Genomic DNA, 111986 nt, shown 5'->3' with positions numbered 1-111986 from the left:
AACGCCCGCAGCCCGTCTTTCTCGCCCAAAATCGTTGTCGGCGAATAATAAACAATGCCGTCCCCGGGCTGGACCCGCCGCAGCGGCGCCGCCTTGCCGTGGTTGACCTGCATGAAGCCGCCCTCGCGGCCGCGCCGGACGTGCTGCGCCGACGCCACCGCGATCCAATACGCGCTCATTCCTGCTCCCCGTCGGCCTGCTGCCCGTCCGACAGCCAATAGACCCGCAGGCGATGGTTGTCGGGATCGAGCGCAACGAAGGTGCGGCCGAAATCCATGTCGGTCGGCGTCTGCAGGATCTTCAGCCCGCGCCCCGACCAGTCGGCATGGGCGGCGTCGACTGCTTCGGGCGTATCCAGCGCAAACACGATCTCGGCGCCGCCACCGGCCACTGCCGCCGCCGGTTCTACCGTATGCTTCGACCACAGACCGAGTTTGAAACCGTTGTCGAGCACGAACAGCACGAAAGTCGGCGCGCTTTCGACCGGCTCGCGGCCGAGCAGCGCGCTGTAGAAGGCGCCGCTACGCTGCGGCTGGTCGACGTAGAGGATGACGAAATTGGGGGTGACCATGTCTGTTCTCCAGGGTTTGGACCGGGACAGACATAAAGCGCGCCACTGTCAGATTCTGGCAGTATCCGTCGTGGGAGGCGCCCTGGACAGCTTACACACCGCTAACGCCCTGGAGTGTCGAGCGTCGCCCGCCATTCCTTCAGCAGCGCCTGACGGCGGCGCGGATAGCGCAGGCCCGTCGTCTTGAGCTCGGCTATGCGATCGGTGCGAAAATGCCGGAAATCCTGCCGCATTTCGCACCACGCCACCACGACCCGCACCTTGTCGAAGAACCCAAGCGCGAACGGCCACACCACGCGCCGCGAGCCCGCGCCACCGGCATCGCGATAGAAGAAGTCCAGCTTGCGCTCGTTGCGGATCGCCTGCCGCACCAGGCCGAGATCGATGCTTTCGACAGTCGCGGCGGGCGGCCCGACCAGCAGTGCGGTGGCGTTGAGATCCTCGCGCAGATCATCCGGCAGCACCGACGCGATCTTGGCAAGCGCGTTGACGGCCGCTGCCGAAAGTCGCGGATCCGGTTGCTTGGCGACCCAACGCGAACCGAGCACGACAGCCTCGATCTCCTCGTCGCTGAACATCAACGGCGGCAACATGAAGCCGGGCTTCAGCACATGCCGAGCCCGGCCTCGCCCTCGATCGGCGCCCCCTGGCCTTGCAACGTCGCGATGTCGCGGTAAAGCGTGCGAATCGAAATCCCGAGTTCGTCGGCGAGCGACTGCCCGCTCACCGGCATACGGTGCCGGCGCAATGTCTGGATCAGGTCGAGCAGGCGTTCGGAGCGGGACATATCGAAGATTTGCCTGTTTCTTTGACATTGGTCCATCGCAAGCCGACATGACCAGGCGACGCCTGAGCGGCGGACTTGGTTGCGAAGCCGGTTGCCCTATGTCAAAAGCGGCCACGCCTCGGAGATGCTCCTGCTTGAAATCTTTTCGCGACAAACGCCGCGACAGCCGTCCGCCCGCGAAAAGCGGTGCACAACAGGCGCGTCCGCATGAAGGTCGTGGAACGGCCAGGCCGGATACCAGGCCGCATGAGCGGCCCGGCGCCGGCACCGACGAGCGCCCCGAACCGAAGTCGGCGCCCCGCATCCTGGCCCGCCGCGACGGCGCTCTTCCGGCCGAACAGCTTCCGCTGATCCTCGAAGTGGCACCCAATGCCGATTATGCGCTCCTCGACAGCGGCGCCGGCCAAAAGCTCGAACAATACGGTCCTTATCGGATCGTCCGCCCAGAGGGCCAGGCGATCTGGCAGAAGGCGCTGCCGGCAAGGGAATGGGACCGCGCCGACGCTGTCTTCACCGGCGATACCGACGAGGAAGGCATTGGTCGCTGGCGCTTCCCCGGGACGCCGCTCGGCGAGACCTGGCCGATGAAGCACGACGGCATCGATTATCTCGGCCGCTTCACCTCGTTTCGCCACGTGGGCGTGTTTCCCGAGCAGGCCTCGCACTGGGATCACATGGCCGGACTGATTGCGGCGGCCAGGCGGCCGGTCAAAGTGCTCAACCTGTTCGGTTATACCGGCCTTGCCTCGCTGGTGGCGGCGCGCGCCGGCGCCGAGGTCACGCATGTCGATGCCTCGAAAAAAGCGATTGGCTGGGCCCGCGAAAACCAGGAGATGGCCGGGCTTGGCAACAAGCCGATCCGCTGGATCGTCGAAGACGCGGTGAAATTCGCCGAGCGCGAGGAGCGCCGCGGCAGCCGCTATGACATCGTTCTGTTCGATCCGCCCGCCTATGGCCGCGGCCCCAAGGGCGAGGTCTGGCAGTTGTTCGAGGACCTGCCGGCATTGACCGATCTCTGCCGATCGATCCTGACCCCGAAACCGCTTGCCGTGGTGCTGACTGCTTATTCGATCCGCGCCTCCTTCTTCGCCATCCATGCCCTCATGCGCGACACCTTTGCCGGCATGGGCGGCAGGGTTGAATCGGGCGAATTGATCATCCGCGAAAAATCGGCGGGCCGCGCGCTGTCGACCTCGCTGTTCTCGCGCTGGGTGGCCTGATGAGTGGATATGACGGCGCCCGTCCGGTCGGGCAGGTGAAAGAGGTCACCAGCCTCGCCAATCCGCTGGTCAAGGACATCAAGGCGCTGGCCTTGAAAAAATTCCGCGACCAGCAGAACGCCTTCATGGCCGAGGGACTGAAGCTGGTCATCGATGCGCTCGACCTCGGCTGGCAGATCAGGACCCTGGTCTTCGCCAAGGCCGGACGCGGCAACGCGGCGGTTGAGAAGGTCGCTGCGCGCACGGTTGCATCAGGCGGCACAGTGCTCGAAGTCTCGGAAAAAGTGCTTGTCGCCATAACCCGCCGCGACAATCCGCAAATGGTGATCGGCGTTTTCTCGCAGAAACTCCTGGCGCTGAAGGATATCCGCGCCGACAATGGCGATGTCTGGGTGGCGCTCGACCGGGTGCGCGATCCCGGCAACCTCGGCACCGTCATCCGCACGGTGGACGCCGTCGGCGCCAAGGGCGTGATCCTGGTCGGAGACACCACCGATCCCTTTTCGGTGGAGACGGTGCGCGCCACCATGGGCTCGATCTTCGCCGTTCCGGTGGCCAAGGCGACGACCGAGGCATTCCTCGCCTGGCGCGGCGGGTTTTCGGGTCTCGTCGCCGGCACGCACCTCAAAGGCGCGGTCGACTACCGCTCGGTCGATTTTTCCCGGGGGCCGGTGCTGCTGATGATGGGCAATGAACAGCAAGGCCTGCCCGAAAGCCTGGCGGCGAGTTGCGACAGGCTGCTCAGGATTCCGCAGGCAGGCCGTGCCGATTCGCTCAATCTTGCCGTCGCCACCGGCGTCATGCTGTTCGAGATCCGCCGCGGCGCGCTGAAACTGGACCCGATGGTGGATCCACAATGAGGGTTGCCCGATCGTGAAATCATGGTCTCCCTATGCGCTGCTGGTCGTTGCGGCCATCGCGCTCGACCAGTGGATAAAACACTTGGTCGAGACCGGCCTTCCCTTTCAGGAAAAGCTCGATCTCCTGCCCTTCCTGGCGCTGTTTCGCACCTACAACACTGGCATCGCCTTCTCGATGTTCTCATCCTTCGGCGATACCGGCCTGGTGGTCATCGCCGTGCTCGTCGTCGCCTTCGTGCTCTATCTGGCCACGCACACGCCCGCGGGCCATGTGGTTGCCCGCACCGGCTTTGCCCTGATCATCGGTGGCGCGCTCGGCAATCTGATCGACCGCGCCGTCTACGGCCACGTCATCGACTACATCCTGTTCCACACTCCGGTCTGGTCCTTCGCCGTGTTCAATCTCGCCGACGCCTTCATTTCGGTCGGCGCCGCGCTGGTCGTCCTTGACGAAGTTTTCGGCTGGCGGCGCCAGCCCAAGCCCCAGGGTCCCGACGCCTGAACGATTGACCCGGCACGGCCGCCGCAGCAGAGTCCAAACGTCGATAGATCGAGGAGAGAAAAATGCCCGAAACCTTCAAAGCCATCCTCGTTTCGCGCGACGCCGAAAAGAAGCAGTCGGTGGCGGTGACCGACCTCACCGAAGCCGATCTCATGGAGGGTGACGTCACCGTCGCCGTCGAGGCGACGACGGTGAACTACAAGGATGGGCTCGCAATATCGGGCAAGGCGCCGGTCATTCGCCGCTGGCCCTTAGTGCCAGGCATCGATTTCGCGGGAACGGTCTTATCCTCTTCCCATCCCGACTGGCGCAAGGGAGACAAGGTCATCCTGAACGGCTGGGGCGTCGGCGAGACGCATTTTGGCGCCTATGCCGGGCGCGCCCGCGTCAATGGCGACTGGCTGGTGCCGCTTCCCGACGGCATCAGCCCGCATGATGCGATGGCGGTCGGCACCGCCGGCTATGCCGCCATGCTGTGCGTCATGGCACTGGAGCGGCACGGCATCGTGCCCGATCGCGGGCCCGTGGTGGTAACGGGCGCGGCCGGCGGCGTCGGTTCGGTCGCAGTCTCCATCCTGTCCAGCCTGGGCTATCACGTCATTGCCTCGACCGGGCGCAATGCCGAAAGCCCGTATCTCATCGATCTCGGCGCCGCGGAGGTGATATCGCGCGACGAACTCAGCCAGCCGACCAAGCCGCTCGCCAAGGAGCGTTGGGCGGGCGGCATCGATTCCGTCGGCAGCCACACACTGGCCAATGTGCTCTCTATGACCTCCTATGGCGGTGCCGTCGCGGCCTGCGGCCTGGCGGGCGGCATGGACCTGCCGTCGAGCGTGGCACCTTTCATCCTGCGCGGCGTTTCGCTGCTCGGCATCGATTCGGTGATGGCGCCGAAACCGGTGCGGCTTGAGGCTTGGCGCCGCATCGGCGCCGACCTGGATCTGCGCAAGCTCGCCAGGCTGTCCAAGACCATCGGCTTCGACGACATCATCGGCGCCGCGCGAGACATCGTCGACGGCAAGATCCGCGGCCGCGTCGTCGTCGACATGCAGTGAGTTCGCCGGGGTAAAACAACCTATCCGCTAAAATTCGAACGATCCCCCGCAGGCTTCCATAATTTCTGTCCGGTAGGATTTTCGCATGGTCGCGGAATCCGGCATCCAGGAAGCGGAGACTGGCGAAGACGTCGATGCGGTATCCCCGCCGGCGTCGGCGCGGCGGTTCGTCGCCGCACCGCCGCTGGCGCCTGAGCCGCAACAGGCCCGACATGAGCCGCGATTGGCCAGCCGCGAAGGCTTGCCGCTGCTGACCTTGGTCGCCATCATCGTGCTGGCGGGGCTGACCCACCTGACCGGCGCGCCGATCTTCATCAGCCTCGCTTTGCTGGGGACCGGCCTTGCCGGCTTCGGCCTGCACCTGCGCGCCAGAAGGAGCGAATACCGCACCGCCGCGCTGCTTGATGAAACCACGGCCCGCAGCCGTGCCGAGATCGAGACGCTGGCCGATCGCATGTGGGAGATGCAGGAGAGCGAAGAGCGCTTTCGCGGCCTGATCGACGCGCTTGGCGATCTCGTCATCCATCGCGACCGCGACGGCCATATCGTCTATGCCAACAAGGTGTTCGCCGATCTGGTCGAGATCGATCAGCGCGACCTCGCCGGCAAGACCCTGGCGGAACTCGGCATCGAAGTCGGTATCGTTCCCGACGCCGCGTTTTCCGACCATGAATGCCTGAGTTCCACCGACGTCGCCATCCGCACGCCCGGCGGTTCGCGCTGGTTCTCGTGGATCGAACTGTCGGTGCGCGACAAGGACAGCGGCGCCGTCTCGCATCGCGCCATCGCCCGCGACATCACCGCCCGCAAACGTGCCGAATCCTCGCTGATCACCGCGCGCGAGCGGGCTGAATACGCGAGCCAGGCCAAATCGCGCTTCCTCGCCACCGTCAGCCATGAAATCCGCACGCCGATGAACGGCATCATGGGCATGGCCAGGCTGTTGGCCGATACCAGCCTGTCGCCGGAGCAGCAGACCTATGTCGGCGCCATCTCGACCTCGGCCAGCGCCCTGTTGGCTCTCATCGAGGACCTGCTCGATTATTCCAAGATCGAGGCGGGGCGCTTCGATCCCGAACCGCAGCCAATGTCCGTGCGCGAGATCGCCGACAACATCGTCGAGCTCCTGGCCGCGCGGGCATTCGCCAAGGATATCGGCCTCGGCTGTCATGTCGAGCCCGACGTGCCGCAATTGATCACCGCCGATCCGGGCCGGGTCAGGCAGGTGCTGCTCAACCTGATCGGCAACGCCATCAAGTTCACCGACAGCGGCGGCGTGCTGGTGAGCATCGCGCGCGCCCGCACCGAAACCACCGACCGCATATGCTTCACCATCGCGGATACCGGGCCAGGCCTGCGTGAAGAGGACATGGAGCGCATTTTCGAGGAGTTCGAGCAGGCCGACGGCACCTCGACGCGCGCGCATGGCGGAGCCGGTCTCGGTCTTGCCATCTCCAGGCGCCTGGTGACCGCCATGGGCGGCACGATTTCCGTCTCCAGCCGGCTGGGCCAGGGTTCGGAATTCGTCTTCGATATCCCGGCCATATCCGCGAGCGAGCCACCGCCGGGCCGGACGGACGCACTTCAGGGCAGGCGCGCGGTGATCCTGTCGAGAAACATCGTCGAAGCCGACGCCATCGCCCGCAGCATCCGCGCCAATGGCGGCGCGGTCGATATCGCCACCACCGTGGCGCAGGCGGCATCGTTCTCCGGCGGTTGCGACGTGCTGCTGGTCGACGCGGCCATGGAAGAGGGCGACGGAAGACTGCTCAAGCGGCTGCGCCAAAGCGGTTTTTCCGATTGCGAAGCCATCACGCTGATCGCCCCGACCGATCGCGGCATGCTCGGCGAGTTCCGCGCCAGCGGCTACGCGACCTTCCTCGCCAGACCGGTGCGAGGCGGAACACTTTTGCGTGTGCTTCTGAGCAGTCATGCGCCGGCGCTTGCCCCGACACGGCCGGAAAAGCCCCACCCGCCGGCGCTTCGCGCCGCCGGTGACCGCCAGCATGGCCTGTCGGTGCTGATCGCCGAGGACAATGACATCAACGCCATGCTCGCTCGCGCCACGCTGCTGAAGGCCGGTCATCGCGTCAAGGTTGTCGGCAACGGCAAGGCGGCGGTCGACGCCGTTACCGGTGCCGGACACAAGCACCGCTTCGACGTGGTGCTGATGGACCTGCACATGCCGGTGATGGATGGGATGGACGCCATCGCCGCCATCCGCCGCCATGAGGAGGAGACGGCCGTGCCGCCCGTACCCATCATGGTGCTGTCGGCCGATAGCCAGGAAAAGACCCGCCATGCCGTGCTCGCCCACGGCGCCAGCGGCTTCGTCACCAAGCCGCTCGACCCCGATGCGCTGGTCGACGCCATCGAGGGGCAGGTCGCCGCCTGAGCCTTTTTTCCATCGATCTCCTGCCGAGCGCCACCACCTTGCCCTGCACAAGGTAGCCGGTTGACCGTATTCGCCAGCCGACGAAGTATTGCCCGCGACGCCGTATCACGGTACTGTCACAATCCTGTTGCACCTACACCGTATCCCCGTGCCAAGAGGGATGGCTCGAAGGAGAATCACTCGTGCATACAGTTATGCCGGAATGTGACACTCGGCCGAACGCCGGCGGCGCCTTGCTTGCCGGGCGCAACGTCGATTCCGTCACAAAGGGCGCAGCGCTCGGCCGTATCGGCAACCTCGAAGTGCGGCTGGCCCGCAACGAGGCCGAGATCGCGGCCGCGCAGGAAGTGCGCTACCGGGTATTCTATGACGAGCTTGGCGCCAGGAAGAACCTGTTTCAGGTGCAGGATCGCCGTGATGCCGACCGCTTTGATCCGCACTGCGATCATCTGCTCGTCTTCGATACCTCGCTTTCCGGCCCCGAACATCGCCGCATCGTCGGCACCTACCGGCTGCTGCGGCAAGAGATCGCTGCCGCCGCCGGCGGCTTCTATTCCGAAGGCGAATTCGAGCTGACCAAGCTCATCGCCCGTCACCCGGGGCAGCGCTTTCTCGAGCTCGGCCGCTCCTGCGTCCTGCCGGAATACCGTTCGAAGCGCACCATCGAGGCGTTGTGGCAAGGCATCTGGGCGTATATCAACCACTATGGCATCGGCGTGATGACCGGCTGTGCGTCCTTCCACGGCACCGTGCCGGCGGCCCATGCCGAGGCACTCACCTATCTGGCGCATCACTGCCGCACGAATTCGGCCTGGGACGTGCGTGCCGTCGCCGGGCGCTATTGTTCCATGGATCTGATGCCGATCGAGGCGGTCAATGCCAAGGCGGCGATCGCGGCTATGCCGCCCTTGGTCAAGGGCTATCTCAGGGTCGGCGCCCGCATCGGCGACGGCTGCGTCATCGATCGTGAATTCTCGACGGTCGATGTGTTCGTGGTGATGCCGGTCAAGGAGATCGGCGCCCGCTACGTCAATTATTACGGCGGGGAAGCGCAACGCTTCGCGGCGTGAGCAATAGTGAGTAGTGAGTAGTGAGTAGTGAGTAGTGAAGACACCATAATTCACACCTACTGACTATTTCCCTACTGACTACTCCCTACTTCACGAAATATCCTCTGGCCGTCTGCCGGGCCGGCTCTTGTAGGACGCAAACGACCAGCCGAATTTGAGCGCGCCGCCGCGCACGGCGAATGCCGCGGCGAAACCGGCCAAGCCTGGGACGATCTGCGGCAGTCCGGCGACATCGCCCAATGTGAAGATTGACGCGCCAACCAGAGCGGCCGTGACGTAGATTTCCGGCCTCAGCAGCACCGAAGGCTCCCCTGCCAGCACGTCGCGCAGGATGCCGCCGAATGTAGCGGTCAGCACGCCGGTGACGACGGAAACGACCGGCGAACCGGTAATGGCCAATCCCTTAGCCGCACCCATCACCGAAAAAGCGGCCAACCCGACGGCGTCGAGCCAGAGCAGCCACTTCCAGCGGGATTCGACACGGTGTGCGCTGAAAAAGACCAGCACCGCAACCGCCGCGCAGATCAGCACATAGCTGGAATTGGCGATCCAGAAAACCGGCAGGTTAAGGATGACGTCGCGAAGAGTGCCGCCGCCGATGCCGGTGACGCACGCCAGGAAAAGGAAGCCGATAATGTCGAGCTGCTTGCGCGACGCGGCAAGCGCACCTGTCGCCGCGAAGACCGCAACGCCGGCATAGTCGAGAAGCGCGATGGGATGCATGGGCTGGAGTGAGTAGTGAGTAGTGAGTAGTGGCAATAGCACGAAGCCGCAGATTAGTATCTGGTCCCTACTCGCTACTCCCTATTCGCTACTCACTATCAAGCATCCTTCTCCGCCTGCTCGTTGACGGGCCCCGGCTCGACCGGCGCTTCGCCGGCGGCGAGTTTTGGGCCGCCCTTGGCGACGCCGACCATGGCCGGGCGCAGCACCCGCTCCCCGATCGAATAGCCCGGCTGCACGACCTGCACCACCGTGTTGGCCGGCACATCGGGATTGGGCACTTCGAACATGGCCTGGTGGAAATTGGGATCGAACTTCTCGCCTTCCGGCGCGAGCTTCTTGACGCCATGCCGCTCCAGTGCGGACAGCATGGCACGCTCGGTGAGATCGACGCCGTCGATCAGCGCCTTGAAACCCGCATCGCCGGACGCCTTGGCCTCGGCGGGAATCGCGTCCAGCGCGCGGCGCAGATTGTCCGAAACCGACAGCATGTCGCGGGCGAAGTTCGCAACCGCATAGGTACGCGCGTCATGCACGTCGCGCGCGGTGCGGCGACGCAAATTCTCCATCTCGGCCGCGACGCGAAGCGCCCGATCCTTCAGCTCTTCATTCTCCTTCAGCAGCCGCACAACCGCTTCATAATCGCCATCGACGCCACCTTCCGTGCGCTCGGCATTGGCCTCGGTCGCCTCGATTTCGTCGGGCGCGCGTTCGTCTTTTGCCTGGTCGCTCATGCCGTTTCCCGTCATCTCGAATAGTGTGGATTTTGAGCCCGATATCGAGGTTTGGTGGGCAAAAATCAAGGGGTAAGCGATGGCAAAGGCCAGCCGCTCGAAGCGGATGGCTGCCAAGGCGTTGCTTCGATTTTAATTCAAACTTTACCATAGCTATCGCCTTTGCTTGCCCCGACGTCGTGAACGGGAACCATTTGCTGGCTGGAGGATTTTCGAACCGACACAGGATTTTTGAAATGACACTCCGCGACAAAGGCGAAAAGAGAGATCGGATCGCCGCCGAAATCCGGCGCCAGCTGGGGACCGCGGCGATGAGACGCTTTCTGCATGCGCTGCCGGCCTTTCGCGCCGAGAAAGACATTCCCGACCGCTTCCGCGACCTGCTCGATCGTCTCGACGGCATGGAAAGCGGGATGGCTGGCGGCGGGCGTCAGTAGGCGCGCTGGCGAAAATTCGGATGGAACCGGCCCAATGGCTGGACGGGCCCTCGCCCATCGCGACAATTACACGCGGTAATTTTGCGTGAGTGCAGCCTTGCGGGAGCGGGCCGGCTCCGTCTATGGTCCCTGATGAACATGATTTCCCCTGAGACTGCCGCCAATAGCAAGCGCGCCTGGTTGAAGATATTGTCGCGCTACAAGAAGCCGGACAGGCGGCGCAGTGCCGTCGAACTGGCGATCACCCTCATCCCTTTCGCAGCGCTCTGGGCGCTGTCCTCGATCGCCTTTGCCTATGGCCATTGGTGGGGGCTGGTGCTGATCTTGCCGGCGGCGGGCTTCCTGGTGCGGATTTTCATGATCCAGCACGATTGCGGGCACGGATCCTTCTTCGCCAACCGCACCGCCGACGACTGGATAGGCCGCGTTCTAGGCGTGCTTACGCTGACGCCTTATGATTGCTGGCGGAGTGCTCATGCCACCCATCATGCCAGCGCGGGTAATCTCGACGAGCGCGGCGTTGGCGATATCAAGACGTTGACGGTCGCGGAGTACCGGCGGATGTCCTGGAGAGGTCGCCTCGCCTATCGTCTCTATCGTCATCCTCTGGTCATGTTCGGACTGGGGCCGATATGGCTCTTCATCTTCGAGCAAAGGCTGCCGATCGGGATGATGCGCGGTGGCCTGAAGCCCTGGGTGTCCTCGATGGCCACCAACCTCGCCATCGTGCTGGCGGCGTCGATCCTGATATGGTTCGTCGGCATTGGCGCTTTCCTGGTGGTCCACCTGCCGATCGTCATCCTCGCCGGATCGGCCGGCATCTGGCTGTTCTATGTCCAGCACCAGTTCGAGGAGACCGAATGGGCGAAGGACGATGAATGGGAGTTCCAGCGCGCCGCCTTGCACGGATCCTCTTACTATGACCTGCCGCCGGTGCTGAACTGGTTCACCGGCAACATCGGTGTCCACCATGTCCATCACCTCTCCGCGAAGGTGCCAGGCTACCGCCTGCAGGAAGTGCTGCGCGATTATCCGGAATTGCGCGGCATAGGCCGCATCACCCTTCTTGAGAGCCTGCGCTGCGTCAAGCTGGCGCTGTGGGATGAAAACAGCGGGAAACTGGTATCGTTTCGTCAGGCACGGATGGCGGCGTAGCCATTTTCTGTCTGGCTCTGCTGGTCCCCGATCCGCCGACCGGCGCCTTCCCGCCGTCGTGACGGGAGAGGACAGGCGGCGTAAACCTCTGTCGCTGGGAAGTATCGTGATGTCAGCCGGCACGCAGCCGACGCCAGGAGTATTTCGGTCCCTTGGGCTTCGGCACGGCGGCAGGCTGGTAGTAGAGTCCCAATCCGCCGGTGCGGCCTTCTTCCAGGCGCTTCAAGAGCACGGGATTGGAAATCTCGAATTCATCGAAACCGAGCCGCAGCATATGCGGCAGCTGGTCGACCAGCACCTGGCCGGTGGCGCGCACGGCACCTTCGAAATGATGTCGGCTGCGCAGCAATTCGCCCTTTGAGAAGGAGCGGCCATCGCTGAACGACGGAAAGGCCAGAGCCACCAGCGACAGTTGATCGAGCAGGCCGGCGATCCTTTCGAGCTGATCGCCGGGTTGCAGCACGACACCGATCCTTTCCTTGGCCGACCGGCGCACCTCCGGATCGAGATCGAGAAACGCCTGCAGCGGCAGGATGAAGCGGCCATTGCCGGACAGTGCTTCCGCGCCTTCGGCATGAGCCCACTCATCCTCCCGAAAACCCTTCGGGGTCCAGAGGCGGGTCTCCGGTATCGTCGGTTCAGTCATCGAAATTTCCTAAAAATTCAAGGGCTCAAGGGTGTGTGGAGATTCAAGCAGGCCCGAGTCGAAAACGTTAGCTTCCGAGAGCCGGAGCGGAGCGCACTTGTAGTACGTGAGCCCCCGAAGCCGCCGTTTGCAGGCTGGCCTCACCTGAATATCAGCATACCCTATAGCGATGCGTCGGTCAGCGACTTCTCCAGTCCCGACAGGTGAATGCCACACTCGGTCTTGGCATGACCGGCCCAGCGACCGCTGCGCGCGTCCTCGCCCGGCTGCACCGGTTGCGTGCACGGGAAGCAGCCGATCGACAGATAGCCATAGGCGACCAGCGGATTTTCGCGCAGCGCATGCGCACGCATGTAGTCCGCCTGGTCCGACGTCGTCCAGTGCGCCAGCGGATTGATGCGGATACGTGGGCCGACCGCCTCGAACACCGGAAGTGCTGCGCGCGTCGAAGCCTGAAAGCGTTTGCGGCCGGTGAACCAGGCGCGGAAAGGCGCCACGCCCCGCGCCAGCGGCTCGACCTTGCGCACGTTGCAGCAGGCATCGGTATCGCTCTGGTGCAGATTGCCGGTCGGATCGATCCGCTCGAGTGCTGCTTCCTCGGGCTTGATCACCTGGATGTTGGTCAACCCGAAATCGGCGACCAGGGCGTCGCGATAGCCGAGCGTCTCCTCGAAATGCTTGCCCGTATCGAGAAAGATGACCGGCAGCGTCCGGTCGATCTCGGCGATCATGTGCAGCAGCACCGCCGAGTCCGCCCCGAAAGACGACACCGCGGCAATCTCGTCGCGGAACAGTTCGTTGGCCACGCGTTCGATGATCTCGAGCGGCTTCAGATGACCATAGAGCGCATCAAGCCCCGCCGCTTTGGCGGCGATGCCGTCATCGACGTCGACGATAGGGTCAAGCGGCCTTGGCTTCGCCAGCATAGAGCGCCTCCTTGAACGGCGCGGGACCGACACGGCGGTAGGCGTCGATGAATTTCTCTTGTGGATTGAGCCGAAGGCCGAGATAGGTCTCGACGATCTGCTCGATGGCGTCGGTGATCTCTTCCGACGAGAAGCCGCGGCCGATGATCTCGCCCACCGAGGTGTTCTCGTCGGCCGAACCGCCAAGCGTCACCTGGTACAGCTCGGTGCCTTTCTTTTCGACTCCGAGAATGCCGATGTGTCCGACATGGTGATGGCCGCAGGCATTGATGCAGCCGGAGATCTTCAGCTTCAACTCGCCGATCTCGCGCTGCCGCTCCAGCGACGCAAAGCGACGCGAGATCTCCTGCGCGATCGGGATCGAACGCGCCGTGGCCAGCGCGCAATAGTCGAGTCCCGGGCACGAGATGATGTCCGATATCAGGTTGGAATTGGCGGTCGCCAGGCCGATATCGACAAGTGCGTGATAGACCGCCTTCAGGTCGGCGCGCGCCACATGCGGCAGGATCAGGTTCTGCTCGTGGCTGACGCGCAACTCGTCGTATCCATACTTCTCGGCGATATCGGCAATCGCTTCCATCTGGCTGTCGGTCGCATCGCCCGGCACTTCGCCGATACCCTTCAGCGAGATGGTCACCGCCGCATAGTCGGGGTGGCGATGCGTCACCACGTTCTGGTCGAGCCAATCCGAGAAGCCCTTGGAATCGAGGCGTGCCAGCTTTACAGCCTCGTCGCCGTCCGGCCGCGCGGTCAGCGCTGGCGGCGCGAAATAGGCGTCGATGGCCCGGATGTCTGCTTCCGGCAGCTTCAACTCGGCGTCCTTCAATTGCTGCCATTCCGCTTCGACCTGGCGCGTGATCTCCTCGACGCCGGTCTCGTGGACCAGGATCTTGATGCGCGCCTTGAACTTGTTGTCGCGGCGGCCATGCAGGTTGTAAACGCGCAGGATCGCCGTGCAGTAGGACAGAAGGTCGGCTTCCGGCAGGAAATCGCGGATTTTCCTGGCGACCATCGGCGTGCGGCCCTGGCCGCCGCCGACATAGACGGCGAAGCCGAGCTCGCCGGCCGCGTTCTTCTTCAGGTGCAGGCCGATGTCGTGGGTCTGGATGGCGGCGCGGTCGCGCTCCGCGCCGGTTACCGCGATCTTGAACTTGCGCGGCAGGTAGGAAAACTCCGGATGAACCGATGACCACTGGCGCAGGATTTCCGCGTAGGGACGCGGATCGGCGACCTCGTCGGCGGCCGCACCCGCGAAATGGTCGGCGGTGACGTTGCGGATACAATTGCCGCTGGTCTGGATGGCGTGCATCTCGACACTCGCCAGATCGGCCAGGATCGCAGGAATGTCGGACAGTGCCGGCCAGTTGAACTGGATGTTCTGGCGCGTGGTGAAATGGCCGTAGCCCTTGTCGTATTTGCGCGCGATATGGCCGAGCATGCGCAACTGCTTGCTGTTCAGCGTGCCATAGGGCACCGCGATGCGCAGCATATAGGCGTGCAATTGCAGATAGACGCCGTTCATCAGCCTGAGCGGCCGAAACTGGTCCTCGGTGATCTCGCCGGCGAGCCGGCGCTGGACCTGATCGCTGAACTCGGCGACGCGGGCCTGGACAAAATCGTGATCGAACTCGTCGTAGCGGTACATGCTTCGTCTTTCAGGGCGCGTCCGCCCGTGTTCACTTCTGGTCTGGGCTTACGCCGCCCGGGAGGCCTGCTTGCCGAGATCGTTGCGGATGGTGGGGCCTGCGGCGCGGATCTTCTCGCGCAACCGCACCGGCTCGACAACGCCATTGACGATTTCGGCATCGATGAGGTTGACGTCGACGACTTCGTTGTCGGCGTGGGCTTTCGCGCCGATCGCTTCCAGACGATCCTCGGCCGCCTTGTCATGGGCGAGGTCGGCATGGTCCGCCGTCTCGGCCCACCCGCCGTCTGCGTACCAGACGGCGATACCGTCGGCGAGCCGGTTGGCGGTCAGTATCTTCATTGCTGAACTCCCTCGGTGGCAGCTATGGGCGCACCTTCATGCCTGTGTGCCGCGAGCGGTTCGGACCGTTCGAAATTGGCGCCGGCGACCGCATCGCCGATGATGGTCATGACCGGACCTGAGAGGTCGGCGCGCGCTTCGAGCGACGGCAGGTCGGCAAGCGTGCCGTGGAAACGGCGGCGATTGCCGAGGCTGGCATTCTCGACCACGGCTACCGCCGTATCCGGCGAAAGCCCGGCCTCGATCAGCCGGCCGGCAACCTCCGCGGCCACCGAGCGGCCCATGTAGACAGCAACGGTGGCACCCGAAATGGCAAGCTTGGCCCAGTCGGGCAGCGAATTGCCCTTGAGATCGTGACCTGTGGTGAACACCATCGAGGAGGAAACCCCGCGCAGCGTCAGCGGCAGTTCGAAATCGGCGGCGGCGGCGAAAGCAGCGGTGACGCCCGGAACCACCTCATAGGCTACGCCCGCATCACGCAGCGCCGCCATCTCCTCGCCGGCCCGGCCAAACACCAGGGGATCGCCCGACTTCAGCCGCACCACGCGCTTGCCTTCGCGGCCAAGCTCGACCAGCAACGCGTTGATCTCGGCCTGGCTCTTGGTGTGACAGCCCTTGCGTTTGCCGACCGCCAGCCGCTCGGCGTCGCGTCGGCCCATGGCGACGACAGCCTCCGGCACCAGCGCATCGTGGACGATGACATCGGCCTCCATCAGCAGCCGATGCGCGCGCAGCGTCAAAAGGTCCTCGGCACCGGGGCCCGCGCCAACCAGGGCGATATGGCCTGAAGCGGATGCATCCGAACGCAGAAGATCGGCGGCTGCGTCATGCGCCTGCGAAAGCTCGCCAGCTTCGACAGCGCGCGCCGGCGCACCGCCGAAGAACTCGCTCCAGAACCGGCGGCGGGAATTGCCCCTGGGCAGGCTTTCAGCGGCGGCCCGGAAGGACGCGGCGAGAGCCGCCAGCCTGCCCAACGAGGGCGACAGCATGCGGTCGATGCGGGCACGCAGCATCTGCGCCAGCACCGGCCCGGCGCCTTCCGTGCCAATGGCGATCGCGACCGGTGCGCGATTGACCAGCGCCGGGGTGAAAAAATCGCAAAGCTCCGGCCGGTCCACCGCATTGACGGGAATGCCGAGCCGGCGCGCATCTTGGACGACGCGCCGGTCGAGCGCCTCATCGCCGCTGGCAGCGAACACCATCACCGAGCCTTCCAGCCGGCTCGCCTCATAGGCCCCGAAGTGGGTGGCGCCGCTCTGCGCGATGAAGCCGAGCATGTCCGGTGAGGCGCTCTCCGCGACGATGCGCAGCGTAGCGCTAGACTGCCCAAGCAATCGTGCCTTGGCCAACGCTTCGTCGCCGCCGCCGACGATCGTCACGGCTTCGTCTTCGACCCGTACGAAGACGGGGAAGGCATTGAGCTTGGGGGCGGGCTGCGGCATGGATACGAACGGAATCCTGATCTGGTCTTCACTTCTACGCGTGGGCGCGAAAAAGCTGAAGAAACCCACTCGCGCATCGCCTCCCGGGATGCAATCGCTTTTTCTAAAGCGTCGCGGCCAAGAGAAAAATATTCCACCTTGCTGCGGAGACCGACGTCCAGCCGCTGTCGAGGGCCTTGATTTCTCCTCTTTTTTGGGCCGAACGCGCTTCATGACAAAACAGTTTTTTCTAAATTCTACTAACTTAGTAGATTAAAGCCGCCTGGCGTTCGTGCGCGCGCGTCAGCCTCGACGGAGCCCCTGTATGACCTGGCTTTTTGGCTGGAACATTACCGGATCGAGGCGCGTTCCTTCCGCATGCGCAATGCAAAATCATACCTAGCCGCGGCGTGAACCCAGCGTGGCGGCAGCGAAGGAAGGAGCCCGGCGTCATGAGCGCGATCAAGTTGAAGCACGGCATCTGGATCATGGTGGCCGACGGAGAAAAAGCGCTCTTCCTCAGAAATGCAGGTGACACCAAATTTCCGAACCTCGAAGTGGTGCAGGAAGTGAGGCAGGACAACCCGCCAACGCGCGAGCAAGGCAGCGACAGTCCCGGTCGCTACAATGACGGTCCCTCTGTCCACCGCAGCGCGGTTGAGGAGACGGATTGGCATCGGATCGGCAAGGAGCGCTTTGCCGACGAACTCGCCGAACGGCTCTACAAGCTGGCTCATCGAGGCTCTTTTGATGAAATCATCCTCATCGCGCCACCGCTCGTGCTCGGCGCGATGCGCAAGGCCTTGCACAAGGAAGTCAGCGACAAGGTCAGCGCGGAAATTCCCAAGACGCTGACCAACCACGCGGTGTTCGAGATCGAGGCTCTGTTGCGGGCAGCTTGATCGTTGGCTATCGAGCGCCGCCATTGCGGCGCGTGATTTCGGCTGATCTCGAATTCCGGCTTGCTTGCCCACCGGCGAGGTATTTGTCGCGTCACCGGCAATTCCGGTTTTGTGGGGTTGCATGGCCGACACTCAATCCACCATATTGCAAACAAGCGGCGGCTTCGGGCGGCGCATATCCTGCATCGCTGGCTTGAAAGGCGCTCCATAGACAATGCCGCATGACACTCCCCTTATCGCCACCATCGTAGCCGGTCTGGGGCTCGCTTTCGTCTTCGGCGCTCTCGCCAACCGCTTCCGCATTCCGCCGCTGGTCGGCTATCTCGTGGCCGGCGTGCTGGTCGGGCCGAACACGCCCGGTTTCGTCGCTGACGCCGGCCTTGCCAATGAACTCGCCGAAATCGGCGTCATTCTGTTGATGTTCGGCGTCGGCCTGCATTTTTCGCTGAAGGATCTCCTGTCGGTCCGCGCCATTGCCGTGCCCGGCGCCATCGTCCAGATCGGCTTTGCCACGGCACTCGGCGCGGGGCTTTCCTGGATGCTCGGCTGGTCGGCGGGAGCAGGGCTGGTCTTCGGCCTGGCGCTGTCGGTGGCCTCTACCGTGGTGCTGCTGCGCGCCCTGCAGGAGCGTCGACTGATCGAGACCGAGCGCGGCCGCATTGCCGTCGGCTGGCTGATCGTCGAGGACCTGGCCATGGTGCTGGCGCTGGTGCTTTTGCCAGCGCTTGCCGGCGTGCTTGGCGGCCAGGGGCAGGCGGATGCCCATGCGAGCGGCCTGTTGTCCCTGCCCGCGAGCTACGGCATCTGGGGCGTCGTCGGCATCACGCTGGCCAAGGTCGCAGCCTTCGTCATCGTCATGCTGGTGGTCGGCCGTCGCGTCATTCCCTGGATCCTGCACTATGTCGCCCATACCGGTTCGCGCGAGCTGTTTCGGCTTTCGGTGCTGGCGATAGCGCTTGGCGTCGCCTTCGGCGCGGCCAAGCTGTTCGGCGTCTCGCTGGCACTGGGCGCTTTCTTCGCCGGCATGATCATGAGTGAATCCGAACTCAGCCACCGCGCTGCGGAGGAATCGCTTCCGCTGCGCGATGCCTTCTCGGTGCTGTTCTTCGTCTCGGTCGGCATGCTGTTCGACCCGTTCAGCCTGTTCAGCAACGGCTTGCCGATCCTGGCGACGCTCGCCATCATCGTCGTCGGCAAGTCGCTGGCGGCCTTCCTCATCGTCGTCGCCTTCGGTTATCCCCTGGCGACGGCGCTGATGATTTCGGCGAGCCTTGCCCAGATCGGCGAGTTCTCCTTCATCCTGGCCGAACTCGGCGTCGGGCTGAAACTGCTGCCCGAACAGGGGCGAGATCTCATCCTGGCGGGCGCCATCCTGTCGATCGTGCTCAACCCGGTGATGTTCCTGGTCATCGACTGGATGAAGCCATGGCTCGAGGCCCGCGCCGCCAGGACGGCGCCGCCTGTGGAGCCCAAACCGGTCGGCCCGGCGACGGAGCCCGGCCAGGTGGCTTCAGTCGCCTCGGCGGCGAAACAGGAAGATGGACCGCCGCCAAGAACAGCCCTCAGCGGCCACGCGATCCTGATCGGCTACGGCCGTGTCGGCAGTCTCGTCGGCGCTGCGTTGAAGGAAGCCGCCCTGCCCTTCCTGGTGGTCGAGGATGCCGACAAGACACTGGTGAAGCTCAGGGCCGAGGGCATCGAGACCGTGGCCGGCAACGCCGCCAATGCCGAAGTGTTTGCGGCCGCCAATCCCGAAGGCGCAAAACGGCTGATCCTGGCCATCCCCAATGCCTTCGAGGCCGGTCAGATCGTGCTGCGTGCGCGCGCCGCCAATCCCGCCATCAACGTCGTCGCCCGCGCCCATTCCGATGCCGAGGTCGAGCATCTCAAGGGGCTCGGTGCCGATACGGTGATCATGGGCGAACGCGAGATCGCGCGCGGCATAGTGGAAGAGGTGCTTGGTCACAAGCCGCGGGCGGCTGAACCGTCCGCCGCCTGAGCCGATCCTGCACGGACCTAATCCGCGCCTAGCGAGAACGCGGCCGACCGTGGAGGTCTGGACCTCGGACAGGTGGGGCGGCCTTGGACGCGCCCGCTGACATCGGTCACCCCTGCCATTTGTCTTCGTATCGCGCTCAACCGAGTTCTTGGGCGAGTCCGATGAGCAACCCCTCAGGCCCTCGGATGTAGCAGAGCCGATACACGTCTTTATACTGGACTACTTCGCCTACGAGCTGGGCGCCGCGCGTGCGGAGCCTTTCAAGCGTCTCGTCGATGTCGTCCACGGCGAACATGACGCGGAGGTAGCCTAGGGCGTTGACCGGCGCGTTCCGGTGATCTGCGACGACAGGCGGCTTGAGGAAGCGGGAGAGCTCGAGCCGGCTATGGCCGTCCGGTGTGCGCATCATGGCAATCTCGACATGCTGATCGCCCAGTCCGGTGACACGTCCGGCCCATTCTCCTTCGATCGTGGCCCGTCCTTCAAGCTCGAGGCCGAGCTCGCGAAAGAAATCAATCGCCTCTCCGAGGTCTTCGACGACGATTCCTACGTTGTCCATCCGCTTGAGCGCCATGTTTTCCATCTCCAAGGTGGCGTTCGAATCTACAAGGCGTCGCCTGCTCTAACAATGTATGTTCGAGGTGCAGTCAGGTTGATCACACCACAAAGGCAGAGCCGCCATTTTGCGCGACGCTGCCGAGGTATTTTGCCGGCGGCTTGCCAAGCGCCTTCTTGAACATGGTGATGAAGGCGGTGACGGAATCATAGCCGAGATCGCCGGAGACCTGCTGCACGCTCGCACCGGAAGCCAATTCCCTAATTGCGACGATCAGGTGCAACTGCTGGCGCCAGCGTCCGAAGCTTAAGCCAGTCTCCTTCACGACGAGACGGGCGAGACTACTCTCGCTGAGCGCAACCCGGCTGGCCCATTCCGACAATGTGCTGCGGTCGGCGGGGTCCTGCGCCAACGCCTCGGCGATCCGCCTCAATCGCGGCTCGGATGAGATCGGCAGATGCAGCCGCTGGACAGGCATGCGCGGCAGCTCGGCAAGCAGCGTCCTGATCAAAAGCGCATCCCTCGCCTCATCATCCCCCACGCCATCGGACAGTTCGATGATCAGTTCGCGCAGCAGCGGCGAGACCGAAAGGGTGCAGCACCGGTCCGGCAATTCGGCGGCTCCCGGCTCGATGTAGACGAAGAAGATCCGGGCGTTGGCGGTCGCGACATTGCTGTGCTCCATGTCGCCGGGAATCCACACCCCGCAATGCGGCGGCACCATCCACAGGCCGCTCGGGACGCGGCATGTGACGCCACCGCCGAGCGCGAAGACGAGTTGGCCTTTGCGATGCCGATGGGAGGGGACTTCGGCCCTGGTTTCGGCAACGTCGACGCGCACGGCGATTGCCGGTGCGAGGACATCATCCACATTGAAGTCGAGCCATGGATAACGAAGAGGTTGTCTCATGATTGACGGCTTTTAGCGATTAAACGCCATGATAGCTAAATTCTTCAAGTTGGGAAGTCGATAGGTTCCAGCTTGCCCGGTTGATCAGGATGCCACCGCGCTTTGCATCCACAAACCAGCAGGAAGGTACGTCCCATGCGCGCCCTAGTCATGTCTTCCGACAGCCCCACCGGACTGGCGCTTGCCGAGGTCGAGGACCCTCGGCCTCTCGCAAACGAGGCGCTTGTCTCGGTCCATGCAACCTCGTTGAATCGCGGCGAATTGCGCCTGCTCACCATACGCCCGGACGGCTGGATACCCGGCCAGGACATCGTCGGGATTGTCGAACGGCCAGCGGCCGACGGCTCCGGGCCAGCCGTGGGCGCCCGGGTCGCGGCTCTGGTGGACCAGGCGGGCTGGGCCGAACGCGTCGCGGTTTCGACCGACCGCCTCGCCGTCCTGCCGGATGACGTCAGCTTCGTTTCCGCGGCTACGCTTCCGGTCGCGGGCACCACCGCGCTCAGGACTTTGCGCCATGGGGGCGACCTTGCCGGCCAACGGGTCCTGATCACCGGCGCAAGCGGTGCGGTCGGCCGTTTTCAGCTCCAGATCGCGCGCGAACAGGGCGCGCGCGTGACCGCGGTCGCGGCCGCCCGGCATGGCGAGGATCTCCGCCGCCTGGGTGCCGGGCAAGTCGTCGAGGCGATCGAACTGGCTGAGGGGCCGTTTTCGCTGATCACCGAGTCGGTCGGTGGCCAAAGCCTCGCATACGCGATCGAACGCGTCGCGCCTGGCGGGACGATCGTCATGTTCGGCTCGAGCAGTGGCGAACTCACGCCAATTGGGTTCCGCCAGTTCGTTCCGGGCCACGAGGGGGCGAGGCTTCAGACTTTCGCCTACTACACGTCCGGCGCGGGCATTGGCTCGGACATCGCCTCGCTGCTCGCTCTCGTTGCGGCCGGCCGGCTGGAAACCCGCGTCGCCCTGACCATGCCATGGACCGACATCGCCCAGGCCCTGGACGCGCTGCGACAGCGCAGCTTCAGCGGCAAGGCCGTTCTCACCATGACCGGATGAACGATCCCTAGCCTGGGATCAGCCCCATCACACGTGTTGGCCGCCATTGATGTGGATTTCCGAGCCGGTCACATAAGATGCCTGCCCGGAGCACAGGAAGAAGATGATGTCGGCGACCTCGGCCGTGGTGCCCAGCCGCCTGAGCGGAATGGTCTCGACGATCTTGTCCGTGCCCGGCGACAGGATCGCGGTGTCGATTTCGCCTGGCGCAATGGCGTTGACGCGGATCCCGTGCGGGCCGAAATCATGCGCCATCTCGCGCGTCAGGGAGCCGAGCGCCGCCTTCGATGTCGCATAGGCGGTGCCGGCGAAGGGGTGCACCCGGGTGCCGGCGATCGAGGTGACGTTGACGATCGACCCTTTCGCCGATGCCAGTTCCTTGAACAGGCCGCGCGCCAGCATGATCGGCGCGAAGAAATTGACCTGGAACACGTCGCGCCAGACATGCATCGGCGTGTCGATGGAGTTCATGCGGCTGTTGCCGTCCTTGAGCTTCGGCGAAATGCCGGCGTTGTTGACCAGCGCGTGCAACTGGCCGCCATGCGCCTCGAGCCGGTGGCGGATTTCGGAGACGGCGATGCCGACATCCTCCTGGTCGGCGAGATCGACCTTGATGTGGTCCTCTGGACCGGCCGGCCACGGGCAATCCTCGGCAAATGCCTGGCGCGAGCAGGTGATGACGCGCCAGCCCTCGCGCGAGAAACGCTTGACCGTGGCATGGCCGATGCCACGGCTGGCGCCGGTCAGCACAATGGTCTTCCTGGTGTCGATCTCTGCCATGTCGGGAGGTGTAGCCGAACGCTGTGACGCTGGCGAGAGGCGAGTTGCCGCTAGCCTCCGCCGAGAATATCGAGGATCGAGGTCTGCCGCTTCTTGAGCGGGCCGCCAACGCTGCCCGGCGGCACCGGATGTCCGACCGACGCGGTGGTTCCGGAGTCGCCCGGCATATCTAAACCGTCGGCGTCGACCGTCTGGGCCGGGCGGGGCGCGCGGACCGGCGCCGGCTGCGCCGCGACGGCAGCGGGCGCCGGCTGGCCGACAGGCGCTTGCGGCTTCGGAGCCGGCTGCGTCGCATCGGCCGACGGGATTTCGTCCGGCACGATCCTATCGGCCGGCGTCGACTTCCAGGTGCCGGGCAGCGGCCGCACGGGCACACCCTCATGCGCGGCCACCATGAATTCGTGCCAGGCCTGCGCCGGCAGCGCGCCGCCGGTGACCTTCTTCATCGGGCTGCCGTCGTCATTGCCGAACCATACGCCGGTGGTGAGATTGGCGGTGTAGCCGACGAACCAGGCGTCGCGCGAATTCTGGCTGGTGCCGGTCTTGCCGGCCGACGGCCAGGTGAAGGCCGCCTTCCTGGCCGTGCCGATCTCCACCGTCCCGGTCATCATCGAGTTCATCATGCCGACGATCTCGGGCTTCACCACGCGTGGCGCGCTGCCGCTGCCGGCGTCGTACAGCACCTTGCCCTCGGCTGATGTCACGCGGCGGATGAAATGGATATCCGGCTTGTAGCCGCCATTGGCGAAAGGCACATAGGCCGAGGTCAGCTCCAGCGGCGTCACCTCCGACGTGCCGAGCGCGATCGAGGTGTTGGCTTGCAAATCGGACTGGATGCCCATACGATGCGCCGCCTCGACCACTGCGTCCGGTCCGACTTCCATGGTCAGCTGGGCCGCCACCGAGTTCAGCGACTTCGCCAGCGCGGTTGCCAGCGTCACCTTGCCGAAATACTTGCCGCCGTAATTGTCGGGTGTCCATTTGCCGATCTTGATCGGCGCGTCGTTGCGCACGCTGTCGGGCGTGCGGCCGGCCTCGAGGGCGGCCATGTAGACGAACGGCTTGAACGCCGAACCGGGCTGCCGGCGCGCTTCCGAGGCGCGGTCGAACTGGCTGGTCGAATAATCGTAGCCGCCGACCATGGCGCGCACCGCACCTGAATCGTCGATCGACACCAGCGCGCCCTGGGTGACGTTGAGCTTCTTGCCGCTTTCGTCGATCAGCCGGCGGATCGATTGTTCCGCGAGCTTCTGCAGGTTCAGGTCGACGGTGGAATCGATGACGATGTCGCCGCGCACGTCGCCGATCAGATCGGGCAGTTCTTCCATGATGGTGTCAGCGACGTAGTTTTCCGAGCCTGTCCAGTAGGACGGCGCGCGCGTCGCCGGTGCGCTCATCGCCGTGGTCAGTTCCTTGGCGCTGATCTTGCCCTCGTCGCGCATGGCGGCGAGCACCAGTTGCGCGCGTTCCTCGGCGGCCTTGGGATCGCGCGCCGGCGACAGTCGCGACGGCGCCTTCAGGAGACCGGCAAGCAGCGCCGCCTCCGGCAAGGTGACGTCGCGCGCGCTCTTGCCGAAATAACGGCGCGAGGCCGCTTCGACGCCATAGGCGCCGGAGCCGAAATAGACCCGGTTGAGGTACATTTCGAGTATCTGGTCCTTGGTGTGCTTGTGCTCCAGCCACAGCGCCAGCAGCACCTCCTGAACCTTGCGTTCCAGCGTGCGGTCTGGCGTCAGGAACAGGTTCTTGGCCAGTTGCTGCGTCAGCGTCGAACCGCCTTGCGAGAAATGCCCGCCGGCGAGGTTGGCGACCATGGCGCGCGACAGGCCGATCGGATCGACCCCGAAATGCGAATAGAAGCGGCGGTCCTCGATGGCGATGACCGCCTCGGGGATGTAGGGCGACATTTCGTGCAGGCCGACCGCCTCGCCGCCGCTCATGCCGCGATTGCCGAGCAGTTGGCCGTCGGCGGAGACGATCTTGATATTGGGCGCGCGATCGGGGATCGACCAGGTTGTTGCCGCCGGCATCTTGGCGCCGTAGTAGACGACGACGCCGGCCACGGCGATGCCGCCCCAGATGGCCAGCACGAAGCACCAGTAGACCAGCCGGCCGAGCACGCCGAAGAGGCCGCGCCGGCTCTTGCCGCGCCTGGCACGCGACGATTTTGCCTTCGGCGATTTGCGTTTGGCGGAGGGTTTGCGGTTGCTGGGCACGACGCGGTCCTCCTCGCTCACCGAAAGACCTGTCTGGGATCTCGCTTGCGGTGGTCCCTCGAAACTGGGTTCGATGCGGCTGTCTCTGCGGTTCGCCATGCGCTGCGCTTGATATCCCGATGCCTATGGCGTTCGGGTTGCAGAGTAGATGCGGCGGTTTAAAGGCGGGTTAAGTCCGGCAGGCAGCGATAGTCAGGCGTGAAGAGCAAAGCGGAGCCGGCAAGCCTGGGCTCCGTTCAGTTCTGCTGGATCGAGATGCCCTTGTCGTCGATCTTGAGCTCCACGCCCTTCGGCTTGGTTTCTTCGCGATAGACATAGATGCCGAGCGCGATGACCACGACGACGAGCGCGCCAATGACGAGATAGAGCGGATTCTGTTTCATGGCGCGCTCCTCTGTGCCGGGCCTCAGGCTCGCTTCAGGACCCTGACCAGCACCAGCAGGATGATGGCGCCGATGGTGGCGTGGATGATCGAGGCGAGAATGCCGCCGCCGATGGAGAAACCGATCCGCGGGAAAAGCCAGCCGGCGATAAACGCGCCGATGATGCCGACGATGATGTTGCCGATCAGGCCGAAGCCGAAACCGGAGACGATGAGACCGGCGAGCCAGCCGGCGACGGCACCGATGATGATGAAGACGAGCAGGCTTTCGACACCCATAGGGACTTCCTCCAAGCAAGAGGGCGAGCGCGGAGCGGAAGACTCCGAATCGGCCTCGATCAACGGCTTCACGCTATGCGAAAGCAGCCGGCCTCGCCAGCGGGCTAGTCATTGGTCGCCGTCGTCGCTCGGGGCGGGCCGCCAGCTGGTCGGCTCGACCTTCTTCTGCGTGCTGCTGTCGATGTAGACCCACCAGCCGCCGTCTCGGTATTGCGCGATGGATTCGTTGAGCACGCCGTCGCTGTCCTTCCAGGTCACGGTGACCTTGGAACCGTCGGTGGGCGCGGTCGATATGGGCTTCCTGTCGGCCATGTCATCCCTCTTTCCGAGCCGACGGAACGCGACGGCCGGCATCTGTCCCAGACGGCCATCCGCGGCAGGGCGCCGCGACGCCATCAGCTATGAGCGAAAATATCCTCTTCGTCCCAGCCCATGAGGTCAAGCTTGGCGCGTGTCGGCAGGAAGCGGAAACAGGCGTCGGCCTCCTTCGTGCGATCCTCGCGCGCAAGCCGCGACGCCAGCACGTCGCGCAGCCGGTGCAGATAGAGCACGTCGGAAGCGGCGTATTCGAGTTGTTCGGGCGACAGCGTTTCAGCCGCCCAGTCGGACGATTGCTGCGCCTTGGACAGGCCGACGCCCAGAAGCTCGAAGCAGATGTCCTTCAGCCCATGCCGGTCGGTGTAGGTGCGGGTCAGCCGCGAGGCGATCTTGGTGCAGAACACCGGCTCGGGCATCACCCCGAACGCATGGTAGAGCACGGCAAGGTCGAAGCGCCCATAGTGGAACAGCTTGGTCACGCTGTGGTTTCTCAAGAGCTTCACAAGGTTCGGCGCTTCCTTTTGGCCCGGCGCGATCTGGATGACGTCGGCGCTGCCGTCGCCGGGTGAAATCTGCACCACGCACAGCCGGTCGCGATGCGGATTCAGGCCCAGCGTTTCCGTATCGATGGCAACCGCTCCGACATTGTAGCGGGACAGGTCGGGCAGATCGTGTCTGTGGAAACGGATGTCGCTCATCGTCTTCTCCGGGTCGCGCCTTGCGTCGCGCATCCCTCAACCGGACGCGCCCGCTCCAGCACGTTGCGCTGGCAACCCCGTCCTTGCCGTGATCGGCGGAAAAATCAACATAAACTTGATTTTCCCGCCTTTCGTGATTTCGCGGCTCAGCGCGTCAGGGCGTCCAGGATGCGCGCCCAGGAGCGCTGGCCCTTGTGGAAGGAACTCAACTCATACTTTTCGTTGGGCGAGTGGATGCGGTCGTCGTCGAGGCCGAACCCGACCAGCAGCGATTCCATGCCGAGATAGGTCTGGAAGTCGCCGACCACGGGGATCGAGCCGCCGCTGCCGATCGTCACCGCCGGCTTCGGCCATTCGTCCGACAGCGCCATCTTGGCCTTCGCCAGGAACGGCGAGTCGTAGGAAAGCTGGATCGCCGGCGAGCCGCCATGTGGGTGGAATTCTACCGAACAGTCGGCCGGAATGCGCTCCTTGACGAATTGCTGGAAGGCGGCGCGGATCTTCCTGGGATCCTGCTTGTGGACGAGGCGGAAAGATACTTTCGCAGAGGCCTGCGCCGCGATCACCGTCTTGAAGCCCTTGCCGGTGTAACCGCCGGTGATGCCGTTGAACTCGGCCGTCGGCCGTGCCCAGGTGAGTTCCAGCAGCGAGCGGCCCTTTTCGCCCGACGGGATCGACAGGCCGACAGGACCAAGGAACGTCTCAGCCGTTTCGCCCAGCGTTTCCCATGATTTCAGGATCTGCGATGGCGTTTCCTCGACGCCGTCATAGAAGCCCGGGATGGTGATATGGCCGTCCTTGTCGTGAATGTCGGCCAGCACCTTGGCCAGGATGCGGATCGGGTTGGCGGAGGCGCCGCCATAGAGACCCGAATGCAGGTCGCGGTCGGCGGCCTTCACGGTGATCTCCTCGCCGACCAGCCCGCGCAGTCCCACGCAGATTGACGGCGTGTCGCGGTCCCACATGCTGGTATCGCAGACCAACGCGAAATCGGCCTTGAGTTCATCGGCATTGGCTTCGAGGAACGGCTTCAGCGACGGCGAGCCCGACTCCTCCTCGCCCTCGAACAGGATGGTGATACGGCACGGCAGATTGCCATGCACCTGCTTCCAGGCCCGGCAAGCCTCGACGAAGGTCATCAACTGACCCTTGTCGTCGGCCGATCCGCGCCCGGTGATCACCTTGTGGCCGGGTCCGATGTCCTTGAGCGCTGGCGCGAACGGGTCGTTTTCCCAAAGCTCGATCGGATCGACCGGCTGTACGTCATAGTGGCCATAGAACAGCACATGCGGCGAACCGGCCGGCCCGTCATGATGCGCAACCACCATCGGGTGGCCTGGCGTGTCGCGCACGCTGGCGTCGAAGCCGATCACCTTGAGTTCTCCCACCAGCCATTCGGCCGCCTTGCGGCAGTCTGCGGCATAGGCCGGATCGGTGGAGATCGACCTGATCCGGAGCAGCCCGAACAGGCGCTCCAGGCTCTGGTCGAGATTCTTGTCGAGACGGTCGAGAACGGGGGAAACGGACATTTGGCGAGCCTTTCGATTCAGTGCCGGAACCCTAAAGGCAGAGCGGCCAAACGAAAAGCCCGGGACCATTGGACCACGGGCTCCAAGCGCGTATTCGGAATAAAAAAGACCGCCGTGGTGGAGGGGGAACCACGGCGGCCCTTCTACTCGAAACGATGCGGCAGCCCGGAGAGGGGGGATAGGCTGCCGCAGGTGTCCGGGATAGGCGGGGGACGGGCCTTGCTCCGGACGTCGGCGAAAATTGCCGATGACATTTATCTGTGTCCTCGAACGTGGCGATTCAAGGGCACGAATATTACACTTTTGTAACATGGCCGTGAGGTGCCGTTGGACAGGCGCAGCCAGGCAGTCCTGCGTGCCAAAATAATGCCGATTTCACCTCTTTCCAACCAACCTGTCGCCTGCCTGTCAGGGTGTTGCTGGAAGCGGTGCCTTTGGCATGGACCAAGCCGCCGCGCCGCGCTATCCCTGCCGGCATGAAAAAAGGCGATCATCTCTTTCTTGTCGACGGCTCCGGCTACATCTTCCGTGCCTATCATGCGCTGCCGCCACTGACCCGCAAGTCCGACGGCCTGCCGGTCGGCGCCGTGTCCGGCTTCTGCAACATGTTGTGGAAGTTGATGCAGGATGCCCGCAACACCGATGTGGGCATCGTGCCGACGCATTTCGCGGTCATTTTCGACTATTCGTCGAAGACGTTCCGCAACGATCTCTATCCCGAATACAAGGCCAACCGTTCGGCGCCGCCGGAAGACCTGATCCCGCAATTCGGCCTCATCCGCCAGGCGACCAGGGCGTTCAACCTGCCCTGCCTCGAGATGGAAGGGTTCGAGGCCGACGACCTCATCGCCACCTATTGCCGGCTGGCTTGCGAGGCCGGCGGCGACACCACCATCATCTCCTCCGACAAGGACCTGATGCAGTTGGTCGGCCCGACGGTGAGCATGTACGATCCGATGAAGGATCGCCAGATCGGCATTCCCGAGGTCATCGAGAAATGGGGCGTGCCGCCGGAGAAGATGATCGACCTGCAGGCATTGACCGGCGATTCCGTCGACAATGTTCCCGGCGTGCCGGGCATCGGACCGAAGACCGCGGCGCAATTGCTCGAACAATTCGGCGATCTCAACGGACTGCTCGAGCGCGCCGGCGAGATCAAGCAGGAGAAACGACGCGAATCCATCATCGCCAATGCCGACAAGGCGCGCATCTCACGCCAGCTAGTGACATTGAAGAATGATGTGCCGGTGGCCGAGGGGCTGGACGATTTCGTCCTGCACGCGCCGGACGGGCCGAAGCTGATCGGCTTCCTCAAGACCATGGAATTCTCTTCGCTGACCCGCCGCGTGGCGGAAACGACGGGAACCGAGGCGAGCGATGTGCAGGCGGTCGCGGTGACGGTTGAACGCGCTGACTCCGCGCATGGACCCGATGTCGGCGCCGGCGCGCCGGTCGCGCCCAGCGCCGAGGCGGAGCAGGACGGCGAGGCGACCTTGGCCGCAGCTGGCGCCACCAAGGAAGGCAACACCCCCTCGCTTCTGTCGGCGCTTCGACTGGAGGCCGCCACCGCCCGCAAGATCGACATTTCGGCCTATCAGTGCGTCCGCGACGTCGCCAGCCTGAAGGCCTGGGTCGCCGAGGCGCTGGAGACCGGCATCGTCGCCTTCGATGCCCGCGCGACGTCGCCTGATCCGATGCAGGCCGAACTGATCGGCTTGTCGCTGGCGACGGCGCCGGGTCGCGCCGCCTATGTGCCGTTCGCCCACAGGAGCGGAAATGGCGACCTGCTCGGCGGCGGTCCGATCGACAACCAGATCCCGCTGCGCGAGGCGCTGGCCGTGCTGAAACCGCTGCTCGAGGACAAGTCTGTCCTCAAGATCGCGCAGAACCTGAAGTACGATCTCGTCATCATGAGCCGCTACGGCATCGACGTCGGCCCCTTCGACGACACCATGCTGATCTCCTACGTGCTCGATGCCGGCACCTCGCATGGCCACGGCATGGACGCGCTTGCCGAGAAATGGCTGGGCCATAGTCCGCTTCAGCTCAAGGACGTCACCGGCTCCGGGAAAAATTCGGTCGGCTTCGACCAGGTCGACGTCGACAAGGCTACCGCCCATGCGGCCGAGGACGCCGATGTGACGCTCAGGCTCTGGCAGGTGCTGAAGCCGCGGCTCGCCGCCAAGGGCCTGGTGTCGGTCTATGAGCGGCTGGAACGGCCGCTGGTGCCGGTGCTGGCGCGCATGGAACAGCGCGGCATCTCGGTCGACCGGCAGATCCTGTCGCGGCTGTCGGGCGAACTGGCGCAGGGCGCGGCCCGGCTCGAGGAAGAAATCTACCAGCTCGTCGGCGAGCGCATCAACATCGGCTCGCCCAAGCAGCTTGGCGATATCCTGTTCGGCCGCATGGGCCTGCCCGGCGGCTCCAAGACCAAGACCGGCCAATGGTCGACCTCGGCGCAGCTTCTGGAAGACCTCGCCGCCGAAGGCCACGAACTGCCGCGCAAGATCGTCGACTGGCGCCAGCTGACCAAGCTGAAATCGACCTACACCGATGCGCTGCCCGGCTTCGTCAACCCGGACACCAAGCGGGTCCACACCTCCTACGCGCTGGCCGCGACGACGACGGGACGGCTGTCATCCTCCGAACCGAACCTGCAGAACATCCCGGTGCGCACCGCCGAAGGGCGCAGGATCAGAACGGCCTTCATCGCCGACAAGGGCAACCGGCTGGTTTCGGCCGACTACAGCCAGATCGAATTGCGCGTGCTCGCCCATGTCGCCGAAATCCCGCAACTGCGGCAGGCCTTCGCCGACGGCGCCGACATCCACGCCATCACCGCCTCGGAAATGTTCAACGTGCCCGTGGAGGGCATGCCTTCGGAAGTGCGCCGCCGCGCCAAGGCGATCAATTTCGGCATCATCTACGGCATCTCGGCCTTCGGCCTCGCCAACCAGCTGTCGATTCCACGCGAGGAGGCCAGCAACTACATCAAGAAGTATTTCGAGCGCTTTCCCGGCATCCGCGACTATATCGAAGAGACCAAGGCCTATGCCCGCGAGCACGGTTTCGTCGAAACCATCTTCGGCCGCCGCATCCACTACCCCGAGATCCGGTCCTCCAATCCCTCGATCCGCGCCTTCAACGAGCGCGCCTCGATCAACGCGCGCCTGCAAGGCACCGCCGCCGACATCATCCGCCGCGCCATGGTGCGCATGGACGAGGCGCTGGAGAAGGCCAGGCTTTCGGCCCGCATGCTCTTGCAGGTGCATGACGAGCTGATCTTCGAGACGATCGAGGCGGAGGTCGAGGCGACGATTCCCGTCGTGCGCCACGTCATGGAGAACGCGGCCATGCCGGCGGTCTCGATGTCGGTGCCGCTGCATGTCGATGCGCGCGCCGCTGACAATTGGGACGAGGCGCATTAGCGTGGACTTGGTCGTCGTGGAGCGAATATCTCGGATTGCGAGAACGCGTCAGGCGGCTTCCGACAAGCACTTGGCACAGGTCCCACGGAACTCGATCACCGCCTTCTTGGCGGCAAAACCTGAGGAGCGCACCCATTCGTCCAGCCGGTGGCCGACATCATGGTCGGACATTTCGGTCACCTGGCCACATGTGTCACAGATGGCGAAAGCGGTCATCGAATGGCTGTGGTCATGCGGCTCGACGCAGGCGACGAAGGAATTGAGGCTTTCCAGCCTATGCACGAAGCCGGACTTCACCAGCGTGTCGAGCGCGCGGTAGACCTGCAGCGGCGCGCGGAAACCCCGCTCCCGCAGCTGGTCAAGCAAGGTGTAGGCGCTGAGCGGCCCGCTGGCGGCCTCGAGTTTCTCGAGCACGCACAACTGGTTCTTCGTCAGCACATCCCTTGCCGCCATGATCCGTTTCCGACCTGTCTTGCGTCACATGCGGGTCGTTTCAACACGCAAACGGCCCGCTACCCATTCAGATAGCGACGAACCGCCGTCTTTGCTACTCCTCTGTTGAAACGCGCTGAAGTGGCATTCCGCGAACGACAACGGCGGGAGGGCTCCCGCCGTTGTCGTTCACCGGCCTCCATGCCTACTTCCTTGGCGGGCCGTTGCGCTCGGCCGAGGCCGCCCACAGATTGATGTCGGACTCGCGCGCGTAATTGTCGATCTCGGCAAGCTCGGCGTCACTGAAGTCGGGCGCCTCCAGCGCGCCGACGCAGTCCTCCACCTGCTCCGGCCGGCTGGCGCCGATCAACGCCGATGTCACCTTGCCCTTGCGCAGCACCCACGCCAGCGCCATCTGCGCCAGCGTCTGGCCACGGCGGCCCGCGATCGCGTTCAACGCCTGTATGTTGGCGATGGTCTTGTCGTTGATGAAGGCCGGCCGCAGCGACTTGCCCTGGGAGGCACGGCTGCCCTGGGGGATGCCGCCGAGATATTTGTCGGTCAGCATGCCCTGTGCCAGCGGCGAGAACACGATCGAGCCGACGCCCAGCCCATCGAGCGTGTCAAGCAGGCCATCCTCCTCGACCCAGCGGTTCAGCATCGAATAACTCGGCTGATGGATTACGCAGGGCGTGCCGAGCCGCTTCAGTATGTCGGCCGCCTCGCGCGTACGCTGGGAATTGTAGGACGAGATGCCGACATAGAGCGCCTTGCCCGAGCGCACCGCATGGTCGAGCGCGCCCATCGTTTCCTCCAGCGGCGTATCCGGATCGAAGCGGTGCGAATAGAAGATGTCGACATAGTCGAGCCCCATCCGCTTCAGGCTCTGGTCGAGGCTGGCCAGCAAATATTTGCGTCCGCCCCATTGGCCATAGGGGCCCTCCCACATCTCGTAGCCGGCCTTGGTCGAAATGATGAGTTCGTCGCGATAGGCGCCGAAGTCGGTGCGCAGTATCTCGCCGAAAGCAATCTCGGCCGAGCCGGGCGGCGGCCCATAATTGTTGGCAAGGTCGAAATGCGTGATGCCGAGGTCGAAAGCCTTGCGCACGATCGCCTGCTTGGTCCTGTGCGGCGTGTCGTTGCCGAAATTGTGCCACAGCCCCAGCGAGATCGCCGGCAGTTTCAGGCCGGACCGCCCGCAGCGGTTGTAGACCATTTTTTCATAGCGGTTTTCGGCGGCGACATAGGGCATGGGGAAAATCCTCGAAGCTGGATGGATTGGGCACTGTCATCGCGAACGCGACGCGCGTGCCCTGCGCCCCAATCCTTACCCTCTCCCGGCGAAAACCGGGAGAGGGTTCATCGAAATTATCGATAATCCCCGATCTAGCTCTTCTTCGCCATCAGCGCCTTGGCTTCCTTGATGCCGAGCGCGGCTGGACGTTCGCAGGTGGTCTGCATGGCGACGAACTTGCCGGTTTCGCCCGAGCGCAGGATTCCCGTCATGACGTCGACGGCGTGCAGCGCCAGCTCCATCGAGCAGCGGTGCGGCCTGCCCTCGGAGATCGCGATTGCCATGTCGGCCAGGCCTGCGGTGCGATAATTGGCCATCATGCCCTGCGAATGCATCTCATTGGGCACGCCGAACGGATGCTGCCATTTCGGCAGCTTCTTCACGGGCTTGGCGGCTTCAGTGAAGCGCACGTCGCCACCGAAGAAGTTCGGATCCGGCACGAACACGCTTCCCATCTCGCCATAGAGCTCCATCGGCGCATGGCCGTGGCTCCAGACGTCCCAGCTGGTATTAAGGGTGATCACGGCCCCGTTCTCGAACTCCAGCAGGCCATGGATCGTGGTCGGCGTGTTGACCGGGATCCTTTCACCCGCGCGCGGTTTCGAACTGATCGTGCGTTCCTTGGCCGGGGTTGTGGCGAAGGCCGCCACCTGCTTCACCGGTCCGATCAGTTGGATCAGATTGGTGATGTAGTACGGCCCGATGTCGAGCACGGGGCCGGCGCCCGGCTGGAAGAAGAAGTCCGGATTGGGGTGCCAGTGCTCCATGCCGTGCCCCATGACATGACAGGTGCCGCTGGTGATCCTGCCGAGCTTGCCGGTATCGATCAGGTTGCGCACCAACTGATGCGCGCCGCCGAAGAAGGTGTCGGGTGCCGAGCCGATGCGAAGACCCTTCTTCTCCGCCCGCTTCTTCAGGTCGAGCCCCTCCTTGACCGAAAGCACGAACGGCTTTTCCGAATAGACATGCTTGCCCGCATCGAGCACCTGTTTCGACACTTCGTAGTGCACGGCCGGAATGGTCAGGTTGACGATGATGTCGATGTCGTCGGCCTTGAGCAGGTCCTCGACCGTCTCGGCGCGCAGCTTGAACTCCTTCGCCCGCGCCTTCGCGGCGTCCATGTTGATATCGGCGCAAGCCCGCATCTTGATGCCGCGAAACAGCGGCGCCAGCGAGAAATATGCCTTCGAGATGTTGCCGCAGCCGATGACGCCGACGCCAAGTTTGTTTGCCATGATGCTTGTTCCTAGTAGGCCTTTACGGTTGAGATCGAACGGCGGGCGAAGCGCTCGATGTCGTTGGGATTGTCCTGTTCCATGACGAAGTATTTGGCCGCGCTCTTGGCCCGCAGCGCCTTGATCAGGCCGGCCCAGTCGATCGTGCCGTGGCCGACATCGGACCAACCGTCCTCGTCCAGCCCCTCGCCCGGCCTTGCCATGTCCTTGACGTGAACGGCAACGATGCGCTTGCCATGCTTTTCGATCCAGGGCAGCGGATCGGCGCCGCCGCGCACCACCCAGGCGACGTCCATTTCCCAGCCGATGTCGGGTGCGGAAGCCAGGATGTGATCCTGCGGCAGCGAGCCGTCGGCGAGCGCCTTGAACTCGAAATCATGATTGTGCCAGGCAAAGCCGTAGCCGGCCTTTCTCGCCGTCTCGCCGACCTTGGCCAGACGCTCGCCGAAGCCGCGCCAGCCGGCAGCCTCCGATGGCCTGTCCTCGGGCATGAGGTAGGGGCAGATCAAAAGCTTGATGCCGAGCGCTTCGGCTATCCTGCGCACGCCGTCGAAATCCTTCTCCAGCGCATCGATGGAGAAATGCCCGGTCGGCATGGCAAGACCGTTCTTGTCGAGTTCCGCCCGAAAGGCCCTGGGATCGTCATAAACGCCGCCGAAGCCTTCGACCTCTGTGTAGCCGAGCTTGCCGAGCATCTCGAGCACGCCTTCCCACGGCAGGAAATTACGGGCGCTGTAAAGTTGGAATGACCAGTTCATCGTCTTGTCCGTTCTGCTTGGGGATATTGTCGGGCGTTAGATGCGGTTGCCGGTTTGGGCGTCGAAGAGCGAGGCGCGCATCGGGTCGAAGCCCACCGTCACCGCCTCGTCATTCTGGGGCGTGCGTTCGGACGTCACCCGGACGCTGAAATTCTGCTGTGCAAGCTTCAGCCACACCAGCGTGTCGGAGCCCATCGGTTCGACCACCTGGACATTGGCCGCCGTCGAGAACGGCCAGCCCGTGCCGCTGTTCAGGCTGACATGCTCGGGCCTGATGCCGAACACGGCAGGGCCGGCGTCCGGTTGCTTGTCGAATTGATAGGTGCCGAGCGGAACCTTGAGATTATCGGCCACGAAAAACCAGTCGCCGGCGTCTCTCTCGAGCCTGCCGTCGATGAAGTTCATCGCCGGCGAACCGAGGAAGCCGGCGACAAAGCGGTTGACCGGTTTGTTATAGATGGTCTGGGGCGCGTCGAGCTGCTGGATGACGCCGCCGCGCATGACCGCGATACGGTCGGCCAGCGTCATCGCCTCGATCTGGTCATGCGTGACGTAGATCATGGTGTTCTGCAATTTGCGGTGCAAAAGCTTGATCTCGACGCGCAGTTCGGAGCGCAGCTTGGCGTCCAGGTTCGACAGCGGCTCGTCGAACAGGAACACGTCGACGTCGCGCACCAGCGCGCGCCCGATCGCCACGCGTTGGCGCTGGCCGCCGGAGAGGGCCGCGGGCTTGCGCTGCAACAGCGGCTCGATCTGCAGGATCTCGGCGGCGCGCGCGATGCGCTTCGCAATCTCGTCCTTGGGCACGCCGGCGACGCGCAGCCCGAAGGACAAATTCTTTTCCACCGTCATCTGAGGATAGAGCGCGTAGGACTGGAACACCATGCCGATGCCGCGGTCCTTGGGCTCTTCCCAGGTGACGTTCTTGCCCTTGATGAAGATGCGGCCGTCGGAAATGTCGAGCAGTCCGGCGATGCAGTTGAGCAAGGTCGACTTGCCACAGCCCGAGGGGCCGAGCAGCACGATGAACTCGCCCTCGGCGACGTCGAGGTTGAGCGTCTGCAGCACCGAGACCAAGCCGAAGTTCAGCGACAGGTCCTGGATCGAAACGCTGGTGCCGTTTGCCGCCATCGACATCACCCTTTCACCGCGCCGGCGGCAATGCCGCGCACGAACAATTTGCCGGAAATGAAGTAGACGACCAGCGGCACCAGTCCGGTCAGGATGGTGGCGGCCATGTTGACGTTGTATTCCTTCACCCCCTGCACCGAGTTGACGATGTTGTTGAGCTGCACCGTCATCGGATAGGTGTCGGGGCGCGTATAGACGACGCCGAACAGGAAGTCGTTCCAGATGCCGGTCACCTGCAGGATGACGGCGACGACGAAGATCGGCAGCGACATCGGCAGCATGATGCGCAGATAAATACCCCAGAAGCCGGCGCCGTCGACGCGCGCCGCCCGGAACAGCTCCTCCGGCATGGAGGTGAAATAGTTGCGAAACAGCAGCGTCAGGATCGGCATGCCGAAAATCGAATGGACGATCACCAGGCCGCTCAGGCTGCCATAGAGGCCGATCTCGCGCAGGATGATGACGATCGGATAGATCATCACCTGATAGGGAATGAAGGCGCCGACGATCAGGATGACGAAGAACGTGTCGGCGCCCTTGAAGCGCCAGTTGGCGAGCGCATAGCCGTTCACCGAAGCGATGGCGATCGATAGGATAACCGAGGGCACGGTGATGCGCACCGAGTTCCAGAAGCCGCGCGAGAGACCGTCGCAGTTAAGGCCGGTGCAGGCCTGCGACCATGCCTTGACCCAGGGCTCGAACGTGATCTCAAGCGGCGGCGAGAAGATGTTGCCGAGACGAATTTCCGGCATGCCCTTGAGCGAGGTGACAACCATCACATAGAGCGGCAGCAGGTAATAGAGCGCCACCACGATGAGCGTGCCGTAAAGGAAGATGTTGCGGCGCGAGAACATGTGCCGTGGCTTCGGTCCGCTCGGTCCCGAGGCATCGGCGCGAATGGCGGCGTGGGATGCGGCCAGGGAGACGGCATGATCAGACACGCTTGCGGCCTCCGAATTCGAGATACGCCCACGGCACGATGACGATCATCACCGACAAGAGCATCATGGTCGAGGCGGCAAAGCCCTGGCCGAGGTTCTGGGCGAAGAACATGTAGTCGTAGACATATTTGGCTGGCACTTCAGAGGAAATGCCCGGCCCGCCGCTGGTCTGCGCGACGACGAGGTCGTAGACCTTGACGATGCCCGACGCGATGATGACAAGCGTGGTGATGAAGACCGGCCGCATCATCGGGATGATGATGAAGAGATAGGTCTTCCAGGTGGGAATGCCGTCCACCCGAGCAGCCTTCCAGATGTCCTCGTCAATGCCGCGCAGACCCGCCAGCATCAGGCACATGATCAGCCCGGTGCCTTGCCACAGCGCGGCGATCAATATGCCGTAGATGACGATGCTCGAATTGTAGAGCGGATCGAAATTGAAGCTTGTCCAGCCGAGGTCGCGAACCACGCCTTGGATGCCGAAATCGGGATTGAGCAGCCATTGCCAGACAAGTCCGGTGACGATGAAGGAAAGCGCGAAGGGATAGAGAAAGATGGTGCGGAACGTGTCCTCGAAACGGATCTTCTGGTCGAGCAGTGCCGCAAGCAGGAACCCGATTGCCAGCGAGAAGACGAGCGACAGCACGCCGTAGATCAAAAGATTCTCGATCGAGACCAGCCAGCGCGGCGTCGCCCACAGCCGGTAGTACTGGTCGAGCCCGACGAAATGCAGCCGCGGCAGAAGCTTCGAATTGGTGAAGGAATAAAGCACCGTCCAGGCTGTGCCGCCGACGAACACCACCAGCGCGGTGAGGATCATCGGGATCGAGGCGACCTTCGCATTGAGGTTGCGGAAGAGTTGGCTCGGGCGTTCGCTCTTGCTCATCGGTGCAGCCATGCTGGATCGGGTAAGGGCGGCAAGGTCGGCACGCCTCGCCCCCGGCCCTGCGGGTGGCCGGGTCGGGAGCGAGGCGGCTCGTCGGTGGTCAATCGGCCGAGGCGATGATGTCGGCGAACCGCTTTTGTGCTTCTTCGAGCGTCATGTCGGGCTTGGCGAAGAACTCCGAGAACAGGTCCTCCTTCTGCTTCTGGCTGTCCTGCGAGAGCAGTTGGTCCGTCCAGGGCATGACGGCGCCCTTGGCCAGGATGTCGAGCCCCTTCTTCATGCAATCGTTCGCAGCGTTGAGGTCGACGTCGCCGCGCACCGGTAGCGAGCCTTTCTTGAGGTTGAAAGCGACCTGGGTCTTGGGATCGAGCAAGGTCTCGGCCAGCACTTCCTGCGCCTTGGACTTGTCGGCGTCTTTGAGCAGCGGGAAGTAGAAGGCGTCGCCGCCGGTGGCGATGACCTCGTTCAGGCCAAGCCCGGGAAGGCAGGTGTAGTCCTTGCCGGCTGTCTTGCCGGCGACCTGGAATTCGCCTTGCGCCCAATCGCCCATGATCTGGCCGCCGGCCTTGCCGGTGATGACCATGTTGGTCGCCTGGTTCCAGTCCTGGACATTGGTGTTCTTGGCCATCTTGCGCGCATCGTCGGCGGCCTTGAAGACCTTGGCGACTTCAGGACCGGCGGCGAACGTCGCATCCTTGTCCTTGTAGACCTTGAGGAAAGTGTCGGTGCCGCCCACTGCGGCGAGCAGCACGTCGAATGCGCCCGACGCCTGCCAGGCCTGCCCGCCGACCGCGAGCGGCACGATGCCGGCCTTTTCCAGCGCCGGGGCGGCGGCAACATATTCGTTCCAGTTCTTCGGCACCGGCACGCCGGCCTTCTCGAAGGCCGCGTTCGACAGCCACAGCCACTGCCAGGAGTGAATGTTGACCGGCACGCAATAGATCTTGCCGTCGATGGTGCAACCGTCCAGCAGGCTCTTCGGCCGCACGACCTCGGTCCACTTGCCCTTGGTGGCGACATCGGTGAGGTCGCGCATCAGGCCTGCCTGCACCAGCTCTTCCGCTTGCCGGCCATGATTGAACTGGGTGGCGCCCATCGGGTCGCCGCCGGTGATGCGGCTGATCATGATCGGCCGCGCCGTACCGCCGGACCCGGCGATGGCGCCGTCGACCCAGTGGTTGCCGGTTGCGTCGAAGGCTTTGGCGAGTTCGGCGACCGCCGCCGCCTCGCCGCCGGATGTCCACCAATGGGTGACTTCCAGATCGGTCGCGGCCGCCGGCCCGGCAAAATTCAACGCCACCGTCGCCGCAAGCGCGGCGGTCAGGAATTTGTATCGCATTTCGGTTTCCTCCCAGAATCTGAAACGTTACAGATTTTCGATACGGCAATTGCGAGGCCTGCGCAACCCTTCCCTTGAAAGTCAGTCCGATATTTTTCGGGCTGCGAACAAAATCCTTTCGCGATAGGTCCCATTGTGCACCGCAATATGCAAAATGGCTCTGAGCAAAGGGGAAAACCCGCAAGAAGCTTGTCCGCAAGGCCCTACCTGCTGATTCCCAATGCTTTTCGGCGGCGAGCCCGTGCGGGCTTTCGACCTCGGCCACAGCCCTGATTACACACTGATCGTGACAAGCTGTAACGTTTCAGTATAGGCTTGTTCAGCTAAGGAGACGCGCCATGGGAGCGACGGCGGCGATTGCCGGCCTGCCCAGCGGCTGCTAAGCGCCTGACGGGGCGGGACGAATGGACAGACGGCGCACGGACAGCGATGACGAGACGTCGGCCAGGGAGCGGCCGACGCTGAAGACGCTCGCCTTTATGACCGGGCTCGGCGTCACCACCGTGTCGCGGGCGCTGAAAGACGCGCCGGAGATCGGCGCCGAGACCAGGCGCCGCGTCCAGCTCGTGGCCAAGCAGATCGGTTACCGGCCCAACCGCGCCGGCGTGCGCCTGCGAACCGGCAAGACCAACGTCATCAGCCTCGTGCTCAACACCGAGCACGAGATCATGAGCTTTGTCTCCGACATCATCTACGGCGTCACCGAAGTCATCGCCGATACGCCCTACCATCTGATCGTCACGCCCTACTCGCGCTCGCAGGATCCGCTAGACCCGGTGCGTTATCTGGTGGAGACCGGCTCCGCCGACGGCGTCATCATTTCGCGCACCCAGCCCAACGATCCAAGGGCTCGCTACATGCTGGAGCGCGGCATACCCTTTGCAACGCACGGCCGCACCGATATGGGGCTCGTGCACCCCTATCATGATTTCGACAATTACGCCTTCGCGGCCGAGGCGGTGCGCCATCTGGCCGGCTTGGGTCGGCGTCGGCTGGCCCTGGTGACGCCGCCGGTCGGCCTGACCTATCACGGCCACACCGTGAACGGTTTTGCCGACGCGCTGAGCGAAGTCGGTGCCTCGGAGGTGCCGTTCAACACGGTTTCGATCGACCACTCGATCGAGCAGATCAGGATGAGGACGGCGCAGCTGATGCGGCGCGACTTCAGGCCGGACGGCATCGTCAGCAGCGCCGCGGCCGCCACACTCGCCATTGTTGCAGGCATCGAGGACGCCGGGTTGAAGCTCGGCCGCGACATCGACGTTGTGTCGAAACAGTCGTCGGAACTGCTGCATCTGTTCCGCCGGGAACTGCTCATCGTCAACGAGAACTTCCGGCTGGCCGGTTCCGAGCTCGCCCGCGCCGTGCTCGGCTGGATCGGCGGCGCAGCGCCCGGCTCGCTGCAGTCGCTCAGCGCTCCGGGCGGGGTTGTGGCCTATCGCGGCTGATTTGAAGCCGAGCCGTCAACCGGCCGCGCCGCTCCCCCAGGGTCCATGGAAAGCGCCCTTGTCGTCGATGCGCTCGAATCCATGCGCCCCGAAGAAATCGCGCTGTGCCTGGATCAGGTTCGAGGTGCCGCGGCCCTGGCGATAGCTGTCGAAATAGGCGAGGGCCGAAGACAGCGCCGGCACCGGCGATCCGGCTTCGGAAGCCCTGGCCACGACGCGCCGCAGTGACGGATGCGCTTCCTGCATCATGGTGATGAAGGCCGGCGCCATCAGGAGATTGGTCGAAGCGCCGCCGCTGCCGAAGGCTTCGGCCATGGTGTCGAGCATCTGCGATCGGATGATGCAGCCGGCACGCCAGATTTTGGCGATGGTCGGCATCGGCAGGTTCCAGTTGAACTCCTTCGAAGCGCCGCTCATTACGGCGAAGCCTTGCGCGTAGGCTGATATCTTGCCGGCGAACAGCGCCAATTCCAGGTCCTTGAGCAGGTCCGCCTTGTCGCCCGAAATCCTGGTGACGCCGATGCCGCCATAGGCTTTTTCCGCCGCAAGCCGCTCGTCCTTGATCGACGACAGGACGCGTGCCGCCACCGCCGCCTCGATGGCGGTCGCCGGAATGCCGAGTTGCTGTGCCTCGATGACCGACCATTTGCCGGTGCCCTTCTGGCCTGCGCGGTCGAGGATGATGTCGACCACCGGCTTGCCCGTCTTGGGATCATCCGATGCCAGCACCTTGGCGGTGATCTCGATCAGATAGGAGTTGAGCCGGCCCTTGTTCCAGCCGGCGAACACGGTGCCGATCTCCTTTGGCCCCATGCCCAGGCCGTCGCGCAGGATGCCGTAGATCTCGCCGATCATCTGCATGTCGGCATATTCGATGCCGTTGTGGATGGTCTTGACGAAATGGCCGGCGCCGTCGGTGCCGAGCCAGGCCGCGCATGGCTCGTCCTTGAACTTGGCGGAGATTGCCGTCAGCACCTTCTCGACGCGCTTCCAGGACTCTTCGGTGCCGCCGACCATGATCGACGGCCCGTGGCGCGCACCTTCCTCGCCGCCGGACACGCCCATGCCGATGAAGGTGAGGCCGGAGCCCGACAATTCGGAAAAGCGCCGCATCGTGTCGCGGAAATTGGCATTGCCGGCATCGATGACGATGTCGTTGTTGGACAGCACGCCGCGCAAGGCGGCGATCTGTTCATCGACCGGCTTGCCGGCAAGCACCATGATGATGATCGGCCGCGGCGGCCGGATCGCGGCGGCGAGTTCCTCCAGGCTGTAGCAGGGGACAACCATATCCCTGAGCGCGCCGGCATTCTCGACAAAGGCATCCGTACGCGCCTTGGTGCGATTGAAAACAGCGATGCGGTGCCCGTGCTCGGCAATGTTGAGCGCCAGGTTGGAGCCCATCGTGCCAAGGCCGATCAGGCCGATTTCGGCTTTTTCCATGTTTCTTCCCTGCTTCGGATCTTGTTTGTTCGAGCCCGCGATTGCCCGGGTTTTGCAAAGATGCATCCTGCCAGGATGATTGACGGGCCTTCACGCTCGCGTCAACCGCCTCGCCGAATTGTGTTGGAGAGCCATCACGGCCTGATGTCTACCGGCGCCTCGATCTTCACCATCTCGAAGTCGGAGACCAGTATGTCGATACGCGCCGTCCACCGGCCAGGGACCGGGATGACGAGATCGTCGACACGCCAGCTGCCGTCGCCGGGCTTGGTCGCCGCCCGCTTCAGCGGCTCGATGCCGGAGTCCGGCTTCGACAGCACCAGCGTCACCTCCTTGGCGTCGAGCGGCCCGAAATCACCGGTCATGATGATCATCGAGGCGGCGACCGGCCCGGCATGGCCGGGCGTGATGCTGAGATCGGCCATCGCCTTCAGCGCGTGGATATGAACCGAAACCGGCTGCGCCGCTGCAATCGCCAGCGCCCGTGGCGGCGGCGTGAAGCGCCAGCCGGCGGCAACACCGAAGATGGCAAGCACGATCAGCATTTCGACGCCGATCGAACGGGTGAGCCTGCGCCGCACCTCCGTCGCCCCCGCCTCGGCCATCGCCGTCAATCTCCAGCGGTTGACGGCGGCGAGCGTGAACAGGAAGACCAGCAGCGCGAGCTTGACCAGCAGCAGCCGGCCATAGGCCGTGTTGACCAGCGCTGTGGGTGTTTGCACCTGGATGACGGCCAGCACCACGCCGGCGGCGGCAAGCAAGGCCACCACCGGCACGATAGCGGCGGAGAACCGGCGAAGGAACGTGACGGCTTCGGCATCCTGCCGTTTCAGCGCGAGCCCGAGCGGCGCCAGCGCACCGGCCCAGAAGGCAATGCCGGCGCCGTGCAGGAACACCATCGGCCGCGTCAGCCATTGCGGCTCGGCAGCACTTGCGTGGCCGCTGGCGGCGAGTGCGAGACCCGTTCCGGCCAGGCCGGCGAGCGCTACGGGCCTGGCGGCCGCGCGCGGCCCGGCCAGCGACAAAAGACCGAGCCCCAGCGCGATCAGCGCGATCAACACCGTCCAGCCGAAGCTGGTGTCGAGACCCGCGGTCCAGATGGCCGGCTGCGCCAGATGCGAGAGCGGCGCGCCCAGCGCATCCAGCCCTTGAAAGGCAAGCGACAGGGGTGCCGCGACCAGCCCGCACAGGATTGCGGCGGCAACGAAGCGCTGTCCGGCGCGGCCACCCCGCGCCAGCCAGGCGAGGGCGAGGGCGCCGCCGACGCCGAGGAACAGGCCGATATAGAGGCAGATCTTGCCGATCCAGATCGCCGAGCGCAACTGCCAGTCGACGGCTTCGGAAACGGCCGGCGGCTCGCTCGCCGCGCCGATGGAAAACAGCAGAGAGCCGCCGACCGGATGACCGTCGGCGGAAATGACCCGCCAGCTCAGCACATGCGTGCCCGATCCAAGTGCCTGCGGATCGTCGATCACGACGGTCTGGTCGCTGAGGCGGAAGGACGTCAGCGGAACGGCCGTGCCGTCGGGTTTCACCAGCGTCAGCACCAGTGGCGAGACCGGTTCGCTGAAAGTCAGCGCGAATTGCGCCGGGGCCTGCGACAGCACGGCGCCGTCGGCCGGATCGGTCTTGATCAGCGCGGCGTGGGCGAAAGCCTGGTTTGTCGCCGCCATGGCAATCAGCAGCACGGCCACGACCAGCAGCCCAGTAGAAACCCGGCCGATGAGCTTGCCGGCCGCACGAACCGTCCTGGAAGGGAATATCACCGTCATGTCATTGCCATGAAATGCAGCGCGCTCCTGACATGGAGCGCGCCGCGAGAGCTTACTTTTTCGGCGTGAGCTTGATGCCGGGCGCGGGGTTCTCCAGGGAGTCTTCGTCCTGCCCGGCCGCCGGGATTTCGATCCAGCGGTCGGCGACGCCATCGCACTCCTGCACCACTGGGAAATAGAGTTTCTGCCCCGCCGGGAGGTCTGCCGTCAGCATCGCCCGGAAGACGAACTCGTCGTAGAATTCGTCCGGCAGATTGCCGCCGCTCCAATCGACCTCCTTGACGCCGTCGGCCACCGCCTGGCCGTAGAGCTGGTAGGATTTCTCGTACTTGCCCTTCTTGGTCTGCAGCGTCCAGCCGGGCTTCGGCATCGGCTTCACCGCGATCACCCCTTCCGGGATCTGCACGCGCACGGCGGTCGTCGCCTTGCCGTCACAGCCATGCGGCACCCTCAGGATGGCCTTGTAGGTCGAACCGACCGCCGCTTCCTGGGTTTCGAGCGTGACATGCGCGAAGGCGGCACCGGTCCCCAGCGCCAGGAGCGCGCCGGCCGACAAAAGATACTTGTTCATGATGGTCCCTCTGATTTCAAAATCCGGAATGGGCCTGATTAATTGGCGTGGTCGTCCATGCCGCCGCCCATGCCTTCGACAGCGAACTCGACGTTGACGGCGCCAGCCTTTTCGAAGGTCAGCGTGGCGGCGAATTCTTCGCCCTGCTTGGGTTGCCGCTTCAGGCCGATGAACATCAGGTGATAGCCGCCGGGTGCTAGCGCCACCTTGCCGCCGGCCGGGATTTCCAGGCCTCCCGTCACCGGCCGCATGGTCATGACGCCGTCCTTGACGCCCATCTCATGCAGCTCTGCCTTTTCGGAGACGTCGGAGGAAATCGACAGCAGCCGGTCGGGTGCATTGCCCTTGTTGGTGATGGTGAAATAGCCGCCGGCCACCTTGGCGCCGGTAGGTGTCGCGCGCGACCAGGGATGCTCGATCTCGAGATCGCCGGCCTTGAATTCATGCGCGCAGACGGCCTGGGCACCGAAGAACAAAAGCACGAACGCCAGCACGGCAAGGCCGGCATGTTCATTGAAACTGCGCAGGAACTTGGTGCGGTCGCCCGAAGGAGGCGCCGCGATATGAAAAGCTTGGGACATGGTTTGCTCCATGAATAGGGAATCGCGCCGATGGCCGGTCGCGAAAGATCCGTTCTTTGGATGAAAGCACCGGCGGAAGGTTCCGCCGAGCGTACAGCAAGCTCAGGCCGAAAGCGGCGGCGCGCGAGGGTTCGACGGCGAGCGTTGGCGCGCGAAATCGAGATGCGTCGCCGCCGGAAAGATGAAAACGACGGCTTCGAACGAAAGCGAGGCCAGCGCAAGCCCGGCATCGGGTGGCGGCGCAAAGGCCGCTGAAACCATGCTGCAGCCCAGCATGCAGCATGCCGGCAGATGCGACGGATGCGGGCCGCCATCGGGAAGCTGGGCAGTGCCCTCGTGGGTACAGATGACGTTGCCGAAGGCGTCGATTTGCGAGGCGGCCGGCCCGGTGGCGAAGGCGAATGCGCTCAGCGTCGACTGAAGCAGCAGCAGGTAGGCCGCGACAAGCGCGACCGGCATGCTCCACCGTCTCCCCTTCTTGTTCAAATGACGTGCCTGTTCAAACCATCTGCTTCTTCAAGCGATCATCGGAAGATGTCTACCACGGCAGCAAGAGACGGAAAATCGGCAAATCGGTGCTGCGGCAACGCGGCGCGATCAGGGCCTCTGTGGGTGCCGGCTCTCGGGAATCGAGGTCAGCAGCGTCTGGCGCGCCGACTTCAAATGCTTGCGGCAGGCGGCATCGACCTTGCCCAGATCGCGTGATTTGAGCGCCGCGATATAGGCCAGATGCTCGCCGATCGCGATTTCGTTGCGCTCGCGCTCCTGCGCCTTGTTCCACTGGTAGTGGTAGTGGAAGATCATGGCGATGACATCGTAGAAATCGACGATGAAGCGATTGTGCGAGGCGCGGTGGATGAGCCGATGGAAGCGCTCGTCGAGCTCCGAGAATTCGTTGAAACGCGTGGCGATGTCACGGGCCAGGCCGCGGTGCTCCTCTTCGAGATTGTCGAGATCGGCCCACACCGCGCTATCCTGCGGCAGCGCGGTGAATGCCGATGCCGAGCGCAGCTCGAACATCTCGCGGATTTCCGTCAACTCCAGCGCGAAGGCGCGGGTGAAACCCTTCAGCACCCAATGGCTGTTGCGGCGCTTCTCGATCAGGCCGAAGCGGGAGAAGCGGATCAGGAACTCACGCACGCTGGTGGTGCCGACGCCGATCTCGCGCGCCAGTTCGAGCTCGTTGATCTGCATGCCGGCCTCGGCGCCGCCGGCGAGCAGCCTGCGCATGAACGACCGCTCGATGATCTCGGCCAGCGTGTCGGTCTCTTCCTCGGGGAAGAAATCATCGGGGCGCGTTTCGCGCAGCACCGTCTTGGCGCGCTTGTTCCAGGCGATCAGCCCGGTTTCTTCCATGCGCGCAAGGATGCTGCGCACGGTGGTGCGGCTGACGCCGAGCAGCGTACCCAGTTCCGGTTCCGAAGGCAGGCTGCGCGTCTCGTCGAGCAGCCTGAGGCACCTGTTGTAGGCATCCTTGTAGACGTTGTTGCTCTTCGACATGCCCTGACCCATCGCTGGCCGGCGCTTGCGGCGGCCGACTTGAAGCGCAAATATGACGTTCCCGTCACCCTTGAAAGCGGAATCGCTTTGCCGAGGAGCTCGCTTACCGGTTGCAGCGCCGCTACTCATCCACGGGCACAGGAACTGCCGGGGAAAAAACAATTGACGCAAAACTGTTTTTTCACGATAAAAGACATTAACTCTTAACAAGCGCGTGTCAATCCGCGCGCCGCCCAGGATCACCCCAGGAAACGCCCGTGAACGCCTCCAACTCCATTCTTCTGTCCCCAGCCGACAATGTCGCGGTCGCCAACGGTCGCATCGAGATCGGCACCGCGCTGCCGGGCGGTGCGCTTGCCGCTGCCGTCATCGAGCCCGGCCACAAGGTGGCGATCAAGCCGATTCCCGCCGGGTCCGCCGTGGTCAAATATGCCCAGGCGATCGGCCGCGCCACGCAGGACATCGCGCCCGGCGAGCATGTCCATTCGCACAATCTGGAGTTCGAGGCCGGCCGCCTGCCGGTGGTGCCGCCAAGCGAGGCCGAGCATGCGACCGAGGCCGACCGCGCCCGCACCTTCATGGGCTATCGCCGCGCCGACGGCCGCGCCGGCACGCGCAACTTCATCGGCATCATCGCCAGCGTCAACTGTTCGGCGACCGTCTGCCACGCCATCGCCGACGCGGCCAACCGCACGCTGCTGCCAAAATATCCCGGCATCGACGGCTTCGTCCCGATCGTCCACGGCCAGGGCTGCGGCATGAGCGCCACCGGCGACGGCATGATGGTGCTGCACCGCACATTGGCCGGCTATGCCCGCCATCCCAATTTCGGCGGCGTGCTGATGGTCGGGCTCGGCTGCGAGGTCAACCAGCTCACGTTGTACGGCCAGAAGGGTGCGGCCGCCGGCAAGCGCCATTTCAACATCCAGGACGCCGGCGGGTCGCGCAAATCGGTCGAGAAGGCCATGGGTGTGCTGGCCGAGATCGCCGAGGAAGTCGGCCAGCTCAAGCGTGAACCGATCCCGGTGAGCGAGATCGTCGTCGGCCTGCAATGCGGTGGCTCCGACGGCATGTCCGGCATCACGGCCAATCCGGCGCTGGGCGCAGCCGTCGACATCCTGGCCGGCGTCGGCGGCATCGGCATCCTCTCCGAGACGACGGAAATCTACGGCGCCGAACATCTGCTCGCCTATCGCGCCGCGACGCCCGAGATCGCCAAGAAGCTCGATGGCTATGTCAAGTGGTGGGAAGACCACGTCGCCAAGCACGGCGCCTCGATCGACAACAACCCCTCGCCCGGCAACAAGCGCGGTGGCCTCACCACCATCCTGGAGAAATCGCTGGGCGCCGTTGCCAAGGGCGGCCAGACGCCGCTCAACGGCGTCTTCGGCTATGCCGAAAAGGTCACCGGCAGCGGGCTGGTGTTCATGGACACGCCCGGCTACGATCCGGTGTCCGCTACCGGCCAGGTGGCGGGCGGCGCCAACATCATCGTCTTCACCACCGGCCGCGGCTCCTGCTTCGGCTGCCGGCCGACGCCGTCGATCAAGGTCGCAACCAACTCGACCATGTATAATCAGATGGAAGAGGACATGGACGTCAATTGCGGCGTCATCGCCTCCGGCGAGAAGACCATCGCCGGCATGGGACGCGAGATCTTCGAACTGATCGTCGAGACGGCCTCCGGCCGCAAGACCAAGAGCGAGGATTTCGGCTATGGCGACAACGAGTTCGTGCCCTGGCATCTCGGCGCGACGCTCTAGCTCTTTGAGTTCGCGCAGTCCGGAAAGTGGTCACGAACTTTCCTGGAATGCTGCGGGCTGACGCTTGGAATCCGCCGCGCCGGACAATGGCGGGCAATGGGGAGGTTGTGCATGGAAAAACGCCGCATCGGCCAGACGGCGCTCGAGGTCACCGAAGTCAGCTTCGGCGGTGCCGCGATCGGCGGCCTCTACCGCGCCTGTTCGCGCGAGGCGGCGATGGAAACGTTGCAAGGCGCCTGGGAAGCGGGCCTGCGCTATTTCGACACCGCGCCCTTCTATGGTTTCGGCCTCTCGGAGCGGCGTTTCGGCGACTTCCTGCGGTATAAGCCGCGCGATTCCTATGTGCTGTCGACCAAGGTCGGGCGCCTGTTCCGGCCCGTTCCGGAGGATCAGGTTCCCGATCACTCCTACGTCGATCCGCTGCCCTTCGCGCTCGACTACGACTATTCCTATGACGGCATCATGCGCTCGGTCGACTTCAGCTATGCGCGGCTCGGGCTGAACAGGATAGACATCCTGTTTGTGCACGACATCGGCGTTTACACGCATGGCGTCGAGAAGACCAAGCTGCATTTTCGCCAGCTCATGGACGGCGGCCTCAAGGCGCTCGAGGAACTGAAAACCTCCGGCGTCATTTCCGCCTACGGGCTTGGCGTCAACGAAGTCCGGATCTGCCTCGACGTGATGCGTCGCGCGCCGCTCGACTGCATCCTGCTCGCCAGCCGCTATTCCTTGCTCGATCGCAGCGCAGAAGCCGAACTTTTGCCGCTCTGCCGCTCCCGACAGACCTCGCTGGTCATCGGCGGTGTGTTCAACTCAGGCATATTGGCGACCGGACCGGTGCAGGGCGCCCATTTCGATTACAAGCCCGCCAGCGGTGACGTGCTCGACCGCGTCGGCGCGATGGAGCGGATCGCCGCCGAAGGTGGTTACCCGCTTGCCGCCGCCGCGTTCCAGTTCCCCCTCCAGGAACCCTCGGTCGCCACCGTGCTGACCGGCACCGCCAAGCTGGCGAACCTGACCCGCAATCTCGAACTGCTCGATGTAGACGTGCCTCAGGCGGACTACGCCAGATATCGCCCCTACACCGTGGTGCAGGAATTGGCGTGAAGCTGCGGGTCCTTTGAAGGCGCGCGATCGCGGGGGCTTCACGATCCCGCGAACCGAAGAAGGAACGGGCATTCTACATTGACTAATTTATGGAATTAATATTCCATACGCTAGTCAGGCGAAACGGAAGCGTCGGCCGCGCGGGATAGCAAGGCGCCAGTGAGTTCATGCCGCCAGGCCCGGAGGATGGCATAAACACCGCTTGCATCGACCGGATCGATGCACTATCAAAACAGCGTAACTGTTTTTTATTGATAAAGTTCTGTTTGGCCACGCCTATCCGAACCGAGCTTCCGTATCGTTCACAGGGCGACCTAGGGAGGAATTCCATGAAATTCGTGACCAGCATTCTCAATCGCCGCGCAGTCATGGCGCTGGCGGCCGCGTCGATGCTTGCCGGCGTCATGCACTCGGCGCCGGTTTCGGCGGCGGACGTGACCATTCCGATCATCGTCAAGGACACCACGTCCTTCTACTGGCAGATCGTCCTGGCCGGGGCCCGCAAGGCCGGCAAGGATCTCGGCGTCAACGTGCCGGAGCTCGGCGCCCAGGCAGAAACCGACGTCAACGGCCAGATCTCGATCCTCGAAAACGCCGTCGCCAGCAATCCGGCGGCGATCGTCATCTCGCCGACCGAGTTCAAGGCGCTCGGCAAGCCGATCGACGAAGCCGCGGCCAAGGTCAAGGTTATCGGCATCGATTCCGGCGCCGACTCCAAGGCCTTCACCTCCTTCCTGACCACCGACAACGTCCAGGGCGGTCGCGTTGCCGCTGACGGCCTCGCAGCGGCCATCGGCGAAGCCAATGGCGGCAAGATCGAGGGCGACGTTGCCCTGATCACCAACACGCCTGGCGCCGGCTCGCTCGAACAGCGCAAGCAGGGCTTCATCGAACAGCTCAAGGCGAAGTATCCAGGCCTGAAGCTGGTCGCCGACAAATATGCCGACGGCCAGGCCACCACCGGCCTCAACATCGCCACCGACCTGATAACGGCCAATCCGAACCTCAAGGGTATTTTCGCTTCCAACCTGATCATGGCGCAGGGCGTCGGGCAGGCTGTCGCCGAAAACAGCCTCGGCGGCAAGCTGGCGCTGGTTGGCTTCGACAGCGACGAGAAGCTGATCAAGTTCCTCAATGACGGCGTCATTTCCGCCCTCGTCGTCCAGGATCCCTACCGGATGGGCTATGACGGCATCAAGACCGCACTTGCCGCCTCCAAGGGCGAAAAGGTCGAGACCAATGTCGACACCGGCGCCAACCTGGTCACCAAGGCCAACATGAAGGATCCCAAGATCGACGCGCTGCTCAACCCGAAGCTCAACTGAGCATAGGCACGCGCAACTGTTTCCGGGGCCTCCGCGCCCCGGAAACAACAGGGAGGATTGCCATGACGTCGACCGCGCAGGAACTGCATCCGGCCCCCGTGCTGGAGCCCGGCAGGACGATCCTCGAGCTGCAGGGTCTGGAAAAGCGCTATCCCGGCACGCATGCGCTGAAGCCGGTGACCCTGGCCTTCAAGGCGGGCGAGATCCACGCCATTGTCGGCGAGAACGGTGCCGGCAAATCGACCCTGATCAAACTCCTGACCGGCGTCATCCCGCGCACCTCCGGAGAGGTTGTGTGGGAAGGCAAGCCGGCTGCCCTGGCGACGCCGCACGAAGCCATGGCCCTCGGCATCAACGCCGTGCACCAGGAAGTCGTGCTCTGCCGCCACCTGACCGTCGCCGCCAATATGTTCCTCGGCGAGGAGAACTCGCGCTTCGGCATCCTCCAGCAGCGGGCCATGGTCAGGGAAGCGCAGAAGATCATCGACGGTCTCGGCTTCGACCTGCCGGCGCATGTCGTGCTCGGCGATCTCACCATCGGCCAGCAGCAGCTGATCGCCGCCGCCCGCGCCACCGTGCGCGGCACCAAATTCCTGATTTTCGACGAGCCGACCGCCTATCTCACCCGCAAGGAGGCCGACCAGCTGTTCACGCTGATCCGCCGCCTGAAGGGTGAAGGCGTCACCATCATCTACATCAGCCATCGCATGGAGGAGGTGTTCGAACTCGCCGACCGCGTCTCGGTGCTGCGTGACGGCATGCTGGTCGGTACCAGAAACATCGCCGAGACCAACGAGCCGGAGCTGGTCAAGCTGATGATCAACCGCTCGATCGAGCAGATCTACCACAAGGAGCATTTCACGCCGGGCGCCGTCATCGCCGAGGCGCGGAACCTGTCCGGCAAGGGTTTCGAGAATGTCTCGCTGTCGGTGCGCGCGGGCGAGATCGTCGGGCTCTATGGCCTGATCGGAGCCGGGCGCAGCGAATTCGTCACCACCCTCTACGGCCGCCACCGCAAATCGGCCGGCCAGGTGTTGTGGGAAGGCAAGGAGGTGCAGGTCAACTCCGAGCACGACGCCATCAAGCTCGGCATGGCGCTGGCGCCGGAAAGCCGCCGAGACCAGGGCCTGTGCCTCAACCTGCCGGTCGCATTGAATCTCAATTTGCCGATCTACAAGCGCATATCGAAAAATCTGCTGATCTCGTCTGCGCAGGAGAAGGCCGAGGCGGACCGGCAGATCGCCGACCTCAGGATCAAGACGCCGACGCGCGGCGCGCTGGCCTCCAGCCTGTCGGGCGGCAACCAGCAGAAGATCGTCATCGGCAAATGGCTGGCGCACGGCGCCAAACTGTTCATCTTCGACGAGCCGACGGTCGGCGTCGATGTCGGCACCAAGGCCGAGATCTACCGGCTGTTCAGTGTGCTGTTGTCCAAGGGCGCGGGCATCATCCTGATCTCGTCCTATCTGCCTGAGGTCTACGAACTGGCCGACACGCTGCATGTGTTCCGGCGTGGCAAGCTGGTGGCCACGCATGGTTTCCGCACCGCCGATCACGAGGACATTCTGAGCCAGGCCCTGGCCGAGAAACAAGAAAAGACGGGAGGACAGACATGAGCACCGAGGCAATCCCTGCCGAAAAGCCGAAGCGCAACTACAATGCCCTGTTCGGGCTGACGCTGCTTGGCCTGCTGCTTTTGATGTGGGTCATCCTGGCGGTTGCCACGCCGTCCTTCGCTTCGGCGCTCAATATCACCAACCTGCTGCGCCAGGGTTCTCTGATCGCCATCCTGGCCGTCGGCCAGACCTTCGTCATCATCACGGGCGGCATCGACCTTTCCGTCGGCGCCATCGTCGGCTTCGCCACCGTCATCGTCGCGCTGCTGATCAATGCCGGCTGGCCGGTCTGGATCGCGGTATTGGCGACGCTGCTGGTCGGAGTCGCCATTGGCCTGTTCCACGGTTTCGGCATCGTCAGGATGGGCCTGCCGCCCTTTATCATCACGCTGGCGACCATGACCTCGCTGCGCGGCATCGGTCTCCTGATGACCAATGGCAATTCGATATCGATCAACAGCGACGCGTTCCAGGCGTTTTCGCGCGGCTCGCTGCTGGGGATCCCCTATCTGTTCTGGATGGTGATCGTGGTTGCCCTGCCCTCCTACGTCTTCCTGCATCACACGCGATGGGGACGCTATCTCTTCTCCGTCGGCTCGAACGCGGAAGCCGCGCGTCTCTCCGGCGTCAACGTGCCGCGCACGATCTACATGGCCTATGTGCTGTCCGGCCTGTGCGCGGCCTTTGTCGGCGTGCTGCTCGCGTCGCGCATCGGCATCGGCAATCCGACGCAGGGCGACACCTACGAGCTGCAGGCCATCGCCTCGTCGGTGATCGGCGGCACGTCGCTGTTCGGCGCCATCGGTTCGGTGCACGGGCCGCTGATCGGCTCGTTCATCCTCTCCACCATCAATAACGGCGCCAATCTGCTCAACGTCAACACGTTCTGGCAGCGCGTCATCACCGGCATGTTGATCATCGTCATCGTCTATTTCGATGGCCTGCGCCGCCGCGGCGGCAAGTAACCACTGAAATCGATCGCCTGACCGGTCGAAAGATCGGCCGGCGATTTCATGAAACCGACTGGATTGAAGCATGAAAGCCGTTGTCTGCCGTTCGCCCGGCGACCTTGTCGTGGAAGACCGTCCCGCCCCTGGATCACCGCCTGCCGGCTGGGCGCTGGTGGCGGTCAGCCATGTCGGCATTTGCGGCACCGACTACCACATCTTCGAGGGCAAGCATCCCTTCCTCGCCTACCCTCGCATCATGGGCCACGAAGTGTCGGGGACCATTGTCGAGGCGGGTGAAGGCGTTGCTCTTGCCAAGGGCGAGCCGGTCATCATCAATCCCTATCTGGCGTGCGGCAAATGCATCGCCTGCCGGCACGGCAAGCCCAATTGTTGCGTCCGGATCGAAGTGCTCGGCGTGCATCGCGACGGCGCCATGTGCGAACAGATCCTTGTCCCGGCACAAAACCTCTATCCAGCCAACGGCCTGTCGTTGGCCGATGCCGCGGCTGTCGAATTCCTGGCCATCGGCGCCCATGCGGTGCGGCGCTCGCGTGCCGATCCCGGCGCACGGACGCTCGTCATCGGCGCCGGACCGATCGGGCTCGGCACCGCCATCTTCGCCCGCATCGCCGGGCTCGACGTGACGCTGCTCGACATGAGCAGCGAGAGGCTTGGCTTCGCCGCCAATGAACTCGGCTTCAAGACCCTCGACGGGTCGCGCGACGCGGCATCCGATCTGGTCAGCGAAGCGACATCAGGCGAAGGTTTCGACGTGGTCTTCGACGCCACCGGCAACACCGCCTCGGTGCAGTCGGCCTTCGCCCATGTCGCGCATGGCGGGACACTGGTGCTGGTCAGCGTCGTCAAGGACGACATCGCTTTTTCCGACCCCGAATTCCACAAGCGCGAGATGACGCTTGTCGGCAGCCGCAATGCCTTGCGGGCCGACTTCGACCACGTCGCCGCCTCGATCCGCGATGGCGCGGTGCCGCTCGCCAAGCTGGTCACCCACCGTACCGCGCTCGCCGACACGCCCCGTGACCTCGCCCGCTGGGCGCATGAGAAATCCGGCCTGATCAAGGCCGTGATAGAGATCGGATAGACAACCGTCCCGCGACTCACAATGCCGACAGTTTCAGCTCCACCCGCTCCGCCGGGAAGCGCGCCTCGGCGAACTGGATCGGCTGGCCGTCCGGCGTGATGTTGACGGCCACCGTGACCAGCACGATGCCGCCCGGCTGCAGATCTAGGTCGGCAAGGTCGGAAGCATCGGCATGACGCGCCGACAGCACCGTCGATTGCCTGAGATAATCGTCTATGCCGAAACGCTTGAGCGACGCGGTGATCGATCCGGTCTCGGCCATGGCGGCATCGATGCCGGCGAAGCGCCTGGCGTCGAACCAGCCGGAGGCGCGCGACACCGGCTGCCCGTCGGCCTCGCCGCGCGTCTCCAGGCGAATGACATCCGATCCCCTGGCAAGGCCCAAGGCTTCGGCGACGCGCCGGCTGGCGGGCTCGATCGATGAGGCGAGGAGTACGATGTGCCGCTCCGAGGCCTGGCCTTGCAAGCCGGTCGAAAATCGCGTGCGCGCCCCGATCGGATAGGACAGCCGCCTGCGCGACAGCACGAAAGTGCCGCGCCCCTGCTCGGCCCGCAGCACCCCGTCCTGCACGAGCGCCGCGATGGCGCTGCGCACCGTGTGACGGTTGACGCCATAGCGCTCGGCCAGCGCCATCTCCGGCGGCAGCGCGGCATTCTCGGCGAAATCGCCGATGGCGATCGCATGCAGGATCCTGTCGGCGATCTGCCGCCACAGGGAGACGCCGCTGCGCCGCTCGATGCTGTCGGACCCCCCCGTCATATCCCCGGTCTCAGCCCTTACCCGCATTTGTCACGCGCCCGTCATGGACTCGCGCTACATATGGATTATAATTTGTATAGTTGTCTATATCAATAGACAAATTGTAACGAAGGGATGTTACTCATGCGAGGACAGGAAGCCCGCGACCAGGCGGAACGCAAGGCGGCCATGGCAACCCTGGCGCAGTCCAGCGGCGGCGACATCGTTCGCCTCTGGAATGAATCCGGCCTGCCTGCCGAGGCCGAACTGCTGCGCGGTCCCGAGACCGGCCTGGTCACCATGCGCGGCCGCATCGGCGGCGGCGGCGCGCCCTTCAATGTCGGCGAGGCCACCGTGACCCGCGCCACCGTACGCCTGCCGTCCGGACAGGTCGGCCATTGCTATGCGCTCGGACACGACAAGCAGAAGGCGAAGCTGGCAGCCATCGCCGACGCGCTGTGGCAGGACCCCGCTCACCGACAGGCGGTCGAAACGGGCCTTCTCGCGCCGCTGCGGGCCGCCCTGACCACGGCACGAGATAAGCGCCGCGCCGAGACGGCGGCGACGAAGGTGGATTTCTTCACCATGGTCCGCGGAGAAGACTGATGGACATCGCAGCGCAATCGATCGAGGGCGGGTTCGCCGATCCGGTGTTCAACGCCCAGACGGTGTTTCGCGCCGTCATGGACGCGATGGCGCGGCCGGGCAGCGTGCAGCCCTTGCCGGCCCTGGCCCGCCCTCCGGCGCCGCTTTCGGCGACATCAGGCGCGGTTGCGCTGGCACTGTGCGACAACGATACGCCGCTCTGGCTCGACCCGGCCCTGCACGCCTCGGCGGCGGTCATATCCTGGCTCGGCTTCCACAGCGGCGCGCCGCTGGCCAACACCCCGGCCGACGCGCATTTCGCTTTGATCGCCTCGCCGGCCGAGATGATGGCGCTCGATGGTTTCTCGCAGGGCACACAGGACTATCCCGACCGCTCGACCACATTGATCCTGCAGGTCGGCGATCTCACGTCAGGCACGCCGCTGCTGCTCGAAGGTCCCGGCATCGAGAACACGGCAGCGATAGCGCCGGCACTGATGCCGCGTCATTTCATCGAGCAGTGGAAGCAGAATATCAGGCGCTTTCCGCGCGGCGTCGACATCATCCTGGCGGCACATGACAGCCTCGCCTGCCTGCCGCGGACGACACGCATCAAGACGATGGAGGCCTAGCATGTATGTCGCGGTAAAAGGCGGCGAAGCGGCAATCGCCAATGCTCACAGCCTGCTCGCCGACCGTAGGCGCGGTGATCGCTCGGTGCCGGCGCTGCGCCTCGACCAGATCGTCGAACAACTGGCGCTCGGCGTCGACCGGGTGATGAGCGAAGGCTCGCTCTACGACCGCGAACTCGCCGCGCTCGCCATCGTGCAGGCGCGTGGCGACATGATCGAGGCGATCTTCCTGGTGCGGGCCTACCGCACCACGCTGCCGCGCTTTGGCTATACAAATGCCATCGACACCGCCACCATGCTGGTCGAACGTCGCGTTTCGGCGACCTACAAGGACCTGCCCGGCGGCCAGTTGCTTGGGCCCACCTTCGACTACACGCACCGGCTGCTCGATCCCGAGCTTGCCGCCGGCGCCGATGTCCCCGCGCCCTTGCGGCGCGAGACGGAAGCGCAGGCAATGCCGCGCGTCTCGGCGATCCTCGCTCGCGAAGGGCTGATCGAGCCGGACGGAGACATGCCGCAGGACCATGCACCCGGCGACATCACCCGCGAGCCGCTGGAGTTCCCGATGGCCCGCGACATCCGCCTGCAGGCGCTGTCGCGCGGCGACGAGGGGTTCCTGCTGGCGCTCGGCTATTCCACGCAGCGCGGTTATGCCCGCAATCATCCCTTCGTCGGCGAGATCCGCATCGGCGAGGTCGAGCTGGAACTCGACGTGCCCGAACTGCCTTTCGCGGTGCCGCTCGGCACGGTGCGCGTCACCGAATGCCAGATGGTCAATCAGTTCAAGGGCTCGGCCAAGGCGCCGCCGCAATTCACCCGCGGCTATGGCCTGGTCTTCGGCCAGAGCGAGCGCAAGGCGATGGCCATGGCACTCTGCGACCGCGCTCTTCGTGCGAGCGAACTCGGCGAGGACATTGTTGCCGCCGCCCAGGACGAGGAATTCGTCATCTCGCACTCCGACAACGTCCAGGCGACCGGCTTCGTCGAACATTTGAAGCTGCCGCATTATGTCGACTTCCAAGCCGAACTCGACCTCGTGCGCCGGATGCGCGCCGAGCATGACGCCCGCGAAAACAGCGGCAAGGTTGAAGACAAGAAAGAGGCCGCGGAATGAGCGCGCAACCGACCGACATCGCCGCCTACAACTTCGCCTATCTCGACGAGCAGACCAAGCGGATGATCCGCCGTGCGATCCTCAAGGGCATCGCCATTCCCGGCTATCAGGTGCCGTTCGCTTCCCGCGAAATGCCGATGCCCTATGGCTGGGGCACCGGCGGCGTCCAGGTCACCGCTTCGATCATCGGCCCCGACGATGTGCTGAAGGTCATCGACCAGGGCGCCGACGACACCACCAACGCGGTCTCGATCCGCGCCTTCTTCAAGAAGGTCGCCAATGTGGCGGTGACGACCGACACCGCCAGCGCCAGCATCATCCAGACCCGCCACCGCATTCCCGAACATCCGCTCGCCGCGGGCCAGGTGCTGGTCTACCAGGTGCCGATCCCCGAGCCCCTGCGCTTCCTCGAGCCGCGCGAGACCGAAACGCGCAAGATGCATGCGCTGGAGGAATACGGCCTCATGCATGTGAAGCTCTACGAGGACATCGCCAAGCACGGCCGCATCGCCACCACCTACGCCTATCCGGTGAAGGTCGAAGGCCGCTATGTGATGGACCCGTCGCCGACACCGAAATTCGACAATCCCAAGATGCACCGCTCGCCGGCCTTGCAGCTGTTCGGCGCCGGCCGCGAGAAGCGTATCTACGCGCTGCCGCCCTTCACCGACGTGGTCAGCCTCGACTTCGACGATCATCCCTTCGAGGTGCAGACCTTCGACCAGCCCTGCGCGCTGTGCGGCGCCGAGAACGTCTATCTCGACGAGGTCATCCTCGACGACCATGGCGGCCACATGTTCGTCTGCTCGGACACCGACCACTGCGAGAAGCGACGCAGCGCCCCTACCTCCCCCTTGTGGGGAGGTCGCGCCGAAGGCGCGGGTGGGGGTAGCGACCCATCGGCAGCCCCCACCCCGGCGCTGCGCGCCGACCCACAAGGGAAAGGGTAAGGAGATACAATGACCGACGAACCCTTGCTGCGCGTCTCCGCGCTCTCGAAATTCTACGGCTCGCGTGTCGGCTGCGACAACGTCACCTTCGATCTGTGGCCGGGCGAAGTCCTGGCTGTCGTGGGCGAATCGGGCTCCGGCAAGACGACTTTGCTCAACTGCCTGTCGACGCGCCTGTTGCCCTCATCCGGCACCGCCAGCTACCGCATGCGCGACGGCCAGTTCCGTGAACTCTACCGCATGAGCGAGGCCGAGCGCCGCTTCCTGATGCGCACCGACTGGGGCTTTGTCCACCAGAATCCGGCCGACGGCTTGCGCATGACGGTGTCGGCCGGCGCCAATGTCGGCGAACGCTTGATGGCGGTGGGCGACCGCCACTATGGCAAGATCCGCGCCACCGCCGTCGACTGGCTGTCGCGCGTCGAGATCGAGCAAGACCGCATCGATGACGAACCCCGCGCCTTTTCCGGCGGCATGCGCCAGCGCCTGCAGATCGCCCGCAATCTCGTCACCGGCCCGCGGCTGGTGTTCATGGATGAACCCACGGGCGGCCTCGACGTATCGGTGCAGGCGCGACTGCTTGATCTCTTGCGCGGCCTCGTCACCGATCTTGGCCTCGCTGCCATCGTCGTCACCCATGACCTCGCGGTGGCCCGGCTTTTGTCGCAGCGCATGATGGTGATGAAGGACGGCCGCGTCGTCGAAAGCGGCCTCACCGACCGCGTGCTCGACGACCCGCGCGCGCCGTATACGCAGTTGCTAGTTTCTTCCATTTTGCAGGTTTGAGATGGCGCCAAGTCACCCCCCTCTGGCCTGCCGGCCATCTCCCCCTCAAGGGGGGAGATTGGCTGTCACCTCCGCTTTCGCCGATTTTCGACCTCGCGGAATGTGCGAGACGCAAAAGCTTCCGATCTCCCCCCTTGAGGGGGAGATGGCCGGCAGGCCAGAGGGGGGCGCCGGCCCGCAAACATACGACAACAGGAGAATCTTCTGATGCCGACCCCGCTCGTTGTCTCCGATGTCGCCAAGAGCTTCACCATGCATCTGCGCGACGGCATCAAATTGCCTGTCGTCGCCGGTGTCTCCTTCTCGATCCGCGCCGGTGAATGCACCATACTCGGCGGCCCGTCCGGGGCCGGCAAGAGTTCGATCCTGAAGATGCTCTACGGCAATTACGACGTCGACGAAGGCCAGATCATCGTCGCGCACGAAGCCGGGCTGATCGATCTTGCCAGCGCCAGCCCGCGCACCGTGCTTGCCGTGCGCCGGCAAACGATCGGCTATGTCAGCCAGTTCCTGCGCACCGTGCCCCGCGTCTGCGCACTCGATGTCGTCGCCGAGCCGCTGGTCGAGCGCGGCGAGGAGCGCGAGGCGGCACGGGAAAAGGCACGCGCGCTCTTGGCGCAGCTCAATCTGCCGGAAAAGCTCTGGGCCTTGCCGCCGGCGACCTTCTCCGGCGGCGAGCAGCAGCGCGTCAACATCGCGCGCGGCTTCATCACCGGGCACCCGATCCTGTTGCTCGACGAGCCCACCGCCTCGCTCGATGCAAGGAACCGCGATGTGGTGATCGAACTCATCGCCGCCAAGAAAGCGGCCGGCGTCGCCCTGCTCGGCATCTTCCATGACCACGACGTGCGCGAAGCGGTGGCCGACCGCATCATCGACGTCACCGCCTTCGCCCCGGGAAAGCTCGCCGCATGAGCAGGAAATTGTCGGAGACGCCGCTGGTCCATCCCACGGCGGAGGTGCAGAACTCGACGCTCGGCCGCTGGACCGAGATCGCAGACCGCAGCCGGGTTTCGGAAAGCGAACTCGGCGACTATTCCTACATGATGCAGGACTGCGCCGTCTGGTGTGCGACGATCGGCAAATTTGCCAACATCGCGGCAAGCGTGCGCATCAACGCCACCAACCACCCGACCTGGCGGCCGACGCTGCACCACTTCACCTACCGCGCATCGGACTATTGGGACGATGCCGAACACGAGAGCGAATTTTTCGCTGAGCGCCGTGCAAGGCGTGTTTTCATCGGCCACGACACCTGGCTCGGCCATGGCTCGACAATCCTGCCCGGCATCACCGTCGGCGATGGCGCCGCCGTTGGCGCCGGTGCGGTGGTATCGAAGGATGTCGCGCCCTACACCATCGTCGCCGGCGTGCCGGCAAAGCCGATCCGCGAGCGCTTCGACCGCCGCACCGCCGAGCGCTATCAGGCGCTTGCCTGGTGGGATTGGGACCATGCAAGGCTGCGCGCCGCCCTCGACGATTTCCGTCAGCTCGAGGCCGAGGCTTTCCTGGAAAAATACGGCGGATGACGGTGGTGAATGGAATAGGGCCGTTCACCATTCACACCCCTGAAATTGAACTCGGACAGGAGGCTGTCTTCTCAAGCCGCCTGCCTTCTGCAGCTTCAGGGGCATGGAGCATTTCGAGGAACTGATGGTCCTGGCCTGATCGCGCACGAAACGGCTGTGGGTGGTAACAAAACTGACATCAATCCGACACCGCAGGTTCATGGCGCTGCGCTAGCGAGGGTCAACAGGACCTTCAACCGCGACTGGACGGGAACGCACCATGTCAGCCACGCTCGAAATCCGCGGCGTCACCCGACGATTTGGCAAGAACACCGCCGTCAACGATGTCAGCATCTCGATCCCGCAGGGTCAGATGGTCGGCGTCATCGGCCGTTCCGGCGCCGGCAAGTCGACCCTTCTGCGTATGATCAACCGCCTCATCGATCCCAGCCATGGATCGATTTTCTTCGACGGCGCCGAGGTCTCGCAATTGCGCGGTTCGCCACTCAGGCGCTGGCAGCGCGACTGCGCCATGATCTTCCAGCAATTCAACCTTGTGCCGCGCCTCGACGTGCTGACCAATGTGCTGCTCGGCCGGCTGAACCATCGCCCGACCCTGTCGAACCTTTTCGGCATGTTCTCGCGGACCGAATGTGCGCAGGCGGTAGCCGCCCTTGAGCGGCTCGACATCGCCCGCACCGCGCTGCAGCCCGCCGGCACCTTGTCGGGCGGCCAGCAGCAACGCGTTGCCATCGCCCGCGCCATGATGCAGCAGCCCCGGGTGATCCTGGCCGACGAGCCGATCGCTTCGCTCGACCCGCTCAACGCCAAGGTGGTGATGGATTCGCTGCAGGACATCAATTTGCGCGAGGGCATCACCGTGGTCACCAACCTGCACACGCTGGACACCGCCCGCACCTATTGCAACCGCATCATCGGCATGGCCGCGGGCAAGGTCGTGTTCGACGGGCCGCCGGAGGAGCTTAACCGCGAGGCCGTCCGTCTCGTTTACGGCGCCGACAGCAATGGCGGCGAAATCTCCGAGGCTATCACCTCGACCAGCGTTGCCTTCAAGCAAAAGATCGCCGCATCCGCCGGACCGCTCGAACCCGCATTCCCTGGTTACTGAGAGCGATCTGGATCGCCAGCCCGCGTCAGGGCACCCGTCAAAATCACCAACGCCGCCGGCGCGGGGCCGGAACCCACAGGAGAGAAATCAGATGTTCAGGAAAATGGTTTTTGGCGCCGTTTCGGTGCTCGCAATGGCCACCGGCGCGGCCCATGCCGCCGATATGAAGGAATTCCGCGTCGGCATCCTCGGCGGCGAGAACGAAACCGACCGGCTGCGCAACTACCAGTGTCTGGCCGATCACCTGAAGGCCGAATTCGGCTTCGAGAAGGTCTCGCTGTTCCCGGCCGCCGACTATGACGGTGTCATCCAGGGCCTGCTCGGTGGCACGCTCGATTTCGCCGAGCTCGGCGCTTCCGGCTACGCCAGCGTCGTCCTCAAGGATCCCAAGGCGGTGACCCCGATCCTCACCACCCAGCAGACCGACGGCGCCACCGGCTACTATTCGATCGGCCTGGCGCTGAAGTCCTCCGGCATCACCGACATCAAGTCGGCCAAGGGCAAGAAGCTCGGCTACGCCGATCCGGATTCGACCTCCGGCTATCTGATCCCGCTGACGCAGATTCCGAAGGATACGGGCGCGTCGAACGAAACATTCTTCGCCTCGACCCAGTTCAATGGCGGCCATGAAAACAACGTGCTCGCCGTGCGTGACGGCAAGGTCGACGTGGCGGTGGACGATTCCTCCGGCATCGGCGACTTCAAGGACGGCTACACCTCCGGCACCTTCCACAAGGAAGTCGCCAAGGGCGCCGTCGACCCCAACGACTTCGTCGAGGTCTGGCGCTCGGGCCTGATTCCGAACGGCCCGCTGGTCGTGCGCACCGCGCTCGGCGACGAGATGGCGGCCAAGCTGGCCGCCTTCTTCACCGACCTGCCCAAGAAGGACAAGGCCTGCTTCGAAGGCGTGGAAGGCGGCGATTTTACCGGCTACGTTCCTGTGAAGGCGGATTTCTACAACGTCATCGTCGAAGCCCGTAAGGCGGCCATCGGCGGCTAAGGGCAAAAATCAGGAAGGGCGGCATCGAGGAAATGCCGCCCTTCCTGCATGTCCGATGATGACCCTTTCCGTGACAGCTCCTTCCGGCGCCACGCACCAGATGGCCGACGCCTGGCGTCGCCAGACCTCCTTGCGCCGGCTCTACACCGCCATCGGCGTCTGCCTGCTGCTGGTCGCACTTGGCGGCACCATGTGGTTCGCCGACGAGGCCAATGCCGGGCACTTCTTCGACCGGCTGCCGCACATTCTGGATTTCCTGAGCTGGCTCGTTCCCAAGGACTGGAACGATGTCTGGCGGGCGCTGTTCGACATCGCCTCGCCGCATGACACCGGCACGCAGGAATTCAACTTTCCGCTCGGCCGCGCCTATGTCTGGGGCGGTTTCTACATCCCCGAATATTTCGAGCTGATGCTGACCACGCTTAACGTGGCGCTGGTCTCGACATTTATCGGTTTCGTCTTCGCCGTGCCGTTCTCCTTCATCGCGGCGCGCAACCTGACGCCGCATCCGCTGCTGCGGCTTGTCGTCAAGCGCGTCATGGAACTGCTGCGCGCCTTTCCCGAGATCGTCATCGCCGGCCTGTTCGCGGCCATCGTCTCGATCGGCCCGATCGCCGCCATCATCGCCATCGGCCTGCATTCGATCGGTGCGCTGGGCAAGCTGTTCTACGAGATCAACGAGAACATCGACATGCGCGCCGAGGAAGGCCTGCGGGCCGTTGGCGCCAACTGGTTCGAACGGGTGCGCTTTGCCGGTCTGCCGCAGGTGCTGCCCAATTTCATGTCCTACACGCTGCTCAGGATCGAGATCAACGTGCGCATCTCCACCATCATGGGCGCGGTCGGCGGCGGCGGCATCGGCGAGGAGCTGAAGCTGTCGATCTCGCGCGGCTTCGGCGCCAAGACCATAGCCTTGGTGCTGCTCCTGTTCACGACCATCTTCATCGTCGACCAGTTCTCCGCCTGGCTGCGCCGCAAGCTGGTCGGCGAACAGGCCTTTGTGATGAGCGCTTGATCATGACCGCCACTGAGATCCAGTCGATCGAGGAACGCTTCCCGCAAGTGTTCCGCCGGCCGTTCCACAAGCGCTTCGCGCCGCTGCTGCTGCTCGGCGGCATCTTGCTCTACCTGCTCTATGCGCTGTGGTTCTTCAATCTGCCGCAAGTGCTGCGGGAATCGCATTGGGAACGGCTGCCGCTGTTCCTGACCCAGTGGATCAGTTACGACGTGCAGCCGATCTTCCGCCTCGACGAGCCTGAGATAACGGCCAAATACCCCCGCTTTTCGGTACTCGGCCCCAATCCCGACCCGGATTGGGTCAGGACCAACGCCGACGGTTCGGTGACGGTCCTGATCGACGGCACGGCGAAGTCGGTCACCTTCGACAAGACAAAAGCGACGATCATCGCCGCTGGCAAGAGCGTGCTGGTGGCGCTGGACAGCGGCAAACCGCTGGTCTCGGGACCTGTTCCCGACTGGGTCACCGTGCATGAGGATGAGGTCGTCGCCGACATGGGCTTCGCCGGCGAAGTCCGCGTTGCTCCCGACCGCGTCAGGATCCGCAAGCGCTTTCTCGGCTGGGCGAACTTCGTCTTCGACACACGCTCGCCCTTCTTCGGAAAATCGCCTGGCGAGGTGATATCGTTGATCACATCGGGGCCCGAGCTGAAACCGGGCACCTCCAATCTGGCGCTCGCCGGCGACAATATCTGGAACAATGCGCAGTGGCAGCATGGCGATGTCTGGACAAAGCTGTTGCAGACCATCGTCATGGCCTTTCTCGGCACGGCGCTCGGCGGAATCGTTGCCTTCCCGCTCGCCTTCTTCGCCGCCCGCAACATCACCCCCAACCGGCTGTTTAACCAGTTGCTCAAGCGCTTCTTCGACTTCATGCGCTCCATCGACATGCTGATCTGGGCACTGTTCTTCACGCGGGCCTTCGGCCCCGGTCCGCTGGCCGGCAGCGCCGCGATCTTCTTCACCGAGATCGGCACGCTCGGCAAAACCTACTCCGAGGCGCTGGAGAACATCGATGACAAGCCGCGCGAGGGTGTTGTGTCGACAGGCGCCAACCGTCTTCTGGTGCAACGCTACGGCGTGCTGCCGGAAGTGGTGCCGGTGTTCATCAGCCAGACGCTCTATCAGTGGGAATCCAACACCAGGGGCGCAACCATTATCGGCGCCGTCGGCGCCGGCGGCATCGGCCTGAAACTGTGGGAAGCGATGCGCACCAATTCCAACTGGGCCAACGTCTTCTACATGGTGCTGCTGACGCTGGTCGTGGTCTTCATCTTCGACAACATATCCAACTTCCTGCGCCGCCGGCTGAGCCGCACGATCCATGATTACAACAGGTTGCAGGCCGAGCGGGGATAGCCTTGGGGTGGAGCATCAAGCGAGAAGTCGGCGGGACAGAGGGGGGCGCGAAGGAATGCCGGCGTTCGTCGACGGCGAATCGACCCTAAGCCGCCTTCCTCCACCCGTTCCTGATATGCCTGTACCCATCCCGGTAAACCGCTTCCGGGCTCTCGGAAAAATCGCGCCACACCTTGGTCGCCGCCGCGAGATCCTTCAGCGAACGTCCAAACGCCTCGATCGTCAGCCAATCGTCATAGCCGCTCTTGCGGATGGCCGAGAATGTTTCCTTCCAGGGGATGTTGCCGCGTCCCGGCACGCCGCGATCATTCTCCGATATGTGGATATGCACGACATTCCTGCGATGCTTCGTATAGGCGCCGATCGGGTCGGCCTCCTCGATATTGGCGTGGAAGGTGTCGTACATCGCCTTGATGTGCGGCCGGTCGATGGCATCGATATGCTCCGACAGGTCGGCCATCGTGTTGAGAAGATAGCATTCGAAGCGGTTGAGCGCCTCGAGCCCAATGGTGACGTTCCTCTTGCCGGCATGATCGCCGATGGCGCGCTGCGAGGCGACGGAGCGTTTCTTCTCACCCGCGGTCGGGCCGGACCCGGAAAAGGCGCCGAGCGTCGAATGCAGCGGGCCGCTCAAAGTTCGGGCGCCCAGGGCATCTGCACAATCGATCGCCCATTTCATATAGTCGACACCGGCCTTGCGCGTTGCCGCATCCGGCGAGATCAGGTTCATCGCCGGATCGCCCATCGCTGAAACGGCGGTCCGTTCAAGCCCTATGCGATCGAGCAGCTCGCCGAGTTTTCTGTAGTCGTCCGGCATGCCGGCAAAGATCGGTATCTCGACGCCGTCGAAGCCGGTGGCCTTGATGTCGCGAAGCAACGGGTCGTGTTTTTTCGAGACGTTGGTCGTCCACAAGAACATACACATGCCGATTTTCATCGACGCCCCTCCCCCAAATGATCCCCCGCGAGATCAAATTTAAAGCTTCGTCCACGCTCCATTCTTCTTCGACGATTTCACGCAGGCCTCGATGAAGGCCATGCCCTCGACGCCGTCCTGAATGGTCGGGAACACGACGTCCTTGGCAGGCTTGCCGCCCTTCCTGCGCGCGGCGCGGATGGCGCGTGCGGCCTCCTGGTAGATGTTGGCGAAGCCTTCGAGATAGCCCTCGGGATGGCCTGAGGGAACGCGGCTGACACGGCCAGCCACCGGCAGCGCGCCGGCGCCGTTGCGGGTGATCAATTGCTTGGGCTGACCGAACGGCGTGTACCAGAGGTAGTTCGGGTCGGCCTGAACCCATTCCAGCCCGCCCTTCGAGCCATAGATGCGCAGCTTCAGCCCGTTTTCATGGCCGGGCGCCACCTGACTTGCCCAGATCATGCCTTTTGCCGCATGCGCCTTGCCGACCGCCTTGAAGCGCAGCATGACGTTGACATTGTCGTCGAGCTGCCGTCCCGGCACGAAGGCGTCGAGATCGGCCGACAGCGTGTCGAGTTCCAGCCCGGAGACAAAGCGGGCAAGATTGTAGGCATGCGTGCCGATGTCGCCGAGCGCGCCGCCGGCGCCGGCCTGCTTGGGGTCGGAACGCCACGCCGCCTGTTTTTGGCCGGTGGCGGCAAGGTCCTCGGTCAGCCAGTCCTGCGGATATTCCGACTGCACGATGCGGATGTCGCCGAGCACGCCCTTGGCCACCATCTCGCGCGCCTGGCGGATCATCGGATAGGCGGTGTAATTGTGGGTCAGCACGAACACCTTGCCGGTCTTCTCGACCAGGGCGGCCAGCTTCTTCGCCTCGGCCAGCGTCGTCGCCAGCGGTTTGTCGCAGATGACGTGGATGCCGGCTTCGAGAAAGGCCCTGGCCGCCGGCACATGCACATTGTTCGGCGTGACGATGGCCACCGCCTCGATGCCGTCCGGGCGCTTGGCCTCGGCCTTGGCCATCTCGGCAAAGGACGCGTAGCTGCGCGAGGGGTCGAGCCCGAGCTCGGCGGCAGAGGCCTTGGCGCGTGCCGGATCGGACGACAGCGCGCCGGCGACCAGAACGAACTCATTGTCCATGCGCGCCGCGATCCGGTGCACCGCGCCGATGAATGCGCCTTGCCCGCCGCCGACCATGCCATAGCGGATCGGGCCGCCTCCCGCTTCCGACTTCGATGCACCGACCATGTCGTCTCCCTCGTGTCTGAGATACCCCTCCCCCTCGAGGGAGAGGGAAAACCCGCGCTAGATTCCCATCATGGCGCGCAGCACCTTCTTGTCCGTGGCACCGCCGGCGAAATCGTCGAATGCCTTCTCCGTCACCCGGATGATGTGGTGCTGGATGAAGGGAGCGCCTTCGGCGGCGCCATCCTCCGGATGCTTCAGGCAGCACTCCCACTCCAGCACCGCCCAGGAATCATAGTTGTACTGCGTCAGCTTGGAGAAGATGCCGCCGAAATCCACTTGTCCGTCGCCAAGCGAGCGGAAGCGGCCGGCGCGGTTCGTCCAGCTCTGGTAGCCGGAATAGACGCCTTGCCGGCCGGTCGGGTTGAATTCGGCGTCCTTGACGTGGAAGGCCTTGATGCGCTCGTGATAGATGTCGATGAATTCGAGATAGTCGAGCTGCTGCAACAGGAAGTGCGACGGATCGTAATTGATGTTGCAGCGCTTGTGACCGCCAACCGCGTCGAGGAACATCTCGAACGTCGCCCCGTCGAACACATCCTCGCCGGGATGGATTTCGTAGCCGACGTCGACGCCATTGTCCTCGTAGACATCGAGGATCGGCTTCCAGCGCTTGCCCAGTTCTGCGAACGCCTCTTCGATCAATCCGGCCGGCCGCTGTGGCCAGGGATAGAGATAGGGGAAGGCCAACGCGCCGCTGAAGCTCACCGAGACGTCGAGCCCGAGATTGCGCGACGCCTTGGCCCCGAACTGCATCTGTTCGACCGCCCATTGTTGCCGCGCTTTGGGGTTGTTGTGCACCGAAGCCGGCGCAAAGCCGTCGAACTGCGCGTCATAGGCCGGATGGACCGCCACCAATTGCCCCTGCAGATGCGTCGACAGTTCGGTGATCTCGACGCCGGCGTCGGCACAGATGCCCTTCACCTCGTCGCAATAGGCCTTGGAAGACGCAGCCTTCTGGAGATCGAACAAGCGCGCGTCCCAGGTCGGGATCTGCACGCCTTTATAGCCGAGGCCAGCTGCCCATTTTGTGATCGATGCAAGCGAATTGAACGGCGCTGCATCGCCCGCGAACTGCGCCAGGAACAGTCCAGGGCCCTTCATCGTCGTCGGCATCGGCATCCTCCCTCATTGTTGTCGCGACCGAGCATAGCGCCGATTGAAGACAGGGCCAGCCACTTTGGCCTGTTCTCAACGGTCACTTGCGTGCATTGTCATTCTGGTATTACCAAACGTGGCGATTTGGTCAAGCCTTGCCACTCACACTCAGAGCCCTCCGCCGTGCCGTAGGAGCGCAGCATAGTCCAATATAATCAATGGAGTAATCCAGACATTAGGTTGTCATCGCACAGTTCTTGCCGCGCGTTGGAAATTGCTGTAGACCTCGTCTTGGGCCCAATTGGTCGAACCAGTTTGCGAAGAAATGCTGGAACGCCTTGGGGAGGAACCGTCCGTCACATCCGGTGACGGCATGTTGCAGGCGAACCATTAGGGACGATCCGGGAAGGACAGACCATGCATCTTTCGACGCACAACTGGATGCGCGCGGAACCGCTGGAGACGACGCTCAAGCGCATCAAGAAATTCGGCTATGAGTCGATCGAGATTTCCGGCGAGCCCGACCAGTACAAGACCAGGGAGACGCGCGCGCTCCTCAAGGAGCACGGCATACGCTGCTGGGGCGCAGTGACCTTGATGCTGGGCGAACGCAACCTTGCCGCCCGGGACCAGGGCCAGCGCGAGCGCTCCGTGCAATACGTCAAGGACGTGTTGACCATGGTCAGCGAACTCGACGGCGAGATCATCACGCTGGTTCCCGCGACCGTCGGCAAGGTCGTGCCGGACGGCACCGAGGAAGAGGAATGGAAATGGGTGGTCGATGCCACCAGGGAGTGCTTCACCCACGCCAAGAAGGTCGGCGTCAAGATCGCGGTCGAGCCGCTCAACCGTTTCGAGACCTACCTGTTCAATCGCGGCGCCCAGGCCTTGGCGCTGGCCGACGCTGTCAGCCCGGAATGTGGCGTCTGCCTGGACGCCTACCACATCCATATGGAGGAATTTAACGTCTACGACGCGATCCGTAAGGTCGGAAAGCGCCTGTTCGACTTCCATGTCGCCGACAACAACCGCTTCGCCGCAGGCCTCGGCCAGATCGACTGGCCGAAGATCGTCGCGACCTTGCGGGAGGTCGGCTATGACGGGGCGCTGACCAACGAGTTCGTCGCGCCTGTCGACCGCACCCCGGCCGCGCCCTACCCCGACATGGTCGAACGCCACCCGGTCGACATCTCGCCCGAGCAGCTCAAATTCATCCAGGATCACGGCTCCAGCGTGCTGACGGAAAAATTCTACACCGACCAGATGCGGATCACCGCCGAAACGCTGCTGCCGCTGATCAAGTAGCCGATCCGATTGGGAATGAGCCCTCCCGCCATCCGGCGGCAGGGCCGGGGAAGACCATGCGCATCAAAAGCGTCCAGGCCTGGTGGATCCGCATACCGATCGAGGCGGCCAAGCAGCACCGCAGCGATTTCGGTCAGGTGACGACCTTCGACGCCGCCATCCTGCGCATCGAAACCGATGACGGGCTGGTCGGCTGGGGCGAAGGCAAGAACGCCGCCGGCAGCGCCGGCAGCTACGGCGCGCTCGTCCATATGCTGAACCGTGAAGTCGGGCCGCAGCTCGTCGGCCGCGATCCGGCCGATATCGGCATCATCTGGGAAATGCTCTACAACGGCGTGCGCCACGACAGCGCGGCGCGCGCTGGGCATGCCATGCCGCAGCTGGCGCGGCGCGGCATGAGCGTGGCCGCCATCAGCGCGGTCGACATCGCGCTCTGGGACATCCTGGGCAAGTCCCTCGGGCAGCCGGTCTGGCGACTCATCGGCGGGCGCAAGCTCGATCGCATGCCGGCCTACGCCTCCGGCGGCTGGGCGTCCGCCGACGCGATCGGCGACCAGCTCAAATCCTATGTCGCCAGGGGCGGCTTCAAGGCGCTGAAGATGCGCATCGGCGCCATGGATGGTGCCGCGCATGTGTCGGCTGCTCGCGTTCGCGCCGCCCGTGAGGCGCTCGGCCCCGACGTCGAGTTGATGGTCGACGCCCATGGCACCTACACGGTGGCGGAGGCGAAGCGCTTCATCCATCTCGCCGGCGATCTCGACCTTGCCTGGTTCGAGGAGCCGGTGATCGCCGACGACAAGTCCGGCCTTGCCGAAGTCCGTGCCTCCGGCGCCATACCGATCGCCACCGGGGAAAGCGATGCGACCCGCTATGCCTTCCGCGACCTCGCCGTGCTCAAGGCCGCCGACATCTTCCAGCCCGATCCCGCCTTCTGCGGCGGCATCAGCGAGGCCATGAAGATCGGCACCATTGCCAGCGCCTTCAACCTGCGCTTTGCGCCGCATCTATGGGCCGGCGCGCCCTGCTTCTTCGCCGGGCTGCATGTCTGCGCCGCCTCGCCGTCGAGCTTCACCGTCGAATACTCGCTCGGCGCCAATCCGATGATCCACGACCTTGTCGAAGAGACTGTCGAAGCAAGGGACGGTATGATAGCGATCCCCGAAAAGCCGGGATTGGGGTTCACCATTTCGGAGCGGTTCCTGGAGGCGCACGCGCAACGCAATTGACGATGAAAGAAAACAACCTTCTCGCGGAGCTTGCCGCCTATCTGTTCTCCCATTCCGACAAGGAGACGGGCCGAACCCCGTCGGAACGCGAACTGGCGGAGCATTTCGGCGTCAGCCGCGGCCAGATCCGCGAGGCGCTGGCCATTCTCGAGGCCATGCGCATCGTCGAGCGCAGGGCCAAGTCCGGCATCTATATCGACACCAAGCAGGCCAGCGTCGAGGCGCTGGCGCTGTTCGCGCGCGCCGGCCTGCCGCTCGATCCCTTGCAGATCTACGAGACGGTCGAATTGCGCAAGATACATGAGATCAAGGCGGCCGAACTTGCGTGCTCGCGTGCCACCGAGGAGAATTTCGAGCGCCTGCGCGAGATCCTGAAGGCCTCGGAAGAACGCATCGCGGCAGGCGAAGGCCTCGCCAAGGAGGATCGCGAGTTCCATCTCGAGATCGTGCGCGCCACCAAGAATGGCGTCTTCCACAACATCTGCAGCGTCTACTATTTGATGGGCGAGCAGCGCCTGCCGATCTACTTCAACGATCCGGAGCGTAGCGTGCGCTCGCATGCCGAACACATCCAGATCTACGAGGCGCTGCTGCGGCGCGACGGCAATCTCGCGCAGGCGCTGATGAGCGCCCATCTGCAAGGCGCGGAAAGCTACTGGAAGGGCCTGATCGAAGGCCTCGGGGCGGCGCCGCAAAGCCCGACGCTCGAACAGGCCTGACGGAGATGACGCGCATCCTGTCGACGCACAAGTTGCATCCGCGCGCTGCGGCCATGCTGGCGGGGGCGGGTGAGCTTGTCGTCGCCTCGGCCCTCGATCCGGGCACGCTGGCCACCGAGGCGAGGAATGCCGACATCGTCATTGTGCGTGCACCCCTGCCACCCCTGCTGTTCGAGGGTGCCACCAGGCTGCGGGCGGCGATCCGCCATGGCGCCGGGCTCGACATGATCCCGATGGAAGCAGCGACCGCGGCAGGTGTGCTGGTCGCCAACGTGCCGGCGGTCAACGCACGCTCGGTGGCCGAGCATGTGATGTTTGCAGCCCTCGCCCTGCTTCGGCAGTTCCGTGTCGTCGACCGCGACCTGCGCGCCAAGGGCTGGCTTGCCGGCCGCGAGCACGCCAATTCCAACGTCGAGCTTGCCGGCAAGACGGTCGGCATCGTCGGCCTGGGCGCCGTCGGCCAGGCGGTCGGCCATATCGCCGCGCACGGTTTCGACCTCAACGTGGTGGCAACGACACGCAGCATGCAGCCGGCGCCGGACAAGGTCGGTTTCCTCTCGATCGACGCGCTGGTCGAGCAGAGCGACATCATCGTCCTGTGCTGCCCGCTGACGCCGGAAACGCGCGGCTTGATCAGCCGCGAACGCATCGCGCGCATGAAACCCAACGCGTTGCTGATCAACGTGTCGCGCGGGCCGGTCGTCGATGACGACGCGCTGATCGAGGCCTTGCGGGAGCGCCGCATCGGCGGTGCCGCGCTCGACGTGTTCTCGACGCAGCCGCTGCCATCGGATCATCCCTATTTCAGCTTCGACAATGTCGTCATCACCCCGCATATGGCCGGCATCACCGAGGAATCGATGGTGCGCATGGGCGTTGGCGCGGCCGGCGAGGCCCTCCTGGTGCTGGCAGGCAAATTGCCGGTCAATCTGCGCAACCCGGAAGTGGTCGGGCACTATCGGCGACGGTTTCCCGCTGACAGCTAGACCATCGCCGTTTCGCCCCAATTCTTCGCGACGCTGGAGCCATGTCCGTTCTTCGCCTCGCATTGCTGTGCCTTGCCACCACCTCAGCGGGCTCGCTGCCCTCGCTCGCCGCGGCCGAAAGCAGCTATGTCTATTGCGACAATGGGCTGCGCTGCTTCAAGGCTCCCTGCCCATCGAACAGCGCGCTCGACCTCGCCACCGGCAAGATCATCAAGGGCGTGTCGATCGACACCGGCGGGCTGCCGACGAAGGACAAGGCGATGGTCGAGGCGTCGGATGCGCTCTATGCCGGCAAGATTGTCGTCAGGGGATCGATCGCGCGACGCACCCAGACCATCACGGGCAAGCAGTACAGCCTGCCGTGGCTGGTCGCGACGGCCGTCGAGCGCGCCGCCAAGGACAGCGAACGCAAGCACTGCTCTTCACACAAACCATGATCGCTCCAACGCGTATTCCAAACCGGCCTCTGCCGCAGCGCGGAATTCGTATATCGTCAAGGTCGTCGCGGCTCGGTGCCTTCTGCTAAGCGGTCCAAATAGGCTTGATAGGCAAAGACCCTGTGTCGCTGTTTCCCCGTCACTTCGCGAACTATGCCGATCGAGATCAGGTGCCCAAGCGCGGAATTGATTGTCGGCTCTGACAGCGACAGTTCCTGGGCTGCCTTTTGGATAGTCACGATCGCGCGACGCTGGAGGAGTCCATGTACCATACCTGCCGAGACAGCGGCCCGGCCTAAATCCTGAATTCTGTGGGCGTCAGCCTCAAATAGGCGTAGCAGGTCCTGGGCGGTCTTGGCCGCCTGATCGGCTGTCTCCGTGACACCTTCAAGGAAGAACGACAGCCAGCTTTCCCAGTCGCCGGCCATTCTCACTCGTTGCAGCAGGTCATAGTAGGTGCCGCGATGTGTTTTGAAATAGAGGCTGAGGTACAGGGTAGGCTCCCTAAGCACTTTGTTGGCACAAAGGAACAATGTGATCAAAAGGCGGCCCAGACGACCATTGCCGTCAAGAAATGGGTGGATTGTCTCGAACTGGACGTGTGCCAACGCCGCCTTGACGATGTTCGGCAGGCGGTCATCGGTGTGCAAGAACTTCTCAAAGGCGTCGAGACATTGCATTAGCTGGTCAGGAGGAGGAGGGACAAACATGGCATTGCCTGGTCGTGTTCCGCCGATCCAGTTCTGCGAATGCCTAAATTCACCAGGTTGGGAAGAGGCGCCACGTCCCGCCTTAAGGAGAACGCCATGGATTTCGCGGATCAATCGGAGAGAAAGCGGAAATCCTCCCCGCATGCGATCGAGACCATGTTCAAGAGCGGCGATGTAGTTGGAGACCTCTTCGACATCATTCAGAGGGACCAGCGGTAGCTCATCCGCCTCAAATAGCAGCAAATCGGAGAGTGACGATTGGGTGCCTTCGATCTGGGACGACAGCAAGGCCTCTTTCCGTACGTACATGAAGATAAACAAGGGCGGAGCGGGAAGAATGGACGTAACGCCGTCCAAACGCCCCAGGGCTAGGTTTGCGCGTTCTATAAGTTCTGAAAATGTGCCAAGATCGATTGGAGGTTTTGGCGGGAGTGGCGGTGGCATGAATGCACGCACTTTTTCGCCCGCGACCGATGTTTCGATCCTGAGGCCGAGGCGGTCCTGATCCGGCATAAGGCAAGGATCCTTTCGTTAGCTTTTATCTAACGAAAGGATAAGGCCCAATCCTTGTCTTAGGAAGGGTTTTGTATATGTTTCGTTCCGGATCCCCGCGGGAAATGAGCGGTAACTTGAAAACCGTCCTTAGGATCGCACCTTGGCAGCAACCTTCACAGAGACATAGGGTAGCCGGCGTTCTGCGTCTTTAGCGTCACCCCCTACGATCAGCCGCCCAGCAGCCTCTCCACTTCGGCGGCGATGCTCAGCAGACGGCGGTCATGGCCGTGGCGCGCCACCAGCATCAAGCCGGCCGGCAGCGCCATGCCTGGCATCGGCAGCGAGATCGCGCAGAGGTCGAACTGGTTGGCAATCTGCGTGTTGCGCAGCAGCAGGCCCTCCGTGCGGTCGCGCAGCTCGGCATCTTGCGTCAGGGAAACGATGGTCGGCGCCGTCACCGGTGTCGTTGGCAGAGCCAGCACATCGACCGATGCCAGCCGCTCATCCATGGCGGCAACCAACGCGGAACGGCGACGCAATGCCCTGATGTAGACCGGCGTCGGCAGCATTGCTGCCCGTGACAAAGGTCCGCTCACATGCGGGTCGACCGGCACCGGAGCGCCTGCCGCCAGCCAGTCGGCATGCACTTCGGCCCCCTCCATCGCAGCGATCGAACCGCGTTTGGTGACCGCGCGAAGGTCCGCGATCATATCGCCGATCGAAAAGTCCGCGATCCGTGCGCCGGCCTGCTCGATCTTGCCGAGGCAGCGCTCGAACGCTGCCGCCACCGCGTCTTCAGCCTCTCCGAAAAGCAGCCCGCGCGGGATACCGGTGCGCAGCCCGGCAAGAGCAAGCGGCGCCAGCACCGCCAGGTCTTCGCCCGCCATCACCGCATCGGCTGCGGCGCATTGCGCCACGGTGCGGGCGAGCGGGCCGACCGAGTCCAGCGTGGCCGACAGCGGAAAGGCGCCTGTGAGCGGCACCCGCCGCGCCGTCGGCTTGAAGCCGACGACGCCGTTGAGTGCCGCCGGAATACGGATCGATCCGCCTGTATCGGAACCGATGGAGATTTCGCTCGTCCCCTCGCCGACGGAAACGCCGGCGCCGGAGGAAGAGCCGCCGGGAATGCGGTCGGCATCGGTTGCGTTGCCGGGCGTGCCATAGTGCTGGTTGTCGCCGATGGCGGTAAAGGCGAACTCGGTCATGTTGGTCTTGCCGATGATCACCGCGCCGCCTTGCCGCAGCCGGCGCACAATCATGGCGTCGCCAATTGCCGGCGCAGCATCCTTGAGCAGCAGTGATCCGGCCGTGGTCGCCTCGCCGCGGACATCGAACAGGTCCTTGATCGAAACGATCGTTCCGTCGAGCGGTCCGAGCCTCACGCCGGCCCTCCGCCGCGCGTCGGCGGCATCGGCTGCGGCTCGCGCGGCTTCGGTATAGAGTTTCGTGAACACACATTCTTCGCCGGCGCGGGCGGCGAGGCGCGCCAGGACGGTTTCCAGATGATCGCGGACGGATTGCATCTTCGGTGTCGGACTCCGGACCTCTGGGACGTCTTAAGCTTAGCAGCCGGCGCGTGGCGTGCCGAGACTTAACCCGGTGCGGGCGGTTTTGCACCCCTGGCGGACGCAAGGAAGAGAACGATGCTCTACAAAGGCAGCTGTCATTGCGGCAAGGTCGCCTTCGAGTTCGAGGCGGAACTGACCGGAGCCGTGCGGTGCAATTGCTCGATCTGCTCGCGCAAGGGCGCCTTGCTGTGCGCCGTCCCGCATCGGGCGCTGCGGGTGCTGGCCTGGAGCGACGAGATCGGCACCTACACATTCGGCAACCATGCCATCGCGCACCGCTTCTGTCGCACCTGCGGCATCCACCCTTTCGCCGAGGATGTGCACGAGGGGAGTGAACGCAGCGCCTATATCAACATCAACTGCGTCGCCGATGTCGATCCGTCCGCCTTGTCGATCTTCGACTTCGACGGGCGTTCAGCCTGAATTTCACCGGCGGCCTGCCGCGTCCGCCTGTCAGCGACGCCGCCACCGCAACGGCAATGGCCCGAGAACCTTGATGGATCTCGGGCCATTGCCCAGGTCAGTAATGGTTGTCGGGCGAGCCTACCCGGCGCGCTTCGGGCCGAGCAGGAACACCACGACGGCGGCCAGCAAAGTCGCCGCGCCGCAATAGGCGAAGGCACTGGCGACGCCGGCATGGTCGACCAGCAGGCCGCCGAAGACGGCGCCGAGCGCAATCGCCACCTGGAAGGTCGCGACCATCAGGCCGCCGGCGCTCTCGGCCTGATCGGGCGCGGCCCGCACCAGCCATGTCTGCAGGCCGACCGGCACCGCGCCGAAGGCAAAGCCCCAAGCCGCGACGGCGGCGGCGGCGATCGCCGGCGAGGCGCCGAAGACCAGCATCGAGGCGGCGGCCGCTGCGATCAGCAGGGGAGCCAGCGCGACGGCGGCCTTGAGATTGCGTTCGGCCAGAATACCGCCGGCGATATTGCCGAAGAAGCCGCCTATGCCGTAGGCCAGGAGCACCAGCGAGATTGTCTCGATGCCGAGCATCGGGATCTTCTCGAGGAAGGGGCGCACATAGGTGAAGCCGGCAAAGTGCCCCGAAGCGACCAGCAGCACGACCAGCAGCGCCACCCTGATCGACGGGCGCTCGAGCACCTCGAGCAAAGTGCGGAAACTTGCCACGCCCATCGGCGGCAGCTTCGGAATGGTGGCCACCTGCACCAGCAACGCCAGCGCGGCGACGACCGTGGCGATCATGAAAGCCGTGCGCCAGCCCCAGATATCGCCGACATAGGCGCCAACAGGGGCGGCGGTGACGGTGGCCAACGAAACGCCGGTCAGGATGATCGACATGGCGCGTGGCATCAGCCGCATCGGCACCAGCCGCAAAGCCATGGCCGCCGACATCGCCCAGAAGCCGCCCAGCGCAACGCCGAGCACGACGCGGGCAAGCAGAAGCATGGACAGCGACGAGGCAAAGGCGGCCAAAAGGTTCGAGGCGATGAGGAATGCCGTCAGCATCCACATCACCAGTCTGCGGTCCATGCGCCGTGTTATGATCGCCATTGTCGGAGCGGCAATGGCGCCGACGATCGCGGTCGCGGTGACCGCCTGTCCCGCCACGCCTTCGCTGACGCCGAGATCGCTCGCCATCGGCGTCAACAGGCTGGCGGGCAGGAATTCCGCCGTGACGAGACCGAAAACACCAAGCGCCAGCGAGACGACGGCCCCCCATGCCGGCTCGGTTCGTTCCTCCTGATCGACAGTGTTCAATAGGGCGGCGTCGACGACGCCCGTCGCGGGTTCGGCCATGGTCAGTCTCCGATGAAGTTGCAGCGCAACATTTGGCTGCACTGCAACATAGGGAGTGACGGCCTGGAGTTTCCATGCTAGAAACACCATTATGTTTGACCGTTCGTCCAAAATTCCGACCACTGGCGATCCGCTGACCGACATATTACGCGGGCTGCGTCTCGACGGCGTCGACTATGCCCGTTGCGAAATGCGGGAGCCTTGGGGCATCCAGTTTCCGGCCCAGGCAGCGGCGCGATTCCACTTCATCGGCCGCAAGGGCTGCTGGCTGATGCAGCCCTCGGGCGAGTGGGTCGAGCTCAAGGCGGGCGACGCGGCGCTGCTGCCGCGTGGCGCAGCGCATGTGCTGGCGAGCGAACCGGGGACCAAGGCTTGGCCGATCCAGGGCTACGCCGCCGAAGAAGTCTGCAAGGACGTCTATTGCATGTCCAGCGAAGCCATGTGCCCCGATGGTCGCTGTCCGGGCACGCTGCTGTTTTTCGGCAGCATGTACTTCAACATCGATGGCCTGCATCCCCTGCTCGGCATGATGCCTGACGTCATGCGCGCGCATGAACTCGAAGCTTATGAGCCGGGTATTCCGCATCTCCTGGACTCGATGGCGCGTGAAGTGACGATGGAGCGCGTCGGCTCCGGCGGCATTCTGGCGCGGCTCGCCGACGTCCTTGCCGCCACCGTGATCCGCTCATGGGTCGAGCGCGGCTGTGGCGATTCAAGCGGTTGGATCGCGGCGGTCAGGGACCCGGACATCGGGCGCGTTCTGGCCGCCATCCATCTCGAACCGGACCGCGACTGGACCGTCGAGGCGCTCGCCAGGATGATGGGCGCCTCGAGATCGGGCTTTGCCGAGCGTTTTGCCACCATTGTCGGCGAGACGCCGGCCAGGTACGTCACCCAAGTGCGCATGCACCAGGCCCGGCAATGGCTGGTGCGCGATCGCCAGAAGATTTCCGTCGTCGCCACACGCCTGGGCTATGAGTCGGACGCCGCCTTCAGCCGGGCCTTCAAGCGCGTCATCGGCTCGGCTCCCAGCCACCTGCGTGCCGAGGAACATGCAGAGATCCGCCAGGCCGGCTGAAGCGCAAGGCCGTGACTCCAGGCTGGCGCAATTCCGTCCGGAATTGCGCGAAGAGATACAGCAGTTCAGCGTTTCCGTGGGAGGCTGAACTGCTGTAGGAATCGGCATGGACTTGACCTCGCCCGACGACACTGCGCCGGCCCCGGGAGGTGCGCTGACCGAGATGTTGCGCGCGCTGCGGCTCGAGGGGGTCGACTATGGCCGCTGCGAACTGGGCGCGCCGCGGGCCGTGCTCTTTCCGGTGCAGAAGGCGGCGCGGTTTCATTTCATCGGCCGTGCCGGATGCTGGCTGCTTTCGCCACTAGGCGAATGGATGGAACTGAAAGCCGGCGATGCATTGCTGTTGCCGCGCGGCGCCGAGCATATCCTCGCCAGCGCACCCGGCGTGCAAGCCGAACCGCTCGAAAGCTACAGCGTCGAGCCCCTGCAGGACAATGTCTACGCCGTCTCGAACGGCGGCCATGGTGCAAAAACCCTGCTGTTCTGCGGCAGCATGCACTTCAACCACGATGGCTCGCATCCACTGCTGGCCATGATGCCGGATATGCTGCGCACGAAGGAGCTGATGGCCGGCGAGCCAGGCATCCCGCATTTGCTGGAAGCCATGGCCGACGAGGCGACGAGCAACCGGGCCGGCTCCGGCATCATGCTGGCGCGGCTGGCCGATGTATTGGCCGCGGCCATCATCCGCTCGTGGGTGGAGAACAGCGCCGGTGATATCACGGGTTGGATCGCGGCGATCAAGATCGAGATGTCGGCCGCGTGCTGGTCGCCATTCATCGGCAGCCCGAGAGGAACTGGACCGTCGAAGCGCTGGCCCGCGAGATGGGCGCCTCACGGTCCGCCTTTGCCGAACGTTTCACGGCCGTCGTCGGAGAGACGCCGGCAAAATATGTCGCCGGCGTACGCATGCATCAGGCAAGGCGGTGGCTCCTGGAAGATGGGATGAGGGTGTCGGTGATCGCCGCCAGATTGGGCTATGATTCGGAAGCGTCGTTCAGCCGGGCCTTCAAGCGGATCGTCGGCAGCGCGCCCAGCCATTTGCGCGCCGCGGGCGGCGGCTCGGGAAAAGGCTAAATCAACGCTGTTTGGAGTGGCGATTTCCGGCCTGGATGAATTGCCAAGTGTTCCGGACAGAATGCCATTCCCGGTTTGGCCATTTGCAATAGCTTGCCGTCCAACAGACGAGCGCCGGCGGCAACTCGGCCCGAAGAGGAGAAGCGATGCCAAATCATCTGAAAATCCTGGCTCTGGCCGCAATGCTCGCTATCCCCGGCCATGCCTTTGCCCTTGAGGACAGCTATCTGCCGGCCAGCAAGATTCCCTATGTTTCTGAGGCGCCGGACCAGCCGCAACGCCTCGGACCGCTATGGGGAGAAAGGGCCAAGGGCCCTGCCGGAACGTTGCTGAAAGTCCCGGGCAAATGGCGCGCTCCTGTTCACGCGCACACCGCCGATTATCGCGCCGTGGTGATCCGGGGCCTATGGGCGCACTGGCAGATGGAAGGCGGCGAGGCGAGCAAGGTCGAGCTGCCTCCCGGATCTTACTGGACCCAGAAGGCCAATGAGATGCATGACGACGCCTGCCTCTCGGACACGGAATGCGTGATCCTGCTGATCAACACCGAGCCCTATGAAACCTACCTGCCGAAGTAGAGGTGCGGGACGGCTGTCCGACCGGCATTGCCGCGGGGCTCCGAACTCGGGTAACAAAGGCCTGACGACAGCCAGTCCCGCTGTGCCAGTTTCCCATGATAGGAATTTTTTCTTGACTGGGTGAAGGCAACTATGGTAGATATTTGGTTATGGTGCTGAGTTGCGCCAGGGACCCGCCGCACAGGCGGGTTTTTCCGTTCAATGCTTCATCAACAGCGCACCGACGAAGGCTCCGGAGGGACCCGTTAACCCGGATTTCTTGCCCTGCCGCCGCAAGGCGGTTTTTTTGTTTAGGGCGCTGTCCGGAACATCGCATTCGCGATAATTCGCCTCATCCGGCGTGCCGCAAACTCACGCCGCTGCCCTTGTCGAACAGCACCACCTTGTCCGGATTCCAGGCAAAGCGCACCGGCTGCTCGATCGCGACATCGGTCCGTGCCGGCACCGTGGCGCGCAGCGTGGTCTCGCCCACGCGCAACGTCAGGATCTTTTCCACGCCATGGTTTTCGACGTCGTGGACGCGCGCCTCGACCGGCGCACCGCTCTCGAGATAGACATCCTCGGGGCGGATGCCGAAGACGAGCGGGCGACCGTCGGTCGCCGCACTCGCCCTGGCTCCCCCCGAAAGCGGCAATTCGAAATTCAGCGGCGCCATCACCGCACGATCGTTGACCAGCCTGCCGTCGATGAGGTTCATCGGCGGCGAGCCCACGAAGCTCGCCACATAGGTGTCGCGCGGATTGTTGTAGATCTCGTGCGGCGTGCCGGTCTGGACGATGCGGCCATGGTTGAGCACGCCCACCTTGTCGCCCATCGACATCGCCTCGATCTGGTCGTGGGTGACGAACAGGAAGGTGGCGCCGAGCTGCATCTGCAGGTTCTTCAGTTCCGTGCGCAGCGCCTCGCGCAGTTTGGCGTCGAGCGCCGACAGCGGCTCGTCCATCAGGAACACGCGCGGCTTGCGCACGATGGCCCGACCGATCGAGACGCGCTGCATCTCGCCGCCCGAAAGCCGGTCGGTCTTGCGGTCGAGCAGATGCTCGATCCTGAGCGTCCGCGCCGCGCGGTCGACGCGGTCCTTGATCTCGGCATCGGGCAGCCGCCGGATCTTCGGCTTCAGCGGGAATTCGAGGTTTTCGCGCACCGTATAGCGCGGGTAGAGTGAATATTGCTGTAGCACCAGCGCCACGTCGCGCTCGGCGGCGCCCCAGTCGGCAACGTCGATGCCGTCGATGAAGACCTGGCCCTCGCTCGGCTTTTCCAGTCCGGCGATCAGCCGCAGCGTCGTTGTCTTGCCCGCGCCCGTCTCGCCGAGCAGGACGAAGAATTCGCCATCGGCGATGTCGAGGTCGAGCCCGGTCAGGGCCGTGTGATTGCCGAACGTCTTGGAGATGTTCTTGAGCTGGATATGGGCCATCAGAGTCTCACTCCGAGCGACTTGCCGCTCGCCGCGTCGAAGAAATGCGCCTGTGTCGGATCGATCCTGGCGAATACCCTCTCGCCGGGACCTGAAATGAAGCCGCTCTTGGTGCGGGCGCGCAGCATCTTGGAGCCGACTTTCAGGTCGACGATGTCGAACGAGCCGAGCGGCTCGACGATCTGCGTCTCGACCGGCATGAAACCCTCCGCCGCCTCACGGCGGATGAGGACGCCTTCCGGCCTGATGCCGAGTGCCAGCCGGCCGCCCGCATGGCCGTTGAGCTTCGACAGGAGCGCGCGCGGGAATTCGAAACCGGTTGGCGCATCGCCCAGCGTCACCGAGGCCGACGAGGCTTTTTCGGCAACCGCCGCGTCGGTCACGTTCATCACCGGACTGCCGACGAATTGCGCCACGAACAGGTTGGCCGGGTGCGAATAGACCTCGTCGGGCGAGCCGACCTGCTGGAGCACCCCCTCATGCATGATGACGATGCGGTCGGCGAGGCTCATCGCCTCGATCTGGTCATGGGTGACGTAGATGGTGGTCGAGCCCTGCTTGATGTGCAGCCGCTTGATCTCGGCCCGCATCTCCTCGCGCAGCTTGGCGTCGAGCGCGCCGATCGGCTCGTCCATCAGCATCGCCTTCGGCCGCCGCACCAGCGCACGGCCGATCGCCACGCGCTGCATGTCGCCGCCCGACAGCGCCGACGGTTTCTTGCCGAGCAGATCCGTGATTTGCAGCGTCTTGGCGACCGAGCGAACTTCCTGGTCGATTTCGCTCTTGCTCTTTCGCGTGGCGCGCAAGGGAAAGGCGATGTTCTCGTAGACGCTCATATGTGGGTAGAGCGAGAACGACTGGAAGACCATGGCGATGTCGCGGTCGGCGGCCTTCAGATGCTGGATGGGCTTGCCGTCGATGAGGATGTCGCCCTCGTCGATCGTCTCCAGCCCGGCAATGGCGCGCAGCGTCGTCGTCTTGCCGCAGCCCGACTGGCCGAGCAGCACGATGAACTCGTTGTCCTCGATCTTGAGGTTGAGGTCCTTGATGACCTGGACGGCGCCGAAGAACTTCTGGACGCCGCGAAGCTCGATCTGGGTCAATGCTGCGCTCCCGGATTTCGCTGCGGATCGCCTGACTGGCCGGTTCCGGCTTCCTCTTGCGGTGCGATCTTGGAGGTGATGTTGAAGCCGATCAGGCCGATCAGGATGATGGTCAGCCCATAGCTGTGCAGCAGCAAGCTCCAGGGCTGGCATAGCGCGACGATGCCGAGCACCATGAGCACCTGACTGCCCGGCTCCAGATATTTCTGGTTGATGGCGCGAAAGCTCATTTGCGGATCGCTCCGAAGGACATGCCGCGCAACAGGTGATTACGAAGCAGGAAGGTGAAGATGGCGACGGGAAGCAGGAACAGGAAGGTGCCGGCGGCGATCACCGTCCAGTCCGGCAGGCCGGAGCCGACCTGGCTCGGGATGAACGGCGGTGCGGTCTGGGCGCGGCGATTGGTCATGATCAGCGCGAAGGCATATTCGTTCCATGCCGTGATGAAGCAGAATACGGCCGTGGCGGCGATGCCGGTGGCGGCTTCGGGCAGCACGATCTTGAAGAAGGCTTCCATGCGCGTATAGCCGTCGACGAGTGCCGCTTCCTCGTACTCCTTCGGGATCTCGTCCATGAAACCCTTCATCAGCCAAACCGAGAAGGACAGGTTGAAGGCGGTGTACAGGATGATCAGCCCGATATGGGAATCGTTGAGGCCGACCGCCCGGTACATCAGGAACATCGGGATCGCCACCACCACGGGCGGCAGCATGCGGGTCGACAGGATGAAGAACAAAAGGTCCGCCTCGCCCTTGACCCTGAAGCGCGAGAAGCCATAGGCGGTGAACGTGCCCATGCCGACCGCCAGCACCGTCGAGGTGATCGCGACGATCAGCGAATTCATGAAACGGTTCGGATAGCCCGACCATTGCACCTGGCCCTTGCCGTCGCGCACGATCTTTTCGCCGCCGTCGAAGACGACGCGTTCCCACCAGGGCGCCGCTGCGTATTCTTCCGGCGAAGGCGGGCTGCGCAATTGCGAGCGCTTGGTGAACAGCTTCACGAAGGGCGATATCTCCGGCTGGAACACAACCGTCGGCGGGATGGTGGTGGCAAGGTTGCGCGGCTTGAACGCCGTCGAGGCGATCCAGTAGATCGGCGCCAGGAAGATCACCGTCGCCACCAGCACGGCGACGATTGCGACGCGGTTGAGGGCGATCTCGGAAGAAGTGCGGACGGCGGCCATCTCAGCGCTCCTTCACTTTGTTGAGATATTTGACGTAGATGTTGGTGATGGCCAGCACCATGATCAGCACGATGTAGGCGAGCGCGCAGGAGCGCCCGGTCTGCCATTCCTGGAACGCCATCTTGTAGAGCCGGATCGAGATCAGTTCAGCCGTCGGCTGGGTGGTCAGGATGTAGGCCAGATCGAAGGTCTTGAACGCTTCCATGGTGCGGAAGATGACAGCGATCATCAGGATCGGCGCAACCAGCGGCAAGGTGATGCGGAAGAAGGTGTAGAACGGACCGGCGCGATCGATCGCGGCGGCTTCGTAGAGGTGCTTCGGCACCGCCGAGAGGCCGGCCAGCGACAGCAGCATGACGAAGGGCGACCACATCCAGATGTCGGTCAGCGCAACGGCGTAGAGCGCCATCTTGGGGTTGGCCAGCCACTCGAAATTGCCAAGCCCAAGCGCATAGTTGATGACGCCCCATGACGGGTCGTAGAGCAGTTTCCAGAACAGGCCGACGACGGCCATCGACAGCATCATCGGCAGCAGCAGCAGGGTCGTCAGCAGGCCCTTCAGCGGGATGTCGCGGTTGAGCAGCATCGCCACGCCGAAGCCGACCAGCAACTGTCCGGCGACCGAGATGATCACGTATTTGGCGGTGATGGCGAAGTTGGACCAGACATACGGGTCGCTGAGCAGGTCGCGGTAGTTCTGCAACCCTACGAAATTCGCCGGCGCGTTGGTCGAGGCGCGGAAATCGGTGAAGGAATAGCCGAGCGAGTAGATCAGCGGAAAGATGTTGAAGACGATCAGGAACAGGATCGTCGGGATGATGAAAAGATTGCGGATCGAAATATCGCTAAGGCCACGCGCGGCCGCGCGTGAAGATCTGTCCAGCGTGGTGATCATCGTGGTCGCCAAGACCCTGCTCCCGCTTGAAGAAAAAGAAACGGAGGAGGCATGAGCGCCCCCTCCGTGGGACATGAACGATTATTGGCCGCGACCGTATTTCTTGAAGGTCGCGTTCCAGTCGGCGGCCAGTGCGTCGAGCGTTTCCTTGGCGGTGCCTTCGCCGCCGATCATGTAGGGATAGACGCGCTGGTTGAGCTGCTGGAGCAGTTCGGCATATTCCGGCACCGCCCAGAAATCCTTCACCTTGAACATGGTCTCGTAGAAGGCTTTGTTGTAGGGCGTCGCATTCTGGAACTCTTCCGACTTGAGCACCGCTGCGCTGCAGGTGTAGCCGCCCAGTGCCGCCCACTTCTTCTGGGTCTCGTCCTTGATGAACCATTCGAGGAACTTCATCGCCTCGTCCTGCTTCTGCGAGTAGGAGACGATGGAGATGCCCTGGCCGCCGAGCGCGGCGAACTGGTCGCCATTCGGCCCGGGAGGATTGGCGAAGAAGCCGGTGTTCTTGGCGTTCGGGTTCGACGCCTCGTTGATCAGCGAGGGGAAGAACGCGAAGTAGTTCATGCTCATCGCGGCCAGATTTTCGGTGATCGCCTGGTTGTCCTCGACGAAGAACGACTTGGCCCAGCCCGGAGGCGTGAACTTGTAGAGTTCCTTATAAGCGTCGAGCGCCGCGACGGCCTTGTCGGAGTTGATGAAACCATCGACCTTGTAGGTCGAATAATCACCCAGCTCGCCGCCATAGGAGAACAGCACGTTCTCGAAGCCCATCGCCATCGCGTCATAGGAATTGTCGGTGTAGATGGCGATGCCGTATCTCTTCTGGTCCGGCCGGTGGAAGAATTCGGCGATGTCGCGCAGCGCCTTGAAATCCTTCGGCACGTCGAGGTCGTAGCCGTATTTGGCCTTGAAGGCTTCCTTCTCCTTGGGATCCTCGAACCAGTCCTTGCGATAGGACCAGCCGACGGCGTCGCCTTCGAGCGGGATGGCCCAGTACTTGCCGCTGTTGCCGGGATATTCGGCATAGTACTTCACCGTCGCCGGCGCCATCACCTCGCCGAGCTTGTGCTTGTTGAAGAAGTCCGTGAGGTCGACATAGTGGCCACCGGTCGAGCCGGCGCCGAGCCACTGCGAGTCGCCGACGACCAGGTCGTAAGCGTCGCCATGGGCGTTGAACTCGGTGAAGGCCTTGGTCTGGAAGTCGGCCCATGGCGTGGTTTCCACCGTGATCTTGACGCCGGTTTCCTTCTCGTACTCGTTGCCGAGTTCCTGGAGGTAGTTGGCCGGATCCCATTCCGCCCAGAAGATGGTGAGCGATTTGTCCTGGGCGTAGACGGATGTTCCGCAGGCAAGTGTCAAGCCGATACCAGCAAGCAAGCTGGTCACTATCTTGCGCATGATGTTTCCTCCCTTGTGCGCATTCTACCGTATCAAGCGAGCCGACAAACGGGGCCGGCCCTGGTAGTTCCTCCCTTGGTCGCGCCTTCCGGTTTGGAGCCTCCTCGCCCGCCCGGAAATGGATCGCAGCCCTCACTTTCGATCCGCTTTTCTCCTTTGATCTGGTATTACCAATTTTGAAGCTCCGTCAAGCCCTTTCTTGAGCAATGGTGACAGCCTGAAGTCACGAATTCCAGCCTTATCTGCCTGTTTTTCCTAAATTTTCCTACTCATTGATAGACATCGGCCTTGTTCATGCTTCAGCGTTGCGGTTAATATCGGCAACCAGCATGCAAATCTGGTAGAACCAGATGCATGCTATTTCGCGACCCTTGTCGGTTCGATTGCTTTTGCTTCGGACACTGATTCCGCGATCGCCGCGCGCACCAGGGCGACCGCCGCCCACTGGGCGACGGACATCGTCCGGCGACCGTCCAGTCCCCAGATGTCCTTCAGCACGATAAGCACCTCGACGCCGAAGATCAGCGACAGCGCCTGCGCCAGCCGCTTGAGGTCGCGCGGCGGCAGCCGCCCCTTGAGCGGCGCGAGCGCGTCCTGAAGCAATTCGACGCGGTGGCCGCGCTTGAAGGCCGGTTCGCTGCCCAAGGTACCGGCCTGGCGCCGCGCCCACTGATCGAGCGACAATTTCAATGCCGCCTTGAATGTCGCCTCGAAAGCCTCGATGCGCGGCATGGCCGTGTCGAAGAGCTCCGCAACGCGGCGCTCGGCATCGGCAGAGGTGGATTTCCAGGTGAGGATCGGCCCGAGCCCCTCGTCGACCACTGCCTGCACCAGTGCCGCCTGGCTCGGAAAATATCGATAGGCGGTGGCGCGGGACACCTGCGCCGCCTCGGCGACCTCGCTGACCGAAGGTGTTGCGCCTGCCTGCATCAGCCTCGTCGCCGTCTCCAGCATCAGCCGTTTGGTGCGCGCGCGTGGCCCACGCTCGGGTCCCCCGGCGGTGTCCTCGCTTGTTGCGGCGTGTTGACGTGAGACATCCATATCAATATGATACGCGCGTCTCAAAAAATTGCAATGACCTCCTCGTTTTCGGAATGGCCAGGTGACGCTCTGTAGAGCACTGAGCCTTGGGTGACTTGGACCGGCAGAGGGAGGCGTCGATGAAGCGCATTTATGTGGTGGGCACCGCGGACACCAAGGGTGAGGAACTCGCCTTCCTGGCCGACGCGATCGCCGCCACGGGTGCCGCTGTCTGCCGGGTCGACGTCGGAACGCGCGGCGCGAGCGTTCCGGTCGACATTGCCGCTGAGGACGTGGCAGGCCACCATCCTGGCGGGCGAGACGCGGTGCTCGCCGGCAATGACCGCGGCGCGGCGGTCGCCGCCATGGGCATCGCCTTCGCTCGCTTTGCCCAATCGCGAAACGACATTGCCGCCATGATCGGCATCGGCGGCGGCGGCGGCACGTCGATCATCAGCGCAGGAATGCGCACGCTGCCGCTCGGCCTGCCCAAGATCATGGTTTCGACGCTCGCTTCCGGCGACACCGCGCCCTATGTCGACATCTCGGACATCATCATGATGCCATCGGTGACCGACATGGCCGGGCTGAACCAGCTCTCGCGTGTCGTTCTGCACAATGCGGCCCAGGCGATATCGGGCATGGCCGCCGGACCGCCGCCGCCGCCCGAGGGCAAGCCGTCGATCGGCCTCACCATGTTCGGCGTCACCACGCCGTGCGTGACGGCAATCGCAGATCAGCTCCGTTCGACCTATGACTGCATGGTGTTTCACGCCACCGGTACCGGCGGCCGCAGCATGGAAAAACTGGCCGACAGCGGCTTGCTGTCCGGCCTCATCGACATCACCACCACGGAGGTCTGCGATCTCCTGTTCGGCGGCGTGCTGCCGGCGACGGAGGATCGTTTCGGTGCCGTTGCCCGCACCCGCCTGCCTTATGTCGGCTCGGTCGGCGCGCTCGACATGGTCAATTTCTGGGCGCCTTCAACCATTCCGGACCATTATCGCGGACGGCTGTTCTACGAGCACAACCCGAACGTCACGCTGATGCGCACGACGGCGCAGGAATGCGGCAAGATCGGCGAGTGGATCGGCACAAGGCTCGCCCGCTGCGAGGGGCCCGTGCATTTCCTTATCCCGGAGAAAGGCGTCTCCGCGCTCGACATCGAAGGCGGCGCCTTCTTCGACCCGCAAGCCGATGCCGCCCTGTTCGAAGCCATCGAGCGCACGATCAAGCCGAACGCGACGCGCCGGCTGACGCGCCTGCCGCTGCACATCAATGATCCCCGATTCGCCAAGGCCGCGGTCGCGGCTTTCCTCGAAATCGCCAGACAGTGAGATCCAAGACATGCCGGCAATACCGCGCAAGGACATACTGAAGAAATTCAGGGGAATGATCGACAAGGGCGTACCGATCGTCGGCGGCGGCGCCGGCACGGGCCTGTCGGCCAAGGCCGAGGAGGCCGGCGGCATCGACCTCATCATCATCTACAATTCCGGCCGCTACCGCATGGCCGGTCGCGGTTCGGCCGCGGGCCTGCTCGCCTATGGCAATGCCAATGAGATCGTCAAGGAGATGGCCTACGAGGTGCTGCCGGTGGTCAGGAAGACGCCAGTGCTGGCCGGTGTCAACGGCACCGATCCCTTCGTCATCATGCCGCTGCTGCTCTCCGAACTGAAGGCGATGGGTTTTTCCGGGGTGCAGAATTTCCCCACGATCGGCCTGTTCGACGGCAGCATGCGACAGAGCTTCGAGGAGACCGGCATGGGTTTTGGGCTCGAGGTCGACATGATCGCCGAGGCCCGCAAGCTCGATCTTCTGACCACGCCCTATGTCTTCAACCCGGACGAGGCGCGCGCCATGACCAGGGCCGGCGCCGATATCATCGTCGCCCATATGGGCGTCACGACAGGGGGCTCGATCGGCGCCACCTCTGCCAAGTCGCTCGACGATTGCGTGGTCGCCATCGACGCCATTGCCGAAGCGGCCCGTTCGGTGCGCAAGGATGTCATCCTGCTTTGCCATGGCGGGCCGATCTCGATGCCGGACGACGCCCGCTACATCCTCGAACGCTGCGAGGGGCTGCACGGCTTCTATGGCGCGAGCTCGATGGAGCGATTGCCGGCGGAAGCGGCGATCGCCCGGCAGACCGCCGATTTCAAGGCCGTCGCGCTTGGCGGCCTGAAGACGACCACGAAGAAAAAGAAGGGATCATGAGAATGACCGACAAGAGCAAGATGTTCGTGTACCCGAAGGATGTCAGCGCCTTCGGGTTCGACTGGGGAAAATTGTCGCTGACGGTCGCCCCGGAGGTGAACGGCGCGACCCGTTTTTCCGGCGGCGTCGTCGACCTGCCCTCCGGCAAGGGCCATACCCGTCATAACCATCCGGGCGCGGAGGAAATCATCTTCGTCATCTCCGGTCATGGCGAGCAGATGGTCGAGGACGAGCAAGGCAATCTGGTTGTCGAGAAGGTCGGCCCCGGCTGCACCATCTACGTACCGGAGAGCCGCTTCCACTCGACGCTCAACACCGGCGACGGGCCGATGCAGCTGTTCGTCGTCTATTCACCGGCAGGGCCGGAACTGGGATTGCGGGAGCTGCCGGATTTCAGGTTGCTGCCGGCCGGGAATTCCCCTGGCTCGCGACTTTGAGGCGCCCTTCCGATATGCTATGTTCCAGCATGCCTCCTTGAGAGAGAATGATCGTGCGATGACGCGGTTCAGTCCCCAGGAATTCGTGGAAAAGCTCGCAACGGGCAGCCTGCCGGACGGCAACCCGGCCATGACAGTCGGCGGTATTGTCAAGGCCAACGACGCCGATCCGTCAACGCTTCTCTTTTCGACCGATCTGTCCTGTGAATCCTGGATACCCGTGCCGCTGAGCTTGATCCAGACGGTCGAGCAGATACGGACGGTCAACTGCAAAGACCACAAGCATCCGCTGGTCAAGATCGCTTTTACACCGCCCTCGCCGGATCAACGTGACATCAATGCCCTGCTTATGATCATGGCCGGGCTTCAGAGCCAACTTTCCTGGTTCCATCGCAACGCCAAGTCCGGCAGTCCGTGGGCGTCAACGTTTGCATCCGATTGCGCTGTGGTCTCCGCATCCGAGGGGCTTACCATATGCTGCACCCAGACGATCGACGGAAGATTGGAAGTCGTCTGCACAGGAATGGTTTAATGCATGTCGCGCAAAAGTGAGCGGCAACGACAAAGCACCGCGCATGAATTCGTCTCGACGCGACGCGCTTTAGAGACAATCGAGACCGGCACGCTCATTTGTAATGTGGCAGGTTACATGCCACCCCGGTTCCATCCCCGACCCCGATCCCCGAACATCACATAGCCGGTATCGGTAACCGCCACCGTATCCTCCAGCTTGATGAAGCCGCGCGTCGGGTGAAGCATGGTCGTCTCTACCGACAGCACCATGTTCCGCTCCAGCGGCTTGGCCGCATAGGTGCCTTCATACGTCACCGGATGGTTGGTCATCAGGAACGGCGCCTCATGCGTGATCAGGCCCATGCCGTGAGCGAAGAAATCCGTGTAGGGCGCGACCTTGGATTTTTTCAGCGCGCCTTCGGCATGGGAAATCATGTCGCCGCCCAGCGTACCCGCCTTCACCTTCGAGAACGCCGCCTGCTGCACCGCCTCGACCTCGGCCAGGAGATCTTCCAGCTCGGCATCCGGTTCGCCCAGAATGCCCATCCGGCAGAGGTCGCCGATATAGCCATGATAATTGCCGCCGGAATCGATCGACAGCACTTCACCCTTTTTCCACGCCTGCGGCGAGGCGGCGCGGTTGTGGCTGGAGCCCAGCGTCAGCAGGCAATATTCGAAATGCGCGCCGCGATTGGTTTCCTCGCGCCGAAGCTGTTCGATCATCTCGCTCTTGGTCGTGCCTTCGCGCGCCCATTGGATGGTGGCCAGCATGGAATCGGTGATCAGCTCGGAGGCGATACGCAGTTTCTCCAGTTCGGCCTCGGTCTTGATGGCGCGCATGCGCTCCAGCGTGCCGGTGGCATCGATCAGCTTGGCGTCGGGGAGCGCTTTGCGGATCAGGGCATAGGCGTCCGACGGCAGGAAACCCGGCTCGATGCCGATGCGAGCGTCCGCCTTGCCGATCTTGCGCACATGCTCGACGGCGAGATTGGCGGCATCGAGCGTGCCCCAGCAGGCGGCATGCAGCGTCGGCGTCCAGAACGGGTGGTTCTGGTGTTCGCCACCCTCCATGCGGTTGCCGATATAGGCGGCGTGGTCCGGGCCGCCTTTTTCGTAGATCACGATCGGCAGATAGCGGCTGTGGCCGATCGCATCCATGGCGGCGAAGAAGATGAACTTGTAGCCGCCGAGCAGATATTGGGTGTTGTGCTTGGATGTCGCGAGCAGGACGTCGATATCAGCCTCTTCCATAAGCCTATCGACCCTGGCGTGGTCGAATGGGATGTCGCCGACGGCGTTCTTGCCCGGAGCTATGTTCATGTCTCTCTCCCTGAATGTCCGCGCGGATCGGCTGGACTGCCGGCTGCCTGATCCCGATCTCCCGACTTCAGGTCAAATCTGCACCATTTTGGTGTATCTGGTCCAGCCAGAAACAGGGTCGCCCGACTGGGCGCGCGTCACCGATCCCAGTCATTTGAGGCGTACCACCTGATCTGGTCTTACCAGGCCAGGTCTATCGACCACTCTCCCGTAACTGGTCCAGCGAATAAAAATTTCAAAGCCACGCCACGATGCGCCAATTCCGTCTCTGGCGAAAGCCTCGGCAAGGTCCATAATCAAACGTGCATGGAAACGCCCGAAAGGCCTCCGTGGAAGACATGAGATAGAGGGGAATACGATGATGCCGGAGTTCAGGATTTCACGCCGCACGGTGCTTGCCGGCTCTGCCATGCTTCTGGCCTCTACGGCGATGCCGACCCCGAGCTGGGCGCAGACGCCGAAGAAGGGCGGCCGCCTGGTGCTCGCCGCCGATTCCGAGCCGCGCAACCTCAATCCGGCCATCGTCGCCTCCAACGGCGTCTTCTTCATCTCCAGCAAGATCGTTGAAACGCTGGCCGAAGCCTCTTTCGACGGCAAGGACGGGCTTGCGCCGCGGCTGGCGGTCAGTTGGGAAGGTGCCGCCGACGGGCTGTCGGCGACCTTCAAACTGCGTGAGGGGGTCAAATGGCATGACGGCAAGCCGTTCACCTCGGCCGACGTCGCCTTCTCGGCGCTGCAGATCTGGAAGCCGCTGCAGAATCTCGGCCGCACCGTGTTCAAGGATCTTGCCGCGGTCGATACCCCTGACGAATTGACCGCCGTGTTCAAATTCGCAAAGCCGACGCCCTTCCAGCTGATCCGCAACGCTCTGCCGGCGCTGAGCAGCGTGGTGCCGAAGCACATTTACGAAGTCGGCAAGATCGAGGACAACCCGGCCAACAACGCGCCCATCGGCACCGGGCCGTTCAAGTTCGCCGAATACAAGGCCGGCCAATACTACCGGCTGACGAAGAACACGGACTATTGGGGCAAGGACGAACCCTATCTCGATGAGATCATCTACCAGGTGCTGCCCGACCGCACCTCGGCGGCGAGCGCGCTGGAGGCCGGAGAGATTCAGCTCGCCGCCTTCTCCGCCGTGCCGCTGGCCGATCTTGACCGCATCTCGAAAGTGCCGGGCCTGAAGGTCATCACCAAGGGCTATGAGGGATTGACCTACCAGCTCGTCGTCGAGATCAACCATCGCCGCAAGGAGCTCGCTGACCTCAAGGTGCGCCAGGCCATCGCGCATGCCATCGACAAGGATTTCGTCGTCAAGACGGTGTTCCTCGGCTATGCCGCCACCGCCACCGGCCCGGTGCCGAAGAACGATCCGCAGTTCTATACCGCCGATGTGCCGACCTATGCTTTCGACGTGGCCAAGGCCAATGCGCTGCTCGACGAGGCCGGCTACAAGAAAGGTCCGGACGGCAAGCGGTTCTCGCTGAAGCTGCTGCCGGCGCCTTATTTCAATGAAACAAAACAGTTCGGCGACTATCTGCGCCAGGCGCTCGCCGCCATCGGCATCGACGCGGAGCTCGTCAACAACGATTCCGCCGCGCATATCAAGGCGGTCTACACCGACCACGCCTTCGACCTCGCCGTCGGCCCGCCGGTGTTCCGCGGCGACCCGGCGATCTCCACCACCATCCTGGTGCAGAGCGGCATTCCGGACGGCGTGCCGTTCTCCAACCAGGGCGGCTACAAGAACGATGCACTGGACGCGCTCATCGCCAAGGCATCCGAGACGCTCGACACATCGGCCCGCACCGACCTCTACAAGGAGTTCCAGAAAGAGGTGGCCGCCGACCTGCCGCTGATCAACGTCGCCGAATGGAGCTTCATCAGCGTCGCCCGCGACACGGTCGGCAACATCGCCAATAACCCGCGCTGGGCGGTGTCGAACTGGGCGGACACGTATCTGGAATCGTGACAGTATTTCGCGGATGAAAGTTCGCGAGGAAATGATCGTAGACGTCGAGCTCTACGAGGCCCCCCTCTGTCCTGCCGGACATCTCCCCCTCAAGGGGGGAGATCAGCAGCTTGTCCAGCTCGCCAATTCTGCAAAGTTGGAGATTGGCGAAGACGTTGATGACAGCCAATCTCCCCCCTTGAGGGGGAGATGTCCGGCAGGACAGAGAGGGGTGCCTCGCCGTGACATTTCCTTCTGTCCCCTCGCGCGTTCGAGACCCGCATGAACCGCGCCCTCACCTTACTTCGCCGTCGCCTCGTCGGCAGCGTCTTCGTGCTTTTGATCGTCGTCATCGGCACCTTCCTGTTGCTCGAAGCGGCCCCCGGCGACGCGGTCGATGCCTATATCGTCTCGACCGGCGGCGATGCCGGCATGATCGAGCTGCTGCGCCATCGCTGGGGCCTCGACCAGTCGGAGTTGACGCGGCTCGCCAACTATCTCTGGACGCTGCTGCATCTGGATCTCGGCCAGTCGGTCACCTTTTCGCGGCCGATCCGCGACGTGATTCTCGAGCGCCTGCCGACCACGCTGTGGTTGATGGGCAGCGCCACCGCGCTTTCCTTCGGCCTCGGCTCGGCGCTGGGCATCTATGCTGGCGCCAGGCCGGGCAGTTTTCGCGACCGTTTTCTCTCCGTCGGCTCGCTGGCGCTCTATGCCTTGCCGGGTTTCTGGCTCGGCCTGGTGCTGATCGTCGTCTTCGCTGTCGACCTGCGCTGGCTGCCAATCGGCGGCATCGAGACCATCGCCTCCGGCAAGGCCGGCCTCGACCGCGCGGCCGACATCGCCATCCATCTCGTCCTGCCGGTCTGCGCCCTCGGCTTCATCTACCTGGCGCTCTATTTGCGGATGATGCGCGCCGGCATGGCCGAGGTCTGGCGGCAGGATTTCGTGCTGGCCGCCCGCGCCAGGGGCTTGTCGCGCCTCCGCATCGTGCTTGCCCATGTCGCCCGCAATGCGCTGCTGCCCTTGGTCACGATGCTCGGCCTGCAGTCGGCGCAGATGCTGGGCGGCAGCGTCGTCATCGAGAGCGTCTTTGCCGTGCCCGGCCTCGGCCGGCTGGCGCAGGAAGCGGTGGCCGCGCGCGACACGCCCTTGCTGCTCGGCATCATTCTCGTCAGCGCCGTGCTGGTCATCGTCATCAATCTTCTCGTCGATATCGCCTATGCCTTTCTCGACCCGCGCGTCGGTGCCAGCGAGGCCGGCACATGAGCACGCTTCGCCGCTTTCTGCGCACGCCGGAGGCGGTCGCCGGCGCCATCCTCCTGGCGGCATTGTGCGCCATGGCCCTGTCGGCGCCGCTGCTGTTTCCCGGCGACCCGCAAGCCATCGCCGGCCCGGCGCTGCTGCCGCCGTTCCAGGACTGGTCGCTCCCGCTCGGCACGGACCGCCTCGGCCGTGACGTGCTGGCCGAGCTTTTCCATGGTGCTCGCACGTCGCTGGCCGTCGGCGTGGCGGCCGCCGCTGCCGCTCTTGCGGTTGGCGCGGTGGTTGGCACGCTGGCCGGCTTTGCCGGCGGCCTGACCGACGAGGCGCTGATGCGCGTCACCGATGCCTTCCAGACCGTGCCGGGCTTTCTGCTGGCGCTAGCCTTCGTCAGCGTGGTCGGCCCTTCGCTCGGCGTCGTCGTGGCGGCAATAGCGCTCGGCACCTGGACCGGGCCCGCGCGCGTGGCCCGCGCGGAAGTGCTGTCGATCCGTGAGCGCGACTACGTCGCCGGCGCGCGCGTCATCGGCATGCATCCGCTGGAAATCGCCTTTCGCGAGATACTGCCCAATGCCTTGCCGCCGGTGCTGGCGCTGTCCTCGGTGATCGTGGCGGCGGCGATCCTCACCGAGGCGGCTTTGTCCTTCCTCGGCCTTGGCGACCCCAATCGGGTCACCTGGGGCGGCATGATAGCAGAGGGCCGCGCGGTGCTGCGCACCGCGCCCTTCCTGTCGATCGTACCCGGCATAGCACTGGTTCTGACGGTGCTCGGTGTTTACCTCGCCGGCGAAGGCATCGTCGAGACGACGGCGGTCAGAAGAGGCCTGTCGTGACCGCGCTGGCTTCGATCCGCGACTTGACGGTAAGCTACCGCCGCGATGGCAGCGAGGTCGCCGCGCTAAAGACCATCAGCCTCGACATTGCGGCTGGCGAGCGGCTCGCCATCATCGGGGAAAGTGGCTCCGGCAAGAGCACGCTGGCGCTGGCGATTGCGGGACTCCTGCCGCAATCTGCCAAGGTTGGAGGCCGGACTGATTGGTTTTCGTCGACGTCGAGTGCCAAGGCTCCCCTCGTAGAGCACCACCCGCAAAAGTCTGCCTCCAAACCGAGCCGCACCCCCCTCCCAGGGAAGGACATCGGCTTCGTCTTCCAGGATCCCTCCGCCAGCCTTGATCCGGTCATGCCAATCGGCAAACAAATCGCGGAAGTCGTGCATACGCATCTCGGCCTCGACTGGCGGCAGTCCTTCGCCAAAGCCAGAACCCTGCTCGAACGCGTCCGCCTGCCCGATCCGGACTCCGCCCTGCGCGCCTATCCGCATCAGCTGTCCGGTGGCCAGAAGCAGCGTGTGGCTATTGCAGCCGCGATCGCAGCCGGTCCGAGACTTTTGATCGCCGACGAGGCGACCAGCGCGCTCGACACCATCGTGCGGGCCGAGATCGTCGCACTGATCCGGCGGCTGGCGACAGAAGACGGCATGACGCTGCTTTTCATCAGTCATGACATTGCGCTGGCCGCCGAGCTTGCGGACCGCATTGCCGTGTTCCGGCATGGCGAATTGATCGAACTTGGCGCCACGCAACAGATCGTCGGTGCGCCAACTGAAGCTTACACGCGCGCGCTGCTCGACGCCCATATCGGCCTCGACGCCGAACCGCTGCGCCACGGTATGATCGCATGAGCACCCCTGTGCTGGCGGTTTCCAATCTTACCAGGCACTACCACCGTGGCGGCAAGACCATTGCCGCGGTCGACGATGTTTCCTTCGAAATCAGGCCCGGCGAGACGCTGGCGCTGGCCGGACCTTCCGGCAGCGGCAAGTCGACGATCGCGCGACTGGTGTTACGGCTGATCGAGCCGGATGCCGGCCGGATCCAGTTCGAAGGCCATGATTTCCTGGCTCTGGGCGGCGCCGGCTTGCGTGCGCGTCGCGCTCGCTTGCAGATGGTGTTCCAGGATCCGCTTGCCGCCTTCAACCCGCGCGCCACGGTGGCGCGCGTGCTTGACGATCCCCTGCGCATCCACGGCGTCGCCTCCCGTTCCGAGCGCCCGCGCCGCATCGCCGCCCTGCTGGAGCGCGTCGGGCTTACGGCGGAGCTTGCCTCGCGCTCCATCCACGAAATCTCGGGCGGCCAGCGGCAGCGGGTGGCGATTGCCCGCGCCATAGCCCCGAAACCCTCGCTGATCGTGCTCGACGAAGCGGTGTCGGCGCTCGATGTTTCGGTGCGCGGACAGATCCTCGATCTTCTGCTCGACCTGCAACGCCAGGAACGGATCGCCTATCTCTTTATTTCGCATGATCTCGGCGTCGTCAGGGCCGTAGCCCACCGCGTCATCCTTCTCGACGGCGGGCGGATTGCCGAGAGCGGCGATGCCCGCGCCGTCATCGATGGGCCGCGATCGGCTATCGGCAAGGCGCTCGTGACGGCCACACCAAAGCTCAGAAGAACCACGCAGGAAGCATCATGACCGACCCCGAAGCCAGAGCCGAGAAACTGTCGCGCGAACTCGATTCCGCATTCCGCAACCGGGCCGACCTCTATCGCCTGTTCCTGGATGAGTTGACCGGAGAGCTGGGCGCCGAAAGAGCCGAGGCGATAATGACCCGGACCATCGAGCAGCGCGGCAAGGAAGTGGCCGCCGCGGCCTTCGCCGCATTCGGTCCCAACGACGCGCGCTCAATCGGCGAAGCTTTCCTGTCGGTCAGCCCGGATGATGGCCGGATGTATCCGACCGATGTGGAACGCGGGCCCGACCGCATCGCCTTCAAGGTGAAACGCTGCCCTCTCAAGGATGCCTGGATCGAGGCCGGCGTCGGCGAGGAAAAACTCGCCACGCTCTGCCGCATCGCCGGCGCCTTCGACCGCGGCCTGTTCGAGGCGACCGGCGTGCGTTTCGACAATATCACCTGGACACCCGGCCACGGCAGCGGCTGCTGCCATATCGCGCTGACCAACCGCGATGCCGGCTAGCAATTGGTGGCCTTAGCCGCCGACCATCAGCCTGACGACCTCATCATGGTTGGTCTCGGAGATCTTGCGCTCGCCGGCCTGGATCCCGCGCCGCAGCACGACGATGCGATCGGAAACGGCGAAGATGTCCTGCAAATTATGCGAGATGAAGATCACGCCGCGCCCTTGCGCCTTGAGCTGGTGGATGAGCGAAATCACCTTGCGCTGCTCCGGCACGCCGAGCGCGGCCGTCGGTTCATCCATGATCAGGATCTGAGCATCCCAGTAGACGGCGCGGCCGATGGCCACGGCCTGCCGCTGGCCGCCGGAGAAATTGCTGACCGGCGCATTCAGTCGGCTGACGTGGAAGTCCAGCCGCTTCATTGTCTCCCTGGCGGCCTCGGCCATGGCCTTGCGGTCGAGCACTGGCAGGAAACCGAATGCCTTGCGCATGGGCTCGCGGCCGAGGAAGATGTTGGCACCGATCGACAAATTATCGGCCAGCGCGAGATCCTGGTAGATCGTCTCGATGCCCTTTTCGCGCGCCTCCTGCGGCGTGGCGAAAGCCACCGGCTGACCTCTGAGCAGGATTTCTCCGCCCGTCGGCTGGAACACGCCCGATATTGCCTTGATCAGAGTCGTCTTGCCCGCGCCATTGTCGCCGGCAAGCGCCACCACTTCGCCCGGCCGCACGGCCATGGAGAAATCATTGAGCGCCTGCACGGCACCGAAATGCTTGGAAAGGTTCCGGACTTCGAGGAGGGGCTCGGTACTATTCATCCTGACGGGCTCCACTGAACCGGCGCTGCGCCTGGTCGATGAGAACGGAAATGATAATGACGACGCCGACGGCGATGAACTGCCAGAACGGCTCGACATTGACGAACACCAGCCCGTACTGAATGACCGCGATCACCAGCGCGCCGGCGACGGTGCCGAAAATGGTGCCGGAGCCGCCGAACAGGCTGGCGCCACCAATCACCACCGCCGCGACGCTGTCGAGCAGCAGGGGCTCGCCGGCCTGCGCGGCACCGGCGGTGAAGCGCGCCGCATAGAGCGCGCCGCCAAGCCCGGCGCACATTGCCGACAGCACATAGAGCCGCAGGATATGGCCCCTGATGTCGATGCCGGCGCGGCGCGCGGCCTGGACATTGGCGCCGATGGCGTAATTGTGCTGGCCGAACCGGGTCTGGCTGAGCAGATAGTGCATCACGACGACGAAGACAGCGGCGATCATCACCAGATAGGGCACGCCATGGAACTTGCCGTTGCCGAGCAGTGCGAACCAGGAGTTCTGTACCGGCACCGTCGTGCCGCCGGCAAGCAGGAAGGCGACACCGCGGGCGACGCCGAACATGCCGAGCGTGCCGATGAAGGGCGGGACCCTGAGCCGCGAGATCAGCAAGCCGTTGATGACGCCGGGCACGCCGGCCACGATCACCGCGGCAAGGATGCCGGCAAGCATGGCCAACGGCAACGGAATGGCGGCGCCCGCCATGTTGGTGGCATGCGCGGCGATGACCGCGGCCAGGCCCATGATGAAGCCGAGCGACAGGTCGATGCCGCCTGAAATGATGACGAAGGTCTGCCCGGTCGCCAAAAGCAGCGGCGCCACGGCGAAGATCGCGATGGATTGCAGATTGAACGGATTGAGCACGAAAGTGGCACCGAAGGCGCTTCGCGACCAGATCTCGAAACAGATGATCAGCCCTGCGAGAAACAGCCAGGCGCGCCCCTCGGCGATGCGGGCGATCCAGCTCCTGGCCGGATCGCCGTGGTCGGCCTGGGGGGCGACATGCTTCTCGGCTGGCTGTGCTGGTGATGTCGAGGTCATGAGTACTCCGCGGCGCGGCTGCCTTCAAACAGGTCCCGCCTCTGGCGGGGACCGGCACGGGCTCCTCCCGGCGCACCGGGAAGAGCCAAGTTGGTCCGGACTTACTCGGAGTAGAGATACTTCGAGATGTTCGGATCGGCGATGTTGGACTTGTCCATGATCGTGAAGCCGGTGCCGATCGTGACCGGGATGGACTGGCCGGTCAGGTGGGCATAGGCCGAGACGACGCCGAAATAGCCGATCTCCGCGGGATGCTGGGCGATCGCCACATCCACAAGCCCGGTGTTGATGTTGTCGACGATGCTGGTCGGAGCATCGAAGGCAACCACTTTGACGGTGCCCGTCTGCCCTGCCTGCTTGACGCCATTGGCGGCGCCCAGCGCCGAGAACAGATTGGCGCCGAACACGCCGACGAGGTCGGGGTTGCGCGCGAACACCGCCTGCAGCTGCGAGGCCGCCTTGTTGGCATCGTCATCATTGAACTGGGTCTCGAGAACGGTGATGCCGGGATGGTTGGCCATCTCCTTCTTGAAGCCTTCCTCGCGCTGGTCGGTGGTCGAGATGCCGGGCTTGACGTTGGAGACATAGACCTTGCCCTTGTCGCCGACGGCCTTGGCAAGCGCCCGCGCCGCGATCTCGCCGCCCAGCACATTGTCCGAGGCGATGTAGGCCAGCGGGAAATCGGCGTCACCCGCGCCGGTCTGATAGGCGCCGGTGCCGATGAAGGTATCCACGGTGATGACCGGAATGCCTGCGTCATTGGCCTTGCGCAGCGGCTCCACCAACTGGACCTTGTCGGTCGGCGCGATCAGGATCGCGTCCGGCTTCTTGGCGATGACCGCGTCGAGCACCGGCACCTGGGTGACCGGATTGAACTCAGGAGCGCCCTGGAAGACCAGATTCACGCCAAGCGCGTCGGCTGCGGCCTGGGCACCCTTACGCATGGTGATGTAGAAACCGTCGGTGGTCAGGCCCGGAACGAGCGCGATGGTATATTTCTTGTCTTGCGCCTGCGCAGGCGCAATAAGCACCGACGCGCTGACGGCGAGAGCCGCGAGCGCGGCAACGATCTTCTTCATGACATCCTCCTCATTGTGTTGGCAGATCTGCCGTTGCAAGTGACATCGAATGGCCGTCATCCGCTTGGGACAAGACGGCCGGGAACGCCTGTTTGCTTTTCGCGGGCAGCTCCTCCCAAGCGCCCTCCAGTCGATATGTCAGCCGGTCCAGCCGACCGATACGATAGCCGTGGTCGCTTCCTCGCCCTCCGCGAGGTCAGAGAACCACAGCACCGGCATGCATCGCATGCCAAGCTCACAAACTTGTAACACTTTGCAGAAATAAATTGCAACTCGGTTTCCCGGGTCGCAACGCCGGATTTTTCACGCAACATCCGACTGCTCCACAAAGTCCCGGCGAACTATTGCCTCGACTTCTCGGCGGCACAACCGATTTCGTAAAATCGCCGTCGCGAATTGGAAGGCGGCGGTGGCGCGTTGGGCGGGCACTATCGCGGCGGCAGGGCAGCGAGGATGGCTTGTGCCGTCTTCGTATCCGTTATCACGGTGTTGATCAGCCGGGCGCGAGCGGCGCCGATGATGGCCGTCGCCTTTTCCGGTGACGCCGCGACGCCGATCACCAGCGGTACGGCGCGGAGCTGCGCCGGCGACATGGCGATCATCCGGCCCTCTCCTTCCCAGGCGATCAGCGCGCCATCGGCATCGAAATAGTGCCGAAGGACATCGCCGGCCGCATGGACCAGTGCCTGCTCGCTCGGCGTGGCTGCGCTCGCCTCGGGGGCATTGATGGCATGCGGCAGGCCGATGCCGACGATCGCGACATCGGTCCTGTCCCACAGCGCGACGGCATCGCTGATGGCCGCATCACCAAGGAAGACCTCACGCAATTCGCTGGAAGGCAGATAGGGGGCATGAATGAAGTGCGGCGTGCCGCCGAACTCCTCGGCGGCGAGGCGGACGAATTCGTTGACCTGAAAATGCGCCGCGTGCTGCTGCATGCCGCCGGTGGCGGCAACGGTCAGCACGCCCGGAACGCGCGGCAAGCCGGCGCGGATCACCTCGCGCACCGCGCGCCCCCAGCCGATGGCGACCACGGAGCCGGCCACCAATTGTGCCTGCTTGAGCAAGCCCCCGAGCGGACCGGCCAGCGCCGTCAGGGCGCCTGCGGCCGGCGTCTCGACCACCGCAGCGTCACGGAGACCCAGCCTATCGATCAGCTGTCTGGTGATCTCCTCCGGTGTCGCCAGATCGAGAACCTCGATACGGACGATCCCTTCCGCCCGCGCCCGCTGCAAGAGGCGCGATATGGTCGCGGTGGAGACGCCAAGCTGCCGCGCGATGTCGACCTGCGACATCTCCGCCTCGTAATGCAGTTTGGCGACCGTGTGCAGCATCGTGCGCGATGCGGTCGCATCCTGAATGGGAGGGGCAGCCAGCTTGCAATTCCTTTCAGCAACGTGTTACACACGTATACGCCGATGGGAGTTATCGCGCAAATCCGGCGAACTCGCAACTTGAGGCCGTCCTGCCCAGGCGCCTGCAAGGTGTGCTTTTCCGGGCAATCGACGGCGCATCAAGACGGCAATTCTCCCCTGCCGGCAGGCAGGCAAACTGAACATTCTTGTTTCCACGGGATCCGCGCCCTCGGCCAGAGAGCGCCAACATCGGACAGAGACCATGACAAAGATGACCACCGCGGAGCTGCGCGGCTATCAGCAGATATGCGGCAGGGACGGGGCCATGGTGGCCATCGCCTGCGACCAGCGCGGCGGCATGCGCACCTTGCTGGCGGCGGATCCGGCCGAACAGGCCAGGATCACCAACGACATGCTCGGCGACACCAAGGCCGACATCACGCGCTACCTTGCAAGTGCCGCGTCCTGCGTGCTGCTCGACCCGCTCTGCGCGGTGCCGCGGGTCGTCGAGGAGGGCGTGCTGAACCGCGATACCGCACTGCTTATCGGCCTCGACGCCTCGGGTTTCGACGTCTCGCCCGAGGGCTATCGCCTGTCGCGCCTTGTCCCCGGCATCGATGCGCGCCGCGTGCGCGAGCTGGGCGGTACGGGCGGCAAGATCATGGTGTATCTGCGGGCCGACAAGCCCGAAGCCAATGAGCACAACATTGCCATCCTGCGCCAATGCATCGCCGATTTCGGGCAGGAAGACTTGCTGCTCGTCGTCGAATTCCTGACTTATCAGCTCGAAGGCGAAAGCCCGGAAGATTATGCGGCGAAGACCCCGTGGCTTGTCGAGGAAGGCACAAGGATCTCGCTGGAGTGCGGGGCAAAGGTGCTGAAGCTTCCATATCCCGGAACGCCGGAAGCCTGTGCCAACATCACGAGAATGGCCGGCGAGGTGCCGTGGGCGGTGCTTTCGGCCGGCGTCAACCACGCCACCTTCCTAGGTCAGGTCGAGATTGCCATGCAGAACGGCGCCTCCGGCGTCATCGCCGGCCGCTCGCTGTGGAAGGACTGCATCTCGCTCGATCGTGACATTCAGCGCGAAAGGCTTAAGACCATCGCGGTGCCGCGATTGCGTGAGATCCAGGCGGTAATCGGGCATCACCGGCGCAAGGCCGCCGCCTGATATCCGCGTTGGATCACCGGCACGTGCAGGACGTCATGCCTCTCAGCATAGGGATAGATATAGGCGGTACCAATCTGCGGGCCGCCCGCATTTCGGGCACCGGCGAAATCCTCGAACGGCTGTCCGAAAAGAGCGCGCCAGACCCGCAGCTTGTGCTCTCGCGGATCGCCGGGATGGTGCGCCGGCTCGATACATCTGAGGTTTCAGCCATCGGCATCGGTGTTCCCGGCCGCGTCGACGCGCATCGCCGCGCGGTCCTGTCCGGCGGCTACGTCAATCTGGCCTCCGTCTCGCTGGCGCAGCGCCTGGAGGACATGGCCGGCAAGCCCGTCGTCATCGACAATGACTGCAACATGGCACTGGTCGCGGAGATGGCGCTCGGCGCCGGCCGGGGCCACGACGACATCGCCATGTTCACCATCGGCACCGGCATTGGCGGCGCCGTCGCTCAAGATCGGCGGATCTTGCGTGGCCGGGCAACGGCCGGGCAGCTCGGCCACATCACCGTCGACGTCAATGGCGAGACATGCGCCTGCGGCCGGCGCGGCTGTGTCGAGACCACCAGTTCGGGCACCGCGCTCGGCCGTCATATTGCGCGGGCCGGCTTGCGTCCCGATCTTTCGGTCGACCAGCTCTTTGCCCGCGACGCCGCCGGAGACATCCAGGCGCGCGCTATACTGGAAGCGTGGGCAACGCCCTTGCGTGCCGCCATCGATACCAGCGTCGCCCTGTTCGACCCCGATCTCGTCCTGCTCGGCGGCGGCCTTGGCCGGGCGGCACACAAGGCGCTCGGCCGTGCGCCGGCCCTGGCGCCCTGGTATCAATGCCCGGTCGAGCCCGCGCAGCTCGGCGACGAGGCCGGCGTGATCGGCGCTGGACTGCAGGCGCTGGCCGGAACAGAGATGGCGCCCGCGCCGATTTTGGGCCGGTCTTTTGTCCAAACCGGGGGCGCCAGGCGCGCCGTGCTGGTCAACGGCATCCCGGCCAGCGGCAAGAGCACGGTCTCGCGCGGCATAGCCGACCGTACGGGATGGCCGTTGCTTGCGCTCGATACGATCAAGAATCCGTTTCTCGAGGTGCTCGGCGGCGGCGACCGCGCATTCAACCGCACGCTCGGTCGCGCCAGCTATCAGGCGATCTGGTCAGTCGTCGGCGAAGCCCCAGCGGGCTCCACATTCATCGTCGACGCCTGGTTCGGTTTCCAGCCGCGCGAACTGCTTGAGGATCATCTCAGGAACGCCGGTGTCGAACAGACCTTTGAAATCTGGTGCCACGCGCCCGGCGAAGTTTTGGCCGAACGTTATGGCGCCCGGCTCGACCACCGTCCCGCCGGCCATCCAGGCGCGGCCTATATCCCCGAACTGATCGAACTCGCCAGACGTGCCGAACCGCTGCAGCGCGGCCCGCTCTTCGACGTCGACACGACGAAGCCGATCGACTTCGATGCCATCACCGCGTGGCTGCGAGCGATGATGCCGGGCGGCGTTTAGAGCGTCGATGGACAGGAAGCAGTCAGGCCCGGCAACTCGAAAGCCGTTTTCGAGCTGGCCAGGCCTGTCCGGTCAATAGCCGGGGGTGAAGCGCTGCGGGCGTGACCGTGGTCGCCGGGGCGCCCACCGATAGGTGGCGAACAGATCCTCAATCCGTTCGCACAGTGCGGCCGCCAGGCGCCGTACTCGCAGGCGAGATCATATTCGGCACCAGAATGTCATTGCGGCGCGCGAAGGCGATCAAGGTCGCCCGCACGGTTTCCGCATCGATCTCGCCGGCAATACCGGCTTTGCAAGCATTGAGGGCGACGGCATGGGCGCCGTTCCGGCTGGCAACGGGCCAGTCCTGCAGCACGGCATAAGCTTCCATCGCAGTCTCGATCCTCACCGGAAGCCCCATTCCGACCAGGATCGTCACGGGTTCTTCAAAGCGCATCTGTGCCATGATTTAAACCTCCATTCGACGGCAAACGAACCGAAGCATGTCGGGCAGCCTGGTGCGCGATGACAGGTCGGCGCGGATAAGGCGGGTGCGCCGGCGTCGTCGGATTTTCACCAGCCGAGCCTGATCTCGGCCGCCTCGACCGGACTTGGCTTGACCATTGGCGAGCCCCAGCCCGGCGCCGGCAGCGCCCTGTGCGCCCTGGCGAGCGCCTCGAGCCAGGCAACGACGGAAAGCGGCGGGAGCGTCCGCCCATCGAGCCAGGCGGCGACCTGGCTTTGCGGGCAACCAAGCTCGTCGGCGAGGTCTGCCGCTTTCCACCTCAACGTTTTCAGGCATTCACGCAATTGGCCCGCGATCATGTCGGTCCTCTTTCCGACCGGACATCCGTCCATCGTTCACCACGGCGTTCCGCGAATTGCTCCGACCACGGCGTCCTCCACCGCTGGATTCAGCCGCCGGAGCCTTCCGAAGCTGCCGACACATGCTGAGCCGCCAGAAACATCAGCGTCGAGGCCGCGGTACGGCGGCTCCAGCCCGCGGACTCCGCCATGTCGAGGACGCCCGTCAGCAATGGTCCCAGCACGCTCCTGCATTCTGCCTCGTAGGCGAGAAATTCGTTTGCCGGATGCGTGGGCGCCGGAACGGAACCGATGCCGGTCATATTGGTCTCTCTCCAAACTTTCCTAGGAAGCGCCCGCTCCCATTCGAGGGGAGCGGGCAGTCTCCCATCGTCCTAGAAGTCCATGCCCGCGCCGGCGGGCATGGCAGGGGCGGCGGCTTCCTTCTTTGGCTTCTCGGCCACCATCGCCTCGGTGGTGACCAGCAGGCCGGCGACGGAAGCGGCATCCTGAAGCGCGGCGCGTACGACCTTTGCCGGATCGATGACGCCTTGGCCGTAGAGATCGCCGAACTCGTTGGTCTGGGCGTTCCAGCCCCAGCCGAACTCGCTCTTCTCGCGCAGCTTGCCGACGATGATCGAGCCCTCGGCGCCGGCATTCTCCGCGATCTGGCGCACCGGGGTCTCGATTGCGCGCCGCACGATCTCCACGCCGGTCCTCTGGTCGGCATTGTCGATCACCAAGCCATCAAGCGCCTTGGCGGCCCGAAGCAGCGCGACGCCGCCACCGGGGAGCACGCCTTCCTCGACCGCCGCACGGGTCGCATGCAGCGCGTCGTCGACACGGTCCTTGCGCTCCTTCACCTCGACTTCCGTCGAACCGCCGACGCGGATGACGGCGACGCCGCCGGCGAGCTTCGCCAGCCGCTCCTGCAATTTCTCGCGGTCATAGTCGGAGGTGGTCTCCTCGATCTGGGCTTTGATCTGGGCGATACGGCCCTGGATCTCTTCCTTGCGGCCAACGCCGTCGATGATGGTGGTATTTTCTTTTTCGATCACCACTCTCTTGGCGCGGCCCAGCATCTGCAGCGTGACGTTCTCGAGCTTGATGCCGAGATCCTCGCTGATCGCCGTGCCGCCGGTGAGGATGGCGATATCCTCCAGCATCGCCTTGCGGCGATCGCCGAAGCCAGGCGCCTTGACGGCCGCGACCTTCAGGCCGCCGCGCAATTTGTTGACAATCAGCGTGGCGAGCGCCTCCCCTTCCACATCCTCGGCAATGATCAGCAAAGGCTTGCCCGACTGTACGACGGCCTCGAGAACGGGGAGCATGGCTTGCAGGTTGGACAGTTTCTTCTCGTGGATCAGTACATAAGGCTCTTCGAGCTCGACGCGCATCTTGTCCTGGTTGGTGATGAAGTACGGGCTGAGATAGCCGCGGTCGAACTGCATGCCCTCGACCACCTCGAGTTCGGTCTCGGCGGTCTTGGCCTCCTCCACCGTGATGACACCTTCATTGCCGACCTTCTCCATCGCCTCGGCGAGGAAGCGGCCGATCTCGGCATCGCCATTGGCCGAGATGGTGCCGACCTGGGCGATCTCGTCGTTCTTCGTCACCTTGCGGGCATTGGCCTTCAGTTCGGCGACGACCGCCTCCACGGCCTTGTCGATGCCGCGCTTCAAATCCATCGGATTCATGCCCGATGCCACGGCCTTGGCGCCTTCCTTTACGATGGCTTGGGCCAGAACCGTCGCGGTTGTGGTGCCGTCGCCAGCCAAGTCGCTGGTTTTCGACGCCACCTCGCGCACCATCTGTGCGCCCATGTTCTCGAACTTGTCTTCCAGCTCGATTTCCTTGGCCACCGTCACACCATCCTTGGTGATGCGCGGCGCGCCGAAGGACTTGTCGATAACGACATTGCGGCCTTTGGGACCGAGCGTCACCTTCACCGCATTGGCCAGAATGTCGACGCCGCGCAGCATTTTCTCGCGGGCTTCGGTATGGAATTTCACTTCCTTGGCAGCCATTGGATCACTCCTTCGCTTTAGGCAGCTTTCGTTGACTGGTAACCTCGCAAGAAGCCGTCAAGCGGCCTTCTTCATCGTTGCGGTCTGCTCGATCACACCCATCACGTCGCTTTCCTTCATGATGATAAGGTCTTCGCCGCCGAGCTTGATCTCGGTGCCGGACCATTTGCCGAACAGGATGCGGTCACCCACCTTGACGTCGAGCGGCTGAAGCTGCCCGGCTTCGTTGCGCGCGCCAGGGCCGGCGGCGATCACCTCGCCTTCCTGCGGCTTTTCCTTGGCTGTATCGGGAATGATGATGCCGCCGGCCGTTTTTTCCTCGGCTTCGATGCGGCGGACCAGGATACGGTCATGCAACGGGCGAAACGTCATGTCGTTCTCCTTCAAGGACAAACAGTTTGAGGTTCCTCCGCGCCGGACCGGCAATATCGGCCGGCTCGGGGTGTCGCGACCTTGTTCAGCATCGCGCGCGCATATCGAGCTAGTTTTGCAGCTTTCCGCTTTCAAGAGGTCTGCGCAAAAATTTTAGCACTCGCCACACGAGAGTGCCAACACACTGTTATCATGAGGAAATTCTGACCAGGCCGACGATTTCATCGCTTGAATTTTCGAAAAGAGCCAACAAAATTATTTTGGCCCGCGCTGCCGAAGTGCAGCCGGAACCTGGGCGCTATCGAGGAGTTTTGCGAACGGAGCACAACAATGGACCGACAGAAACTTTCGCCGATCATGCCTTCCCTGACCGATATGCCCGACATCCCGCTTGACCGGCTGCTTTCGCCGGCCAGGCATTTCAAACATCCCGACGAGGTGTTGGCAGACGACGCGCTCGACCTTTGGGAAAAGCGGGCGATCCTGTCGTCTTGGGCCTCGGACGCCTGCGCGGTGGAGTCGATGCCGGAACTGCGCCTGCCGCAGGGAGTCGAGCGGCCGGTTTCCTTCGACCAGATCATGGAGGCCCTGTGCAAGCTCGACATCGACGCGTCGGCGTCGCGGCCGACGCCGGACGATTTCCGCCAGGGCTTCGCCAGGATGCATGCGTGATCTCATAAACGAAAGGAGAAGCATATGGTGACTGCGGTCAGCAGAGAATTCCGCCTGCAGATGGATGGCTACGGCCTGACCACGGCCGAGATTCATTACCATATGCCCGACTACCCCAATCTCCTGCAGCTCTATGTCTGGCAGGAATACGACCTCGCTCCCGATTTCCCGGAGCTGAAGGGCTTCCTTGGCTATTGGGAAAGCGAACTGGACGGCGCGCTGCACTCCGTGCGCGTCGCCCATCATCGCCTGATCACACCATCGGAATGGCGCGCCGTTGACGGCATCGTCGCCATCCATTGAGCGGATCGCATTGAGCGGATCAAAAAACCTGAAGCGCGTCGCCTGCGAGGCGGCGCGCTCAAAGATTGAGCATACCTAAAGTCAGAGCTTCCGAGCAGGATAAGTGGTGGGATCCATGTCATCCTGCTCCGACAGCCATTGGCCGAGCCGCCCCTGGCATCCTCGCGGAGCGGGGTTGGCGAAGCGAAGGGGGGCGGCCTCTGGTCAGGCCGGCTCGCTTGGCCGCCTTCAAGAAAGCTTTGTAGGCAGCACGCCCGCTGCGCCAGCCATCCAGCGCATCGCGGCACGCACGGTCGGCGGCGCGCCAGCTTGGGCCACGCGCCCATTTCGGCCATTGTTGATCCAGGCATTCCAGAGCCTCGAAGCTGCTGTCGATCTTGCGGGGCGCATTCGAGAATTCGAGCGTAATCGGCTGAGGGAACCGAATATCGTTCATCACTTCCTCCGTTTTTTGACGTCTTTTTGCGAGTAAGCAATCGGATGGAATCATCGGCGACCGTCCATCCGCGATCGAGATGGTCATCGGTTCAGGCGGCGTCAAGGGCCGCCGGATTTTGGCGAGACCTTCGATCATGCCTCTTGACGCCAGACCCCTCAGTTCCCAGATCGAATCCGCCGGCGCCGGAAGGGCCGGCATGGTCAAGGAGTGCCCATCCTTGGCACTCCTCGTACCCATGTTGCTCAGCGAAGGAGGATATGGCTATGAGAACCGCTTTCGACTTTTCACCACTCTATCGGTCGAGCATAGGCTTCGACCGTATTTTCGACCTGTTGGAGAATGCCAGCCGCACGGCGAACGTCGACAACTGGCCGCCATACGACATCTCCAGGACCGGCGACGACGCCTATCGCATCACCATGGCGGTAGCCGGCTTCAGTGAAGACGAATTGAGCATCGTTCATGAGCCCAACATGCTCGTCATCGCCGGTGAGCGTGCCGGAGAGGACAATGGCGAATACCTGCATCGCGGCATCGCCGGACGGCCGTTTGAGCGACGCTTCGAACTTGCCGACCATGTGAAGGTGACCGGCGCCGGCCTCGTCAACGGTCTGCTGACGGTCGATCTCCAGCGCGAGATTCCCGAAGAGATGAAACCGCGCAAGATCGAGATCGGCACCAGCATGGCCAAAGCCAAGGAAAAATCCGCGGCCAAGCCCGTGCAAGTGGAAAAACAGGCCGCGTGAATCCGGGTCAAAGCTTCCACCGCCGGACGCCGGTCGTCCGGTGGTGAGACGCAAGCAAAGAGGAGAAAGACAATGAGCGTACGTAATCTCATTCCCTTTGGCCGGGAACGTGGCCAGGTCCCCAGCCTTTTGCGCGATGGCGAACGTGATCCGTTCATGTCGTTGCACCGCGAGGTGAACCGCCTTTTCGACGATGTTTTCCGTGGTTTCGGCTCGGGGCTGCCGTCCTTGTCGTCGGTTGCCGCCGATGGCGGACGCTGGCCTAGCGTCGAGATCTCCGACAGCGGAAAGGAGGTCCGTGTCACGGCCGAGGTGCCCGGCATGGAGGAGAAGGACATCGAGGTCCTGCTCGATGACGGCGTGCTGACCCTGAAGGGCGAAAAGCGGTCCGAGAGCGAGGACAAGGAGCGCCAGTTCTCCGAACGCTACTACGGCCGTTTCGAGCGCCGCATTCCGCTCGGCGTCGAGGTCGAGCAGGACAAGGTCGAAGCGCGCTTCAGGAATGGCCTGCTGACGGTGACCCTGCCGAAGACCGCGAAAGCGCAAGCGCAGCAGGCAAAGCGCATCGAGATCAAGAGTTGAGCGACCCTATGCCGGCGGTGGGACAATCCCCCGCCGGTGTTCGGATCGAAACGGCAGTGATGCCGGCTTGCACCCGGCACTGCGGACGTGACCGCTTTGGTTGAATTTATCTCCGGGCGACCGGATCTGTCTTTCTGCGGTGACACCGTCTGCTTGATCGTGGAACGCGCGGTTTCCGGTCAGGTATGCTGCTGGCGGGCGGATTGAGTTTGGTTGGGGGAGAGGATTTGCTTTTGTGGCGTGGGGTGGGCTTTGCGTGTTTCCTGGGCTCTGATGAGGGTTCTCGAGTCAGCCGGGCGCGATCAGCCGGATACAAGAACAGCCCGGGTTGAGCCGGGCTGTTTTGTATTTGGTTGCGGGGACAGGATTTGAACCTGTGACCTTCAGGTTATGAGCCTGACGAGCTACCGGGCTGCTCCACCCCGCGCCACCTGTGGGCAAGCGTCAGCTTGCTTCGATCTCTGGAAGCAGGTGTTTTCTGCTTCGATTTTGGAAGCGGGCGTTTGCCTGCTTCGCGCCGCCAAATTGAAAGGGCCGCTTAGAGCGGCCCGTTGTCCCGTTGGCGGGCCTTTATGCATGTCGCCCCAAAGTGTCAGCGGTTTTGGGACAACGACATGCATCAGACAAGATAAAGAGAAGATTTCACATCCATCCGATTGGATGTGAGTTTAACGTGCGTTTGGCAGACCTGGCAGCGACCTACTCTCC

The 111986-nt window shown here is 63.9% G+C and carries 111 protein-coding genes, 1 tRNA gene and 2 pseudogenes (1 of these 114 running past the window's edge); 55 read left to right on the top strand and 59 right to left on the bottom strand.

Translation table 11 applies throughout. The features are described 5' to 3' along the window. The 3 genes and pseudogenes from FJ964_RS05750 to FJ964_RS05740 form a co-directional block, all read right to left on the bottom strand. Positions 1-179, bottom strand: the 5' end (the start) of a protein-coding gene (locus FJ964_RS05750) for an EVE domain-containing protein (protein ID WP_140549501.1). Its footprint begins 259 nt before the window's first position; only the first 179 of its 438 coding nucleotides appear in the window; it begins with the start codon at positions 177-179; its stop codon lies beyond the left edge, outside the window. Next, the gene (locus tag FJ964_RS05745; RefSeq protein WP_140549500.1) at positions 176-571 is read right to left on the bottom strand and encodes a VOC family protein; all 396 of its coding nucleotides are present in this window, start codon (positions 569-571) and stop codon (positions 176-178) included. The genes FJ964_RS05750 and FJ964_RS05745 overlap by 4 nt, the downstream gene beginning before the upstream one ends. Positions 572-672: 101 nt before the next feature. Then, positions 673-1358, bottom strand: a pseudogene (locus FJ964_RS05740) (YafY family protein). 134 nt (positions 1359-1492) lie between these two features. On the opposite strand from FJ964_RS05740, the gene FJ964_RS05735 reads away from it, so the two are divergent. The 6 genes from FJ964_RS05735 (at position 1493) to FJ964_RS05710 (ending at position 8460) form a co-directional block, all read left to right on the top strand. Further along, positions 1493-2578, top strand: coding sequence for a class I SAM-dependent rRNA methyltransferase (locus tag FJ964_RS05735; protein WP_140549499.1), 1086 nt, complete (start codon positions 1493-1495; stop codon positions 2576-2578). Next, positions 2578-3438: an RNA methyltransferase gene (locus tag FJ964_RS05730; RefSeq protein ID WP_140549498.1), complete on the top strand. Its 861-nt coding sequence runs from the start codon at positions 2578-2580 to the stop codon at positions 3436-3438. Before FJ964_RS05735 ends, FJ964_RS05730 begins: the two co-directional genes overlap by 1 nt. A 13-nt stretch (positions 3439-3451) precedes the next feature. Next, entirely contained in the window at positions 3452-3940 is a 489-nt protein-coding gene (gene lspA, locus FJ964_RS05725; RefSeq protein ID WP_140549497.1) for a signal peptidase II, read from the top strand. A 62-nt stretch (positions 3941-4002) separates the two neighbouring features. Then, positions 4003-4995 carry an MDR family oxidoreductase gene (locus FJ964_RS05720; protein ID WP_140549496.1) on the top strand — a complete coding sequence of 331 codons (993 nt, stop codon included), beginning with the start codon at positions 4003-4005 and terminating at the stop codon, positions 4993-4995. 85 nt (positions 4996-5080) lie between these two features. Next, the gene (locus tag FJ964_RS05715; RefSeq protein WP_140549495.1) at positions 5081-7390 is read left to right on the top strand and encodes a PAS domain-containing hybrid sensor histidine kinase/response regulator; all 2310 of its coding nucleotides are present in this window, start codon (positions 5081-5083) and stop codon (positions 7388-7390) included. Positions 7391-7572: 182 nt separating this feature from the next. Next, entirely contained in the window at positions 7573-8460 is an 888-nt protein-coding gene (locus FJ964_RS05710) for a GNAT family N-acetyltransferase (RefSeq protein WP_140549494.1), read from the top strand. A 90-nt stretch (positions 8461-8550) separates the two neighbouring features. On the opposite strand, the gene FJ964_RS05705 is transcribed toward FJ964_RS05710, so the two are convergent. Next, positions 8551-9183 carry a trimeric intracellular cation channel family protein gene (locus tag FJ964_RS05705; protein WP_140549493.1) on the bottom strand — a complete coding sequence of 211 codons (633 nt, stop codon included), beginning with the start codon at positions 9181-9183 and terminating at the stop codon, positions 8551-8553. A gap of 98 nt (positions 9184-9281) precedes the next feature. Continuing rightward, the gene (grpE, locus tag FJ964_RS05700; RefSeq protein ID WP_140549492.1) at positions 9282-9917 is read right to left on the bottom strand and encodes a nucleotide exchange factor GrpE; all 636 of its coding nucleotides are present in this window, start codon (positions 9915-9917) and stop codon (positions 9282-9284) included. Between the two features lie 311 nt (positions 9918-10228). Here grpE and FJ964_RS31775 point away from each other — a divergent pair, with 311 nt between their 5' ends. Next, positions 10229-10354 carry a hypothetical protein gene (locus tag FJ964_RS31775; protein WP_318012725.1) on the top strand — a complete coding sequence of 42 codons (126 nt, stop codon included), beginning with the start codon at positions 10229-10231 and terminating at the stop codon, positions 10352-10354. A gap of 132 nt (positions 10355-10486) precedes the next feature. Continuing rightward, complete coding sequence (locus FJ964_RS05690) at positions 10487-11509, top strand: fatty acid desaturase (protein WP_140549490.1); 1023 nt, start codon at positions 10487-10489, stop codon at positions 11507-11509. A gap of 112 nt (positions 11510-11621) precedes the next feature. On the opposite strand, the gene FJ964_RS05685 is transcribed toward FJ964_RS05690, so the two are convergent. From FJ964_RS05685 to cysG, 5 genes are all read right to left on the bottom strand, one after another. After that, positions 11622-12155, bottom strand: a complete 534-nt coding sequence (locus FJ964_RS05685; protein ID WP_140549489.1) for a DUF934 domain-containing protein — start codon at positions 12153-12155, stop codon at positions 11622-11624. Between the two features lie 161 nt (positions 12156-12316). Further along, positions 12317-13081, bottom strand: a complete 765-nt coding sequence (locus tag FJ964_RS05680; protein ID WP_140549488.1) for a phosphoadenylyl-sulfate reductase — start codon at positions 13079-13081, stop codon at positions 12317-12319. Further along, positions 13056-14726, bottom strand: a complete 1671-nt coding sequence (locus tag FJ964_RS05675; RefSeq protein WP_140549487.1) for a nitrite/sulfite reductase — start codon at positions 14724-14726, stop codon at positions 13056-13058. Before FJ964_RS05675 ends, FJ964_RS05680 begins: the two co-directional genes overlap by 26 nt. Positions 14727-14774: 48 nt before the next feature. Beyond that, complete coding sequence (locus tag FJ964_RS05670) at positions 14775-15068, bottom strand: DUF2849 domain-containing protein (RefSeq protein ID WP_140549486.1); 294 nt, start codon at positions 15066-15068, stop codon at positions 14775-14777. Next, positions 15065-16510 (bottom strand): siroheme synthase CysG, encoded by a 1446-nt coding sequence (cysG, locus tag FJ964_RS05665; RefSeq protein WP_140549485.1) that lies wholly within the window; start codon positions 16508-16510, stop codon positions 15065-15067. The genes FJ964_RS05670 and cysG overlap by 4 nt, the downstream gene beginning before the upstream one ends. A 431-nt stretch (positions 16511-16941) precedes the next feature. Here cysG and FJ964_RS05660 point away from each other — a divergent pair, with 431 nt between their 5' ends. Beyond that, positions 16942-17391 (top strand): host attachment family protein, encoded by a 450-nt coding sequence (locus FJ964_RS05660; RefSeq protein WP_140549484.1) that lies wholly within the window; start codon positions 16942-16944, stop codon positions 17389-17391. Positions 17392-17605: 214 nt separating this feature from the next. After that, the gene (locus FJ964_RS05655) at positions 17606-19390 is read left to right on the top strand and encodes a cation:proton antiporter (protein ID WP_140549483.1); all 1785 of its coding nucleotides are present in this window, start codon (positions 17606-17608) and stop codon (positions 19388-19390) included. 136 nt (positions 19391-19526) lie between these two features. Here FJ964_RS05655 and FJ964_RS05650 read toward each other — a convergent pair whose 3' ends face one another. Together FJ964_RS05650 and FJ964_RS05645 are read right to left on the bottom strand one after the other, a co-directional pair. After that, positions 19527-19964, bottom strand: coding sequence for a VOC family protein (locus tag FJ964_RS05650; RefSeq protein WP_140549482.1), 438 nt, complete (start codon positions 19962-19964; stop codon positions 19527-19529). 82 nt (positions 19965-20046) lie between these two features. After that, a complete protein-coding gene (locus FJ964_RS05645) occupies positions 20047-20856 on the bottom strand; it encodes a helix-turn-helix transcriptional regulator (protein ID WP_140549481.1) in 810 nt (269 codons plus the stop codon). Positions 20857-20991: 135 nt separating this feature from the next. On the opposite strand from FJ964_RS05645, the gene FJ964_RS05640 reads away from it, so the two are divergent. Beyond that, positions 20992-21912, top strand: coding sequence for a zinc-binding dehydrogenase (locus FJ964_RS05640; protein WP_140549480.1), 921 nt, complete (start codon positions 20992-20994; stop codon positions 21910-21912). Positions 21913-21939: 27 nt separating this feature from the next. On the opposite strand, the gene FJ964_RS05635 is transcribed toward FJ964_RS05640, so the two are convergent. The 7 genes from FJ964_RS05635 to FJ964_RS05605 form a co-directional block, all read right to left on the bottom strand. Next, a complete protein-coding gene (locus tag FJ964_RS05635; RefSeq protein ID WP_140500256.1) occupies positions 21940-22692 on the bottom strand; it encodes an SDR family oxidoreductase in 753 nt (250 codons plus the stop codon). Between the two features lie 50 nt (positions 22693-22742). Further along, positions 22743-25007: a transglycosylase domain-containing protein gene (locus FJ964_RS05630; RefSeq protein ID WP_140549479.1), complete on the bottom strand. Its 2265-nt coding sequence runs from the start codon at positions 25005-25007 to the stop codon at positions 22743-22745. Positions 25008-25144: 137 nt separating this feature from the next. Beyond that, positions 25145-25291, bottom strand: a complete 147-nt coding sequence (locus tag FJ964_RS05625) for a hypothetical protein (RefSeq protein ID WP_140549478.1) — start codon at positions 25289-25291, stop codon at positions 25145-25147. A gap of 23 nt (positions 25292-25314) precedes the next feature. Further along, on the bottom strand, positions 25315-25569 hold the full coding sequence (locus FJ964_RS05620) for a GlsB/YeaQ/YmgE family stress response membrane protein (RefSeq protein WP_140549477.1): 255 nt from the start codon (positions 25567-25569) through the stop codon (positions 25315-25317). A gap of 108 nt (positions 25570-25677) precedes the next feature. After that, the gene (locus tag FJ964_RS05615) at positions 25678-25881 is read right to left on the bottom strand and encodes a hypothetical protein (protein ID WP_140549476.1); all 204 of its coding nucleotides are present in this window, start codon (positions 25879-25881) and stop codon (positions 25678-25680) included. A gap of 83 nt (positions 25882-25964) precedes the next feature. Then, positions 25965-26585: a ribonuclease D gene (locus tag FJ964_RS05610; protein ID WP_140549475.1), complete on the bottom strand. Its 621-nt coding sequence runs from the start codon at positions 26583-26585 to the stop codon at positions 25965-25967. Positions 26586-26731: 146 nt separating this feature from the next. Further along, positions 26732-28114 (bottom strand): M20/M25/M40 family metallo-hydrolase, encoded by a 1383-nt coding sequence (locus FJ964_RS05605; protein WP_140549474.1) that lies wholly within the window; start codon positions 28112-28114, stop codon positions 26732-26734. 476 nt (positions 28115-28590) lie between these two features. On the opposite strand from FJ964_RS05605, the gene polA reads away from it, so the two are divergent. Continuing rightward, positions 28591-31542: a DNA polymerase I gene (gene polA / locus FJ964_RS05600; RefSeq protein WP_181172402.1), complete on the top strand. Its 2952-nt coding sequence runs from the start codon at positions 28591-28593 to the stop codon at positions 31540-31542. A 48-nt stretch (positions 31543-31590) separates the two neighbouring features. Here polA and FJ964_RS05595 read toward each other — a convergent pair whose 3' ends face one another. The 8 genes from FJ964_RS05595 to FJ964_RS05560 form a co-directional block, all read right to left on the bottom strand. Beyond that, a complete protein-coding gene (locus FJ964_RS05595) occupies positions 31591-31995 on the bottom strand; it encodes a Fur family transcriptional regulator (RefSeq protein WP_140549472.1) in 405 nt (134 codons plus the stop codon). A 184-nt stretch (positions 31996-32179) separates the two neighbouring features. Next, positions 32180-33226 (bottom strand): L-glyceraldehyde 3-phosphate reductase, encoded by a 1047-nt coding sequence (gene mgrA, locus FJ964_RS05590; protein ID WP_140549471.1) that lies wholly within the window; start codon positions 33224-33226, stop codon positions 32180-32182. Between the two features lie 134 nt (positions 33227-33360). Beyond that, positions 33361-34503, bottom strand: coding sequence for a Gfo/Idh/MocA family oxidoreductase (locus FJ964_RS05585; protein ID WP_140500277.1), 1143 nt, complete (start codon positions 34501-34503; stop codon positions 33361-33363). A gap of 11 nt (positions 34504-34514) precedes the next feature. Further along, complete coding sequence (locus tag FJ964_RS05580) at positions 34515-35261, bottom strand: sugar phosphate isomerase/epimerase (RefSeq protein WP_140549470.1); 747 nt, start codon at positions 35259-35261, stop codon at positions 34515-34517. A gap of 36 nt (positions 35262-35297) precedes the next feature. Continuing rightward, positions 35298-36398 carry a sn-glycerol-3-phosphate ABC transporter ATP-binding protein UgpC gene (ugpC, locus tag FJ964_RS05575; RefSeq protein WP_181172381.1) on the bottom strand — a complete coding sequence of 367 codons (1101 nt, stop codon included), beginning with the start codon at positions 36396-36398 and terminating at the stop codon, positions 35298-35300. Further along, positions 36398-37291 carry a carbohydrate ABC transporter permease gene (locus tag FJ964_RS05570; RefSeq protein WP_224624130.1) on the bottom strand — a complete coding sequence of 298 codons (894 nt, stop codon included), beginning with the start codon at positions 37289-37291 and terminating at the stop codon, positions 36398-36400. Before FJ964_RS05570 ends, ugpC begins: the two co-directional genes overlap by 1 nt. Positions 37292-37325: 34 nt before the next feature. After that, positions 37326-38219, bottom strand: coding sequence for a sugar ABC transporter permease (locus tag FJ964_RS05565; RefSeq protein ID WP_140549468.1), 894 nt, complete (start codon positions 38217-38219; stop codon positions 37326-37328). Between the two features lie 100 nt (positions 38220-38319). After that, positions 38320-39558, bottom strand: a complete 1239-nt coding sequence (locus tag FJ964_RS05560) for an ABC transporter substrate-binding protein (protein ID WP_140513777.1) — start codon at positions 39556-39558, stop codon at positions 38320-38322. Between the two features lie 404 nt (positions 39559-39962). Between FJ964_RS05560 and FJ964_RS05555 the strand changes: the two genes are divergently transcribed. Further along, positions 39963-41006 (top strand): LacI family transcriptional regulator, encoded by a 1044-nt coding sequence (locus tag FJ964_RS05555; RefSeq protein ID WP_140549467.1) that lies wholly within the window; start codon positions 39963-39965, stop codon positions 41004-41006. Between the two features lie 15 nt (positions 41007-41021). Here FJ964_RS05555 and gndA read toward each other — a convergent pair whose 3' ends face one another. The 6 genes from gndA to FJ964_RS05525 form a co-directional block, all read right to left on the bottom strand. Then, positions 41022-42449: an NADP-dependent phosphogluconate dehydrogenase gene (gene gndA / locus FJ964_RS05550; RefSeq protein WP_140549466.1), complete on the bottom strand. Its 1428-nt coding sequence runs from the start codon at positions 42447-42449 to the stop codon at positions 41022-41024. A gap of 134 nt (positions 42450-42583) precedes the next feature. Next, a complete protein-coding gene (locus FJ964_RS05545; protein WP_140549465.1) occupies positions 42584-44221 on the bottom strand; it encodes a copper resistance CopC/CopD family protein in 1638 nt (545 codons plus the stop codon). Positions 44222-44273: 52 nt separating this feature from the next. Continuing rightward, positions 44274-44792, bottom strand: coding sequence for a YcnI family protein (locus FJ964_RS05540; protein WP_140549464.1), 519 nt, complete (start codon positions 44790-44792; stop codon positions 44274-44276). Between the two features lie 38 nt (positions 44793-44830). Next, positions 44831-45373 (bottom strand): copper chaperone PCu(A)C, encoded by a 543-nt coding sequence (locus tag FJ964_RS05535; RefSeq protein WP_140549463.1) that lies wholly within the window; start codon positions 45371-45373, stop codon positions 44831-44833. 102 nt (positions 45374-45475) lie between these two features. Further along, positions 45476-45832 carry a DUF2946 family protein gene (locus FJ964_RS05530; protein ID WP_140549462.1) on the bottom strand — a complete coding sequence of 119 codons (357 nt, stop codon included), beginning with the start codon at positions 45830-45832 and terminating at the stop codon, positions 45476-45478. A 138-nt stretch (positions 45833-45970) separates the two neighbouring features. After that, a complete protein-coding gene (locus tag FJ964_RS05525; protein WP_140500297.1) occupies positions 45971-46873 on the bottom strand; it encodes a GntR family transcriptional regulator in 903 nt (300 codons plus the stop codon). 257 nt (positions 46874-47130) lie between these two features. On the opposite strand from FJ964_RS05525, the gene FJ964_RS05520 reads away from it, so the two are divergent. The 6 genes from FJ964_RS05520 (at position 47131) to FJ964_RS05495 (ending at position 54739) form a co-directional block, all read left to right on the top strand. Continuing rightward, positions 47131-48636, top strand: a complete 1506-nt coding sequence (locus FJ964_RS05520) for an altronate dehydratase family protein (RefSeq protein WP_140549461.1) — start codon at positions 47131-47133, stop codon at positions 48634-48636. A gap of 111 nt (positions 48637-48747) precedes the next feature. Continuing rightward, positions 48748-49746, top strand: a complete 999-nt coding sequence (locus FJ964_RS05515; RefSeq protein WP_140549460.1) for an aldo/keto reductase — start codon at positions 48748-48750, stop codon at positions 49744-49746. Between the two features lie 329 nt (positions 49747-50075). Next, positions 50076-51071 carry an ABC transporter substrate-binding protein gene (locus FJ964_RS05510; protein WP_140513786.1) on the top strand — a complete coding sequence of 332 codons (996 nt, stop codon included), beginning with the start codon at positions 50076-50078 and terminating at the stop codon, positions 51069-51071. 62 nt (positions 51072-51133) lie between these two features. Next, positions 51134-52687, top strand: a complete 1554-nt coding sequence (locus FJ964_RS05505) for a sugar ABC transporter ATP-binding protein (RefSeq protein ID WP_140549459.1) — start codon at positions 51134-51136, stop codon at positions 52685-52687. Then, the gene (locus FJ964_RS05500; RefSeq protein ID WP_140500307.1) at positions 52684-53652 is read left to right on the top strand and encodes an ABC transporter permease; all 969 of its coding nucleotides are present in this window, start codon (positions 52684-52686) and stop codon (positions 53650-53652) included. The genes FJ964_RS05505 and FJ964_RS05500 overlap by 4 nt, the downstream gene beginning before the upstream one ends. Before the next feature lie 70 nt (positions 53653-53722). Then, positions 53723-54739, top strand: coding sequence for a zinc-binding alcohol dehydrogenase family protein (locus FJ964_RS05495; RefSeq protein ID WP_140549458.1), 1017 nt, complete (start codon positions 53723-53725; stop codon positions 54737-54739). Positions 54740-54755: 16 nt separating this feature from the next. Here FJ964_RS05495 and phnF read toward each other — a convergent pair whose 3' ends face one another. Further along, positions 54756-55499, bottom strand: a complete 744-nt coding sequence (gene phnF / locus FJ964_RS05490; RefSeq protein WP_140549457.1) for a phosphonate metabolism transcriptional regulator PhnF — start codon at positions 55497-55499, stop codon at positions 54756-54758. A gap of 123 nt (positions 55500-55622) precedes the next feature. On the opposite strand from phnF, the gene phnG reads away from it, so the two are divergent. The 11 genes from phnG (at position 55623) to phnE (FJ964_RS05430) (ending at position 65558) form a co-directional block, all read left to right on the top strand. Continuing rightward, a complete protein-coding gene (phnG, locus tag FJ964_RS05485; protein ID WP_140549456.1) occupies positions 55623-56084 on the top strand; it encodes a phosphonate C-P lyase system protein PhnG in 462 nt (153 codons plus the stop codon). Continuing rightward, complete coding sequence (phnH, locus tag FJ964_RS05480; RefSeq protein WP_140549455.1) at positions 56084-56695, top strand: phosphonate C-P lyase system protein PhnH; 612 nt, start codon at positions 56084-56086, stop codon at positions 56693-56695. Before phnG ends, phnH begins: the two co-directional genes overlap by 1 nt. 1 nt (position 56696) lies before the next feature. After that, positions 56697-57809, top strand: a complete 1113-nt coding sequence (locus FJ964_RS05475; RefSeq protein ID WP_140549454.1) for a carbon-phosphorus lyase complex subunit PhnI — start codon at positions 56697-56699, stop codon at positions 57807-57809. Next, complete coding sequence (locus tag FJ964_RS05470) at positions 57806-58759, top strand: alpha-D-ribose 1-methylphosphonate 5-phosphate C-P-lyase PhnJ (RefSeq protein ID WP_224713168.1); 954 nt, start codon at positions 57806-57808, stop codon at positions 58757-58759. The genes FJ964_RS05475 and FJ964_RS05470 overlap by 4 nt, the downstream gene beginning before the upstream one ends. A 9-nt stretch (positions 58760-58768) precedes the next feature. Beyond that, the gene (gene phnK / locus FJ964_RS05465; protein ID WP_140549453.1) at positions 58769-59545 is read left to right on the top strand and encodes a phosphonate C-P lyase system protein PhnK; all 777 of its coding nucleotides are present in this window, start codon (positions 58769-58771) and stop codon (positions 59543-59545) included. A 207-nt stretch (positions 59546-59752) separates the two neighbouring features. Further along, entirely contained in the window at positions 59753-60460 is a 708-nt protein-coding gene (gene phnL, locus FJ964_RS05455) for a phosphonate C-P lyase system protein PhnL (RefSeq protein ID WP_140549451.1), read from the top strand. Then, entirely contained in the window at positions 60457-61074 is a 618-nt protein-coding gene (locus FJ964_RS05450) for a DapH/DapD/GlmU-related protein (RefSeq protein WP_140549450.1), read from the top strand. Before phnL ends, FJ964_RS05450 begins: the two co-directional genes overlap by 4 nt. Before the next feature lie 259 nt (positions 61075-61333). Next, the gene (gene phnC / locus FJ964_RS05445) at positions 61334-62182 is read left to right on the top strand and encodes a phosphonate ABC transporter ATP-binding protein (RefSeq protein ID WP_140500368.1); all 849 of its coding nucleotides are present in this window, start codon (positions 61334-61336) and stop codon (positions 62180-62182) included. Between the two features lie 91 nt (positions 62183-62273). Continuing rightward, on the top strand, positions 62274-63182 hold the full coding sequence (gene phnD, locus FJ964_RS05440) for a phosphonate ABC transporter substrate-binding protein (protein ID WP_140549449.1): 909 nt from the start codon (positions 62274-62276) through the stop codon (positions 63180-63182). A 58-nt stretch (positions 63183-63240) separates the two neighbouring features. Continuing rightward, positions 63241-64197, top strand: coding sequence for a phosphonate ABC transporter, permease protein PhnE (phnE, locus tag FJ964_RS05435; RefSeq protein WP_140549986.1), 957 nt, complete (start codon positions 63241-63243; stop codon positions 64195-64197). A 2-nt stretch (positions 64198-64199) separates the two neighbouring features. Further along, complete coding sequence (gene phnE / locus FJ964_RS05430; RefSeq protein WP_140549448.1) at positions 64200-65558, top strand: phosphonate ABC transporter, permease protein PhnE; 1359 nt, start codon at positions 64200-64202, stop codon at positions 65556-65558. An 85-nt stretch (positions 65559-65643) separates the two neighbouring features. On the opposite strand, the gene FJ964_RS05425 is transcribed toward phnE (FJ964_RS05430), so the two are convergent. The 3 genes from FJ964_RS05425 to FJ964_RS05415 are packed head-to-tail and all read right to left on the bottom strand — an operon-like array spanning position 65644 to position 68835. Further along, positions 65644-66495 carry a sugar phosphate isomerase/epimerase gene (locus FJ964_RS05425; protein ID WP_140549447.1) on the bottom strand — a complete coding sequence of 284 codons (852 nt, stop codon included), beginning with the start codon at positions 66493-66495 and terminating at the stop codon, positions 65644-65646. Positions 66496-66534: 39 nt separating this feature from the next. Beyond that, a complete protein-coding gene (locus FJ964_RS05420) occupies positions 66535-67722 on the bottom strand; it encodes a Gfo/Idh/MocA family oxidoreductase (RefSeq protein ID WP_140549446.1) in 1188 nt (395 codons plus the stop codon). Positions 67723-67779: 57 nt separating this feature from the next. Then, positions 67780-68835, bottom strand: a complete 1056-nt coding sequence (locus tag FJ964_RS05415) for a sugar phosphate isomerase/epimerase (protein ID WP_140513799.1) — start codon at positions 68833-68835, stop codon at positions 67780-67782. A gap of 399 nt (positions 68836-69234) precedes the next feature. On the opposite strand from FJ964_RS05415, the gene FJ964_RS05410 reads away from it, so the two are divergent. From FJ964_RS05410 to FJ964_RS05390, 5 genes are read left to right on the top strand one after another with little or no spacing between them, the layout of a single operon-like run. After that, the gene (locus FJ964_RS05410) at positions 69235-70122 is read left to right on the top strand and encodes a sugar phosphate isomerase/epimerase (RefSeq protein WP_140549445.1); all 888 of its coding nucleotides are present in this window, start codon (positions 69235-69237) and stop codon (positions 70120-70122) included. Positions 70123-70178: 56 nt separating this feature from the next. Next, positions 70179-71348: a mandelate racemase/muconate lactonizing enzyme family protein gene (locus FJ964_RS05405; protein ID WP_140500381.1), complete on the top strand. Its 1170-nt coding sequence runs from the start codon at positions 70179-70181 to the stop codon at positions 71346-71348. A gap of 2 nt (positions 71349-71350) precedes the next feature. Next, a complete protein-coding gene (locus FJ964_RS05400; RefSeq protein WP_140549444.1) occupies positions 71351-72067 on the top strand; it encodes a FadR/GntR family transcriptional regulator in 717 nt (238 codons plus the stop codon). 5 nt (positions 72068-72072) lie between these two features. After that, positions 72073-73053: a hydroxyacid dehydrogenase gene (locus tag FJ964_RS05395; protein ID WP_140549443.1), complete on the top strand. Its 981-nt coding sequence runs from the start codon at positions 72073-72075 to the stop codon at positions 73051-73053. A gap of 41 nt (positions 73054-73094) precedes the next feature. Next, positions 73095-73490: a hypothetical protein gene (locus FJ964_RS05390; RefSeq protein ID WP_140549442.1), complete on the top strand. Its 396-nt coding sequence runs from the start codon at positions 73095-73097 to the stop codon at positions 73488-73490. Positions 73491-73546: 56 nt separating this feature from the next. On the opposite strand, the gene FJ964_RS05385 is transcribed toward FJ964_RS05390, so the two are convergent. Then, positions 73547-74713, bottom strand: coding sequence for a Fic family protein (locus FJ964_RS05385; protein WP_140549441.1), 1167 nt, complete (start codon positions 74711-74713; stop codon positions 73547-73549). 209 nt (positions 74714-74922) lie between these two features. Continuing rightward, the gene (locus FJ964_RS05380; RefSeq protein WP_140549440.1) at positions 74923-76218 is read right to left on the bottom strand and encodes an amidase; all 1296 of its coding nucleotides are present in this window, start codon (positions 76216-76218) and stop codon (positions 74923-74925) included. Between the two features lie 120 nt (positions 76219-76338). Between FJ964_RS05380 and FJ964_RS05375 the strand changes: the two genes are divergently transcribed. Further along, positions 76339-76686: a GFA family protein gene (locus FJ964_RS05375; protein WP_140549439.1), complete on the top strand. Its 348-nt coding sequence runs from the start codon at positions 76339-76341 to the stop codon at positions 76684-76686. A 120-nt stretch (positions 76687-76806) separates the two neighbouring features. Here FJ964_RS05375 and FJ964_RS05370 read toward each other — a convergent pair whose 3' ends face one another. Further along, positions 76807-78021, bottom strand: a complete 1215-nt coding sequence (locus FJ964_RS05370; RefSeq protein WP_140549438.1) for an MFS transporter — start codon at positions 78019-78021, stop codon at positions 76807-76809. Positions 78022-78112: 91 nt separating this feature from the next. Here FJ964_RS05370 and FJ964_RS05365 point away from each other — a divergent pair, with 91 nt between their 5' ends. The 3 genes and pseudogenes from FJ964_RS05365 to FJ964_RS05355 all read left to right on the top strand — a co-directional run bounded on the left by FJ964_RS05365 (position 78113) and on the right by FJ964_RS05355 (position 80754). Then, positions 78113-79099, top strand: a complete 987-nt coding sequence (locus tag FJ964_RS05365; protein ID WP_140549437.1) for an AraC family transcriptional regulator — start codon at positions 78113-78115, stop codon at positions 79097-79099. Positions 79100-79205: 106 nt separating this feature from the next. Next, positions 79206-80176, top strand: a pseudogene (locus FJ964_RS05360) (AraC family transcriptional regulator). A 146-nt stretch (positions 80177-80322) separates the two neighbouring features. Next, on the top strand, positions 80323-80754 hold the full coding sequence (locus FJ964_RS05355) for a DUF4437 domain-containing protein (protein ID WP_140549436.1): 432 nt from the start codon (positions 80323-80325) through the stop codon (positions 80752-80754). 331 nt (positions 80755-81085) lie between these two features. Here FJ964_RS05355 and FJ964_RS05350 read toward each other — a convergent pair whose 3' ends face one another. The 7 genes from FJ964_RS05350 to FJ964_RS05320 form a co-directional block, all read right to left on the bottom strand. Further along, the gene (locus FJ964_RS05350) at positions 81086-82171 is read right to left on the bottom strand and encodes an ABC transporter ATP-binding protein (RefSeq protein WP_140549435.1); all 1086 of its coding nucleotides are present in this window, start codon (positions 82169-82171) and stop codon (positions 81086-81088) included. Then, positions 82171-83274 (bottom strand): ABC transporter ATP-binding protein, encoded by a 1104-nt coding sequence (locus FJ964_RS05345; RefSeq protein WP_140549434.1) that lies wholly within the window; start codon positions 83272-83274, stop codon positions 82171-82173. Before FJ964_RS05345 ends, FJ964_RS05350 begins: the two co-directional genes overlap by 1 nt. Continuing rightward, positions 83271-83504 (bottom strand): hypothetical protein, encoded by a 234-nt coding sequence (locus tag FJ964_RS05340; protein WP_140549433.1) that lies wholly within the window; start codon positions 83502-83504, stop codon positions 83271-83273. The genes FJ964_RS05345 and FJ964_RS05340 overlap by 4 nt, the downstream gene beginning before the upstream one ends. After that, the gene (locus tag FJ964_RS05335; protein WP_140500406.1) at positions 83501-84460 is read right to left on the bottom strand and encodes a carbohydrate ABC transporter permease; all 960 of its coding nucleotides are present in this window, start codon (positions 84458-84460) and stop codon (positions 83501-83503) included. The genes FJ964_RS05340 and FJ964_RS05335 overlap by 4 nt, the downstream gene beginning before the upstream one ends. 1 nt (position 84461) lies before the next feature. Further along, a complete protein-coding gene (locus tag FJ964_RS05330; RefSeq protein WP_140549432.1) occupies positions 84462-85367 on the bottom strand; it encodes a sugar ABC transporter permease in 906 nt (301 codons plus the stop codon). Between the two features lie 69 nt (positions 85368-85436). Further along, positions 85437-86753, bottom strand: coding sequence for an ABC transporter substrate-binding protein (locus FJ964_RS05325; RefSeq protein WP_140549431.1), 1317 nt, complete (start codon positions 86751-86753; stop codon positions 85437-85439). 357 nt (positions 86754-87110) lie between these two features. Further along, complete coding sequence (locus FJ964_RS05320) at positions 87111-87794, bottom strand: TetR/AcrR family transcriptional regulator (RefSeq protein WP_140549430.1); 684 nt, start codon at positions 87792-87794, stop codon at positions 87111-87113. Between the two features lie 119 nt (positions 87795-87913). On the opposite strand from FJ964_RS05320, the gene FJ964_RS05315 reads away from it, so the two are divergent. The 4 genes from FJ964_RS05315 (at position 87914) to FJ964_RS05300 (ending at position 90959) form a co-directional block, all read left to right on the top strand. Continuing rightward, positions 87914-89110 (top strand): Tm-1-like ATP-binding domain-containing protein, encoded by a 1197-nt coding sequence (locus tag FJ964_RS05315; protein WP_140549429.1) that lies wholly within the window; start codon positions 87914-87916, stop codon positions 89108-89110. 10 nt (positions 89111-89120) lie between these two features. Continuing rightward, positions 89121-89990: a phosphoenolpyruvate hydrolase family protein gene (locus FJ964_RS05310; protein ID WP_140549428.1), complete on the top strand. Its 870-nt coding sequence runs from the start codon at positions 89121-89123 to the stop codon at positions 89988-89990. 2 nt (positions 89991-89992) lie between these two features. Further along, complete coding sequence (locus FJ964_RS05305) at positions 89993-90427, top strand: cupin domain-containing protein (RefSeq protein WP_140549427.1); 435 nt, start codon at positions 89993-89995, stop codon at positions 90425-90427. A gap of 85 nt (positions 90428-90512) precedes the next feature. Beyond that, complete coding sequence (locus tag FJ964_RS05300; RefSeq protein ID WP_210243361.1) at positions 90513-90959, top strand: hypothetical protein; 447 nt, start codon at positions 90513-90515, stop codon at positions 90957-90959. A 113-nt stretch (positions 90960-91072) separates the two neighbouring features. Here the strand turns inward: FJ964_RS05300 and FJ964_RS05295 are convergent, their stop codons facing one another. Continuing rightward, positions 91073-92260: a Xaa-Pro peptidase family protein gene (locus tag FJ964_RS05295; RefSeq protein ID WP_140549425.1), complete on the bottom strand. Its 1188-nt coding sequence runs from the start codon at positions 92258-92260 to the stop codon at positions 91073-91075. A 361-nt stretch (positions 92261-92621) separates the two neighbouring features. Here FJ964_RS05295 and FJ964_RS05290 point away from each other — a divergent pair, with 361 nt between their 5' ends. The 6 genes from FJ964_RS05290 to FJ964_RS05260 all read left to right on the top strand — a co-directional run bounded on the left by FJ964_RS05290 (position 92622) and on the right by FJ964_RS05260 (position 98446). After that, complete coding sequence (locus tag FJ964_RS05290) at positions 92622-94232, top strand: ABC transporter substrate-binding protein (protein ID WP_140549424.1); 1611 nt, start codon at positions 92622-92624, stop codon at positions 94230-94232. Positions 94233-94493: 261 nt separating this feature from the next. Then, on the top strand, positions 94494-95480 hold the full coding sequence (locus FJ964_RS05280; RefSeq protein WP_140549423.1) for an ABC transporter permease: 987 nt from the start codon (positions 94494-94496) through the stop codon (positions 95478-95480). Next, on the top strand, positions 95477-96307 hold the full coding sequence (locus tag FJ964_RS05275; RefSeq protein WP_140549422.1) for an ABC transporter permease: 831 nt from the start codon (positions 95477-95479) through the stop codon (positions 96305-96307). The genes FJ964_RS05280 and FJ964_RS05275 overlap by 4 nt, the downstream gene beginning before the upstream one ends. After that, positions 96304-97155, top strand: coding sequence for an ABC transporter ATP-binding protein (locus FJ964_RS05270; protein WP_140549421.1), 852 nt, complete (start codon positions 96304-96306; stop codon positions 97153-97155). Before FJ964_RS05275 ends, FJ964_RS05270 begins: the two co-directional genes overlap by 4 nt. Continuing rightward, positions 97152-97943, top strand: a complete 792-nt coding sequence (locus tag FJ964_RS05265) for an ATP-binding cassette domain-containing protein (RefSeq protein WP_140549420.1) — start codon at positions 97152-97154, stop codon at positions 97941-97943. Before FJ964_RS05270 ends, FJ964_RS05265 begins: the two co-directional genes overlap by 4 nt. Beyond that, a complete protein-coding gene (locus FJ964_RS05260) occupies positions 97940-98446 on the top strand; it encodes an L-2-amino-thiazoline-4-carboxylic acid hydrolase (RefSeq protein ID WP_140549419.1) in 507 nt (168 codons plus the stop codon). Before FJ964_RS05265 ends, FJ964_RS05260 begins: the two co-directional genes overlap by 4 nt. Positions 98447-98458: 12 nt before the next feature. On the opposite strand, the gene FJ964_RS05255 is transcribed toward FJ964_RS05260, so the two are convergent. The 4 genes from FJ964_RS05255 to FJ964_RS05240 all read right to left on the bottom strand — a co-directional run bounded on the left by FJ964_RS05255 (position 98459) and on the right by FJ964_RS05240 (position 102672). Continuing rightward, positions 98459-99205 (bottom strand): ATP-binding cassette domain-containing protein, encoded by a 747-nt coding sequence (locus FJ964_RS05255; protein ID WP_140549418.1) that lies wholly within the window; start codon positions 99203-99205, stop codon positions 98459-98461. Further along, positions 99198-100259, bottom strand: a complete 1062-nt coding sequence (locus tag FJ964_RS05250) for a ribose ABC transporter (protein WP_140500436.1) — start codon at positions 100257-100259, stop codon at positions 99198-99200. The genes FJ964_RS05255 and FJ964_RS05250 overlap by 8 nt, the downstream gene beginning before the upstream one ends. Before the next feature lie 101 nt (positions 100260-100360). After that, complete coding sequence (locus FJ964_RS05245) at positions 100361-101338, bottom strand: ABC transporter substrate-binding protein (protein WP_140549417.1); 978 nt, start codon at positions 101336-101338, stop codon at positions 100361-100363. A 428-nt stretch (positions 101339-101766) separates the two neighbouring features. Beyond that, positions 101767-102672, bottom strand: coding sequence for a sugar-binding domain-containing protein (locus FJ964_RS05240; protein ID WP_140549416.1), 906 nt, complete (start codon positions 102670-102672; stop codon positions 101767-101769). A gap of 283 nt (positions 102673-102955) precedes the next feature. Between FJ964_RS05240 and FJ964_RS05235 the strand changes: the two genes are divergently transcribed. Next, positions 102956-103864 (top strand): tagatose-bisphosphate aldolase, encoded by a 909-nt coding sequence (locus FJ964_RS05235; protein ID WP_140549415.1) that lies wholly within the window; start codon positions 102956-102958, stop codon positions 103862-103864. A gap of 35 nt (positions 103865-103899) precedes the next feature. Further along, a complete protein-coding gene (locus FJ964_RS05230) occupies positions 103900-105354 on the top strand; it encodes an ROK family protein (protein ID WP_140549414.1) in 1455 nt (484 codons plus the stop codon). Between the two features lie 148 nt (positions 105355-105502). Here the strand turns inward: FJ964_RS05230 and FJ964_RS05225 are convergent, their stop codons facing one another. From FJ964_RS05225 to FJ964_RS05205, 5 genes are all read right to left on the bottom strand, one after another. Continuing rightward, positions 105503-105799, bottom strand: a complete 297-nt coding sequence (locus FJ964_RS05225; RefSeq protein ID WP_140549413.1) for a DUF982 domain-containing protein — start codon at positions 105797-105799, stop codon at positions 105503-105505. Between the two features lie 107 nt (positions 105800-105906). Next, positions 105907-106158, bottom strand: coding sequence for a helix-turn-helix transcriptional regulator (locus FJ964_RS05220; RefSeq protein ID WP_140549412.1), 252 nt, complete (start codon positions 106156-106158; stop codon positions 105907-105909). An 89-nt stretch (positions 106159-106247) separates the two neighbouring features. Further along, positions 106248-106460, bottom strand: coding sequence for a hypothetical protein (locus tag FJ964_RS05215; protein ID WP_140549411.1), 213 nt, complete (start codon positions 106458-106460; stop codon positions 106248-106250). Positions 106461-106532: 72 nt separating this feature from the next. Then, positions 106533-108164: a chaperonin GroEL gene (gene groL / locus FJ964_RS05210; protein ID WP_140549410.1), complete on the bottom strand. Its 1632-nt coding sequence runs from the start codon at positions 108162-108164 to the stop codon at positions 106533-106535. Positions 108165-108221: 57 nt separating this feature from the next. Beyond that, positions 108222-108536 (bottom strand): co-chaperone GroES, encoded by a 315-nt coding sequence (locus FJ964_RS05205; RefSeq protein WP_140549409.1) that lies wholly within the window; start codon positions 108534-108536, stop codon positions 108222-108224. A gap of 330 nt (positions 108537-108866) precedes the next feature. Between FJ964_RS05205 and FJ964_RS05200 the strand changes: the two genes are divergently transcribed. Next, the gene (locus FJ964_RS05200; protein ID WP_140549408.1) at positions 108867-109208 is read left to right on the top strand and encodes a hypothetical protein; all 342 of its coding nucleotides are present in this window, start codon (positions 108867-108869) and stop codon (positions 109206-109208) included. 24 nt (positions 109209-109232) lie between these two features. Continuing rightward, the gene (locus FJ964_RS05195; protein ID WP_140549407.1) at positions 109233-109511 is read left to right on the top strand and encodes an usg protein; all 279 of its coding nucleotides are present in this window, start codon (positions 109233-109235) and stop codon (positions 109509-109511) included. 118 nt (positions 109512-109629) lie between these two features. On the opposite strand, the gene FJ964_RS05190 is transcribed toward FJ964_RS05195, so the two are convergent. Beyond that, positions 109630-110085 (bottom strand): DUF982 domain-containing protein, encoded by a 456-nt coding sequence (locus FJ964_RS05190; RefSeq protein ID WP_246676170.1) that lies wholly within the window; start codon positions 110083-110085, stop codon positions 109630-109632. 128 nt (positions 110086-110213) lie between these two features. Between FJ964_RS05190 and FJ964_RS05185 the strand changes: the two genes are divergently transcribed. Both FJ964_RS05185 and FJ964_RS05180 read left to right on the top strand, forming a co-directional pair. After that, positions 110214-110696, top strand: a complete 483-nt coding sequence (locus FJ964_RS05185; RefSeq protein ID WP_140549406.1) for an Hsp20 family protein — start codon at positions 110214-110216, stop codon at positions 110694-110696. Between the two features lie 72 nt (positions 110697-110768). Then, positions 110769-111278, top strand: a complete 510-nt coding sequence (locus FJ964_RS05180; protein ID WP_140549405.1) for an Hsp20/alpha crystallin family protein — start codon at positions 110769-110771, stop codon at positions 111276-111278. 350 nt (positions 111279-111628) lie between these two features. Here FJ964_RS05180 and FJ964_RS05175 read toward each other — a convergent pair. After that, positions 111629-111705, bottom strand: a tRNA-Met gene (locus tag FJ964_RS05175). Between the last annotated feature and the right edge of the window lie 281 nt (positions 111706-111986).

This window comes from Mesorhizobium sp. B2-3-2 (assembly GCF_006442295.1).
GTDB lineage: Bacteria > Pseudomonadota > Alphaproteobacteria > Rhizobiales > Rhizobiaceae > Mesorhizobium.
The sequence above is the reverse complement of the archived record's forward strand: the minus strand, read 5'-3'. Positions and strand labels throughout refer to the sequence as shown.

Coding starts and splice junctions, on each gene's coding strand:
- FJ964_RS05745 (WP_140549500.1), bottom strand. CDS start 571: ATGGTCACCCCCAATTTCGTCATCCTCTACGTCGACCAGCCGCAGCGT.
- FJ964_RS05730 (WP_140549498.1), top strand. CDS start 2,578: ATGAGTGGATATGACGGCGCCCGTCCGGTCGGGCAGGTGAAAGAGGTC.
- FJ964_RS05720 (WP_140549496.1), top strand. CDS start 4,003: ATGCCCGAAACCTTCAAAGCCATCCTCGTTTCGCGCGACGCCGAAAAG.
- FJ964_RS05715 (WP_140549495.1), top strand. CDS start 5,081: ATGGTCGCGGAATCCGGCATCCAGGAAGCGGAGACTGGCGAAGACGTC.
- FJ964_RS05705 (WP_140549493.1), bottom strand. CDS start 9,183: ATGCATCCCATCGCGCTTCTCGACTATGCCGGCGTTGCGGTCTTCGCG.
- grpE (WP_140549492.1), bottom strand. CDS start 9,917: ATGAGCGACCAGGCAAAAGACGAACGCGCGCCCGACGAAATCGAGGCG.
- FJ964_RS31775 (WP_318012725.1), top strand. CDS start 10,229: ATGAGACGCTTTCTGCATGCGCTGCCGGCCTTTCGCGCCGAGAAAGAC.
- FJ964_RS05690 (WP_140549490.1), top strand. CDS start 10,487: ATGAACATGATTTCCCCTGAGACTGCCGCCAATAGCAAGCGCGCCTGG.
- FJ964_RS05685 (WP_140549489.1), bottom strand. CDS start 12,155: ATGACTGAACCGACGATACCGGAGACCCGCCTCTGGACCCCGAAGGGT.
- FJ964_RS05680 (WP_140549488.1), bottom strand. CDS start 13,081: ATGCTGGCGAAGCCAAGGCCGCTTGACCCTATCGTCGACGTCGATGAC.
- FJ964_RS05675 (WP_140549487.1), bottom strand. CDS start 14,726: ATGTACCGCTACGACGAGTTCGATCACGATTTTGTCCAGGCCCGCGTC.
- FJ964_RS05670 (WP_140549486.1), bottom strand. CDS start 15,068: ATGAAGATACTGACCGCCAACCGGCTCGCCGACGGTATCGCCGTCTGG.
- cysG (WP_140549485.1), bottom strand. CDS start 16,510: ATGCCGCAGCCCGCCCCCAAGCTCAATGCCTTCCCCGTCTTCGTACGG.
- FJ964_RS05660 (WP_140549484.1), top strand. CDS start 16,942: ATGAGCGCGATCAAGTTGAAGCACGGCATCTGGATCATGGTGGCCGAC.
- FJ964_RS05655 (WP_140549483.1), top strand. CDS start 17,606: ATGCCGCATGACACTCCCCTTATCGCCACCATCGTAGCCGGTCTGGGG.
- FJ964_RS05650 (WP_140549482.1), bottom strand. CDS start 19,964: ATGGCGCTCAAGCGGATGGACAACGTAGGAATCGTCGTCGAAGACCTC.
- FJ964_RS05645 (WP_140549481.1), bottom strand. CDS start 20,856: ATGAGACAACCTCTTCGTTATCCATGGCTCGACTTCAATGTGGATGAT.
- FJ964_RS05640 (WP_140549480.1), top strand. CDS start 20,992: ATGCGCGCCCTAGTCATGTCTTCCGACAGCCCCACCGGACTGGCGCTT.
- FJ964_RS05635 (WP_140500256.1), bottom strand. CDS start 22,692: ATGGCAGAGATCGACACCAGGAAGACCATTGTGCTGACCGGCGCCAGC.
- FJ964_RS05630 (WP_140549479.1), bottom strand. CDS start 25,007: ATGGCGAACCGCAGAGACAGCCGCATCGAACCCAGTTTCGAGGGACCA.
- FJ964_RS05625 (WP_140549478.1), bottom strand. CDS start 25,291: ATGAAACAGAATCCGCTCTATCTCGTCATTGGCGCGCTCGTCGTCGTG.
- FJ964_RS05620 (WP_140549477.1), bottom strand. CDS start 25,569: ATGGGTGTCGAAAGCCTGCTCGTCTTCATCATCATCGGTGCCGTCGCC.
- FJ964_RS05615 (WP_140549476.1), bottom strand. CDS start 25,881: ATGGCCGACAGGAAGCCCATATCGACCGCGCCCACCGACGGTTCCAAG.
- FJ964_RS05610 (WP_140549475.1), bottom strand. CDS start 26,585: ATGAGCGACATCCGTTTCCACAGACACGATCTGCCCGACCTGTCCCGC.
- FJ964_RS05605 (WP_140549474.1), bottom strand. CDS start 28,114: ATGTCCGTTTCCCCCGTTCTCGACCGTCTCGACAAGAATCTCGACCAG.
- polA (WP_181172402.1), top strand. CDS start 28,591: ATGAAAAAAGGCGATCATCTCTTTCTTGTCGACGGCTCCGGCTACATC.
- FJ964_RS05595 (WP_140549472.1), bottom strand. CDS start 31,995: ATGGCGGCAAGGGATGTGCTGACGAAGAACCAGTTGTGCGTGCTCGAG.
- mgrA (WP_140549471.1), bottom strand. CDS start 33,226: ATGCCCTATGTCGCCGCCGAAAACCGCTATGAAAAAATGGTCTACAAC.
- FJ964_RS05585 (WP_140500277.1), bottom strand. CDS start 34,503: ATGGCAAACAAACTTGGCGTCGGCGTCATCGGCTGCGGCAACATCTCG.
- FJ964_RS05580 (WP_140549470.1), bottom strand. CDS start 35,261: ATGAACTGGTCATTCCAACTTTACAGCGCCCGTAATTTCCTGCCGTGG.
- ugpC (WP_181172381.1), bottom strand. CDS start 36,398: ATGTCGATGGCGGCAAACGGCACCAGCGTTTCGATCCAGGACCTGTCG.
- FJ964_RS05565 (WP_140549468.1), bottom strand. CDS start 38,219: ATGAGCAAGAGCGAACGCCCGAGCCAACTCTTCCGCAACCTCAATGCG.
- FJ964_RS05560 (WP_140513777.1), bottom strand. CDS start 39,558: ATGCGATACAAATTCCTGACCGCCGCGCTTGCGGCGACGGTGGCGTTG.
- FJ964_RS05555 (WP_140549467.1), top strand. CDS start 39,963: ATGGACAGACGGCGCACGGACAGCGATGACGAGACGTCGGCCAGGGAG.
- gndA (WP_140549466.1), bottom strand. CDS start 42,449: ATGGAAAAAGCCGAAATCGGCCTGATCGGCCTTGGCACGATGGGCTCC.
- FJ964_RS05545 (WP_140549465.1), bottom strand. CDS start 44,221: ATGACGGTGATATTCCCTTCCAGGACGGTTCGTGCGGCCGGCAAGCTC.
- FJ964_RS05540 (WP_140549464.1), bottom strand. CDS start 44,792: ATGAACAAGTATCTTTTGTCGGCCGGCGCGCTCCTGGCGCTGGGGACC.
- FJ964_RS05535 (WP_140549463.1), bottom strand. CDS start 45,373: ATGTCCCAAGCTTTTCATATCGCGGCGCCTCCTTCGGGCGACCGCACC.
- FJ964_RS05530 (WP_140549462.1), bottom strand. CDS start 45,832: ATGCCGGTCGCGCTTGTCGCGGCCTACCTGCTGCTGCTTCAGTCGACG.
- FJ964_RS05525 (WP_140500297.1), bottom strand. CDS start 46,873: ATGTCGAAGAGCAACAACGTCTACAAGGATGCCTACAACAGGTGCCTC.
- FJ964_RS05515 (WP_140549460.1), top strand. CDS start 48,748: ATGGAAAAACGCCGCATCGGCCAGACGGCGCTCGAGGTCACCGAAGTC.
- FJ964_RS05510 (WP_140513786.1), top strand. CDS start 50,076: ATGAAATTCGTGACCAGCATTCTCAATCGCCGCGCAGTCATGGCGCTG.
- FJ964_RS05505 (WP_140549459.1), top strand. CDS start 51,134: ATGACGTCGACCGCGCAGGAACTGCATCCGGCCCCCGTGCTGGAGCCC.
- FJ964_RS05500 (WP_140500307.1), top strand. CDS start 52,684: ATGAGCACCGAGGCAATCCCTGCCGAAAAGCCGAAGCGCAACTACAAT.
- FJ964_RS05495 (WP_140549458.1), top strand. CDS start 53,723: ATGAAAGCCGTTGTCTGCCGTTCGCCCGGCGACCTTGTCGTGGAAGAC.
- phnF (WP_140549457.1), bottom strand. CDS start 55,499: ATGACGGGGGGGTCCGACAGCATCGAGCGGCGCAGCGGCGTCTCCCTG.
- phnG (WP_140549456.1), top strand. CDS start 55,623: ATGCGAGGACAGGAAGCCCGCGACCAGGCGGAACGCAAGGCGGCCATG.
- phnH (WP_140549455.1), top strand. CDS start 56,084: ATGGACATCGCAGCGCAATCGATCGAGGGCGGGTTCGCCGATCCGGTG.
- FJ964_RS05475 (WP_140549454.1), top strand. CDS start 56,697: ATGTATGTCGCGGTAAAAGGCGGCGAAGCGGCAATCGCCAATGCTCAC.
- FJ964_RS05470 (WP_224713168.1), top strand. CDS start 57,806: ATGAGCGCGCAACCGACCGACATCGCCGCCTACAACTTCGCCTATCTC.
- phnK (WP_140549453.1), top strand. CDS start 58,769: ATGACCGACGAACCCTTGCTGCGCGTCTCCGCGCTCTCGAAATTCTAC.
- phnL (WP_140549451.1), top strand. CDS start 59,753: ATGCCGACCCCGCTCGTTGTCTCCGATGTCGCCAAGAGCTTCACCATG.
- FJ964_RS05450 (WP_140549450.1), top strand. CDS start 60,457: ATGAGCAGGAAATTGTCGGAGACGCCGCTGGTCCATCCCACGGCGGAG.
- phnC (WP_140500368.1), top strand. CDS start 61,334: ATGTCAGCCACGCTCGAAATCCGCGGCGTCACCCGACGATTTGGCAAG.
- phnD (WP_140549449.1), top strand. CDS start 62,274: ATGTTCAGGAAAATGGTTTTTGGCGCCGTTTCGGTGCTCGCAATGGCC.
- phnE (WP_140549986.1), top strand. CDS start 63,241: ATGACCCTTTCCGTGACAGCTCCTTCCGGCGCCACGCACCAGATGGCC.
- phnE (WP_140549448.1), top strand. CDS start 64,200: ATGACCGCCACTGAGATCCAGTCGATCGAGGAACGCTTCCCGCAAGTG.
- FJ964_RS05425 (WP_140549447.1), bottom strand. CDS start 66,495: ATGAAAATCGGCATGTGTATGTTCTTGTGGACGACCAACGTCTCGAAA.
- FJ964_RS05420 (WP_140549446.1), bottom strand. CDS start 67,722: ATGGTCGGTGCATCGAAGTCGGAAGCGGGAGGCGGCCCGATCCGCTAT.
- FJ964_RS05415 (WP_140513799.1), bottom strand. CDS start 68,835: ATGCCGACGACGATGAAGGGCCCTGGACTGTTCCTGGCGCAGTTCGCG.
- FJ964_RS05410 (WP_140549445.1), top strand. CDS start 69,235: ATGCATCTTTCGACGCACAACTGGATGCGCGCGGAACCGCTGGAGACG.
- FJ964_RS05405 (WP_140500381.1), top strand. CDS start 70,179: ATGCGCATCAAAAGCGTCCAGGCCTGGTGGATCCGCATACCGATCGAG.
- FJ964_RS05400 (WP_140549444.1), top strand. CDS start 71,351: ATGAAAGAAAACAACCTTCTCGCGGAGCTTGCCGCCTATCTGTTCTCC.
- FJ964_RS05395 (WP_140549443.1), top strand. CDS start 72,073: ATGACGCGCATCCTGTCGACGCACAAGTTGCATCCGCGCGCTGCGGCC.
- FJ964_RS05390 (WP_140549442.1), top strand. CDS start 73,095: ATGTCCGTTCTTCGCCTCGCATTGCTGTGCCTTGCCACCACCTCAGCG.
- FJ964_RS05385 (WP_140549441.1), bottom strand. CDS start 74,713: ATGCCGGATCAGGACCGCCTCGGCCTCAGGATCGAAACATCGGTCGCG.
- FJ964_RS05380 (WP_140549440.1), bottom strand. CDS start 76,218: ATGCAATCCGTCCGCGATCATCTGGAAACCGTCCTGGCGCGCCTCGCC.
- FJ964_RS05375 (WP_140549439.1), top strand. CDS start 76,339: ATGCTCTACAAAGGCAGCTGTCATTGCGGCAAGGTCGCCTTCGAGTTC.
- FJ964_RS05370 (WP_140549438.1), bottom strand. CDS start 78,021: ATGGCCGAACCCGCGACGGGCGTCGTCGACGCCGCCCTATTGAACACT.
- FJ964_RS05365 (WP_140549437.1), top strand. CDS start 78,113: ATGTTTGACCGTTCGTCCAAAATTCCGACCACTGGCGATCCGCTGACC.
- FJ964_RS05355 (WP_140549436.1), top strand. CDS start 80,323: ATGCCAAATCATCTGAAAATCCTGGCTCTGGCCGCAATGCTCGCTATC.
- FJ964_RS05350 (WP_140549435.1), bottom strand. CDS start 82,171: ATGGCCCATATCCAGCTCAAGAACATCTCCAAGACGTTCGGCAATCAC.
- FJ964_RS05340 (WP_140549433.1), bottom strand. CDS start 83,504: ATGAGCTTTCGCGCCATCAACCAGAAATATCTGGAGCCGGGCAGTCAG.
- FJ964_RS05335 (WP_140500406.1), bottom strand. CDS start 84,460: ATGGCCGCCGTCCGCACTTCTTCCGAGATCGCCCTCAACCGCGTCGCA.
- FJ964_RS05325 (WP_140549431.1), bottom strand. CDS start 86,753: ATGCGCAAGATAGTGACCAGCTTGCTTGCTGGTATCGGCTTGACACTT.
- FJ964_RS05320 (WP_140549430.1), bottom strand. CDS start 87,794: ATGGATGTCTCACGTCAACACGCCGCAACAAGCGAGGACACCGCCGGG.
- FJ964_RS05315 (WP_140549429.1), top strand. CDS start 87,914: ATGAAGCGCATTTATGTGGTGGGCACCGCGGACACCAAGGGTGAGGAA.
- FJ964_RS05310 (WP_140549428.1), top strand. CDS start 89,121: ATGCCGGCAATACCGCGCAAGGACATACTGAAGAAATTCAGGGGAATG.
- FJ964_RS05305 (WP_140549427.1), top strand. CDS start 89,993: ATGACCGACAAGAGCAAGATGTTCGTGTACCCGAAGGATGTCAGCGCC.
- FJ964_RS05295 (WP_140549425.1), bottom strand. CDS start 92,260: ATGAACATAGCTCCGGGCAAGAACGCCGTCGGCGACATCCCATTCGAC.
- FJ964_RS05290 (WP_140549424.1), top strand. CDS start 92,622: ATGCCGGAGTTCAGGATTTCACGCCGCACGGTGCTTGCCGGCTCTGCC.
- FJ964_RS05280 (WP_140549423.1), top strand. CDS start 94,494: ATGAACCGCGCCCTCACCTTACTTCGCCGTCGCCTCGTCGGCAGCGTC.
- FJ964_RS05275 (WP_140549422.1), top strand. CDS start 95,477: ATGAGCACGCTTCGCCGCTTTCTGCGCACGCCGGAGGCGGTCGCCGGC.
- FJ964_RS05265 (WP_140549420.1), top strand. CDS start 97,152: ATGAGCACCCCTGTGCTGGCGGTTTCCAATCTTACCAGGCACTACCAC.
- FJ964_RS05260 (WP_140549419.1), top strand. CDS start 97,940: ATGACCGACCCCGAAGCCAGAGCCGAGAAACTGTCGCGCGAACTCGAT.
- FJ964_RS05255 (WP_140549418.1), bottom strand. CDS start 99,205: ATGAATAGTACCGAGCCCCTCCTCGAAGTCCGGAACCTTTCCAAGCAT.
- FJ964_RS05250 (WP_140500436.1), bottom strand. CDS start 100,259: ATGACCTCGACATCACCAGCACAGCCAGCCGAGAAGCATGTCGCCCCC.
- FJ964_RS05245 (WP_140549417.1), bottom strand. CDS start 101,338: ATGAAGAAGATCGTTGCCGCGCTCGCGGCTCTCGCCGTCAGCGCGTCG.
- FJ964_RS05240 (WP_140549416.1), bottom strand. CDS start 102,672: ATGCTGCACACGGTCGCCAAACTGCATTACGAGGCGGAGATGTCGCAG.
- FJ964_RS05235 (WP_140549415.1), top strand. CDS start 102,956: ATGACAAAGATGACCACCGCGGAGCTGCGCGGCTATCAGCAGATATGC.
- FJ964_RS05230 (WP_140549414.1), top strand. CDS start 103,900: ATGCCTCTCAGCATAGGGATAGATATAGGCGGTACCAATCTGCGGGCC.
- FJ964_RS05225 (WP_140549413.1), bottom strand. CDS start 105,799: ATGGCACAGATGCGCTTTGAAGAACCCGTGACGATCCTGGTCGGAATG.
- FJ964_RS05220 (WP_140549412.1), bottom strand. CDS start 106,158: ATGATCGCGGGCCAATTGCGTGAATGCCTGAAAACGTTGAGGTGGAAA.
- FJ964_RS05215 (WP_140549411.1), bottom strand. CDS start 106,460: ATGACCGGCATCGGTTCCGTTCCGGCGCCCACGCATCCGGCAAACGAA.
- groL (WP_140549410.1), bottom strand. CDS start 108,164: ATGGCTGCCAAGGAAGTGAAATTCCATACCGAAGCCCGCGAGAAAATG.
- FJ964_RS05205 (WP_140549409.1), bottom strand. CDS start 108,536: ATGACGTTTCGCCCGTTGCATGACCGTATCCTGGTCCGCCGCATCGAA.
- FJ964_RS05200 (WP_140549408.1), top strand. CDS start 108,867: ATGGACCGACAGAAACTTTCGCCGATCATGCCTTCCCTGACCGATATG.
- FJ964_RS05195 (WP_140549407.1), top strand. CDS start 109,233: ATGGTGACTGCGGTCAGCAGAGAATTCCGCCTGCAGATGGATGGCTAC.
- FJ964_RS05190 (WP_246676170.1), bottom strand. CDS start 110,085: ATGATCGAAGGTCTCGCCAAAATCCGGCGGCCCTTGACGCCGCCTGAA.
- FJ964_RS05185 (WP_140549406.1), top strand. CDS start 110,214: ATGAGAACCGCTTTCGACTTTTCACCACTCTATCGGTCGAGCATAGGC.
- FJ964_RS05180 (WP_140549405.1), top strand. CDS start 110,769: ATGAGCGTACGTAATCTCATTCCCTTTGGCCGGGAACGTGGCCAGGTC.